The following is an 85,262-nucleotide window of genomic DNA, read 5'->3' as shown; positions in this document are numbered from 1 at the left end:
CCCACCAGCACCCCCAGCGCCTCCGTTGCCGATCAACCCCGCGGCCCCACCAGCACCACCGGCAACGCCCGCGATCGTGCTGGCACCACCATTGCCGCCGTTGCCATACAGCAAGCCCCCTGGCCCACCGGATTGACCCGGCGCGCCCGGTGTCCCATCACCAATGAGCGGACGCCCCAACAACGTGCGCGTCGGGGTGTTGACCGCATCGAGCACCAGCTGCTGCACATTGACCGCTTCAGCACCGCCATACCCATTTGCTGCGGCCACCAACGCCCGCACAAACTGCTGTTCGAAGACAGCAGCCTGGGCGCTGAGCGCCTGATAAGCCTGCCCGTGGTCGGCGAACAACGCCGCCACGGCCACCGACACCTCGTCGGCGGCAGCAGCCGCCACCGTCGTGGTCGCCCCCGCCACGGCCGCATCCGCAGCATCAACCGCCGATCCCACCCGAGCCAACGCCACCGCCGCCTCTACCATCCATACCGGTTGGGCCACCACAAACGACATTGCCCGCCTCCATTCGACGGCCACCACGCCGCAATCAGACGTCCCGAGTATGCCAGCACATAGTCACCCGGAATCCCCATTTCCTCGCAAGACTGCGTGTCTGTCGACCGGACTGCAAACGGCGATATCTGTTGATGCCCGCGTGCAGCTCAAAGATGATATTGAGCCGATTCTTATTGGCGTCGCGTGGCAAAAGATAGGGACAACAAACGGACAATGTCATTGCCGGAGGGACCGAAAGCAACACCACACGCAACCCCCGGTCCAGCAGTTCATAGGCGCACCCGCACCTCCAGTTGAGGTGGATCGCCCCCACCGATAGCTCACCGGAAAACGCGGCTGTGTCGCCAGGGATTCATACGCGCATTTGTGAAATATCAGCCCGACGGGCCGTACGGCCGCAGAACGGGGTGAAAACCGGGGCCCCTGGGTGCGCTTCTAGCGGCGCCAGCTGTCCTCGTCGGCCCACGAGTCGTCGGCGTCGTCGTGTACCTGGTCTGATGCATCGGCACTTGCTCCCGACAGCTCGCGCTGAAGCCGCTGGAAGTCGGTCTGCGGGGAGCTGTATTTGAGTTCTCGAGCAACCTTGGTCTGCTTTGCCTTTGCCCGGCCGCGGCCCATGGGGGAACCCCCTCGCGAAATAACGGAGCGGCCTACGAGTAGGCGGCTCCGATCTCTTAGTGTCGTTATTGTCCTGCCGACAGCTTACCGTGCCCGTGCGTGGGCGTGGGCATGCCCTGGCACCCAAGTCCCGGCAGCATGGCGGACATCACAGTCTCACCGAACACCGCGTCGTAATCGCTCGACGGCCAGCCGCCCGGCACCGACTTCGTCGGCAGGCGGCAAGGACTCGGCGTCGATCACCGCGGCGATGTCGGCATCGGGGCCGGTCGTCAGCTCGGTGTCGGCCGGCAGCCCCCGCTTGACCAAAGCCAAGGCGACGGGGCCGAGGTCGACATGCTCGACCACCGTTCCGACGCGTCCGACAGCGCGACCACCCGCCATCACCGCATCACCGGTGGACGGCCGATCCCCCGAGCCGTCCAGATGCAGCAGCACCAGCATCCGTGGCGGTTTGCCGAGGTTGTGCACCCGAGCGACCGTTTCTTGTCCGCGGTAGCAGCCCTTGTCCAGGTGTACGGCCCCTAGACCAGGCCCCCCGATCCAGCCCACTTCATGCGGAATCGTGCGTTCGTCGGTGTCGACGCCCAGCCGGGGGCGTTTGGCCGCCACGCGCTGCGCTTCATAGGTCCACACCCCGGCCGGACGGACACCCGCTTGTGTCAAGCGGTGCTGCCAGTCGGCGCAATCAGCGCGCGGCACCAGCATCTCCAGCGCGATTTGCCCGGCGGGAGCCGGCATCCGGCGCACGAATCCGCCGCCGGCGAGCGGGACCGCGGCCATTTCGGCCGGCAATGCATCCAAGCCCAACACATCCAGCACAGCTCGGTCGGACAACAGCGAGCCCAGCAGCGACAGCACCGCCAGGTCGGCGGCCTCAGGGGTGACGGCGGCCCAGAACACCATTTTTCGGAGATAACTCAACAGCGGTTCGCCCCGCCACGGTTCGGTGTCGAGGTAGGTGGTGTCAGCCAGCTCGGTTTGGATCCAGTGGTCTTCCACCCGGCCTTGTCCGTCCAGGCTGAGATTCTCGGTGCTGGCGCCCTCGGGCAGATCACTGACGTGCTGCGTGGAAATGCTGTGCAGCCAGGTCTGCCGGTCCTTGCCGGTCAAGGTGATGACGGCCCGATGGGAGCGGTCGACGAATACGGCCTCGGTTTCGGCCGCGCGCTGTTCACCCAACGGATCACCGTAATGCCAGATCGCGCCGGCGTCGGGTCCTGAATCGGGGGCTGGAACTGCGGTCACACGTCGACTCTACGGAAAACTCGACGCAGCGAACTCTTTGGAGCGGGCAGGCATGAACCCCCCGCTTGCGCGCGGCACTGCCGCGCTTGCGATCGGCGGTGGCATCTGGTGGCGACCCGCTGCGCGCGGCACTGCCGCGCTTGCGATCGGCGGTGGCATCTGGTGGCGACCCGCTTGCGCGCGGCACTGCCGCGCTTGCGATCGCCACGGGGCCATTAGGCTCCTGGGGCATGGCTGGGCAGACGGGCGTTGTCGTCACGCTCGACGGTGAAATCCTCGAGCCGGAGACGCCGTTGTTGCGGGCCGATGACCTCGCCGTGGTCCGGGGCGACGGCGTCTTCGAGACGTTGCTGGTGCGCGACGGTGCGGCCTGTCTGGTGGAGCCGCATCTGCAGCGGCTGACCCATTCGGCCCGACTGATGGATTTGCCAGAACCAGACCTCGCCGGCTGGCGGCACGCCATCAACCTGGCGACCCAGCGGTGGGTTGCCCACACCAGTGACGAGGGTGCGATGCGGCTGATCTACAGCCGCGGCCGGGAGAGCGGTCCCCCGCAAACCGAAGGTTCGCCCGCCACGCCGACGGCCTATGTGATGGTCAACCCCGTCCCCGACCGGGTCGGCGCGGTCCGGCGTTCCGGCCTCGCGGCGATCACCCTGGACCGCGGACTGCCGGCCGCCGGCGCCGACACAATGCCCTGGCTCATGGCCGGCGCCAAGACGCTCTCATACGCGGTCAACATGGCCGCCCTGCGTCACGCCGCCCGGCAGGGCGCCGGCGACGTCATCTTCGTCAGCACCGACGGCTACATCCTCGAAGGACCCCGCTCCACGGTGATAATCGCCACCGACGACGACGGCATGGCCGGCGGTAACCCCTGCCTGCTCACACCGCCGCCGTGGTATCCGATCCTGCGCGGCACCACCCAACAAGCACTCTTCCACGTCGCCCGGGCCAACGGCTACGACTGCGACTACCGAGCATTGCGAGTATCTGATCTGCTTGCCGCGCAAGGGGTTTGGCTGGTTTCGAGTATGACCCTGGCCGCTCGGGTGCACACCCTCAACGGCCGGCGACTACCCCCTGCCCCGATCGCCACAGCGTTCGCCGAACTGGTCGATGCGGCCATCGTCAGCGACCGCTGAAGACGCCAATTCTGTTGTCGGCAGCTCGAAGTGGGGGTACGGTCGGGCGTACACAAGGAAGGAGGTGGTCCGCGAAATTGATAGCTTCATGGACATGTGAGGTGGCTGCGCGCTAGCTGCCATGGCTCGGAAGAGCCGGCGTTCAACGCGCGCTGGCGAATCCCACGTAGCCACCCGGCCCCCGAGCTTCCGGTCTGTCCAACCGGAAATGCGCTCGGGGGCCGCTCCACATCTCGCCGGTGTTACTTCCCTTTGGTGCTCATCTGGTCCGCGATCTGGCCGGCTCCGTCAGCGATGTCCGTGCCGCAGGCCTCCACCTCGATGACCACATCGGATACCGCCTTCAGCACATGTTGGCAGGTCTTCCCGCTGCCGTCGGTCTCCGTGCGCACCTGGGTGATCTTCGGGGGAGCCCCGGTCACGTCGCCGAAGGTCCACTCGCTGCTCTTGCTCGAAGTGGTGAACTTGACGGTCTTGTTGGCGCAGGCCGCCCATTTGTCTGCGGACGCCTGCAGGAATGCACGAGCTTTCTCGGCAGAGGGGAATCCCACGGCGGCTTCGATCACCCGGTGCGCCGGGTTCTCGCCCTGGGTGTGCAGCACCTCGCTGTGCACGGCGGTCGGGTCATGGGGCCGATACATCGATTCCTGCAGCGGCTCGAAGGCTGCCAGGCATTCTGGATCTGACAGCGTGCCCTGCGGGCTGCGCAACTGGTCGCTGTGCGCGGCCGACACCATATTCTGGTCGCCGACGAGGTTCCCGATTTCCGCGGCGCCGAGGAGCATCGAGTCGATGCGGGTGGGCGCCGCCGCCGCAGTGGAGGTCGCCGGCTTGGCCGCCGGTTTGCGGTTGCCGCCCTGAGTGGCGAACACGGCGATCAACGCGACCGCGACGACGACGGCTAACACGGCCCCGCCGATGACGAGCAGCCGCTTGTTCGACTGGCCGTTGGCCCCGCTTGGCGCGGCTTGTGGCGATGACGGCCGAGACGGGGTGCTGGGTGCGGGCCCCGCCTCGGTTGCCGGCGCCGGACCCGCTTGCGGTTTGGCTTGCGGTGTTGACGACGCGCCGGCCGGACCCGCTTCGACGGCGCCGATTTCGCCGAGCACATTGTCGATTTCGGTGCGGGTGCGGTAGGTGACGTCGTGTCGCATCCGCAGCATGCGCAGCAGCTGGGCGATGTCGCTGCGAGCGCTGGGATCGTCGCCGTCCTCGTCGAGCCCGGATCGAAGCTCCACCAGCATTTGGAGCTGTTGCTGGGGGCTGAGCTCCTTTTCGGCGAGGGCGTCGCCAAGCCGCATCAGGTAGCCGAAAGGTACGGGTGGTTCCTCGGGCAGCGGCGACGGCAGCGGCGGCACCTTGTCACGAAGCGCGTGTATTGCCGTCACCAGTTGAATCCCGGCATCAACGGTCGGGTTCTGGTAGTTGATGATCTGCAACGTCGAAACGGGATTGACTCGCACACTGTCGACCGGCCCGACCTGTACCGGAAGGATCGGCCGTTGCAGAGCTTGCGCGTAGCGCAACTCCGCCTGACTGGGCTTGGACTGCAGCCAATGATTCGACAGCGCGACGATGAACACATCAGATGCGCGAATCTGCTCCAGGATCTTGTTCCACCAAGCGTCGCCGCCGCCCAGCTCTTGATCGAACCAAACTTGCTGCTGGGCACGCCGAAGCGCGGTCGTCAGGGCTTCCAGCGACGACCGGTCTTGGCTCGAGTAGCTGATAAATATGGCCATAGCAGTCTCCGATTGAGGGGGCGCAGGGAGCTAACACGGCGAATCCGTCAAGCGACGGTAGCGCATGGCATTGAGCACAGCAATCTGGCTTTGGCAAACGTACGCCGCATCATGACGCCGGTTGGCGCCGATGGGTACTACTACCCGGTCCCTCCGGGGCGTCCTCACCCGCCGGCGGACGAAGTTCGACGTAGCGGCGGGCGAACTCGTCCCCGGGAACCGGCCATTGCTCGCCGTCACTGCCGCGTACCACCCAGTCTCCGTCCGCGGCGGTCGTCGGCCCTTCCAGGGTGTTGATCGTCTCGCCCGCGTGCGCGGGCCGACCCTGCACCTGCCCCTTCCTGCGCCATTGTCCGTTGCCGACGTCCTCGTAGGTGGCCCGGAAGATGTCGTCGCGCACCGACCAGGTCTTTCCGTCGGCGTGGACGGCCCAGTCTCCCGCGGCCGCGCGCATGGTCTGTCCAGAATCCGACTTCCAGGTCCACGGGCTGGTTCGCTGCTCAGCGGTGACCGTCCCGACACGAGTGAAAGATCGCCACAGCGGGCGTGACCGGTAGCCCAGCTGGCGCAGACTCCACAGCGTGGCCGCCAGGCTGCGCACCGCGGCGTTGAGCAGATCGGGATTGCTTTCCACCTCCGACCAGTCGACCAGCTTGTCGTGGATCCGTCGGGAATCGTCGCGGGGGGTTCCGTACTTCCAGCCGTTGCGACGGTAGTAGCGACACCAGTCCTCGTGCTCGGCCTTGGCCATGCCCAGCGCCGAGTAGCGGTCGAAGCCCATCAGGGCAAGCTGTTCCAGCGGCGGCAGATCGGCCATGTCCCGGCCAGACAGCTGGGCCGGCGGGCAGCCCCAGGTGTTCCAGGTGTGTCCGGCGATCCGTTCGACCATCCACAGCGCATTGCGCACCTGGCGCCGGTTGGACCCGCGGTAGAACTCGTCGAGCTGGGCCCACGGCATCACCGCCGGGGATCTCGGCGCGTTCGGGTCGATGGTGGCGACATAGCGCTCGTGGATCAGCCTCGCCGCGCGTTCCCAGGCGTCCTGTACCTGACCCTGGCTGGTGTCCAGCGCCAGGCTGTAGGTCTGCAGCAGGCCGACGATCTGCGACGATTCGTCGGTGCCCCGGGCGTTGGGGTCCCAGGCGTAGACGGGCATCGCCGGCAGACGCGCGCCCAACCTGGTCCCGGTCGCCGCGGAATGGGTGTCGACCAGAATCACTGCGCACGTTGCCGGGTCGGCGTCACCGATCAGCCGCAGCAGAGTCGGTACCGTCGGAGCCTCGGGCACCGCGTCGATCGCGGGTCCGTCCGACAAGAAGCCGGCCTGCTGGCGATAGAACTGGTGGTCCTTGAGGTAGTCCTCGGCGTCTCGTTCCACCAGCGTGAGCGCCGGCAGGGGCGGCACCCCGGGCGGGGTGTAGAAGTCCCGTTCGAGGGCTCGCCGGGTCAGGTCGGCGCACAGTGCCAACGTCAATTGTGAAGTGCCGCAAATAAATACGCGTTGTATGTTGGGCGTTGCGATGATGCCGTCGAGGAGTCGGCCGGCGGTCACCTCGTAGCGGCCCACCACGTCGGCCGCCCATCTGGTGTCGGATCCGCCGAACTGCTGGGCCCGCCAAGCCTCGGCCAGCCACGGGTCGTCGATGCGAACGATGAGCGGCAACCGCTGCTTGTCGCCGATCTCGGCGAGCCGACGACCGATCAGGTCCAGCCACATCAGGTTGGTAGCCGGATCGGGCGACATCAGATAAAGCCGGCCGAGATGGCGCCACAGGCGCAGCGACACCAGGGTGGACGGGGCGTTGAGGTCGACCAGCACCACCCGGGCGCCAAGCCGGCGGACCCGCTGCACCCGGTCGTCGCCGGCGTTGGTGATCACCACCAGGGTGCTGCGCCGGTCCAGTGTCCGCGCGATCGCGCTGACCATCGATTCGGTGTCGCCGTCGACACCCACGATCGCGGTGACCGCGTCGGCGAGATTGGCCCGCAGCCGGTCCACCTGGGAGCGGAAGACGCCGACGACGACGCCGCCCAAGCCGGTGAAGATCGCCGACAGCGCCGCTATGCGGGCCAGTTCCAGGCCGACGGGTGTGGGATTGGGGCAAGTGCGCCCGCTGAGCGAGGTGTCCCCGGTGCTGCCTTTGACCAGTTGGGCGGTCCACATCAGCGGAGTGAAGACAGCCGGATGGTTGGCGTCATGACAACCCCAGTACGAAGTGAGGCCCAACACGGCGCTCATCGTGATGAGCAATGCAATCACGGTGAACGAAACACCCACCAGCCGGTGGCTGCTGTTTCCCCGGAAGTTCAGCACCGAGACCGCGATCAACACCGACACCACGACCGCGATGGTCGCCATCGATCCCGGGCGGCCGAACCAGCTCAGCCATGACGGCAGCACATCGAGAATCGCTGGTTGCAGCGCTACCGCGGCGAGATACCCGATCAACAGCACCCCGAGGACCGACACCACCCAGCGAGCCACCGGCGAGGGTGTCCTGCTACGCGCCATCCGCCGGCCCCTTTCATTCGCGAATCGGCTGCTCGGACGTCGAACAGTACACGCAGAACCAGCGGCCGAAGGCAACAAATCGGGGCCGTTTGCCTTCGGCGGGTCAGACCGGGCTCCCGGGAATCCAGGTCAGCCGATGAATCTGGACAAGCGCGCAGACAGATGCGGTACCAACCCGCCGTCGGCGTCTACCCGCTCCTCGACATAGGCGAGGTCGCCGCCTTCGACGATGCCGTAGAGCCGCTTGGCCCCGCCGACCAGTACGCCGGAGCGGCTCCGGGCCAACGCGTCGGTGACCAACTCCCAGGACGACTGGGTACGCGGGCGGCCGTAGAACAACTCGACGTAACCGGCGGAGTGCGCCAGTAGCAGCTCGATCGCTTGCGACTCGCTCGGGTCGTCGGGATCGCTGACAAATCGCCAGAAACCCGTCTCCCGTAAACCTGGTTCGAGGTACTCGCCGGTGTCGCTGAGGCGCCAGGACCGGGCTTCCCAATTCAAATAGTCTCCGCCGTCGTGGGAGACGACGACCTGCTGGCCGAAGCGGTAGTCCCCGTCGTGTGCGCGGCCCTCGCCTTCGCCGCGCCACACACCGACCAGCGGCAGCAGTGCCAGCAGTGCGTCGTGCAGGCTGGCGCCTTGGCGCAGGTTCGCGGTGTCGGCGGGTAGCGGCAAGTCATCGAAGGCGGGAATGTTGCGGGCCGCGGTCAGCTTGGCGCGTTCGGCGGCTTGAAAAATTCCAGCGACACCACGGTCGCCGGAGCCGGCGACCGGCCCGTTATGGCCGTCGTCTGAGGTCACGACTCGTCGGTGATCAGCCGATAGAGCGCATACAGCGCGAACCAGGAGATGACCACTGTCGCCAGGATCAGCATGATCTCGAAGAACAGCACCACGTGGATGAGTCTATCCGGGATCAGCCTGGCCGGCGGTCAGGCGATCTTGACGTCGACCTCGTGAATGCCCGCGCCCGACGGTCTGACCACCGCGTCACCGTTGCCGACTTTCGACAGCGCGCGCACCGTCCAGGAGCCCGGCGCGGCGAAGAACCGGAAGTCACCGGTGGCCGACGCGACCACCTCAGCCGTGAACTCGTCGGACGAGTCCAGCAGTCGGACGAAGGCGCCGCCCACGGCTTGGCCGTCACGGTCCACGACGCGGCCGGTGATCACTGTTTCCTTCTCCAGGTCGACACTGGCAGGCAGCGTCAGTCCTTGCTTCGGCGCAGTGCACATATCAGTTTCCCAACTCGATCGGGGCACCCACCAGGGAGCCGTATTCCGTCCAACTGCCGTCGTAGTTCTTGACGTTCTTGTGCCCGAGCAGTTCGTGCAAGACGAACCAGGTATGCGAGGACCGCTCCCCGATTCGGCAGTACGCGATCGTTTCTTTCGCGCCGTCCAGGCCGGCATCGGCGTACAACTGGGCCAGCTGCTCGTCGGACTTGAAGGTGCCGTCCTCGTTGGCGGCCTTGCTCCACGGCACGTTGATCGCCCCGGGAACATGGCCGGGCCGCTGGCTCTGTTCCTGCGGCAAATGCGCCGGCGCCAGGATCTTCCCGGAGAATTCGTCGGGGGATCGCACGTCGACCAGGTTCTTGACGCCGATGGCCGCGATCACCTCGTCGCGGAATGCGCGGATCGTGTTGTCCGGCGGGGCCGCGCTGTAGGAGGTCGCGGGCCTGGCGACCGCGTCGGTGGACAGCGGCCGGCCGTCGAGTTCCCACTTCTTGCGGCCGCCGTCGAGGAGCTTGACCTTCTCGTGGCCGTACAGCTTGAAATACCAGTAGGCGTAGGCGGCGAACCAGTTGTTGTTGCCGCCGTAGAGGATTACGGTGTCGTCGTTGGCGATGCCGCGGTCGCTGAGCAATTTCGAGAATTGCTGGGCGTCGACGAAGTCGCGCTTGACGGGGTCCTGCAGATCGATGCGCCAGTCCAGCTTGATTGCGCCGGGGATGTGGCCGTCGTCGTATGCGCTGGTGTCCTCATCGACTTCGACAAAGACGACGTTGGCCGCTTCCGGATTGCTGAGATTGCTCTCAGCCCAGTCGGCAGAGACCAGGACGTCGGAGCGTGCCATGGTGTGGATCCTTTCGATTTGCGTCAGATAAACAAGCAGTTAGGCGGGAAGGGCACGGCGCCGCAGGCGGGCAAGCAGCGGGTAAAGCTGGCAGCCCAGACAGATGCCGTAGGCCGCGTTCAGGAAGGCGGCCCCCAGTGCGAACGACGTCGCAACGACGCCCACCACGACAGGGCCCACAGCGAAGCCGGTGATGCCGCAGATCGCGAATACAAATCCGACCAGTTGGGCAAACTTCAGCGGTGGCACCGGTTCTCGTTCTCGCACCGGTCCCAGGCGGGGCGACACAAACGTCGAGAACAGCTGCCCATAGGGATGCCGGCGAGGCCCGAATGCGGCTCCGACAGCGAACACGACGGCCTGGATGCTCAAGGCGACTGCGGCAGCTGCCGGGTTGACGGCGGAGATGATCAGGACGAGCCCCAGCACCCCCGTCGTCAGCCACGCGCCGAATCGCGGCCCGCGGACGTCCACACCCACTTGGGCGGGGATGGTATTACTCGACACGAATTACTCCTAGATACGCCGATTGCACGGAAAAGTGGGAGATACGCCGCGGTGGGTCTCCGAGGCTGCTCCGAGCGCTGCGCGGACGACGCGGCTACTCAGCAGCTACAGCAACAGCAACAACAACAGCCCGTGATGCGGCACAGATCAACTGCGCGTCGCTTGGTGAGCTTGAGCTCGAGGCGGGCTGACACGTCGGTCAGCTTACCCAATGACGCAGTGATCAAGCCAACAGTGTCGTCGGGCGATCTGCGGAGCAGGGGCGCCGGCGTTGGGCTGCCGTGGGGCGTCGATCCGGTGATCATGACTGCCTGAATCCGGTGAGCGCAACGGTCACGTCGTAGATGATGCCTTCGATGATGACGTCCGACCCGCGTGCGCCCACGGTGTTCGGCGCGACCCCGAACGGCAGCTTCTGGTTGGGCAGCCTGCTACTGAAGGCGTGCAGTACCGCCTCCCGCTTGTCGTCCGGAACGGTCTGGTCCGCGGTGTCGGGGCCGGTCACCACCCGTGTCGGCGTGATCACCAAGGTCTCCTGGCTGTGGGGATCGATGGACAGATCCACCGCGACGCTGACCCGACGATCGAAGCCGGCTGACTTCGGTGTTCCGCTGAAAACGAGCCCACGACTGCCCGATATGCCCGATTCGGTGGTGCCGCCGGTGGCGTCATTGCTCTCCTGGGGAGGCGCCTGCACCATCAGATCGGCCATTCCCAGGTAGCGGCCCAGGTGCATGGAGTCGATGATGATGCGGCTTTCCAGCTCGTGCACTGACAACCTCGCGTCGGGCTGTATCAGCCAGGATGCGTGAGACAGATCGATGGAGTGCATGGTGGCTTCGAGCGTGGCGGTGCCCACCGTCGAGTGCTCGATGGCGTACGCCTTGATCTCCAGCTCGCCGTAGCGATCTCGCAGCGCTTGCGGGATGAACGGAAAGCCGAGGATGGCGACGAAGGGATCAGAGCTCAGGTTGGCTGCTTTGCGCACGCTGGTCGAGAGCCGATATTCGGCGTAAATGCTGGCGCCGAAGTCGACGCCGACAGCGCCGAGGACGACGACGGCCACTGCGGCGACACCGATCAGCACCTTGCGCATCCGCATATTGTGGCCTATCGCCCCGGCGCTATCCGATCGTCTGGCCGAGCTTAGGGGCGTCGCCGTCCCTGGCGTCTGATGGCCAACCGCATCTGGAGTTGCCGATGTTGTCCCTTTGGCCGCGATCTCGATATTGACCCGCTGGCGGCAGGCGCGAATTTGCGGTTGAACCCGCGTGCCGCGCCGGGGTTTCCCGGTACCGCCGACGCAGCGGTCACATCAGCCCCTGGATCCGCTGGTACCCGATGTGCCCGGCTTGGAGCGACAACCGCCGACGCGTGCTCGGCTGCGCGAGTGCTGTCGCTGTGAGCGGCCGTGGGGCCGCGCCCCGGTGTGGAGAGACGGAAATCGCGTGCTGGTGCGGTTGCGTCGAGTGTGCGTTGGGGGGTGTGTCCCGAACGTGGAAGGGAGTTCGATGTAGGTAGAGCTTTCCGAAGCGGTGCTGTGCAGGAGATGAAGGATTGTCGGCCCTTCGGGGTCGCCCTGCGGGGGGTGGCTTCAAACCGTCACATGCTGCAGGAGCGGTGACGTGACTGTGGTGAGCGATGTGGAGAAGATCAACGCCTACCTGATGCGTTGGGTCCGCAACAAATATCGGCGGTATCGGAGCCGCGGTGCATTCCAGCAGGCCTGGCAGCGGGTCACCACACAGTACCCGCGCTTCCTCGCGCACTGGCAATGGACCACCACCGTCCCCGCCGTCTGGTGATCAAGATGACAAGAGCCGGATAATCGAGAGGTTCACGTCTGGATCTGTGGGAGCCGGAGGGTGCAATCCCCTCCGGCCACCCGACCGCCGAGTGTGCGTTGGCGGCGCCGACTGTGCCGTCAGGGCGGTCTGAGGCCGAAACTCCCGCCCTACATACACAGTCAAAGCCGCCACTGCACACTCGATGCGGCGGCATAACAGCAGACTCGGTGAGCACGTGCGACATCCCCCGAACGCCTGCCATCACAAGGGTTTGAGCGAAGGTACGGTATCGGCAGGCCGTAAACAGGGCCAACGACATCATTGACCAGCAGCATTCGTGGACACCTTGCATTTTCGCTGGGCACAACGCATATCCCCTGGCTGCTGGGGCAAAAGGGGCGAATGTGACATGACACGGCGTCCGGGGCCAATTGCGCCGGCCTTGTCGTCAGGTCGTGGGTCTGCTTTGCCCGGCTTCTCGGCAGGCAGTGCCTGCCTCGTCACCGGGCCGATGTCGATTGCCCGGCTTCTCGGCAGGCGGCGCCTGCCTCGTCACCGGGCCGAAGACCAGGTGGCAGGTTATCGTTAGACGATCTGGCCGCTAAAGTTCACCGGTTGCGCTGAATCAGGGAGATGCCTTCCCCCGACGCTGGAGGGGATCGTTGGAATTACTACTACTGACCGCGGAGCTGTATCCCGACCCAGTCCTGCCGTCGCTGTCGCTGCTTCCGCATAACGTGCGGACGGCCCCGCCGGAGGCTTCGTCGCTTCTGGAGGCCGGTAACGCGGATGCGGTGCTTGTCGACGCGCGCAACGACCTGTCGGCCGCGCGCGGTCTGTGCCGTCTGCTGAGCACCGCGGGCCGGTCCGCGCCGGTATTGGCCGTGGTGACCGAGGGTGGGCTGGTGGCAGTCAGCGCTGACTGGGGGCTGGACGAGATCCTGCTTCCCAGTACCGGGCCGGCCGAGATCGACGCCCGACTGCGCCTGGTGGTCGGCCGGCGGGGCGGTCTATCCGACCAGGAAGGCGTGGGCAAGGTCAGCCTGGGGGAGCTGGTGATCGACGAAGGCACCTACACCGCGCGCCTGCGCGGCCGACCGCTCGACCTCACCTACAAGGAATTCGAACTACTGAAATACCTCGCCCAACATGCCGGACGGGTCTTCACGCGTGCGCAGCTACTCCACGAGGTATGGGGATACGACTTCTTCGGCGGCACCCGCACGGTCGATGTGCACGTTCGGCGATTGCGCGCCAAACTCGGGCCCGAGCATGAAGCCCTGATCGGCACCGTCCGCAACGTTGGTTACAAGGCGGTGCGGCCCGCGCGGGGCCGAACCGCAGTCGCCCAGCCCGACGACGAAGGATCAGGGCCCGATCCCGCAGATTTCCAGGACCCGCTGGTCGACCCACTGCGCAGTCAGTGACGCACGGGGAGTGGCGCTCGGCGCTGGCTGCCGATCAGCAGCAGGAAGTACGCGAAATAATCTCGGCGGCAACGGAATTCGACGGTGTGGCGCCGGTGGGCGAGCAGGTGCTGCGAGAATTGGGACAGCGGCGCACGCACCATCTGGTGGCCAATGATTCTCGAGCGGGCAACGCGATCGTCGGCTATCTCAATCTCAGCCCGGCGCGCGGTGCCGATTCCGCGATGGCTGAGTTGGTCGTGCACCCGCAAGCGCGGCGTCGCGGTGTCGGCACCGCCCTGGCGCGCGCCGCGCTGACAAAAACTCGTGGGAAAAACCAATTCTGGGCGCACGGCACCCTGGAAGCTGCCCGGGCCACGGCCGCCGCGCTGGGTCTGGCCCCGGTGCGTGAACTGGTGCAGATGCGCCGCTCGTTGCGCGATATCCCCGAACCGACAATCCCCGACGGACTGCGGATCCGCAGCTACGCCGGCCGGACCGATGACGCCGAGCTGCTTCGGGTCAACAACGCCGCGTTCTCATACCACCCGGAACAAGGTGGCTGGACCCAACTACAGCTGGCCGAGCGGCGCCGCGAACCATGGTTTGATCCGGCAGGCCTCTTCCTGGCGTTCGACGCTTCCCCAGGCCACGAGGCCAGGCTGCTGGGTTTCCACTGGACCAAGATTCACCACGACCAGCCTGGCCTTGGCGAGGTCTACGTTCTCGGTGTCGATCCGGCAGCGCAAGGGCGTGGACTGGGCAACGCGCTGACGTTGATCGGTCTCAGCTCGTTGGCGCGGCGGCTGGCCGGCGTGACGCCTGGCCAAGAACCCACCGTGATGCTGTATGTCGAGTCGGACAACGTCGCGGCCATGCGGACCTATCACAGCCTGGGGTTTGTCACCCATAGCGTCGACACGGCCTACGCGCTGGCCGGTCCAGATCCGGCACCCGCCTGACGATCGCCAACCGGCAAGTTCCGGCACGACGCATAGTTAGTGGTTGACTTGGCAATTCGTCCTGAAGACGGCCGTGCAGCGCCGCAATCGTCGAATGCATTCAGGGAGCGAGATCGATGAGGCTCGACACGGTGGGCAGGGCATTAGCGGCGGCGATGATCACCGCGTGCGGCGGGACCCTCACCGCATGCGGCAGCGATCAAAACCTCGGTGGTTCCTCGGCGAATGGGTCCGGAGCACCTGCGGGCCGGGCCGACTGCAGCGGCCGAGATGCGCTGACGGCCGAGGGATCGACTGCCCAGCAGAATGCCATGGCGTTGTTCAACCAGGTATGGGGCCAGGCGTGTCCGGGCAAGAAAGTGTCCTACAACCCGACCGGGTCAGGCGCTGGTCGCGAGCAGTTCATCGCCGGTCACGTCGACTTCGCGGGATCGGACTCGCCCCTGGTCGCCGAACAGATCGGTCCGGCGGCCAACCGCTGCAAAGGAAACCCGGCCTGGGACCTGCCGCTGGTATTCGGGCCAATTGCGTTGGTGTACAACCTCGCTGAGGTAAAGACCCTGGTCCTCGACGCTGATGCGATGGCCAAGATCTTCAGCGGCTCCATCCGGACGTGGAACGACCCGATGCTTGCAGCCCTCAATCCTGGGGTGGCACTTCCTAATACAAAGATCATCCCGGTCTACCGGAAGGATTCGTCGGGAACCACGGACAACTTTCAGAACTATCTGACCGCCGCCGCGCCACAAAGCTGGAGCCGCGGTGTCGGCGGCGAGTTTCACGGCGGTGTCGGGGAAGGTGTCGAAAGAACGGCCGGGGTGATCCAAGCCGTACAGGCCACGCCAGGTTCGATCGGTTATGTCGAGAAAGGTTTCGCTGACCGCGCCGGTATACCGTTCGCCCAGATCGACAACGGCATCAGCGTCGTACCGCTCACCGAGGAAACAGCTCGCAAGGCCATCGACTCCGTCACGTTCGCGGCCAGCGGAAACGACCTCGTTCTGGAGCTGAATTCGATCTTCGCCACCCAGGACCCGGGCGCCTATCCATTGGTACTGGCCACCTACGAGATTGTGTGCTCAAACGGATACGAGCCCGCCACCGCTGCCGCGATCAAGGCGTTTCTCACCACTGCCGTCAACAACGGTCAGACCGGCCTTCCGTCGGCCGGCTACGTTCCGGTTCCAGATAGAGTGAAAGAACGCCTGGTCACCGCCATAAACGCCCTCCAGTGACTGCTTGACCACGGACGACGCTGATGGAAGACGAGCCAACAGGATCGACGGGATCGCAGTGACAGTGCCCAACCCAGCCGAGGCGGGTGCGATCGTCGCCGCGCCTTTTCCCGAGCCGCCGGCCACGTCCATCAACCCTTGGGGCAACGGCAAACCCAGTCTTGGAGACCGGCTGTTTCGTCGGCTGTCGCAGGGTTCCGGCGTCCTGATCATCGTTCTGATCGCCGCGATCGGCGGGTTTCTGCTGTGGCACGCGATACCGGCACTGGCGCGCAACAAAGAAAACTTCCTGACCTACGGCGGAACCTGGAAGACCGCCGACCCGTCGGCGATGCACTTCGGAATCCTCGATCTATTGCGAGTGACCACGTTCGTATCGCTGTTCGCCCTGGTGCTGGCCATGCCCGTCGCGCTGGGCGTCGCTATCTTCCTGACGCAGTATGCGCCGCGACGGTCCGCCACGGCGCTGGCCCACCTGGTCGATCTGCTGGCCGCGGTGCCGTCGATCATCTACGGCGTGTGGGGTTTGCACGTGCTCGCGCCACGCCTGCGACCGGTCGCGACCTGGCTCAACCACACCTTGGGTCACTGTTTCCTGTTCGCCGGCGGCAATACGTCAATTGGAGGCGGGGGCAACGTGTTCACCGGCGGCATCGTCCTGGCGGTGATGATCCTGCCGATCATCACCGCGGTCACGCGCGAAGTGTTCGCCCAGACCCCGCACGGTCAGATAGAGGCGGCGCTGGCGCTCGGCGCCACCCGTTGGGAGGTCGTCACGACGACAGTGTTGCCGTTCGGACGATCCGGATACATCAGCGGCGCGATGCTGGGCCTGGGACGGGCGCTGGGGGAAACGGTCGCGCTGTTGATCATCTTGCGCGGTACCCAGCGAGCCTTCGGCTGGTCGCTGTTCGATGGCGGTTCGACCTTCGCCACCAAGATCGCCGCCGCCGCATCGGGTCTCGACAATCCCTACCAAGCCGGTGCCTACCTGGCTGCGGGACTGATGCTTTACCTGCTCACCTTCGTGGTGAACGCCGCCGCACGCACGGCCCTGGCCGGAGCGGGAAGGGCCACCCGATGACCTCGATGCTGGACCGGCCCGTCAAAGCGCGCGCATTGCCCGCGCTTGCCCGGCACCGTCGAGTCACCAACAACGTGGCCGCCGTGCTGGTGACGCTGTCGATGGCGATCGCGTTGACGCCCTTGGCGTGGGTACTGTGCTCGGTGCTGGTCAACGGCCTCCGGACAGTCATGTCGAGCACCTGGTGGACGCATTCACAGGCCGGGATGACGTCGTTGAAAGTCGGCGGTGGTGCCTGCCATGCGATCGTCGGCACGGTGTTGCAGGGTCTGGTGTGTGCGGCGATATCCATACCGATCGGGGTCCTGGTGGCCATCTATCTGGTCGAATACGGCGGCGCCAGCGCGCTGCGCAGGGTGGTCTCCTTCATGGTGGACATCCTGACCGGCGTGCCGTCGATCGTGGCGGCCCTGTTCATCTATGCGCTGTGGGTCGCGGTCCTGGGCTTGCCCCGCTCCCAGCTCGCGGTGTCACTGGCGCTGGTGTTGTTGATGCTGCCGGTGATCGTGCGGTCGACCGAAGAGATGCTGCGCATCGTCCCGGTAGATCTGCGTGAGGCCAGTTACGCGCTGGGAGCGCCCAAGTGGAAGACCATCGCCAAGATCGTGATCCCGACCGGGTTGTCGGGCATCGTGACCGGCATCCTGCTGGCCTTGGCCAGGGTGATGGGCGAGACGGCGCCGCTGCTGATCCTGGTCAGTTATGCACAGATAATGAACTTCAACATATTCAGCGGGTTCATGGGGTCGCTGCCGGGCATGATGTATGACCAGGTGACGACAGGCGCCGGCATCAGCCCGGTCCCCACAGAGCGGCTGTGGGGCGCCGCGCTGACGCTGATGTTGCTGATCGCGATGATCAATATCGGCGCCAGGGTGGTCGCCGCCATCCTCGTCCCCAAGAAGTCGTAGGCAGGAGCACTCAGTGGCCAAGCGGTTGGACCTCAAGGATGTCAACATCTACTACGGATCGTTTCAGGCCGTCGCCGATGTGTCCTTGTCGATTCTGCCTCGCAGCGTGACCGCATTCATCGGCCCGTCGGGGTGCGGCAAAACCACGGTGCTGCGCACGCTGAATCGGATGCACGAGGTGGTCCCCGGCGGGCGCGTCGAGGGCACCGTGTTGCTCGACGACGAAAACATCTACGGGCCGGGCATCGACCCGGTCGGGGTGCGGCGGGCGATCGGGATGGTTTTCCAGCGGCCCAACCCGTTCCCCGCGATGTCGATTCGCGACAACGTGGTCGCTGGTCTGAAGTTGCAGGGTGTGCGCAACCGCAAGGTGCTCGACGAAACCGCCGAATATTCGCTGCGCGGCGCCAACTTATGGGATGAGGTCAAAGAGCGGCTGGATAAACCCGGGGGCGGATTATCCGGTGGGCAGCAACAGCGGTTGTGTATTGCGCGGGCCATCGCGGTGCAGCCCGACGTGTTGCTGATGGATGAGCCATGCTCGGCGCTGGATCCGATCTCCACGATGGCGATCGAAGATTTGATCAGTGAATTGAAGCAGGACTACACGATCGTCATCGTCACGCACAACATGCAGCAGGCCGCCCGGGTGAGCGATCAGACGGCGTTCTTCAATCTGGAGGCCGTAGGCAAGCCGGGCCGCCTCATCGAGATCGATGACACCGAGAAGATCTTCTCCAACCCGAGCCAGAAATCCACCGAGGACTACATCTCCGGCCGATTCGGCTAGCGCGGACGAATTACCGCGCGTGTGGCGTCGTCTCGTCTTCGGGGAACTTGCCGGTTGCCTGGAAGATCACGCGTCGTGCCACTTCGACGGCGTGGTCGGCGAAGCGTTCGTAGAAGCGGCCCAGCAGCGTCACGTCGACCGCCGCTGCCACGCCGTGCTTCCATTCCCGGTCCATCAGCACGCTGAACAAGTGCCGGTGCAGATCGTCCATCGCGTCATCTTCTTCGCGGATCCGGGCCGCTTTCTCCGGATCGCGGGACAACACGACCTCCTGCGCGCTGTTGCCCAATTCAACTGCGACTCTGCCCATTTCGGCAAAATACCCCTTGACCTCTTCGGGTAACGCATGCTGCGGATGCCGCCGACGGGCGATCTTGGCGACGTGCAGGGCAAGTGCGCCCATCCGGTCGATATCGGCCACCATCTGGATCGCGCTCACGATCGCCCGGAGATCACCGGCGACCGGGGCCTGCAGGGCCAGCAGGACGAACGCGCTTTCCTCGGCCCGGGCGCTCAGCGTTGCGATCTTTTCGTGGCCGGAGATCACCTGTTCGGCCAACACCAGATCGGCCTGCAGCAAGGCCTGGGTTGCCCGCTCCATGGCGATGCCTGCCAGCCCGCACATCTCACCGAGCCGCTCGGACAATTCCGAGAGTTGCTCGTGGTAAGCGGTTCGCATGTGGTAAAGCCTACGTTCTCGATGCCGGATACGCCGTGAAGCGCTTACTCGCAGGTGGTGTCGGCAGCGTTGGTCACCGTCAGATCCTCGGGCAGCTTGGTCGGCGGGGCGCTGGTGTTGCGGCTGATCTGCACGCTGACCGACGAGCCGCTGGGCGGCGGGGTGGACACCGAACTGAAATCCGGGCCGAGGACTACCTGAACCACGTGACCGATCCCGGTGACCCGCTCGACTTTTGAATTGCCGAAAGCCGCGGCCACGGTTGCCGCAGCCTGCTCATTGCCCGGGGAAAAGAACACCGTGGTGGCCCTCAACGAACTCGGGTAGTCGTCCGGTGTCATCACGTTGAAGCCGTTTCGCTTGAGCTGGTTGGCTGCGGTGGTGGCCAGGCCGGCGGTGGTGGTGCCGTTGGAGACCTGCACCGTGATTTCTTGCGGCGACGTGGTGATCACCTGTTCGCGCTGGACTTCGCCGGTGGTGTTGGGCGGGGGCGACTTCTTCGTCGTGGTCGGCGCCGTCGTCGGCGAGTTCCCCAGTGTCTGCGCGTTGTGGTCGTTCTCCAGGGGCAGCGGATCGTCGTTGATGACGGCGGCGAACAGCGCTTTCATGTCGGCCGTCCGTGGCGGCTCGTCGCCGTTCTGGTCCGTCACGCCGGTGGGCACGGTGACGAACGTGACGTGGCCGGCCGCCATGTGCTGCAACGACTGGCCCAGCTGCACTAGGTCTTTGGTCTTGACGTTGTCGACGTAGCTGTTGCCGATGAACATGTTGACGACGTTGTTGAGCTTGTTGAGGTTCATCAATGTGTCCTCGGAGATCAGCGAACGCAGCAGCGACGACAAGAACAATTGCTGACGTTTGATGCGACCGTAGTCGCCGTTGCTCTCGGTGGTGACTTGGCGGGCTCGCACGTAGTTCAGGGCGGTCGGCCCGTCGATGACCTGACGTCCGGCGTGTTCGAGCACCGTGCCCAATTCGTAGTCGTGCAGCGCAGTGGTGCTGCACACCTCGACGCCGCCGAGGGCTTCGACCATCCGCGCGAAACCGACGAAGTCGATGGCGATGAAGCGGTTGATGCTCAGGCCGGACAGCTTCTGGATGACCTTCACCAGGCACTTCGGGCCGCCAAAAGAAAACGCCGAGTTCAGCTTCGTCTCGGTGTAGACCATCCGGGAACCCCATGTCCCCTTCTTCTCGTCGTAGATGGGCCCGTACTTGCCGGTGTCGGGGTTCCATGCCTCGCACTGGATGGGGGTGATCGCCAGGTCGCGGGGAAACGACACCGCCACCACTCGCTTCCGGTTCGCCGGGATGTTGACCAGCATCACGGTGTCCGACCGGGCACCGCCGGCGTCCTCGGTGTCACCGGCGCCGATCTCGGAATTCGCGCCGGCGCGCGAGTCCATGCCGACGATCAGGAAGTTTTCGTCGCCGTACTGCCCATTGGGGTCGACGATGTCTCCGGAGTTCGGGTCGAGCGCGCTTACCGTGTTCAGCCGCTCGTTTTTGGATGCGCTCCACTGCCACGCCCCGCCGGTCAGGACCAGCGCCAGGACGGCGAACATGGCCGCCAGTGACCGCCCGGCCAGCAGCACCGGGCGCCGGCGCGAACGCGGTTTCGTCGCTCGGTTCTGCCGGCGTTTCGGGGTCTTTGAGCGCTTGACGACAGGCGCCCGCGCCGACCCGGCCGATTCACCCTCGGGCGGCTCGGCTGGGGAAGTTTCCGGTGCGAAGCCGGCCGACCCGAGGTCGGGCAGCTCGGAGAGAAGTTCTGATGAGTAGGCCGGAGTGGGGATGACCTGGGTGTCCAGCTGGTCCGCGTCGTCGTCGGCGACCTCCACGTCCATCTGTGATGGTTCCGATGGCTCCGCGATGGGATCGGGGTCCGGCGCACCGTGGCGATGAGTCGGACGGGCGGGCGCAGGTGCGCCGAGTTTGGCGATCAGGTCGGCGACGCTGACTCCGCCATTGACGTGACAGCCGACCTGTGCGGGCTCTGCGTGGTCCGGGCCGTGATGTCCGCGCGCAGCGTCGGATGACACCCCCGACCAGCGGAGCAAGCTGTCCTCGGGCGGCGGCGCGAAGAACCGCTCCCACGGCGCGGCGCCTGGTGTCGCGGGCGGGTTTAGGGTGACCCGTTGGGCGTCGTTGCGGGAGCCGGACACGCGCCGAAGGTCAGGAGTGGCGTCTTTGTCGCCGTCACTCATGTCCTATCGGCCTCCGAAAAATATGATCCGGACATCAGGGTTGTCCGTGCGCACACATCGGCGCAGCGCCGAGTCGATTGGCGCCGCGCCATGCATAAAGCCCACATCGTACTGACTTGTGGTCGCGGACGCGATCTCGGAAGAGTTTCGGTTCAACCACCAGAATGCATGACGTCGGCTCCGTCGGGCACTCGGCAGTCGTCGGCGTCGTCCAGCCAACCGTCGGGAAGGGCCACCCGGGCGGGTGAGCCCTGCCGGCCCCGCGGGCCGTTGCCGGCACTCGGGAACGGGACACTGCCGTCCAACCGGTTCAGCAGGTCGTCGAGTTCGCTCAAGGTTTTGACCAGCGCCAACGCTCGCCGGATGTCTGATCTGGCCGGGAACCCATGCAGGTACCAGGCGATGTGCTTACGGATATCGCGCATGCCCTTGTCCTCACCGAAGTGTGCCGCCAGTAGCGCGCCGTGCCGGCGGATGACGTCGGCGACCTCACCCAGCGTGGGCGGGGCCGGGGTCGGGCGACCGGTAAAGGCGGCCGACAACTCGGCGAACAGCCACGGCCGGCCCAGGCAACCGCGGCCGATCACCACGCCGTCACACCCGGTGCTAGCCATCATGGCCAGCGCGTCGCTGGCGTCGTAGATGTCCCCGTTGCCCAGCACCGGAATGGTCGTGACCTGCTGCTTGAGCCGGGTGATCTGGTCCCAGTCTGCGGTTCCGGAGTAACGTTGCGCGGCCGTCCGGGCGTGCAGGGCGACCGCGGCGGCGCCTTCGGCTTCCGCGATGCGGCCGGCGTCAAGATGGGTGGGGTGGGCGTCGTCGATGCCGATCCGGAACTTGACGGTCACGGGTATCCCGGTGTCCTCGGTGGCGCGCACGGCCGCAGCGACGATTCGGCCGAACAGCCGTCGCTTGAACGGCAGGGCCGCGCCGCCGCCGCGCTTGGTCACCTTGGGTACCGGGCAGCCGAAATTCATATCAATGTGGTCGGCCAGGCCTTCGTTGGCGATCATCCGCGCGGCCGCGTAGGTGGTGTCCGGGTCGACGGTGTACAGCTGCAGCGAGCGGGGCGATTCGTCCGGGGCGAATGTCGTCATGTGCATGGTGACCGGATGCCGTTCTACCAGCGCGCGGGCGGTCACCATTTCGCAGACGTAGAGTCCACTGATCGTGCCGACCCTCGACCGTTCTCGTGGCGATCGCAAGGGCGGCGGAGCCGCACGCAGCGGGTCGCTACGCATCGAACCGAAGTCACGGCACAGGGTGCGGAACGCAACGTTCGTCACACCGGCCATCGGCGCCAGCACAACCGGGCTGGCAAGCTCGATCGAGCCGATGCGCAATGGCCGCTACCGCCCGGTCATCTTCAGCGTGCCCTTGGTGGTGAGCACCTTCCTGGCGGTGATGCGCTCATCCATGCGGGCCTGGCGCGCGAGGTAGCGCTGCTTGGACGCCTCGAACTTGTCGCACTCCGCCTCGAGCTCTTCCATCAGCTTGGCGAGGTCGTCGCGCATCCGGGCGGCCTCGCCGGTGAAGTCGTCCCGCTCGAAGATGCGCCATTTCTTCAGCACCGGCTTGACCACCTCGTCGAGGTGAATGCGAATGTCGTAGACGCCGCCGACGGCGATGATGACGGCCTTGCGGCGGAACTCGGGCACCAGGAAGCCGGGCATTTTGAAGTGCCGCAGAATCAGGTGCAGCGACTTCATCGCCTGGTTGGGCGCCAGGTCAAACGCTGCCTCGCTGACGTCGCGATAGAAGATCATGTGCAGGTTCTCATCGGCGGAGATCCTGGCCATCAGCTGGTCGGCCACCGGGTCGTTGCAGGCCTTACCGGTATTGCGATGCGAAACCCGGGTTGCCAGCTCCTGGAAACTCACGTAGATGACGGAGTCGGTGACGCTCTCGGCGAAATACTCGCCCTGGTGGTTCTGGCCCGGGCTGAAGCCCCGGTTGACCACCTCAAGGCGAAGCTTCTCCAGCTCCACGGGGTCGACCGATCGGGTCACTACCAGGTAGTCGCGCAGCGCGATACCGTGCCGGTTCTCCTCGGCGGTCCAGCGGTTGACCCACTGTCCCCAGGCGCCGTCCATGCCCATGTTCATCGCGATCTCGCGGTGGTAGGACGGCAGATTGTCCTCGGTGACCAGGTTCTGAACCATAGCCACCTGGGCGACGTCGGAAAGCTTGCTCTCATCGGGGTCCCAGTCCTGGCCGCCGAGGGCATAGAAATTCTTCCCGTCCGACCACGGGATGTAGTCGTGCGGGTTCCAGGCTTTATGCATGGACAGGTGCCGGTTCAAGTATTGCTCGACGACCGGTTCGAGTTCGTGCAGCAGCTGTAAGTCGGTCAGCTGGGCTGACATAGTCCCTCCGGTTATCTGTGTCGATGGGTTGCACTCAATATATCTGTGTCGACCGGTATCAACAAGTTTGCCCGCCGCGCGGTGAGTCACGATTGTGACTGTTGTGACTGTGGCGACGTCATTCGCGAGGCCGCGCCGCGGCGGGGTGCCCGGCTTCGTGGCCGAGTCGGTGCGGCACATGGCTGGCCGCCGCATTGAGCAGCATGTCGACGCAGTAGTCGATGAATTGCTGGCGGGTGGCCCCTAGTTGGCCATTCAGGTACGCGGTAAACAGGCCGGTCAGAGCGCCGATCAAGCTGGTGGCGACCAGTTTCTGCACAACCGGATCGACAATGCGGGAGAGCTTTCGCTGCAGCAGCTCGATGAAGTTGGGCATCCACTCCGCGCCGGAGCGGGTCAGTACCGGTTCCACCGTCGGCGCCAACAGCAGCACCCGCCCGCGCACCGGATCATCGACCATCAGGGCGACGAATCGCTCCACCGCTTCCTGGGCGGTATGGGCCGACATGAGCGTGGCCATGGCCCGGGTGCAGACGTCGTCGTACACTGCGCGCACGAAGTGCTCACGGTCGGTGAAGCTTTCATAGAAGTAACGCTCGGTCAGAGCCGCCTTGCGGCAGACCGCACGGACGGTCAGCGCCGGCCCGTCCTTCTCGCCGAGCAGTTGCACGCCGGCGGCGATCAGATTTTCCCGACGTACGGCGTGGCGATCTTCCAGCGGGACGCCGGTCCAGCGGCCTCGTTTTTGACCGGCCTGCACATCGCTCCTAAACTTCAAGTGACAACGCGTGTAGTCAGAATTGCTGACGTCGCCCTAACCACCGGGAAAGCACCAGTGACTCAAGATACGTCTGCTTCGTGCCCGCTGACCAGCGCTAAGCTGCAACCCTCGAGGGGCGCCGCTGCCGGTGCGGCGCCGAACGACTCGGTAGCCGCCGGTTGCCCGGTTTCACCGCTGGGTTACGACGCGCCACCTGTGCCGCTCGGCCCGGATTCGCTGACCTGGCGATACTTTGGCGACTGGCGCGGCATGCTGCAGGGTCCGTGGGCCGGGTCCATGCAGAATATGCATCCCCAGCTGGGGGCGGCGGTCGAGGAGCACTCGACGTTCTTTCGGGAACGCTGGCCGCGGCTGTTGCGGTCGTTGTACCCGATCGGCGGCGTGGTTTTCGACGGCGACCGGGCTCCGGTCACCGGCGCCGAGGTGCGCGACTACCACGTGGACATCAAGGGCGTCGACGCGGCGGGGCGCCGCTACCACGCATTGAACCCGGACGTCTTCTATTGGGCGCATGCCACGTTCTTCGTCGGGACCCTGCACGTCGCCGAGCGGTTCTGCGGCGGCCTGACCGAGGCGCAGCAGCGTCAGCTTTTCGACGAACACGTCCAGTGGTATCGGATGTACGGCATGAGCATGCGGCCGGTGCCGGCGTCCTGGGAGGAATTTCAGGTCTACTGGGACCACATGTGCCGCAACGTGCTGGAGAACAACTTTGCGGCGAGGGCCGTGCTGGATTTGACCGAGTTGCCCAAACCCCCCTTCGCCCAATGGGTCCCGGACCCGTTGTGGGCCCTGCAGCGCAGGCTGTTGGCGCCGTTCTTCGTCTGGCTCACGGTCGGCCTCTACGACGCGCCGGTGCGCGAACTGATGGGCTACCAGTGGTCGCGCCGGGACGAATGGCTACACCGGCGCTTCGGCGACTTCGTCCGTCTGGTCTTCGCCTTCGTGCCGCCCCGGTACCGGAAGCACCCGCGGGCGCGGGCCGGCTGGGACCGGGCCCGCGGACGGATCCCGGCCGACACCCCGCTGGTGCATACTCCGGCGCGCAACCTGCCGCCACTGGACGAGCGCGACAACCCCGCGCATTACTGCCCCAAGGTCTGACCCGCGCCTCAGCTGTGCGCGTGGCTGTGCACCTCTTCAACGCCTTCGAGGCCGCGCTGATGGACGTGCTCGTGGGTGTGCTGGGTCCCGTCGTCGTGTGAGTGCGGGTGCTCGTGGGCGACGTGCTCGTGCTCGTGGCTGGTGTGGGAGTGGCTGTGGATCATGTCGCCGTGCTGGTGTTCGTGCGTGTGCGGCGTGTCATGGGTGTGGGTGGCTACCATATTTCTTATCTCCTCAATGTCATTGTGGGGCTGATGGATTCGGTTATCCAGCGTCGGGTGTTCCAGCGACTGCCTGCAGTCCCTCGCCGCGGTGGTGGCGGGGCACGCCGGGACCGGCGTGTTCGGCGTTGAAGACGGCATCGATGACGAGTTGGCGCACGTGGTCGTTTTCCAGGCTGTAGAAGATCGTCGTACCGTCGCGGCGGGTGCGCACCAGGCGCGCCATCCGTAGCTTGGCCAGATGCTGGGACACCGACGGCGCCGGCTTGCGTACGTGTTCGGCCAGCTCGTTGACCGACATCTCGTTGGTCGCCAGGGACCACAGAATCTGCACGCGGGTGGCGTCGGCGAGCATCCGGAACACCTCGACCACGAGGCCGGCCTGGTCGTCGGGCAACCTTGTTGGTCTGTTATTTGCGTGCATACGCAGATAGTAATGCAGGTTGGTGTGCTGTCAAGGTTTGCGCTGGGTCAGCCGGGCGGGACGACGGTGGCCGTGCGTTGGCCGCCGTTTCGCTCCTGCCAAAACCGGTAGACGTCAACGGCGGCAGCGCGCGGTTCGTACCGCATCGGCAGACGCCGATCCCGCCAGTCTTTGGCGAATTCCCCATAGAAGGTGGCGAGTTCGAAGTATTTGCGGTCGTCGACGTAATGCGGCTCGTAGCCGTCGCGCGTCGTTAGAAATACCACTTCGTCGGGCGAGCAGTAGTACAGCGATCCGAGGCACATGGGGCACGGGTGCGCCAAGACGTAGATAGTGGTACCCACCAGGTGCTCGGTACCCAGCTTGGTGCAGGCCTCGCGGATGGCGAGGATCTCGGCGTGGGCGGTGGGATCGTTGGTCTGGGCGACCTTGTTGGCGCTTTCGGCCAGGATTTCGCCGTTTTTGGCGATGACCGTCGCAAAGGGGCGGCCACCCTCGGCGACGTTCTGGCGGGCGAGATCGATGGTGCGCTGGGCGAAGTCGATCATGGTTGGTCAGAGTAGTCCGGCAGGCGCGATCGAGTCTGTGATAGTAAGTAGGTTATCTATCTTTTCCTGGTTCGACGAAGGAACTTCCATGGTGCGCACCGATGGTGATCGCTGGGATCTTGCGACGAGCGTCGGCGCGACGGCAACCATGGTGGCTGCTCAGCGCGCGCTGGCCGCTAGCCGCGAGTTTGCGCTGATTGACGACCCGTTCGCCGCGCCATTGGTGCGAGCGGTCGGCATGGACGTCTATACCCGGATGGTGGACGGGCAGATTCCGGTCGAGGAGGATTCCGAGTTCGACCCGGAGCGGGTGGCCCGCGGGATGGCCTGCCGGACCAGGTTCTACGACCGGTTCTTCCTCGACGCCGCGCGGAGCGGCATCGGCCAGGTGGTCATCTTGGCGTCCGGCCTGGATGCGCGTGCCTACCGGCTGCCGTGGCCGAAGGGCACCGTTGTCTACGAAGTCGACATGCCAGAGGTGATCGCGTTCAAGACGTCGACGCTGAGCGGTCTCGGTGCCGAGCCCACCGCCCAGCGCCGCACCGTTGCCGTCGACTTGCGCGACGACTGGGCCGCCGCCCTGCAGGCGGCGGGATTCGACGGGAAGGTCCCTTCGGCATGGAGCGCCGAAGGGTTGCTGGTCTACCTGCCGGAGGACGCGCAGGACGCCCTGTTCGACAACATCACTGTGTTGAGTGCCCCGGGCAGCCGGCTGGCGTTCGAGTTCGTGCCCGACACCGCAATTTTCGCCGACGAGCGGTGGCGCACCCATCACGACCGGATGAGCGAACTCGGGTTCGACATGGACTTCAACGAGCTGGTGTATCACGGCCAACGCAGCCATATCATCGAGCACCTGTCGGACCGGGGCTGGCTGACGTCGTCGTACACCGTCAAGGAACTCCACCAAGCCAATGGCTTCGAATATCCCGACGACGAACTCGCGGCCACGTTCGCCGACGTGACCTACACCAGCGCGGTGCTCGGGTACTGACGTAGTCGGCCGGCCTGGCTGGCCTATTGGCGAAGCAGCTCGTCTTTGAGGCGGGCGGTGATCAGGTCTTGGAACACCTCGCGGGCGGGACCGTACAAGTCGGTCAGGGTGGACACGAGCGCGTCCCTGTTGTATTCGGGGATGGAGCCGCCCACCGGAGTCCAGAAGCTGTCGATGTCCATGAGGAAGAATGGTCCGGTCTGGGGCGGGGTTATGCGGCGCAGGTGGTAGTTCTGATCCAGTGCCTGGCCCACACCGGGCCCGTACCGCAAGATCAGGGATTTGCCCGGTTGGGGTTCCCGGTAGACCGCAGCACCCTGCCACTCGGTCAGCGACAGGCCGCCCGGAGCGATGCGGTAGGGGCCGAGCAGCTGCTCGTCGATCCAGTTGCCCCAGTTGACCCGGCCGTCGACGCCCACCGGGACCCGGATCTCGAGGACGTATCGCAGGCCGATGCGCTCTACTCCGACGATCGACGAAACCTGCGCGCGAGCGTCGGCGACCCGCAACACGATGTCACAGAAGGCCTCGAAGTCGCGGTAAGCGCTGGTTTCGATGACGATGGCCTGGTTCTTCAGTGAGGCCGAAACGGTGTTGTCCCGGTTGCCGTAGCGGACGAAGCGGTCCGCGACGGGGGTGGGGGCGGCGCCGGGTGCCGTCACTCCCCAACTCACGTCCTGCGCCTGGCGTTCGATCGGCAAGTCGTTGATGAGGAGGTGTTTGAGTTCCCGGCTGGTTGATTCGGTGAGGGAATCCGTTGCCGGGTGCCGGATTTCCATCGTCACCAGGGCGACGGGCGCGTTGGGTTGGATTCCATCCTGACTCATTTCGGGAAGCATAGCCGCAGCATAGCCAAGCGGTGCGGGGCTTCAAACGCCGGCCGACCGTGCGCACCATGGCTAACGCAGCGTGGTTGCCAGAAGGCCGTCGATCGGCGCGATCGGCGGCAGCGGTTGGGCGGCTTGGGCGGGCGGTCTGAACGGTCGGCGCGGCAGGAGTACCGCCCGGCATGGGCGGCGGGCGAATTCGTGGTTCTCGGTGCCCCCACCAGGACTCGAACCTGGGACCTGCGGATTAAAAGTCCGTAGCTCTACCAACTGAGCTATAGGGGCGCGGAGTCCCAGGATACTGCGTGCCGGGGCCAAGCTCGTTTGAGGATTAGGCCCGGGGTGACCTAAGCTGACGTGGCTCCCAATGATGACCACGTTGCGAGTGCCCCGGAGAGATTCGGTTCTGCCCCCTTCGTCTAGACGGCCTAGGACGCCGCCCTTTCAAGGCGGTAACGCGGGTTCGAATCCCGTAGGGGGTACCCTGCGATGCGGGTATCGCGGAGCAGTAGCAAGCATGGCCCTGTGGCGCAGTTGGTTAGCGCGCCGCCCTGTCACGGCGGAGGTCGCGGGTTCGAGTCCCGTCAGGGTCGCCGATACGGCCAGGCACATGCTGCCTTCCGGCCAGGTAGCTCAGTCGGTATGAGCGTCCGCCTGAAAAGCGGAAGGTCGGCGGTTCGATCCCGCCCCTGGCCACCAGTTCTGATCTGCACGGACACAGTGACGGCACTCTATTGCTGGTTGGTCTTGTCCGGTTCCTGTCCGTTCGCCTGGTTTTTGGCGACGGCGTGGAGCCGGTCGAGATTCGTGGCGACGTGGTCGAGTTCGTCTGAGTAGAGGTAGATGTTGGCGGTGACGGTCGGCGTCGAGTGCCCCATAGTCTTCTGGACATACCGCAGGTCAGCCCCAGATTTACGGGCCAGGCTGGCATAAGTGTGGCGTAGCTCATGGATAGTTAGAGGAGCCAGGTCGGTCTTCTCAAGGGCTTGATTCCAGTGCGTATGGCGGCGCCAGTTGTTGGATCGCAGCATTGTTCCGTTCGGTGAGGTAACGGCAGGCTCGTCGGGCGCCCGACCGCCGATCCGTGTTTTGAGGATGTCGACGACGACCTGGGGGAGCGGGACGGTACGGATACCGGCGCGGGTCTTGGGTGGCCCGATGATGATGTGGCCTTCGACTTCGGGCGCGGCACGTCGGACGTAGAGGCGACGCTCGCTGAGGTCGATGTCCTTGACGCGAAGGCCGACCAGTTCGGACCACCGCAAGCCGGTGTAGGCCAGGAGGGTCACGACGTCGCCCTGGTCTCCGCATGCGGTAGCCAGGGTCTGGATCTCCTGTGCGGACAGGTAGCGATGGCGATCCCGCTCGGGAATGCGGCCCGCTGAGACACCAAGGGCGGGGTTGCGGTGGATGCGCCCGTCTTGGTGGGCGACATCGAGAATCGAGCGCATGAGCCGCAGCGTGGAAACCTTCGCCCACGGGCCAACCGTCAGGCCGTCAACGAACGCCTGGACGTCGCCGCGGGTGATCTCGTCGACAGGGATGTGACCGAACCGGGGCGCAATCCGCAATTCCCAGTGCTGGACGTATCCGCTCCAAGTTTTCGGTGACACCGCGGGCTTCTTGGAATCGGAGAACTGCGTCCAGATCCGGTTCAGCGGTGTGCGTCCGAGGCGTGGGTCGAATCGACGTGCACCCAGCGCGGCTTCGTTGTCACGTTCGGATTTGAACGCCTTCGCCTCGCGCAGGGTCGGAAACGTGGCCGACGTTTCAACCCAGCCCGATGGAGCGTCCGGATCTCGGATCAGGTATCGGACTTGGTAGCGGGGTTGGCCGGCTGCGTTGAGGCGCTTTCGAATGCCGCGAGGGGTGTTGCCCGCCATTACCGGCGTACCTGCTTCAGCCAGGACCGCACTTCCGCGCAATCCCAGCGGCGTACCCGCTCTGACAGGGTGTAGCAGGGCGGGCCGATCTGTTCGCCGATGGTTTCGCGGAGGGCGGCCCAGCGGTTGAGGGTCGCGGCAGAGACGCCCAAGAGCGCTGAAACCTGTTCGGCGGTAAGCAATTCTGGGAAATTGCCGCTAGCGACGAGGGCCTCCCGGAGGCCGTGAATCACCATGGCGTCACCTCGCTGCGTGGATTGACTCGTACCGCGTGCGGCTGCGGGGCAACCCGTTAGCTGATTCGGAAATGGACCAGTCATTCACTGCTCCGCCCTCCGGTGGTCCTTGATTTCCCGTATTGCCTTGCAGTGGTGCGGATCTGATCGTCGGACCAGAAGTCGGATCGGACCTTCGTCGTGTGGCCGTCCTCGGCGATGACGTAGCCGGTACCCGGTCTGTCGGGGCTGATTCGGTGCGCCGGAGCCTTATCGGCCAGCCCATCGCCGAGGACCATCGTGACTTCGTCGCGGGAACGCAGTCGAAGCGCGACGGTCTGCGTGAACAGTCCTCGCATAGGCAGCACTTCCTTGCGAGGGTCCTGCAGGAATGCGGCGACCACGATTCCCAGCGCTCGACCTTTGGTGAGGATCCGTGACAACGAGGCGGCGGCTTCTTTACGAAGGAGCGGGTCGCTCATGTACGCGGTTATCCCGGCCAGCTCGTCGATCAGCAGCACGACGAGGGGTGAGGACGTGGTCGGCCTGTGTTCGCGTGTGTTGCCCGCCATCGCGTGGCCGCGCTTGTCCATCAGCTTCTCCAGCCCAGCAAGGGTTTGGACGGCGTCGGCCTCTGTGGTGGCAATCTTGGCGAATAGCCCTGCGCCGGTCGACAACTCGATGCCGTACTTCAGGTCAATTCCGATCAGATGAACAAACCCGGCGGCCACAGCAGGGCCGAAGCCGCAGGCGATGCCCCAGAAGACGGAACCTTTGCCTGCGCCCGAGCAGCCCACGGTGAGTGTGTGTCGTCCGCTCAGTGGGAGGGTCCAGGCGGAACCGTCCTCGCGTCGCCCGAGCTTGATACGTGTTGTTGCGACCGCCGTTCGCGGCGCTGCGTGACCTACCGTCGACAACTGCTCTCGCATGACCAGCTCGATGCGCAGCGTCCCGGGCGAGACGACAACCGCCCGTGCCGAATATGCACCAGCAGCGTCACGGATGGCAGGAACGGCCCGCTCCAGGTCTTCCACGGTCTGTCCCATCCTTGCTCGTACTGTGAGGCGCAGCGTGGTGTGAGACACGTCTGTTCCCAACGGCTTTGGATGAAACCAGCGGGTGGAGGTGACCTGCTGGCCTTCTTTGTTGCGGCGAGTGATCTGCTCGGAGGCGGATAGGCCGCAGCGCTTGCAGAGCCTGTGCCAGGAGACGTAAGCCCAGAGTCGCCAGCGTAGAAGTCTGGCCGGTGTTGCGAATCGTTCCTCATACGTCTCGGGAGAGTGCAGTCGCCAGGAGATGAGGGCGGCGGCGCTGACTCCTACGACGATCGCCACCCAGAGGCCGAGACTGGTGAAGAAATTCAGGACGTGGTCGAGCCGGAACGGGGTGTCGGGATCGAGCGGTCCGTTCGGATCGGGATTCATGCCGATTCCCGGCTGGCCGTTGCGCTGGCGGATATCTTGCCCGGTGCCCGCATGCCAGAGGCTCGAAACGACCACGCGATCCGGGAGAAGTCGCCCGACCGCTCAACGTACGGCAGCGCCATGAGCCCGTCGAAAACCACTGGGGTAAAGGGTGTCCCACTGGGTTTGGCGGGCGCAGACGGCTGCGTCGGTGCAGCGAACTTGACCGTCACCGTCCGACTGCGCTTCGGTGCCGCCGGGTCGCCGTCAAGCACTTCGACCTGCCACATCGGCAAGCCGGTATCGCGATCCCTCGCTTGGACGCGGTTCTCGCCGGAGGACTTATCGAAGTCGATCATGGGCGTCACCTCGGATACGAGGAACGCGCCGAGGGAGAACACCTGGTCGTGACCGATCTGGAGCCATTTGGGGATAGACATTGTGGAACCTTTCGAATGACTGGACTAGATGACTATCTAACCTAGTCGGCTAGAGGAGCAAATCAAGCGTTCTGACGCATTTGGTCGTTCCGAGACGTTTCAGCGCGCTGAGAAGTCGTATTCCAACAGGTAGGCCGATGCCACCTTCACTGTGTCGCACACTTCAACGGCCACGTCCTTGGTGTCATAGGCAGTCCGCACCACTGTTAGAACAGGCGCCCCTGGCGGGAGCTGCAAGGCACGGCGTTCTTCGGGAGTGGGCATTCGGGCGCCGACCTCCTCTGTGAACCTCGCGAGGGTGTGACCAGCCTCTTCAAGGCGCGCGTAGATGCCACCTGGCCCCGTGTCGGTCTCTTCGATCTTGGTGCCCTGCGCGAATGCGGCCGGAATGTACGAGGTTGCCGTTTCGACCGGCTTGCCGTCGGCGAGGTAACGTCGGGACCGAACCACCACTTCGTCATCCGCGTTCAGTCGAAGCCGTTCGGCCACAATTGAATCGGGCTTCTCGCGCGTCACGGTGATGTTGTCGACTTGAGGTGTGTAGCCGGACTTCTCCGCTTCGACGGTGAATGCCGCTTTGCCGCCGGCGCGGTGTTGCCGGGCGAACCGATCCGATGCGAGGCGTCGAATTGGGGGAGCCGGCCGCACAAACACCCCGCGACCGTGCTCGGAGATCACCAGGCCTTCGGTGCGCAGTTCTTGCACTGCCTGGCGGACTGTCATCCGCGCGACCCCGAAATGCTCGATTAACTCGGCCTCGGAGGGCAGACGTCCGCCAGCTTCTAGCTGGCCAGAGATGATGGAGTCACGCAACATGCTGGCGATCTGCCGATACGGCGGCTTATCGTCCGCCCGGTCAATTTGGCCAAGTTGCAGCACCTTAGAGCCTTTCCATACATGTCTAGGCGACTAGTCTAGGGAAACGACACGTCCCCTGTCACTACATCGAGTCGGCCGCAGAGGAGTCTTGCGCATGGCAGCCACACCGAAACACTCGGTCAGCGTCGCCGGCATCGTGGTCCGCGATGATGGCCGGGTCCTCGTCATCAAGCGCGACGACAATGGCCACTGGGAGGCGCCCGGGGGAGTCCTCGAACTCGATGAGTCGTTTGAGGCCGGTGTTCGGCGCGAGGTGTTGGAAGAGACCGGACTCGAGGTCACGGTCGAGCGGCTCACGGGCGTCTACAAGAACCTCACCCATGGAATCGTCGCATTGGTGTACCGCTGTCGGCCTGCCGGAGGGCAACCTCAAGCTACTGAGGAGGCGCGTGAAACACGTTGGATGACAAAGGAAGAAGCGCAATCAGCTATGGTGCCGGCGTTTGGAGTGCGGGTGTTGGATGCCTTCGAGGAGGCGCCTCAGTCGCGGGCGCATGATGGGGTTGATCTCATTACCCGGTGAACTCTGTCTGTTTGCGTGTGAGTTCAGATTCCACGGCATCCGGGACATCGCATCTCACGCCGCATTCGCCGATTCTTTACCACGCCGATTCCCTATAACGGCGGAGACGGATTCAGTGTGACGAAGCGGCGAGCGGTTCCCCGAACGTTGATGAGCGCTGGCAGAGGCCGATCGAGGCATTCACGGAGCTGATTCTGCGGAATAAGCCGCTGGCGGCGGTCGCTCGCATGCGATCCTCGGTGCGTGCAGACGCCGCCCGGTGCGACCGAACCTAAGCCCCACGAGCGAGAGCTGTTCTACCAGTCGCTCTTCGCGTGGCCCGGACGTGCGACCTATCCAGTCGCCGAACGCTCCACGGGTTTGAGTCGGTAGGTCGGAACTGTCGGGGGCAGCTCGTACCGTGTATTCGCATGAGCATCCCGAACCTCGGCCTGAACGTTGAGCAAGCCGAGGCATTGTTCAACCTCGCTAACGGCGGGGTCTTGACGCGCATCGATCAACGAGGTGAGCGTGCCGGCGAACTTTTCCAGTGGGGCCTGCACCCCCGTACCGCGGAACCGGGGAGCGCACTCGCCGTCGACGACGAGGCCTTCGCCGCGGCGTATCCACTGACGTTGGCCGGACCGCAGGCCGTCACCGAGCACGCTTTGTTCCCGGCGATGAGCGCCGCGGAGAGTCTGCACACGGTCGGGATTCTGGTTGCACGACGCAAGTCGCACCGCCAACCGCACGTCACTGAGATCTTCCAGCTCTGCAGGGTGGCGATGGAGTGCGCGGCGCTGACCATCTGGCTGCTGGGTGACCCTGATCGCGAAGTGCGCAGGAACCGCTGCATGGCCGAGGAGATGGAGCAACTGGAACAGAGGCGCCGGTTCCTGGTGATCGGTGAACAGGACGAGACCGCCCGCCCTTCCCGCTACCCGAAACGGATGCTCGTGGAGAACGCGGAGCACCGCAGCAAGTGCAACGCGATGCTGGACGCGACGAAGGCCGCCTACACCTTCGAGAAGACCCCGCCGTTCACGAGAATGATCCGGGAGTCGGCGCAGTGGGTCGACTCCCACGTACCGGCACACGACGATGGTGAGATCGCCAACAGCGGTGTGGAGAACATCGCCCGGCAGTTCTACTCCTACGGCTCCAGCTTCATCCACGGCTACAAGTGGATGACGGACTACGGCCGCAGTGGCACGGTGTTCCCGTTGACGGCGGACGCCCTGGCGGTGACGCTGAACATGGCCGAATGCGCGGTGTGTTTGTTCGAGGCAGCATCGCGCGCGCCAGGTGCCACACGACCCGAAGAGTCCTACCTCCCTGAGCGTTTCGAGCCCACGGTCGCGGCGTGGTCGGCGGAATTGTTCGGGGAGTAGGTCCGAGCTCAGCGGTGTTGATCGCCGGTGACGATGTTGGTAGTCATCAGCAGGAGGTCTGTGCATCCGAGTCGCCGCGCGTCATCGAAGTCGGAGGCGAGGGCTGAGGCCAGCATGTACATGAGTAAGCGCGCCGCACGGTCCACCTCCGTGAACACCGTCTTGAGGTCGGTACCGTTCGTCTTCTTCTGGTTCATGTCGCGGACGCTACGCGGCGGGGGTGCAGAACCGTTGCCATGACGAAGACCGCCTGCTCAGCCCGGGGCCGATCGATCGGTCCCGGGGTCAGCGCGTTCAGCTACCGGTCTGTGCGCCGGTCCGGTTCCTCGTGGCAGCGCTGGCAGTCCCCGCACCGCTGGGAGGGTGCAACGCCCAGTGGGAGGAACTGGACGTGGTAGCCGGGATGGTTGCAGTAGCCACAGATCGCCATGGCCTTGCTCTCCTGATTCCTTGAGGTTTGAAAGACACGGACGCGCCCCTCACACCTTCTGGTGCGAAACCTCTCCGAATACAGTGCCGACACCTGCGCGCGAGGCACTTCCTACACACCGGCAACAGTGGCCCCGTGCGGCCCGTCGGTACCTGACCATAGAGTGGCGTCGGCAGCAAGAAGCCGCAGCTGAGGGGAGCATGCGATGGCGGACCGTTCGGCGATCGAGTGGACCGAGGCAACCTGGAACCCCGTGACCGGCTGCGACCGTGTCTCCGCCGGCTGTGACCACTGCTACGCGATGACCCTGGCCAAGCGGCTCAAGGCGATGGGCTCAGCGAAGTACCAGCAGGACGGCGACCAGCGCACCTCCGGCCCCGGCTTCGGCGTCACGGTCCACCCACAAGCCCTCGACGAGCCGCGGCGGTGGCGTCACTCGCGTGTGGTGTTCGTCAACTCGATGTCCGACCTGTTCCACGCGAAGGTGCCGATCGACTTCATCCGCGACGTGTTTGACGTCTGCCGTGACACTCCGCGGCACACCTACCAGGTGCTCACGAAGCGGAGTCTGAGGCTGCGGCGCGTGGCGGACAAGCTGGACTGGCCGGAGAACCTCTGGATGGGGGTTTCGGTGGAGAGCTCGGATGTCCTGAGTCGAGTCGACCATCTCCGTGAGGTGCCAGCCGCCGTCCGGTTCCTGTCGTGTGAACCGCTGCTGGGGCCGCTCGACGGGATTGACTTGACTGGCATCGGTTGGGTGATCGCCGGTGGCGAGAGCGGGCCGCGGTACCGGCCGATGCAGCTGTCCTGGGCCCGCGGCATCCGCGATGCGTGCACCGACGCCGAGGTGCCGTTCTTCTTCAAGCAGTGGGGAGGTCGAACTCCGAAGGCCGCGGGGCGAGAACTCGACGGCCAGCTGTGGGATGAGATGCCCGGCGCGGCAACAGGCTAAGCCTCGCTGCCATCTCCTTCATCAGGTCCTTCCTCGAAGATCCGGATACGGCTCGTCGCTGGCCACGGGGCCTTCTTCGGAGCCTCGGCCGGAGACAGCCGGACTACAAGACCTTCTCGGAATAGCTCGTCTAGCGCGCTGCGCACGTGAGTTTCCGTGTGACCGAGGATCTGCGCCTGGTTGACCAGCTCAGTGAAGTCGTTAACACCGACTCGCTTCCGAAAGTCGTCGATCAGGGGCTGAATGTCGGGTTCGAGCAGGCTCGGCTGAAACGCTGTGGCGGCGCTGGCCCCGCGGCCGCTGGTGGGGTCCGCAGACCACTTGGCGGAGTTCCAGCATTCGAGACCCGCCTGATGGTGCGTTGCGAAGATCAGCGAGTACCGGGTGTACCGGCGAGCGACGTCGACGTCGAACGACGAGGTGTGGCACCCGAGCGCTTCCAGCTTGTCGCAATAGAGCCTAACGAGCGCGGCCTTGGACTGCGCTGTGCTGAGACCGTCCTCAATGTTCTTCCAGGCGGCGTCGCCGTAGAGGCCGTTCATCACTGAGACCATCGCCGGGTTGGTGCGGTAGCGGTGAGCTTCGTCGGCCATGAACGTGATCACGGCGTCGTTCTTGGGGACCTTCACGATCTCCGCGACGATGGACCACGGAATCTGCTTGAGTCCGTAGGGGTCGATGATCCACAGTGTCTGCGTCCCTGCCGGCGCGTGCTGCTTCCGCGCCGCGGCGACGATGTTCTCGAACTTCTTCGGGCCGACCGCTACATGATGAATCCGGTCGTCTGCCGGAAGAGCTTTCATGCGCCCGTGCAGGGCCTCGCAGCGGCGCGGGTCCAAGTCGTTCGTCACATAGGTAAGCGGCTGGAAGTTCGGGCGGCAGACGTGGTCGCGGAACAACTTCGCGATCATGATCGCGCTGCCGTCGAGACCATCGGAGTACATCCCTGAGCCAGCGAACCCGTCGATGATGGTCCCCGGCTTGGCCCACCTGCCCTGCAGAACCTTGCCCATCCAGCACGCGATGTACCGGCGGTAGAAGGCATGCTTGAGGCGGGTGTGCGGGTCCGACGGGTAGTCCACCTGCTTGCGCAGTTCCTCCTTGCGCGTCACCAGAGCGTGCCCCGTACGTTCAGAACTTGCGGTGGATTGAAGTGCGCCATCCCGGTGCTCCACCCCGTCAAATGCAGCGTAACTACGGGGGAAGACGCGGTCCGTCAGCCTCGCCGCGGTGAATTCCGCTTGTCTACTGCGCCCGCCGAGTCGAACCGCGCGTCGTACCTAGACCACCTCGTCAGCCGCCACCACGGTGTCGTAGAGGCCATAGTGTGTGAGGCCTTCGTGGGACTCAATGCCTGTGTACGAGAGTGAGGAATCCTCGTAGCGGCGGAAGGCGAACACCGCCTGGTTCATGTGCGTGGCGTTGAAGACTCCGAGGTTCACGAGTAGGTGGAAGTCGCCGACACCGAGGCCGGTTACAGCCTTGAACAGATCCGGTTCGAGCTTGGTGATGACGTCCTGAAGGGTGTTCTCGCGGAAGTCAGTCAGGTACATGAACGCCGGGATGCGCGTAGCGAACTTGATCAGCTTCTCCTGGATCTGTTTCCGCTTGGACTTGTATTCCTTCTCTTCGGCGGTGAGCTCCCTCTTCTCGGCCTGGGAAAGGGCCTCGCCCTTCTCCTTCTTCGTCTTCTTGACTGCCTCACTCTTGTTGACCACCGTCTCGAAGATCGCGCTCCCAAGTGCGCGAAAACCTTCGATGTTCATTACCGCAGCCATCGCGGCCTCACTGTTCATGATCCGTCGCAGGGTCTCGTTGTCGACGTTGACCAGGATCGCGGACTCCCACTTGCGCGCCAACAACGTCGCTGAGGTGCCGGCGAATGCGATGTCGAGGATCGCGGCGGCATCAACCTGGGTCATGTTCGACCCGTCGTATGCAAGCACCGGCAGGAAGCTGACTAGTTCCTCGAGGGCGTGTTCGGGGTTCGGTGTCTCGGGCGACAGACCCGCCCCATAGTCGGCGATCTGCCGCAACGCGCGGGTCGGTGCAAAGTCGAATACGAAGCACACGGGCTTGAGAACGGTTTCTGCGGAAGGGTTGTCGCCTTCAGGGTTCTTGATCGACCAGGGTGACTGCACACGGAACGCGGCCTGGAAGTACGTCTCGGGCGAGCTGAGGTTGCGCAGCATCAGGATGGACGCCCACTGCTTGACCGTGACGCCGGTCGTCAACTTGCCGCACGACAAGGTGATGGTCTTGGTGTCGTTGCCGTCCCGGATGGCGTCGCGTACCGGCGGCAGAGCGTTGCGCCCGATCCCGGCCTGCGGCCCGGCGACGGTGAGGATCTCGTAGTCGTGCCAGAATGTGTTCTGCGACTCAGCGAGCAGGTTCGCCATCGCCTCGCACGCCGCGACGTTCGGCAGGAACCAGAACGAGTGCTGCATGTAGGGGAGCAGGCGCGCATCGGAATAGGGGAACGGTGGCCGGGTTCCGGTCTTCAAGGCACTGACCTGGGTTGGGAAGTGCCCGCCCCGGATGATGTCGAGCCACTTCTGGACGTCTGTCTTGTGTATGAACTCGGCGGTGGATCCGGAGCCGGTGGCGTCGAAGAACGCGTTGAGGTCGAACTCGTCGAACTCGCCCTGGCGAGCGACCGCGATCAGTTCGTCGGGCATCTGATACGTCATCAGGCGCATCTCGGGTAGCGCGCCATACGGGTTCCACTCACCGGGGTAGTCCCGGGCGAACTCCGCCTTGGCTCGCTGCTCGTCGGTGTAGGTCCAGTTGAAGATCTGCTCCTCGATGAACTCACCGGTCGCGAGCGCCTTGAAGGGGGTGCCCGACAGATACAGGTAGGCGCGGGTGGTGATCGGGAGGAAGTCGTCTTCGCTGTTACCAAGCTCGTCGAGCTCCTCCTCGAATGAGTCGAGGCCCTCGTTGAACTCGGCGGCGATCTCCTTCTTCTTGACCGCCTCGTCTTCCCCCTCGAACAGCTCCTTTGCGCTATCGCGCCACGCGCCGAAGTGGTACTCGTCGAAGATCACTAGATCCCAGTTGGTGGTGTGCACCCACTCGTTCTTCGCCTTGATGAGTCCGGTCTGCCGGTCTCGCCCCATCAGGTCCTGGAACGAGCCGAAGTACACCAGCGGGCGGGTGGGGTCGACGGAGGTAAGGTCGCCGCCGGTTGCCGCGGAGAGGAACTGCCAGCCGTCGAAGTCGGCGTGCTGGCGAGGCCATCGGTGAGGCGGCGAACTATCTCGCGGAGGAACACCCCCGACTTGGTGAAGGGGTCGAGGAATGTCACCGTCGGATCAGTCCAGAGGTCGGCGCCGTCGTGAGCCGCGGCCCACGTCTTGGCCAGCAAGCCGAGCATGGCGTTTGCCATCTCAGGTGGGGTGAAGACCTCGTCGTTGGAGAGGTTGGCGATGCAGGTCAGAACATCTGGGTTATGTGCCCGTAGGGCGAAGGCGGCCTGGCTCATAGGTTCACTTGTTCGGCGATCTGGCCGACGGTCATGAGCGGGTACGTCTTGACGGGTGTGAATAGGTCTTCGTGGTCGAGCTCGCCGAAGAGTGTGCCCTCGAACGAGGCGCGCTGGGTGAGCGAGTCGTAACGGAAGTCCCGGCGCTGGAACTTGCCCTTTCCGAGATAGCCCCACTCGGGGAACGCGATGGGCAGTCCGGCGGGATCGTTCATCGTCAGCGCGTCGCCCTGAACGATATTCGCGGCAAGCACGGTTCGCGCGGATCGCGCCCACTCGTCGCTGGTATCTACGCCGAGGAAGCCGTTGAAGACAAACGCCAGCTTGTCCCGGCAGTCTTGGGCGTTGTCCGGCAGCAGCTCTATGCCGTAGGTGCACATCAGGGCGAACAGGGCGTGATGCCTCTTCTCGAACTCGTTCCTCCCGTACCGGTATTGGACCGTGGCGAGTTTGCGGACGAGTACGGGGATTAGAAAGTTGCCGGCACCGCACGCAGGTTCGAGCACCCTGGAGTCGATCCGCTCGGATTCCTCCTTGACTAGGTCGAGCATGGCTTCGACCATCCAAGCCGGAGTGAACACCTCACCATGGTCAGCCACCCGTTGCCTGGACTTGACCGCTCTACCTCAGCCGGCAAGGTCGGCGAAGTCACGACAACCCCCTCGAACTTCTGTGCACTCACTTGCCGAGCCTACGAGACCAGCACAGCCAGAGCATCAATTGCGGAAACGTGTCCTCCTCGCGACGGATTCGTGTGCGGGTCTTCGTAACCGGGGACAACACGCCCGCGTCGCCTTCAGCGCTCGGGATTCGTGGCTACGTTTCACGATCGCGAGGGTTGACTGGGTGACCCAGGCCCTTCCAGAACGCAGACTTCACGTCGTGCTGCTGGAGTAGTTCCGGCAGCAGGGGCTCGGCGGCCCTCCCACGGACGAGGATGTCGTCGAGTGAGGCGATGACGTCGAGCACTGACCTGGGCTCGAACTGCCCCGCTTTCCTCTTGGCCTTGCTGCGCACGTTGTTCGGTGTAGGACCGGCGTCGATGACGGAGTGGTTCCATAACCTGCTGTGGTGTGCGCAGCGGTTGCGAAGGTAAACGAGTGCTCGCACGCGGTAGGGGAACCCGGCCTTGGCGACGCCGAGACTGTTAGCGACCGCCTCGGCCACGCTCCCTTGGCCACCTCGCTCGATGCACTTAGACAACGTGCCGAACGAGAACGCCTCGACGGCCGACCAGACGGGCAGGCTAGTGAAGTCGGATGTGCCGCCGCCGGCACTCGTGTAGCGCAGGATGTGGCGTTCCCTGCTGCGCTCGATGTCCTTCAAGCACGACTCGACGGTCGGGTCCGAGTTGGTGGCGTCGGTGAAGAAGTCTTCTTCGAGGTACCGGCCGCACGGGCCGTGATCATTCGCGATGACGTATGCGGTGTGGGTGCGGAGAAGAACTTCGGCTCGGCCGAGACGATGTGACAATACCGACCGCAACGCTTCGTCGGCGTCGTAGATCGCGCGGATGTCGTCGAACGAGACGCCGGGTTCGAAGCTGTTGTCGCCGCGGTGCGGCGCCTTCTGGAAGTAGCGCATGTATCCGGAGAAACGGTAATAGTTGTGCGCTGCGAGGAACGCCGCGCACGCGTCCCGATCACCGATGACGAGCCCCCGCTCCACAAGCAGGTCAACCTGTGCATCCCATGACAGGCTCGGCTTCAACAGGCACCCCAGAACGAAAAGGCCCCTCCCATTTGAGCATCGTGGAGAGGCTTGGGAGGGGGTCGATTGGGACCAGCATAGCCGAATCTGACGACACTGCGCAAAGGGTGGGCTGGGTGTGCCTGAACAGCAGACAGCCCAGGAATCCGCTCCCATGACCGCCAAAGCTTCCTCGGCGGCCAGCTGCAGCAGGAAGTCACGCTGAAGGTTCGGTACGAGATCACAGGTGTCGATGACAGCGCGATAACGTGAGCGAGTCTTTCGGACGCCGCGGACGGGTTAACGCTTACGTTTCGCCTCGGCGAGTAACTCGGCGACCTCGTCGGCGTCGGCATCCGCGAACTCCGCCGAGCTCTCGGTAATGAACCGGTTGCGCCGGGCACGAAGCTCCTCGCGGTAGGCGAGAACATCGGCAAGCCGCAGCTTGCGACGCACAGCGCCGGGCACGTGCGCGTGCAACTCGCCGTCCTCGATCAGGCGAACTACCGTGGGGCGGCTCAGGCCGAGTATCTCGGCGGCCTGCTGGGTGGAGATTTCTCGATCGCGAGTCAAGATACTTATGGACTGGCCGTGGCTGAGGGCGTGGGCGACACGCTTGAGGACTTTGTAAAGCTGTTCGGTCAATTCGACACGATCGTGCTCGCCCGCGCCGGACAGGAAGAAGGCAGGCTCAGGAGAGGTCCCATGCCGGGCCTCGTGCGCCTCCATGAAGCTGAGGACGTCGGCAAGCCCATCGGCATCGGCCGGAACCGGGCTCACAATCTCCGCGGAGGCGTTGCTCATGGGTCTCCCTTCGTCTCGTCGCTGGAACTCGACTAATCGTAGCAGAGTTGCGAAAGTTACGAAAAGTGATCGGGTTGAACTATGCCGAGCAGTGCAGCACCCTCCGGGTTACCAGGGAATCCACTCGTCGGGAAATTGAAAGCCGTCGGGCGTCGCGAAATGCGTACTTGCGCCCATACGGTTGGACCATGGATAAACAACTCTGGCCCACCGCTCCGAGCGGAGAGCTTGAACCAGGTGTGCCCGACTTCGCGCGATGGGGCGAGGCGGCGCCGTTTGTCGCACTATCCGAACGCCTGTACTCGAAAACCTGCACGTTGGCCAGCGATATCGATGACTTCGGAACCCGCGTGAGCGATCCCGCGGTGGTCAATCACATCGTCAATCGGCTGGCATTCATGGGCTCGCATATCGCCGATATTGTCCACTCGCTGTCGGGCAAGCTGGACCGGTCAATGATCGACCTCGATCATTGGCTTGAGGTATTGGAGGCGTTCGATGGCGCCAAGCGTGCTTTTCATGAGGCCAATGGAGCAGCGCAAGCAGCCACCGAGGTCCTGCGCAATCACACACAAATCCCGCGCTGAGGCGACGGGCGAGCCGTCACAGCTGCACCAAGTAGGGCGGTCGCGAGCTGGGAGGCGAACGATGGTCCGTCGTTGACCAGCGCGTAGCCGCCGGCAAGGCCGCCTTGATTGCAGAGTGTTCGCCGTCGCCGAACCCTCCGACACGCCACAACGCCGGTGTCGCGATCGATCCGGGTGACGAGGCGCGTAGCCGTGCGCGGCACAACCGAAGTGGGGAAGCGGCTGCCCGAATCGCCGTACACCGCTTGGTTGCGCGACCAGCGCCGGACGATACGGCGAGCCGTGAGGTACGCATCCTGAGCGACCTCGACCACGGTGATGGCTTTCTTGAGTCCGTACACGCCCCAGAATCTGCCGGGGCCGCGTCCGGGTTGCCGCCACAGGTCGGGAACGATGTGTTGATACTCCTTGTCGCCGTGCAGGTTTGGTGATGAGTGCTTGGTGAAGTAGATGGCCAGCCGTTTAGGGTCGCAGGCCTTCAGTCCGTTGCGCACGTCGATGGCGGTTCCGGCGAGTCGGTGGCGAGCTTTCTGCACCGAGTCGGGGTGGTCGACGATCTGTGGCCAAGTCTCGGATAGCCATTGGGCGAACCCTCGGCCCGAGCGGCCCGGTGACATCGGTGGAGCCATCCAGAGATGAACGTGCGGGGCGCCGCGTCGCTGAAACTCTAGTTTCCAGATATAGCGAGCAGGCTCGCCGTATTCACGTTGAAAGCGCTTGCGCCACAACACCATGTGCCGCTTGACGCTGGCGCCATCGGGCGCGACGACCTCCCAGTGTCCGGGGTAGGTGAGTGTCACCATGGCCGGGACACGGCCGGACTCGACGAGAGGGCTGTAGTCGAGTTCGGCGAAGGTGCGGCACATTGCCGACCGCGATTTGCGGGACCACTCGGTGATGACAGCGCCAGTGCAGCGGTGGTCGGTCGCTGAATTGCTCCGTCGTGTCGAAGACACGACGGCCCGATCATCGTGGCCAGCTGTGCGGGCGATCTCGTCCTTGACTTGCAGCTTCGCGTCGTCAACGTCACGTTGGTGACAACCGACGCCCCGCTCTGCTGCTTTCTCGACCCGGACGGGATTGGTCCATCCGAGTCGCACTACGCCGGGGCCCACAGTGATGCGAAACCGTCCGGATTCACGTTCGGTGCGGCGACGACCACGGCCGCACGCCCACGGTGCCGCCGGTTCGAACAGCGCTGCGGCGGCGGCGACCATTTCGGGACTCGGGAACCGCAGCCCCAATGCGTCGATCGCCCACAGCTCGCCGGTCGCGATACCGTCATCAACCGAGTCGCGGACATTTTCGGCACATATAACAAGCCCGCCGGCCGCGGCCGGGCTAAGGCTCGGCGCCTCGGTCGGTGTCCGGCCGACCGCTGTCGCTCTCCCGCCCTGCGGCCTGGCGGCCTCGGGCGCTCGCGACCTCCCGCCAACCGAGGCGCCAGCGACACCATGCCGCGATGACAGCTGCTCAGTGGCGGATGTCGCGACGTCCAGTGACGGTGTCGAGACGGTCGCTGATGAGTCGGTTCTGGGCATCGGGATGCCTGCTCCCTAGAGCCCCGAGGCTGCCCATAACGCAAACGGCAGCGCTGAAGCTCCTGATAGGGAGTGCAAACACCGTGTCCGGTTTATGTCCGTTCGTCGGACAGACTGAATGCGTCAGCGCAGCTCAATGCGGCGCATATGACGCGCAGAAGCAGATAAACCGCAGGTCAGTGACTATTCTGCCCGCCTGAAAAGCGGAAGGTCGGGGGTAAGTCTCCTGGGGTGGTGGGGTTTCGGGACTGAGCCCGACGGCCGGGGGTGTGTCGTTGCCGGTGTTGGGGTGGGCCATCGCGTAGTGGTCAGTGAGTTACCGACGAAAGTGACTCACGAAAGATGACATGTGATGGGGACCCCCTCAGCTCAGACGCTCGTTGGTATGGGCGTCAGTAAGAGTTTTCGGGAGCTTGAGGAGGTCCCACTGATGACGATGGTAGGCGGGTTTGATGTGCACCGGAAGCAGTCTCCGAGAAACCGGGGGAAGCACAACCCCATGAAAAAGCCCGTGGCAGGCCCCAACAGGTCGGCCCCGAAATCGCGACGAACGAGTTTTAGTTCAGGTTGGACAGCAGCAGCCGCAGCCCGCTGCAGCCGCCGTGGAGTGTGCTCACTCACTCCACGGCGCGCGCTCCACGCATATCAGGGCACTCCGAATTACGAAGAGCTAGAAAGCCGTCTCATGACCAACCCGTCAATGGTGGCATCTGTGATGGTTTCATGCCTGTTTTGAACCTGACCCCCGTAAACGATGACGCACAACAGCAGTTGCATTGGTATGAGGGCTACCACCAAGTAGCTGATCACTACATTTGGGGCCAACTCACTGCGCCAACCCCCGACAATCAGCGCAGCGATAGCCAAAGTGGCTATTGTCACAATAAGCGTGTTATGCAGCAGCACTTCGAGACCTCGCGGCTTCTCCTCACCGGCTTTCGAGGTAATGCGCCACCCTTGGTTCTTGCCTACCATAAAATTCACCACAGCGCGTATCTGAACCGCAGATATAAATGACTCTATGAGGAACATCCCCGAGTAGAGGTCCCATACTCGTTTGATGAGCGGGAGACGGACCACGCTGCCGTGGTGGTGCCACAAAAAACCGGCGTACAGCATTGGCGGGAAGAAATTGATGACGAACGTCATTACCGCTACCTGGCCTGGAGGGAAGGCGGTAAACCATAAAAACATCGCAGGATAGATGAGAGGACTCGCGGCATAGCTTACGAGCAAGGTCAGCAGATCAACGCGCTGTGTGAAAGACAGCCCCTTTGCTGACGCAATATGACGGAAATATTTGAATAAGACTTGGAATCCGCCATATGTCCAGCGCATCCACATGCCCTCGAGAGCCTTCAGGGAACTCGGCACCCATTCACCTGTTGGAATATTTAGATACCGAGAGGTAAAGCCGTTAGCATAGACGCCCAGCGTCTTCAGTAAGTCTTCAGTGACAATGATATTGCCGCGGTAATGTTCCAGCCAAGATCCATTGAGTTCCAGCAGCGACCGTCTCCACATTGCGTTGTGACCGTAAAACATCGCGAAACCTCCGCTTGCCCTGATGGCCTCGCCTATGCGTAATGAATGTTGCGCAATTGCAACTGCCCGACTCAATCGATTGAAGTGATTGTTTGTCGGGACTGTGTGGAATTGCAGTACACCTAGGTTAGGATCGGCTTCGAATTTGTTTACTGCGATGTCAAGGAGTTCCGCATTCAGAGGCAACGATGAATCGATGTCGAGGAAAACGACGTACTTGGACCTCTTAATCACCGTCAGCGCGAGGTCAATATTTCCCGGCTTCGAGCCCGCTGCGTCCGTATTGTGATGAAATACAATGCGAACGCGATCATCCAGCCCTATGTGGGATTCTACGTAAGATTTCCACATTCGGAATTCGCGGTCACCAGTGTCTTGCGAGTTGTCTACAACAATGATTTCACGGACGCCTGTGTATCGAGCCCGATAGGCGCAGTCGAACGTGATTTTGGCAACGGTGAATGGTTCTTTACACGATGGAATTATTAATGCCAGATCAGGAAGTTCCGTATATTCTCGCTCTATGCGAGGTGACGAAAATAGGTCCTGGCGATGGAGAAACAAACCTTTCACGAAAAGCAGCCGATAGTAAACATTGACATAAACAGGAACGATGGATATCGCAAGAAGAACGCACGCCCACACAGTATTTAGGTGTTGGAAGGACAACCCTAAGAACATGCCAGTGATAACGACGACTGTCAGCAAGAATTTCACGCTGACAACTTGCCGGTCTGGGCCGTTCAATGTGGTTGGGGCGCGGTAACGGCCGGTGTCACGGTAGGCGGGTTCTGGTAGGCACGGGTGTCGGTGTCTGCTGCAACGATCTCCCGCAACAAGGCATGCACCGTCGCCTCGGTCTCTGACACGCTCTGTACTTCGATCGCGTTTCGACATGGTCGCTGATTTCACGAGAATGAGCCTTCGCTGACCGCCCCGTCGAGGATACGATCGGCGACGCGGACGAGTACCGCCTTCATCGCATCGGCGTATCGGTACACCGAATCGCGAGCGATCGGATTATCCGGGTAGGAGATGACCAGCTGAGTCCTGTCGGGCATGACGCCAACCCACATGCGTATCTCGTCGGCCAACCTGTGATCACCCCAGAGCCCAATGTTCGAAATACCCGCCATGTTGGTGGCGGGGTGCCGTCGGAAGTCTATGAAGGAGAGCAGTGGTACTGCCTTGTCAGCGAAAATAGGGCCCGGCACGGGCGGTTTCATCTCCAGCAGGTGATCGAACGGAACTTCGCCGAGCGTCCTGCTGCCGTTTAGCGACTCCTGTGCCAATAGGAGTACTTCGTCGAACGTAGAGTTTGCAGTCGGAATCACCAGCGGTACTAAGCTAGCGAACCAGCCGACAGAAGACACGGCGGTGGGCGCCGTGCGGTTGGCGAGCGGAGTAATCCCGAAATATGTTTCAGCGCCGGTCAACTCGCGCTCAGCCAATGCCGCAGCCGCAAACACCCCCGCCCAGAAGCGCCCACCGACTGCACGGCACGCGACCTCGAAACGTTGCCCTTGACCTTCGTCCATCAATTCGAGGACATCCATGGCCCCGTTCATTTCATCGGTGATCTCGCCGAGCGGCAGCGGGAAGCTGGGCAGGGCGCCACCAGCTTGTTCGATGAACCGATACCACGCACGCACCTGTGGCGACTCCGACGTCAGGCTCGCGGTGTGGTCCTGTTGCGTTGCACAGTAATTCCGGTAACTCCCGGACTCTGGCAGGACGGTCGGAGCCCCCTGAAGCGCCATGACGTAGGCCATGTATAGCTCGAAAATTATCGTTGGGAACGACATGCCGTCGATGTGGAGATGGTCAACCGCCGCATAGATGGTAAAGCTGTCCTCGCGCTGAATGACACCGAAGCGAAAGCAATCCCACTGCAGCGGGTCGGGTGTATCGAGCAGCATTTGTCGGGCCTCTAGCGGTGTCATTGGGCCGCGATCCACAGGGCGAAACTCCAAGGCTAAGGCTTCGGAATCTTTGATGGTGCGTCGAACAATGTCATCGTCTTCATTGAACGCAAACCAGCTACGGTATGTGTCGTGTCGCCGGATGTGCGTGTTGAGTGCGTGCGTCATGGACTCCACATCACACACGCCCTGGACATCCCACGTAAAGATGAGTAACCGTGGAATGTCCCGGCCAAGTGCTTTCTGTTCGCGGTAGACCCGCAAGTGCCGGCGCTGCTGGTAGCTGGCCGGAACCTCGTCTATTGGCGCTTGCCTGGCCAGTGCGTACGAAGCTTCAGTGGGCAACCAGGAGATGATGAAGCCTTCCGGAGCCCAATCATCGACCGTTCCTTTGAAGAACATGTGTACTTCCTTCAGTGTTGTACTAGGGGATTAACCGTGGGCTGGTTCGGCTAGCGAGGAAATTCAGTGCGGGCCAGCCGGTGACGCGCTCCGGCCAGAAGCAGGCGATCGACACCTTCGCCGAACTCAATGCGCTCAGCGCCAAGCGGGAGCGGCTGGTGTGCGAGGGCTTGTTGGGCGTCGCAACGATCGTCGGCATCCGTGAGAAGGTCGCAACCACGATGCTGGGTTCCTAGCACGAGCTGGAGCTGGACGTACAGCTGTCGGACCGCGGCCCATAGCGCGCCACGCGGCGCATCGCCCTGGAGCTGTCGACGGCCCCGCATGTCAAGGTTGGTGCCGAGGTGCCGGTACGAGTCGATCCACAGGACCCGTCGAAGGTCCTTGTGGTCGCAACGCAATGAATGTCGCGGCCGATTTTCTGTATTTCCCAAGCGATTTCGCCGCTGTGGGTCGTGCCCTTTCGTGCGCGCACGGCGGTCGGCAGACTAGCTGGTGCCGACGCAGTCGCTGACGTCGACGTACCGACCCACATTGGCGCATGCGTTGACGTTGCCGGCCGGAGCTGGCGGGGGTGGGGAACGGAGCGGATTCTGGCTGCGATACCTACTGTTCGACGGTGCCGGAGACATCCGAACACCCGTCGACCGAGAGGTAATGGCTGCCGACACTTGCGCAGGCGTCGGCCCGAGCCTGCGCGGGGGCTGCCAGGGCGAGGGCTCCTGCAGCGGCGGCCATCCCCAACACCAGCGCAGCGGCCGATAGCCAGGACCGCCCGCGCCCAGTTGCCTTGTGAGTCCGCTTCTTGCCGCTGCGCATCGGCTGGGCTGTGCCATTCATGTCGATTCCCCTGTCTGGTTGACTTCGCTGCAAACCGCCGTTTGCCTCACTGATTACCATCGGCTGACGATCGCACCAAATCAATCGGCTAAACGCCGGATTTGAAGGATGAAATACTCTCCCCCTATTGGGGGAGGCAATGACGTCGTCGACTCCGACACGACGAATGCATGAATCGATGCCGATCAATGAAACATGGCGCCGCAGTGATACTTTCAACTATCTATCGCGCCCCGACGGACGATGCACGGTGTTGCGGCCGGCCAGCACCCGACGTCGGGGGCACTGGCGCTAGGGCAGTGGTTTTGGCATACCTGTGGCGTGATTGAAGTTACTTTGCTGGGCACGGGAAGCCCGATTCCGGATCCGCTGCGGGCTGGACTGGGACGGAGTTCGCGTCTCGGTGGCCCCGTAGATGCAGGCCGTGTTGAGACGACGTCGCCGCAGGCGAGAGACCAGAGTTTCGCATCATGGCCGGTAAGGGCACCTTGGCGGTGAGTTCGCAACGGTTGATCCGCAACGGTTGATCGGCTGGGGGACTGGGGTTAGCTTCGGGTTAGCTCGAACCTCTATCTGGTGATCCCAGCCAGTTCGTGTGCCACCGCATCGAATGCGCCCAGGGTGGCTAACATGTGCGGCTCATGCGAGTGCGGCTGGGTGGACAACTTGGCGGCGACCACCTCCGCGGCGCGGTTGACGTAGATCATCTGACCACACATGCCCAGGCACAGCACGACGTTGCTGCCCGGGTAGGGAAACCACACTTGGTTGCGATACATCCCGCCGGGCAGTCCGGTGTCGTCGGGGCTGGCGGCGAACGCCTGACGCGAGTCCGGCCCGCCGTCGAGGGTGTCGGCGATCCACGCCGCCGGCACCACCTGCTGCTCGGTCAACGAGACACCGTCGCGCAAGAACAGCGACCCGAACCGGATCAGGTCGGTAAGACAGGCGTTGATACCGCCGTCGAAAAAGCCACAGCCGACCGCGTCTACCCCTATGGTGGCGTCGCATTGGGCGCCGATGCGACTCCACAGCAGTTCCGACATCAGCTCGGGCATTCGCTGGCCGCCGGCGACCTCGCAGACCCAGCCCAGCACATCGGTTTCACACGAGCGATATTCGAAAGGGCCGCCGTGGGCCGACTTGCGCCGCAAGGTCAGTAGGAAGTCGTGCAGCGTGGCGGGCGCATGTGGATTGCTCTTGGGCGCCCACCCCATGGCCTGGTCGAGAAGGTGTATCTCCGCGGCCGGGTCGCAATAGTTTTCTGAGAACGCGATACCCGATCTCATGTCCAGCAATTGGCGCACCGTCGCGCCGGCGTAGCCGCAGTTCGCCAAGGGGGGAATGAACGCCGTGACCGGCGAGTCAAGCTCGATCGCGCCGGCCCCGTGCAGCGCGCCGACCACTGCTGCCACCAGCGACTTGCTCACCGAGAACAGCAGGTGCCGGGTCTGGGTCCCCATGCCGTCGAGGTATTCCTCGGCCACCATCGACCCGCGGTAGGCGACGGCCCACCCGTCGGTAGCGGTGGCGGCCATCACCGCGCCAACGGTGGTGACCACCCCGTGAGTGCTGGTCACCCGGATCTCGGCCAGCGGAGCAGTGGCTGCGGGCAACGTGGCGGCCGGTCCGGTCCCGCGCGAGATGACGGCGGTTGGCACGAAGTCTTCGACGTGCTGAAATGACCAATGCGAATAGGGCGCCGACAGCCAGTTACCCAGTGAGATACCGGCCGGGCCGCTCACGCTCGTGCGACGAGCCGCGAGACGATCGGCGTAGCCGGCGCCAGGGGGGTTGAGGCGAACTTCGCCCTGAGGCCCTTGACCCAGCGCCGGCAGCGCTCCGTGAGCTGGTAGTCGTCGGTCTGTAGGTGCCCGCGGGTGACGAGCACGCCGAGCTGGGCGCCCTCACAGCGCAAGTCGCCAGGCGCCGCGACACGCATGTAGAAGGCCTCGGACCCATCGAGCAGCGTGGCCCAGTCGTTGGCAGGGCGCGCAAACGAGACACGTCCGTCGTCGTCGATGCGCCACACGCCGGTGCGTGGGGTCGCGGTGAAGAGCTCGACATCCGGCGAGGTCTCCGAAATTATCAGCTGACCCCAGACCTCGTCTTCGCCGTAGCCGCGCTCCCAGCGGGAGTTGATCTCAGCGATGTCGAGCTCGTACTCCACGTCCAGGTACTCCAGCAGGTGGAATAGGAACAGCGGCATGTCGGCGTAGGCCTCGGTGGTCAAGTTCGTCATCGGGCTCGCACCGGACAGGCGCGGGTTCACCTCGCCGAGGTAGAGCTCGCCGGAGTCCAGGTCGTGCAACAGGTCGACTTCGAAGTAGCCGCGGTACCCCTCGCGGCTCAGGATGTCGCCCAGCTTTCGCACCATTTCCCGCGCGGCGTGCGTCTGTGCAGGAGGCAGCACCTCGCGCCAGACGTCGTTGCCGCACCAGCTGCCCTTGCCCGGAGTCAGCTCCGGGTAACCGACCAGACTGGTCATCGCCGGGCCGATCACGGTGCCGTGGCGGGTCACGGTGCCTTCGATGCACACCTCGACATTTCGGATCCGCTTCATGACCTTGACTTCCTGCCCGGCGAGGTCTCCGGCGTGATCGTCCCAGTCGCGCTGGCCGCGTACGAAGAACACCGTGCTGCCGGCGTCGCCATAAGCGGCCACGACGACGAGGTCGTCGCCCAGCCCGGCGTTCTGGGCGAGCGCCGACAGCTCGTCGTAGGAGCCGACCCGCCCGATCACGTGCGGCACGCTCGGCACGCCCGCCTCGTCGGCCAGGCGCGTCATGACGATCTTGGAGCCCAGCCGATGGCGCAACTCCACGGGAGGGTGCATGATCTCCAGCCCCGCCTGGCGTGCGAGGGCCTGGGTTTCCTCATCCATCATCACGAAGCAGGCCTTGCCACCCGGCCCTCGGCCCGCGATGAACTCGAGTGTCTCGGGATCGCGCAGCAGGTGGTTGCACACATCCCCCATGGACCCGAAATCGATGCGGTCGCGCCGCCGGGGCACGAAGACACGCGAATGTACGCCCTCGAACGAGTCGAAGTAGGTCAGGTAGAAGAAGTTTCGCACCCAGCGGTCGATGCCCAGCAGGTTGAACGGGGTCGGCGAGATGAAGTACAGCGGCACGGTGTTGGTGTGAAAGAACGCGCGTACGTCCGAGAGGCCGTTCAGGAGGCGGCGCGGCTCGGGCTGCGGCCCACCGGCGGGCGCGATCACGCGACCCGCGGTGACGTCGATGGCCGGACCCGGCGCCGGCACGGCGACGGCGGCCGGAGCGCTGCGGTCGGCGCAGCAGCGGTGAGCTGACATACGTCCATGCGACAAGTGTGCACCTGGCCACACGCCCTGGCAGCGCGAGGGGAAGTTCGCCACCGGACATGTCGTCCTCAATCCGGTCCGCCGGTTGGGCTTTCACCGATGCTTGACGGGCACGCTATTATTCCGTGCATACGGAATTCTGCGCAGACGGAATTATGGTGTCGATAACGGCGGGAGCACCGCTATGACAAGGCGACGTCGGCGCTCTGGCCGGCGGCCGGGCCCGAACACCACGCGGGCGCTGATCGAGGACAGTGCCCGCAAGATGTTCGCCGAGCTGGGCTACGAGCGCACCTCCCTGCGGCAGGTGGCGTTGCAGGCCGGCGTCGACCCGGGGTTGGTCAGCCACTACTTCGGCAAGAAACGCGACCTGTTCCTGGCCGTGGTGGAGTTGCCCTTCGACCCGGCCGAAGTCATCGACAGCGTTATCTCCGGTGATCACGACACCGCCGGGCTGCGGCTGGCCATGGTGGTGCTTGACCTGCTCGACGACGAGATCCGGCGCCAGCCGATGATGGGCATGATCCGTGCGGCGACCGCCGAACCGGAAGCCGCCCGGTTGGTGCGTGAATTTCTGACGCGCAACATCATCGCGCCCATCGCCCGCACGTTGGGTTCTGCGGATGCCGACTATCGCGCAGGGCTGGTGATGTCGCAAATCACCGGTATCGCACTGGCCCGCTACATCGTCGGCGTCGAACCCCTGGCCTCACACCCGCGCGAACGTGTAGCCGCCGACCTCGGGGTCACCCTGCAGCGCTACCTCCTCGGCGTCCTGACCGCGTAGTACTCGCCGCCCAACACCGAAGGGAGATCGATATGTACTGCAGCCCGGATTGCGCCAATCGTCGTTATGGCGACGGTCGCCGCCGTGACTAATTCAACGGTGTCTCGAAAAGGTAACCGATGACCGGGATTACGGTTGCCCGTCTGCTCATGCGGCGGTGGACGCTGGTAGTCGCGGTGGTGGTGATCGCGGTCGCGGGGTTTTGCGTGTACCGGCTGCACGGTGTCTTTGGTTCTCACCACAATGTCTCGGCCGGTGGTGCGCTGCCCAACGACACCGCTGCATTCAACCCCAAGCACGTGGTCATCGAGGTCTTCGGCGCTCCGGGGACCGTGGCAACGATCAACTACGTCGATGTCAACGCGCAACCACAGCGGGTCAACGACGCTCCGCTGCCGTGGTCTTATGACGTGACCACCAGCCAGCCTGCGGTGTTCACCAACGTTGTCGCCCAGGGCAATAGCGATTTTCTGGGCTGCCGCATCACCATTGACGGCGATGTGAAGGACCAAAGAACGGTCAACACCTTGAACGCCTACACCTACTGTTTGGAGAAGTCTGGATGAGTGCCCCTCACGTCCAAGACAATTCGTTGGTACGCAGGGTAGCGCAGACCATCCGCTGGTGGTCGGTGCCGATCGTGTTGGGATGGCTGCTCATTGCGGTGCTCACCAATGTCTATGTCCCGCAATTAGAGGAGGTCGGCAAAGCCCACAACGTCGGGCTGGCCTCACCGGATGCGCCGTCGCTGAAGGCTATGAAACGCATGGGCAAGGTCTTTCACGAATACGACTCGGACAGCGCGGCGGTGATCGTGCTGGAAGGTGATCACCCGCTGGGGGCCGATGCGCACCGATATTACGACGCGTTGGTTCGCAAGCTTTCCGCTGACAAAAAACACGTGCAACACATCCAGGACTTCTGGGGCGATCCACTGACGGCGGCGGGTTCGCAGAGCAATGACGGCAAGGCTGCCTACGCGCAGGTCTTTCTGGCTGGTAACCAGGGCGAGACATTGTCGCTGCAGTCCGTCGATGCGGTGCGTGACATCGTGGACCACACGATGCCGCCGCCCGGCGTCAAGGCCTATGTCACCGGCGCGGCGCCACTGTTCGCCGATCAGCTCTCGGTCGGCAGCAAAGGCATTGCGAAGGTCACCCTGATCACTATCGGGGTCATCATCACCATGTTGCTGTTCATCTACCGGTCGATCGTGGCCGCGATCGTCGTGCTGCTGACTGTCATGATCGAATTGACCGCGTCGCGAGGCATTGTCGCCTTGTTGGGAAACTTCGGAATCATCGGGCTGTCGACGTTCTCGACCAATCTGCTCACGTTGCTGGTCATCGCGGCGGGCACCGACTACGCGATATTTATCCTGGGCCGTTACCACGAGGCGCGCCACGCCGGCGAAGACCGCGAAACCGCGCACCACACGACGTACCGGGGGACCGCGCATGTGATCTTGGGCTCGGGGCTGACGGTGGCTGGGGCGGTGTTTTGTCTGAGCTTCACCCGGTTGCCGTATTTCCAAAGCATGGGCCCCCCTGGCGCCATCGGCGTGCTGGTCGCATTGGCGGCCGCGCTTACCCTGGCCCCCGCCGTGCTGACGGTTGCCACCCTTTTCGGTCTGCTGGAACCCAAACGTGCGATGCGTACCCGGGGATGGCGGCGCATCGGCACCGCCGTTGTGCGCTGGCCCGGCCCGATTCTGGCGGTGACGGTCGCGGTCGCCCTCATCGGTCTACTCGCCCTACCTGGTTATAAAACCAGCTACGACCTGCGTCGATATCTGCCCGCGGACGCCCCCGCCAACCTCGGTTATGCAGCCGCCGAACGGCACTTTTCCCAGGCCCGGCTCAACCCCGAGCTGCTGATGATCGAAACCGACCGCGACCTGCGCAACCCTGCGGGCATGATCGTGTTGGAACGGGTGGCCAAGGCGATCTTTCACACCCGGGGCATTGCCCAAGTGCAGTCCATTACCCGCCCGTTGGGCACCCCGCTGGATCACAGCTCGATCCCGTTTCAGATCAGCGCGCAAGGCATCGGCCAGATCGAAAACCTGCCTTACCAGCAAGCCCGCGCTGCCGATCTGCTCAAACAGGTCGCCGAGATCGACAGATCCATCGCGATCCTCAAGCAGCAGTACGCGCTGCAACAAGAGGCGAGCGCGGCCACTGCGGAACAGACCCAAGCGTTTCACCAAACGGTCGAAATAGCGAAAGAACTGCGCGAGAAGATCGCCAATTTCGACGACTTCTTTCGGCCGTTGCGCAGCTACTTCTACTGGGAGCGGCATTGCTTCGACATCCCGTTCTGCGCGGCGCTGCGCTCTGTCTTCGACGCTCTCGACGGGATCGATGCGCTCACCGACCAATTGGGAAATGTCACGTCGAGCCTGGACAAGTTGAATGCCATCCAGCCGCAACTGCTCGCACTGATTCCGTCCCAGATCGTCAGCCAGCAAACCAACCGCGATCTGGCGATGACGAATTACGCCACGAATTCGGGTATCACCGCCCAAAGCGAGGCGGCTCTGCAGAACGCGACCGCCATGGGACAAGCGTTCGACGCCGCCAAGAACGACGATTCCTTCTATCTGCCACCCGACGTTTTCGCCAACCCCGAATTCCAGCGCGGCCTCAAACTGTTCCTCTCGCCCGACGGGAAGGCAGCCCGCATGATCATCACCCACAAAGGTGACCCCGCGACCCCCGAGGGCATCTCGCACATCGACGCCATCCGCAGCGCCGCCGAGGAGGCCGTGAAAGGCACCCCCCTGGGCAACGCCGACATCTATATCGGCGGCATCGCTGCAACCTATAAAGACATCGGTGAAGGCGCGAAATACGACCTGATGATCGCCGGTATCGCCGCGCTGAGCCTGATTCTGCTCATCATGGTGTTCGTCACCCGGAGCCTGGTGGCCGCCCTGGTGATCGTGGGCACGGTGGCGCTGTCACTAGGGGCGTCGTTCGGGTTATCGGTGCTGGTGTGGCAAGACATCCTGGGCATCAAGTTGTTGTGGATCGTGCTCGCGCTGTCGATCATCCTGCTCTTGGCGGTGGGATCGGACTACAACCTGTTACTCATTTCCCGATTCAAAGAGGAGATCCATGCCGGACTCAACACCGGCATCATCCGCGCCATGGGCGGTTCTGGCTCGGTCGTCACCTCCGCGGGCTTGGTGTTCGCCGCCACGATGGCCTCCTTCGTGTTCAGCGACCTAAGAGCGATCGGCCAGGTCGGCACCACCATCGCCCTGGGCCTGCTATTCGACACCCTGATCGTGCGAGCATTCATGACCCCGTCGATCGCAGCGCTGCTCAGGCGCTGGTTCTGGTGGCCCCAACGGGTGCGCCCCCGACCCGCCAGCCAGATGCTGCGACCGTACGGACCCCGTCCCGCGGTTCGTCAACTGCTGCTGTGGGACGACGACGAATGGCCCACGCCCAAAGGCGACGAGTTCGCAAGGGAGCGAAATAAATGAGCCTGAGTTTATTTGGTTGTCTGACAATATTTTCGTTCGCGGCAGAGCTGGTTTTTGCTGTTTGCGCTTTTGTTTTCGTAAGACGGCTTCTGGCGCGCGAACCTACTCCGATGAGCGAAAATGTCGGAAGTGTCAGAATGGTCTTGAGTAAGCTGCGCAAAGGCGAACCGATGTCGAAGGACGAGTTGGATTTTGCGACGCAGGTCATCGCGGATCGCAGGTCCTTGCTGGCATACTCCATCCCCGCGGCCATCTTCACCATCGGATGCTTGTATGTCTTCGGCAGTCTTGAACAATTGCATGGCCGCACCCCCTCACTGCGAACGTTTATCGGGGTGCTACCCATGTTGGGGGCGATAAACCTGGCTGCTCAGCTACACCGGGTCGCGATCTTGAAAAGGCGGCTGCCGAGTGCCCGCAAAACAGCCGCACCGGTTGCGCAGTCAGGTCAACGCGAGGTGGAGTCGAATTTCTAGCTCTCCACCAGCTCGGGCAGCGGCTCCGCACCCGTCAGCCAGTGGCGTCCGGCCTGCCGGGCCGCCTCCCACTTGGGGACGCTCACCGCGTCGTCCTGGCCCAAGTCCTCGGGGGTCGGGCCGATGCGCTCGGCCAGGCCGGCCAGCGCGCCCAGGTCGAAGTTGTACACCTCGGCCGCCGCCAGGCCCAGGATCTGCCGTGTTTCCGCCACGGGAATGTCCCAGAACGAGCGCTTCAGCCAGTCGCGGGTGTGCGGCCAGGTCCCTTCCGGATGGGGAAAATCGTTGCCCCACAGCATGTTTGATACGCCGATCTCGTGGCGCCGCGCGAGTTCCCGGCGCTCGGTGGTGGTTGCCCCGATAAAGCAGTTCCGGTCGAAGTACGCCGAGGGCGGCATCGTCAGATCGCCCTCCATCCGACGGCTCATCTTCTTGGCCGAATGCTCACGCAGGAACCGCGTATCCATCAGCCAGAGCAGGTCGCTAGCCCAAAACGCGCCGCACTCGGTGGCTCCCCAGCGCAGCCGGGGGAAGCGTTCGAAAACCCCGGACCACAAGGCGAACCACAGCGGCCGGACCCCCCACCAGCGCACCTCGGTGACGTAGATGCCCAGGTGCTCGCCGTAGTCCTCCTGCGGGGCGGCGCCGACGTGGGTGTGTACCGGCATCTGCAGGTCCTGGCAGGCGGCCCAGACCTGGTCGTAGCGACGGTCGTGGTAAGGCGGGTAGCCGGCCCAGCGCGCCGGGATCATGATCCCGCCCCGCAGCCCGGACTCAGCGGCCCGGGTGATTTCGGCCACCGCCGCATCGATGTCCGCCAGTATTGGCACGACCGCCACCCCGGCCCGCCGCTCGGGGCTGTGGCTGCACAGCTCGGCCAACCAGCGGTTGTGGGCCCGCGCCCCGGCCATCGCCCGGCCCGGGTCGAGGTCGCCCGACTGGGCCAGGCCGGCGCCGAACGGGGCCCCGGCGACCCCGCTCACGGCGTCGGCATCGGGGAAGATGACCTCGCCGACCACCCCGTCGCCGTCGAGTTCTTTGTCGCGCAGACCTACATCCCACCCGCCGGCGATGCCGTCGCCGTGCTCGGAGAACCACTGCTGCGCGAACTGCTCGTCGATCAATCCGCCGACCTGAGCCGCGGCCGCCTTCTCGACCAGGTAGGCCTCGAAGTCCTCGCGGTATTCCGGGTCGATGTACTCGCGGTACCGGTCGGTCGGCAACTCGGCGTGGCAGTCCGCGGAGATGATGATGTAGGGGTCCCGGGTGTTCACGGTGGTCCTTTCGCTACCAGGCGCGGATGGGGTCGGGCTCGAAGGCGGTGCTGCTCGCGTCGGCGGGCACGGCCGCCAGCGGCTCGGCGACTTCGGCGACGGTCGGGCCGATCCTGTCGGCCAGCGGTGCGAGGGCCTCGAGGTCGAAGCGGTAGACGGCGGCGGCGTTCCCGCCGACCATGGCCGCCACCTCGTCGGCCGGGACGTCGCTGAAGGTGTGGCGCAGCGCCTCCCGGCTGTAGGGAGCGGTCCCCTCCAAGTGCGGATAGTCGCTTGCCCACATGATCCGGTCGACGCCGATTCGGTGGCGCTGGGCACACTCGACCGGGCGCAGGAAGCTGGCACCGGTGTAACACTGGCGGGCCCAGTACTGGCTGGGTTTGAGGGGCAGCGAGCCGGCGGTGGGGCCGGCGAAGCGGGCGATCGCCGAGTTCGCTCGCCCGAAACGCGCGGCCGCCACGTCGAGCGAGTCGAGCGTCGCCGGTATCCACCCGGTGCTCTGCTCGGTGAAGACCACGGTGAGGTCCGGATGGCGATCGAGTGCGCCGCTGAAGATCAGGTGCCACAGCGCCCGGTGCGACCACCAATGGGCCTCGTACACCCACACCGCGAACGAGCTGCCCCACCCGTCGGTCGGGGTCGGTCCGGCGTTGCCGCCGTGGTGGTTGACCACCACGCCCGCCTCCTCGCATGCCGCCCACAGCGGCTCCCAGTGCTCGGCGTATAGCGGGGGGATGCCGGTACCTGGGGCGACACCGGGCAGCAGCACGCCGCCGCGCAGCCCCAGCTTGGCGATCTGGGCCAGCTCGGCGACGGCTTCGTCGAGATCCCCGAGCAGGATCTGGCCCACTCCGGCGCGCCGCTGGGGCGACAGGGAGCAGAAGTCGGCCAGCCAGCGATTGTGCGCGCGCAGGCCGGCCCAGCGCAGCTCGAGTTCCCGGGCGGTCTCGGGTGCCGGAGCGGCCAGGCTCCCGAGGGGAAAGAACGGAGGCACGGTATTGGGGAAGAGGACCTCCCCCGCGATGCCGTCCTCATCCAGCTCGCGGTTGCGCCGATCGCTGTTCCAGTTGCGCTCGGCGTCGGGCTCGGTGAGATCGCCGAACGGGTTCACGAACGTCTGTGCCCAGCCGTCGAATTCGTCCCGGTATTGCGGATCGAGGTACGCGCGGTAGTCGAGCAGGTCGGCGCCGGCGTGGCAGTCGGCCGAGATGACGGTGTATCGGTCCATGGCTATACCCGCGCCGGCTCGGGGGCCGGGGACGCCGACAGGACCGGGTCGTCGTAGCGCTGGTGCACGTAGGGCAGCAGCCACTCCTGCGGCACCCGCTCGGCGATCCTGGCCACCTGGACGGTGCGCCGGCGGCACCAGGTCATCGACCCGATCTGGCGGATCACGATGTCGGCCACCGGGTCCAGCGGCGACTCACCCAACTCGAGGGCGCCCTCGATGTTGTCCAGCAGCTCGTAGTGCCGGTGGTACTCGCCGTAGACCAGGTGGGGGTCGGTGATGCCGTTGCCGTCGGGGGAACGCAGGAATTTGAAGTAGAACTCGGTGTCGACCTGGTCATCCGGCAACTGTGCCGGGCCGGTGACCCGGCCTTTCAGGGTGATGAGCCGATAGCCCAGCCGCTCCACGGTTGCGGTGATGCGGTCGCCGTCGCGCTGCACCTCGATTCGGCCCAGTTTCTTGGGCTCGCCGAACGTTTCGCGCCCGCCCGTGACCGATTGCTCGGTCGACTGGGGCATGAAGAGGGGATAGTCGCCCCGGAGCTCGCCATGGCGGGCGGTCACCGAAAACACCGCCGACCCGAACGGCGGCCTGCCGTCTATCCGGACCCGCAGAAGCTGGACCCGCACCAACGGTTCGTCGGCCGGCTCCAGCGGCTTGGGCAGCACCGCTGCGACAATCTCCGGATCGGTGAGGTAGGTGACGGTCACCGCCTCGGTGGCGATGGGCGCCTTGGTGAGGTCGATCTCGTGGTCCACTTGCGCCTGGGGTGGGCGGGGACCATATCGGACTGCGGTGCTCAACGCTGCGCTCCTTCGGTTGCTTGCTTCCCGGCATGCCGGCTGAGGACGTCGACCAGGTAGTCGGGGTTGGCGCGGGCCATGATCGATGCGGCTTTGCGGCTCACGACCTCGTCGGCGGATGTGGGTGGACCCATCACCCAGAAGCGGTCCGCCCGGATCCCCTCAACCAGCTGGTCCGCGACCGTCTCGAGCGGGGTGAACTCGACGCGGCGGCCGGCAGCCTCGAAGCGGTCCACGACCGCCGCCAGAGTCGGCTCGGGTGTCCGGCGTTGCTGGGTCGCGGCGTAGCGCTCCGGCCGGTGCCGCCAGGACTCCCAGATCCCGGTGTTCAAGAAGCCGCTGGGAAAAAGGACATGCGCCCGCACCCGCGTCCCGGTCATCTCCAAGTGGGTATAGAGGCTCTCGGTCAGGCAGAGCACCGCGGCCTTGGTCATCGGGTAGACGGCATTGGCCGGGCCGCCCAGGGCGCCCCGGGCGATCGGCGCGAACCCGCCGTTGCCCGAACAGGTGTTGACCACGTGTCCCTCGCCCTGCTCGAGCAGGATGGGCACGAAGGCCTTGATGCCGTGGATGACGCCCAGCACGTTGACGTCGATTCCCCAGCGCCAGTCGGCAAGGTCGTGTTCCCACAGGTAGCCCTCGGAGACCCCGCCGGTGCCGGCGTTGTTGCAGACCACGTGCACCGCGCCGAAGTGGCGGAGCGTCTGCTCGGCCAGCGACTCGACCGAGGAATAGTCGGTGACATCGGTGACCACTCCGGTCACCTCGATGCCCGCACCCGCGAGTTCGCTGGTCGCCGCCTCCAACGGCTCGGCGAGCACGTCGGCCAGCACCACCTTCATGCCCTCCCGGCCGAAACGCCGGCCGATGGCCCGGCCGATGCCGCCGGCTCCGCCGGTGACGACCGCCACCTTGCCCTGAAGGTCCCTCATCGCGGCCATCGTCACATCGTGGCGCATATCGCGTCAATCCGTCGCGTAATTCCCTCACAATCGTCAACGGTCGGTCTTGCCACGGCTCGCGCATCAATCCGTACGGATGCGGCGAACCGGCGGGGACCGGCGCGACCATGGGCCGCATGACCTCCGATTCGCCAACCTGATCGAAACCACGGGGCGGCCAACCTACGTTCGCCCAAAGATCCCTTGCCTGATCGACAGATTCGGACGGCAGACTGTGGACCTCCGGGTGTCGCTGACCGACCGGTGCAACCTTCGATGCTCGTACTGCATGCCTCGCCGACGGCGTCGACTGGATGGCTGATTCCGACCGGCTCACCGATGACGGGCTCGTACGTCTGGTTGCCATCGCACTAGCACAGATGGGGATCCGAGCCCATGCTGTTCCGCTCCACAACGTCACCGACTTTCATTTTGCGGGGTGCGCATTTCTGTCCCGGTGTACTGTGGGGCCGCCCGCGACACCTCATACTTCGGCGCACAGGAGTGACCATGATTCCATCGACGGCGCTGTCTGCGCTGGACGGCGCCGTGTTCGGCGGCTTGCACACTACCGACGAGCTGCGAGCGATCCTCGGCGAGCGTGGGTTGCTGGCCCGATTCCTGCAGGTCGAAGCGGAGCTGGCGGCGGCGCAAGCTGACCTGGACGTGGTCCCGGCCGAGGTCGCACCGGCGCTGCGCGCCGTGACGATCGACGACCTCGACATCGCGCGCCTCGCCAGCCGCACGAACGCGGCCGGGTATCCGATCGTCGGCCTCGTCGAACAACTTGCCGTGATCCTGCCCGACGGTCTGGGGCAGTACGCCCATTGGGGCGCTACCACCCAAGACATCATGGACACTGCCGCGGTCTTGCAGACCGTCGCAGCGCTGGATGTCATCGAGCGGGATCTCTTGCGCACGTTGGCCGCGCTGATGGAGCTAGCAACCAAGCATGGCAGCGCAGTGATGGTCGGCCGCAGTCAGCTGCAGCACGCTCTACCGATCACGTTCGGCTACCGCGTGGCGTCGTGGACCGCGCCGCTGCTGCGCCATCTGGACCGGCTCGCCGAGTTGCGGCCCCGGGTCGCGATGGTTCAGCTCGGCGGCGCCGTCGGCAGCCTCGCCGCGATGGCGCCGCACGGCCCGGAGATTCGCCGTGAGCTGGCCCGGCGTCTCGGTTTGGCCGCGCCGTCGATCAGCTGGCACGCGACCCGTGATCGCTTTGTCGAGGTCGTCGCGTGGGCTGCGCAGGTGGCGGCCTCGTTGGCCAAGATCGGACTCGACATCGTCGTGGGTTCCCAGACCGAACTCGCCGAGCTGAGCGAGCCCAGCGCACCGGGTCGCGGCGTCAGCAGCACCATGCCTCAGAAACGCAATCCCATCGGCTCACAACAGCTCATCCGGGCCGCACGGCTGACCCGCACGTACCTCGATCTCGCCCTCGATGCCGCCGTGGCTGACGCCGAACGGGCAACGGCCGTCTGGTCCCTGGAGTGGCACTCGCTGGCCCCGGCGCTGGCCGTCTGCGGAGGCGCCGTACACACCGCGGCCGACGTGCTCGCCGGGCTGCGCGTGGACGCCGCGGCGATGGCGGCCAATCTCGACCGGACCCACGGGCTGATCATGGCCGAATCGGTGATGATGCGGTTGGCGCCGGTGCTCGGCCGCCAAGCCGCCCACGACCAGTTGGAAGCGCTGGTCACCGCCTCCCTGGAGAGTGGCGAGTCGTTCGCCACCCTCGTTGGGCGCCGCGACCCGAAACTGGCCGACGCCGTGACGCCGGCCGGTTATCTCGGGCACGTCGACGAACAAACCGTCGCCGTCATGTCCGAGGCGGCCGCACGAGTGGGCGGACAGACATCGACGCAGGGCAACTCGACAGGACCTCGATCGCCGCTAAGAAACTTGTCAGGGGCGAAAGGCGCAATGGCTGAGTAGGTTTCGGATCAGTCAGCGACGCTGGCGGTGACCCCGGCACGGGTGCTGGTGCGGGCGGGCCGGGGTCCATATCGTGCTGTCTTGCGCACTTGCCGGCTGGTCAGCACCCGCAGCAGGATGCCGTAGCCGACCACCAGTGCGTCCACGGCGCTGAGCAGCGGCGCGAACACGGTCAGCGGTGGCCAGTTGGTGTCGACGATCACGTTGTTGCGATGGTGGCGCTCCAGCGCGGGGATGGCGTCGTCGCGAAAGTAGTCCTCCCCGCCGCGCGGGGCAAGATGGCCGAGAGGCGTGCGCGGCTGTTGACGAGAATTGTGAATCGCGCGCTAAAGTCCAACCGTCCTTCACCGACCGCCTCGCCCAACAGCTCATCCTCGGGGTATCGGGGCGTCCACCGCACGATCCCGAGCCGGACCACGATGCGCAGTAGGCTTGGCCGAATACTGTCAAGCCATGGTTTCGGACGCCGTCGGCGCCCTCACGTCCCTCGTCGATGCGAGTGCCATGTTGCTGGTGCCCGCGATGATGGGATTCTCGACGGTGCTGTGCTTGGCGCGGGCGCCGAGCCCGCTGACGCTGGTTGCCATCCACGAGTACCTCGGACGCGCCGAGGTTTTCGACCGCATCTGGCTGCTTGCCGCGTTCGGATGGATCGGCTGGGCTGCCGTGCGGGGCGCCGCGCTTGGCTGGACCGTCGCGGCCGGAGCCGCCGCGATGGCGTTGGCAGGCCTCCACTTTTGGCTGACGGGGCCGCTGCGCAGGATACTTGCGCCGTGGGTCGGGGCAATACTGCGCGCTGGCCCGGTGACAACAGTGAACGAGGACGGGCTGCTCGTCGCTCGTCGTCGAACTCGCGAGGACATTCCAGCTCTGCCGCCCGATTGGGCTGTCCGAACACTCGCGTTCGTGCTGCTCGCATGTGCCGTGCTCTTCTTCAGCGTCGCGCTCGTCGCGGAGCCGTCGTCATTCGGCCTGGCAGTCCTGGTCGGTGGCTTCTGGCTCTCGCTCGGCGTGATCTGGTTCGACTTGGCTCAGGACGTGTGGCCCGGCACGACCTCAGAGGCCCGCCTTGCCGAGTGTTCCCGGTACTACGTTCAGATGTTCGAGCAATGGAAGAACATCGGAGTGCTCGTCGGCTTTGGCACCGTTTTGATCGGCGCACCAATCGCTTGGGCGACCGGGCGTGCTGCGGCCCCCGTGCTGGCATTCCCGCTGTGGATCGGGGCCTGCCTCGCCTACGCGGTCTTCCACAACCAGGTGTTGTACCGAAATGGGGGGAGTCGAAGCCGGGTTCCGCTGCCAGTGTCGGTGAACCAATACAGTGCGACACATCCACTCTGGGCCCACTTCTTCACCGTGATTCACTCCGTGATGGCCATCGCGCTGCTGGTCGGCCTCGTCGCGCTCCACCCGGTTCACGCTTAGCTGCGGGCGTTGCACGGGTGGAGCTTAACATTTCAATCTCTTAACAAAAATTGACAGACCGCTACGCTACGCTAGGACGCCACCTGACATGTCGATGAGGATCACGATGACAACATCTGTCGGTGTCCCGTGACGACCGATCCGGCCGAAATGGGGCGTCGCAAACGGCGCCACATCGATGTGTGCCTCAACGGCGACGTCAACTTCGCCGGCGTAACGACCGGGCTGGAGCGTTATCGATTGCCGTTCAACGCTCTGACCCAAACCAGCCTCCACGACATTGACATGTCGGCCGACTTCTTCGGGGCACGCCTGCGTGCGCCGATCCTGATCGGTGCGATGACCGGCGGCGCCGAGCTCTCTGCGGCGATCAACCGCAATTTGGCGACCGCTGCGCAACGACTTGGTTTGGGAATGATGCTCGGATCGCAGCGGGTCATGCTGGACAGGTCACGGGGGGAGCGGGCCGCGGCCAGTTTCGAAGTGCGTGACGTGGCCCCGGACGTGCTGCTGATAGGCAACATCGGCCTGGCGCAGCTGACGAAAGCCGCCGTGCCCGACATCAGCAACGCCCTGGATCGGGTAGGAGCCAATGCCCTTGCAGTGCATGCTAATTCGTTACAAGAGGCCATCCAGGGCAACGGGGACACCGACTTCACCGGATCGCTGCAACGGCTGTGCGATGTCGCCGGCGCGCTGGACTGCCCGGTGTTGCTCAAGGAAGTGGGCCACGGTATCGGCGCTCGGGCGGTTGCACAGTTGACCCAACTGCCCGGCGGACTGCCGGTGTCGGGTATCGACGTGGCCGGCGCCGGGGGTACCTCGTGGTCGAGAGTCGAGCAGCTGGTTCGCTACGGTGAACTGCGCTACCCGAACTTGGCCGACTGGGGCATACCGACGGCCCAGGCGATCGTCGAGGTGCGCCAGGCATTGCCGACGACTCCGCTGGTCGGCTCCGGCGGTATCCGCACCGGAATGGACGCGGCCAAAGCGATCGCCCTGGGTGCGGACGTGGTTGCGATGGCTCGCCCGCTGCTGGCTTCCGCCATCGAGTCGGCGGACGCCGTCGAAGACCGGCTGCAGCGGTTCATCGAAGAGCTTCGCATCTGCCTGCACTGCTGTGGCGCAACGGATCTCAACGCGCTGCGCGCCGTCGGCGTGACCCCGATCCGGTAGCCGGCCCCGGCTCGGCCGCTGCCGCTTTCGACGGTGGTTTTCGCCGCCCACCGGGCGCCCCCTTTGAAGACTTCTCGGCCCGCGCCGACGACTCCGCCGGCGGGTAGAGCTCGCTTTCAAATGCCGACATCCCCGCGATCATCGCCGTGAATACCTTGTGGGCACTGCGCAGATCCCGGTCAGGCAGCTCGGCCAGGGACGCGCGGAGATGGTCACCCAGTGGCCTGAAGAACTCGTGAGCCAGCTCCATGCTGCTGTCCAGCAGCCGCAGCAGTGACCTGCGGCGGTCTTCGACATCCGGCTCACGGCGGACGTGTCCGGCGTCGATCATGCGATCGGCGAGATAGGTAATGGCGGCTGCCGACACGTCCAGGCGCTGGCTGAGCTGGGCCGGTGTCAACGGTGTGCCCGCGGTCTCGGCGACCATGAGGTGCAGCAGGGCGTGAAAGTCGCCGTGGCTCAAATGGTTCTGCCGGGCATAGTAGCGGCCGACCCGGTCGGAATGCGCGGTGATCGCCCGGAGATCGGCCGACAGCAGCCTCTCCAGCTCAGCTCGAGTCGGCTGTCGATTCGCAGCGACGCGCTTGGTCACTTGCCTGCATCCTTCATGGCGATAAGGCGAAAGCTTAGGGGACAACCGGGCAATTAGCTTAACCAGCTTGAAAATTAATCTCATGAAGTTGATGTGACGCCGTTAGCGCCGGTCGTGCAGGCACACTCGGGCCTCGGCGGATCGCAACGCCGACGTGACGGCTGAGCCGAGACTGACCGCTACCGCAGCCTGGTCAGTTGACGGTGGCCGAGAACGAATTGACGGCAAGGCCGACGCCGCCGTTCCACGGCTCGAAGCCGGCCTGAATGCTGGTCAGGTACCAGGAATTGGTTATAGCCCCGCGGTTGCGCACATCGCTGACGAAATCCAGCACGCTGAAGTTCCAGGAGTTGATCGGCGTCGGCGCGACGTAGGAGATCACGTTGTTGCTGCCGTTGCTGCCTTGCCAGACATCCCAATTGCGGCCGCCGATGGTGGCGGCGCCGACTTTCGTGCCGACCGGTTGGATGGAGCCTTGGCGGTTGAACCAGATCATGATCTCCATCTGGTTGACGCCGTCCTTTTTCGGTGTCGGGTCCAGCCAGATGTCGTACGCCGCATCGTAAGTGCCACTGGCGTAGCCGTAACTGATGCTGCTGTTAGCACTGGTGAGCTGGCTCAACTGGGCGGGCAGCCTGCTGCCCGGGGAGCAATTGCTGTAATGGCAGCCGAGGTAGACCGACGGATATGACAGCGGAGCGCCGTTGGTAGGGGCCGAGCCGTCCTCTTTGGTGATGGCGAACCCGGTCGCGGTGACGTTGATGCACTGTGCGGCGCTGGTGCCCCACCGATTGTTCTGAACGACGTAGGCGCCTCCGATCGTCGTCGTTCCGAACTGATCGCAAATCTGGGTACCGCTCGAAGTCGTGGTCGTGCTCGTGGTTGTCGTCGGCGTCGTGGACTGGCTGGTCGACACCGATCCGCCGGTGCAGGATTGGCCGTTGAGCAGACAATTCGTCGGCGGCGCGTACGCGCCCGTCTGGGCGGCCTGGAAACCGACGGTGACCGAATTGCCCGGAGCGATTGTGCTGTTGTAAGACTCGGGAGTCAGGACATAATGCGTACCGGATTGGGCAAGTTTGCTGCTCCACGCATTGGTGATGGATTCGCCGGCGGGCAAGTCGAATTCGAGTTTCCAACCGTTCAGCTGCGCGGCGCCGGGGTTGGCGATGTTGTAGTTGGCCACGAAGCCGGTATTCCATTGCGAGGTCACCGCCAATGTCGCGGTCGCCGCGCCGGGGGTGGCGGATCCCGTCGTGGAAGTCGTGGTCGTGGGTGTCGTGGTGGTGGGTGTCGTTGTCGTGGTGGTCGGGGTGGTGGTGGTCGTCGTCGTAGTGGGAGTCGTCGTCGTGGTGGTAGGCGTGGTGGTGGGCGTGGTGCTAGGGGTTGATCCGGTGGTGCAGGGCTCTCCGTTGACCAGACAATTCGCCGGTGGTGAATACGCTCCGGTCAACGCGGCCTGGAAGCCAATGCTGATGGATCCGCCGGGCGCAATCGTTCGGTTGTAATCTTCGGGCGTCAAGACGAAGTGCGTCCCGGACTGGGCCAGCTTGCTACTCCACACATTGGTGATCGATTCGTCTGCGGGCAAATCGAATTCGACCTTCCAGTCGGTCAGCTGAGCCGAGCCCGAGTTCACTATCTTGTAGTTGGCCACAAAACCGGTGTTCCACTGCGAGGTCACCGCCAATGTCGCGGTCACCGCGGCCGCATGAGCTACCGGAGATGCGAGAATGACGGCGAAGGCAATGACGAATGCCGACACGACAACGTGAAATGCTGGGCGCCAGTATCTCTCATACGTGTTCGATCCGCGCATCCGGGCAACGTTATAGCTGAGCCAATGGCAATGGTGATATTCGACTTCTAAAGCTGCCGTATCTTCGCCCAACCGAAACCGTCATGAAATCTTCATATTTGCCGCTATTGCGGTATGTCGCAATGTGCCCGATATGTCCGTGGCCGAGTGACTTGGCCGAATGTCACATGGCTAGCCAAGCACCGGGAGCAGGAGCCGCGACGACGAGCGCACGGTGTTCAGGCTGCTGGTACCGACGCTGGCATGCCGGAAGCTCATAATGGCGGGAACCGCCGGATCTTGGTCGTCGCTGGCGAGCACCAGCTGGATGCGGTGCCCGCTCTTGAACCGGCGAGCATTGGGCACCAACGGGATTCGATATACGACGTCTTGTCCTACCGGTATCCCCTGAGCGTTCGTGCAGGGCAACGCCGGCGCCCCGGGCCGGCTGGCCGCCTCGTCCACCGCACGCATGCTGGCCCGCAGCCAGCCCGCTGTCAGGCAAGCGCCTCGACGTGCAGACTTTCCCATGGCCAGGTCAGGCCGAACTTGCCGAGCATGCCCATTCGCACACAGGCGTTGTCCGACAATGCGTTCCAGGCGGCAAAAGTGGACGGGAGGTGCAGGGGCACGTTCTCCCAATCGCAGCCGAGGTACACCGGAATGTCGATTTCCTTCAGTAGCGGCAACAGGTTTCGCTCCTGCCACCACCGGTCGCGGGTTGGATGCCTGACCGCGGCGTCCAGCCACAGCTCGTCCCACGGATGCGGATTGTGCGGCAGCCGGAGGAGTTGGCGCAGCATGGTCAGCGCCGACTCTCCGTTCAGGGTCTCGAACTTCTTGTGCACCCGCGGGCTGTTGAGCACCCGGCGAGCCAGGCCGATGGGCTTGCTACGCCAGAGCTTGTCGCTGCGCTCGGCCGTCAGGCCGGTCATCGCCAAGAACGGCGTGACGAACGACGAACTGAACAGGCCGTGGTGGTAGGTCGCTTCGTACCCGTCGGCCGTTGCGGCCAGCGGGAAGATCGCCTTCAGGTGTGGTGGCCGCTCGACCGCCGCCTCGAGTTGGCTGATCGCGAAGTAGCTGATGCCGATCATGCCGACGTTTCCGTCGCACCAGGGTTGTGCGGCGACCCATTCGACAAGGTCGTAGAGGTCTTGGCGCTCGTGTGCATCTAAGAAGCTGAAGGTGCCGCCGGACCCGCAGGTGCCGCGGAGGTTGGCGATGACGTGCGCATAGCCGCGGGCCACCCAGAAGTCGGTCGCGCCGGCCTCGATGAAGCCGCGGGTGCGCCGAAGTCCTGCATCTGCCGCGGGTAGGGGGAAGCGGCCAGCAGCGCGGGAAAGCGGCCGTCGGAATCGGGCCGGTGCACATCGGCCAACAACGTGGTGCCGTCGCGGACCGTGACCGCCGCGTTGGCGTCGGTGCGGCAGGTGTACCGCGCCTCGCTGAGGTTCCGGTATTGCCGGCCGGCGGTCTGCGGACCATTGAGCAATTTCGTCATAATTTCACGCTACGTTGAAATTAGTCTCAACGCAAGATGAAATTCCGCGGGTATGGTGTGACTGTGGCGACCCGATCCAGCACCCCCGGCCCACGCGACGACCGCGGCGTGCTGGCGGGGCGCATTCTGACCGCGGCCCGCGAAGAGTTCGCCGAACACGGCTGGGCCGGTACGGCGATCCGCGCGGTCGCGCGCGCCGCCGACGTCGACCCGGCGCTGATCTACCACTACTTCGGCTCCAAGGAAGGCCTGCTCGACGCTGCGACCGCGCCACCGCAGAAGTGGCTCGACTCGGTCGCCACGACCTGGGCCACCCCCAAGGCCGAGTTGGGCCGACAACTGATCCGCAACGTGCTCGACATCTGGACGGATGAGGAGGTCGGTCCTGTCCTGCGCGCGGTGGTGCTGACCGCCGCCCACGAACCCACTACCCGCGAAAAGCTCCGGCTGATCGTCGAACGCGGGCTGATCGGTGAGTCGACGTTAGGCGACGACGAGGGCGAACGGCTGCGTCGCAGCGGGCTGATCGCCAGCCAGCTGATCGGCTTCGCCCTGCTGCGCTACGTCTGGAAGATCGAGCCGATCGCGTCGATGCCCGAGGACGAGGTGGTGGCCGCGCTTGCGCCCAACCTGCAGCGTTACGTCGACGGCGACATCACCTGAAGCGGGTCAGGTGAGCGCCCGCACGGGCCGGCGATCAAGTCGTCGCCCGGGGGGTGCAGCGATGCGCCGGCTGGAGGCCGCAACCTGGCCCGGCGTGGGTTCCGGGCAGGCGCGGGGAAAGTCGTAGTCATCGAGGTCGAAGGATGGCGGCGGGAAGTCCCACGGCGGCTGGGCCGACCCTGGCGACCACTCGATCACGGCTCCGTCGGTCCACGCTTGGGCAAGGGTGCGGGGTGAGCTGCCTTCGGCCGGCAATCGGCGTGCCGGCGGCGCGTCGGGGACCTGCGTCGCGACGACGGTGCGCAGCCAGGCGACGGCGGATTCCGCGTCGGCTGGCACGGCTGCCGCGCGGTATCGCATCGGCGGGCGACCGGCCTGCAGGTGGCGTAGCACCTGCGGGTAGTTGTCGGGGTGTGCGGCCAGATAGTCGGAGATGCGGTGGGCGTCGGCCCGCAACGCTGTTTCGCTGTGCGCGGAAAGAAGCAGGCACGGGACGGCCGAAGTGGCCGCGGCCGATTCGCAACCCTGTTCCACGATCGCGTGCGCGTTGATGCCGCCGGCACCGAAGCTGCTGACGGCGGCGACGCGGGTGCGCTTTGCCGGCCATGGTCGGGCTTCGGTGGGAATGTAGAACGGAACCGCGCCGTCGCCGATTTCCGGGCTGAGTCGTCGGAAGTTGACGTTCGGCGGAATCACCGCGTTGCGCACCGCCAACGCCGCGCGGATCAACCCGGTCACGCCGGCGGCGACTCCTAGGTGGCCGACCTGGCTCTTGAGCGAGGACAGCCCGCACGAGGCAGGTTCGGTGAGCCCGTAGCCCTGCTGCAGCGCGTTCACCTCGACCGGGTCGCCCAGCCGGGTGGCCGTGCCATGCGCCTCGACATATCCGATGTCGGTGGCGCGGCGCCCACTGCGCCGCAACGCCTGGGCGATCACCGTGCGTTGTCCGGCCACCGACGGGGCCATGAAGCTGTGTTTGCGTGAGCCGTCGTTGTTGATCGCCGACCCGGTGATCACCGCGTGGATGGTGTCACCGTCGCGCTCGGCTTGCGACAGGCGCTTGAGCACCACGACCGCGACTCCGCTGGCGCCCAGCGTGCCGTCGGCGTCGTCGCTGAACGGGCGGCAGATGCCGTCGGGCGCCAGGAAGTAGTGCGGTCGATGCCGGTACCCGTCGGTCAGCGCGGTGTCGACGTTCACGCCCGCCACCAGCATCACGTCCGCGTCGTCCTCGCGCAGCAACCCGGCGGCTAGATGCACCGCCACCAGCGAGCTGGCGCACGCCGCCTGCGCGGTGAACACCGGCCCGGTCAGCTGCAGGTGGTAGGCCGCCTTGGCGGCAAGGAAGTTCTTCTCGTGCAGAATCTCCATGCTGAGCCCGCTGGGCAGGTCGGCGGGATCGGCCTCGCGCATCATCGCCTGGTAGTAGGTGTCGTAGCCGCCGGTGGCCACCAGCCCGACGCGGGCGGCGCCGGGCTCGGCGATGCCGGCGTGGGCGAGCGCTGCCGTGCAGCTCATCAGCAAATGCCGCTGTTGGGGATCCATCAACCGGGCGTGGCGGTGGCTGATCCCGAATCGGTCCGGGTCGAACGCCAACATGCCGTCCAGCTGGCTCCGGGCGCCGACGAGGCCGTCGGCCGCCTCGAAGTGCTCCACGCCCGACCCGCCCGTTTCGACCAACCGCCAAAACGACGCCAAATCCGGCGCGCCGGGTGCCCGCACAGCCATCCCGACGATCGCGACGGGTTCGGCGACCGGTCCGTCGCGGTGTTCTCTGGCGGCCGGTAGCGGGCCGGGTGCGGGAGCTGACGGGGCCCGCGACGTCTCCAGATGGCGGCTGAGCTCGCGGATGCTGAGGAATTCGAAGAGGTCGGCCACCGTGAACGGCAGCCCGAGCTCGGCGCTGCAGCGCTGCTGAAACCGCATCAGGTCCAAACTGGTAGCCCCAGCATCGAAGAACTTCTGGTCGGGTCGCAGCGGCTTGCCGGTTGCTGCCAGGAACTCGCCGTAGAGCCGGCCTTCCAGCGCCGAGACATCCCGCCACGCGCTAACCGCTACGAGCTCGCGTCCCTGCACGGTCGCGGCCGCCCGACGGTCGACTTTGCCGCTCGGGGTGAGCGGCAGGGCGTCCACCCGTCGGAAGTCGGCGATCCGGGCGTGTGCGGGCAGCAACCCGGCAAGGTGCGAGTTCAGCTCGTCGACGCTCGGATCGTCGGTGCCGTGGCATTGCATTAGGGCGCGCAGCGAGCCGCTCACCGGGATGACGACGGCTCCCGCGATCCGTGGATGCCGCAGCAGGGCCGCCTCCATCTGGCCCAGTTCCAGCCGGTGGCCGCTGATCTTGATCTGCTGGTCGTCGCGGCCGTCGTAATGGAACAACCCGTTGTGGTCGACGTGGGCCAGGTCGCCGCTGCGGTAGAAGGTTCCCTGTCCGGGCACCGCGGTGAACCGGGTCCGGTTCAGTTCGGGATCGCCGAGGTAGCACGGCACGGCCATGTGCCCGCCGAGGAGCAGCCGACCGGTCACGCCGGGCGCGACGGGGTCTCCGGTGTCGTCCACCACGCGCAGCACGGCGTTGGCTACCGGCCGGCCGATCGCGGGTCGCTCCGGCCACGTCGCCGGATCCCCGTCCAGCACCAGGGCACTGACGACGTGTGTTTCGGTGGGGCCGTAGTGGTTGAACAGCCGGGCGCCCCGCAGTCGCGCGAACCAGGTGCGGATCGCCGGGGTACAGATCAGCTGCTCGCCGGCGGTGATGACGTCGCGCAGCCGGGACGGATATCTGCCCAGCTGGACGCCGTGCTCGGCGAGCAGTTGCAGTGCCACGTACGGCAGGAACAGGCGCTCGATGCCGGCGGTTTCCAGCTGGTCCAGCAGCTGCGGCAGATCCCGCCGCCATGCGGGGTCCACCAGATGCAGCCGGCCGCCCGAACACAGCGTGGTGAAGATTTCCTGGAAGGACACGTCGAAGGACAGCGTGGAGAATTGCTGGGTCACCGCCGCACCGGCGAGCCCGCCGTGCTCGCCTTGCCAGTGCAGCAGGTTGCACAACGTGCGGTCGGGGACGTCGACGCCCTTGGGCGTTCCGGTGGATCCGGAGGTGAACAGCGTGTACAGCGGCCTGCGGCCGTCATGCGGCGCGGCGGACGGCGGCTTGGCCGGTGGTGCGGCTGCCAGCCTGACGACCAGCCGGGGCACGCCGTCGGGCGCGACGGTAGCCAGCTCGGCTTCGGCACCGGGCAGCACCAGCACGCACAGCGGCTCGGCTTGACGCAGGATCTGGCCCAGCAACTCGGCGGGATAGGCCGGGTCCAGTGGAACGGCGGTGAGGTTCAGGCGAGCCGCGGCCAGCAGCGCAACCACATGCTCGGCCGACGGCGGCAGGTACATCGCCACCCGCGCGGGTGCGGCGGGATCGGATGGTCGGGGCAGTTGGGCGGCCAAAGCGGCGGCATGGGCGTCGATTTCGGCGTAGCACAGCGTGCGGTGGCTGGTCGTCACGGCGGGGGCGTGCGGTGTCCGGGCGACCTGACGCGCGAAGCCTTCGGCCACCGTGGCGAAGGCCGGCGTCGACCGTGGACCGCGACCGTGCCCGGCGATGTCAGCGCGATAGGGGGCGGCCAGCTCGGTCAGCGTGCCCGGCCTGTCGCTGGTGAGCAGGTCCACCGCGCGACCGAACAGCTGGGCGGCCGCGTGGATCCGGTCGCCGTCGAACGCGTCCTCAGCGTATTCCCACACGCAGTCGATGCCGGTGTCGCGTTCCAGCACGAACAGCGTGAGCGGGCATTTGGCGTGGGCGGGCTGCGGCCAGAGGTGGTGCACCCCGCAGTCCGGCAGGGCCAGGGCACCGTAGTCGGTGTTCTCCAACACGAACAGGAATTCCAGCGGCGAACCCCCCGCGGGTACCGGGCTGTCGGTCAGCACGTCGGCCAGTGTCACGTCCTGACGGTTCAGCACGTCCCGCGTCGTGACGGCCTGCCCTTGCAATTGGGCGCGCAGCGGCGCATCCGGTGCGAGGTCGATGGGCAGCAGCACGGTGTTGGCGAACATGCCGACCGCCGACTCGAACTCGGCCATCGGCCGGCCCGCGACGGGTGTGGCCACGATCGGGCGGGTGCGGCCGGTGATGCCGTAGAGGCTCCAGGTGAACGCGGCCAGCAGCAGCTGGAACCGGGTCAGACCCAGTTCGGCCGCAAGCCGGGCGAGGGCGGCGCATTGCCCGGCGTCCAGCGAGCTGTGGAACAAGCGGGCGTTGCCACCGGCCGGCTCGGCGGGCGGGGTGGGCCACTCGAGTGCCGCGTAGCGGCGGCGCAGAGCGCGGCGCTGATCCTGGTAGCCCGGGCTTCGGCGAAAGTCCCGCTGCCACAGGGTCGCTTCGACCGGGGTGTGCACCGGCCGGTGCTCCGGCAGGGCCCGGCCGGCGGCGAGCGCGGCGTAATCGGCGGATAACTCACGGAACAGGACGTTGAGCGAAAAGCCGTCGACGGCGATGTGGTGCAGGTGCAGCAGCAGGATGAAGCCGCCGGTTGCCGCCGGCCGGGCACTGCCGCAGGAGTCGCCCTGGGGTGCCAGGCCCGCGCGCAGCATCCGTGGCTGCGCGAGGTCGAAGGCCGGCGTGAAAAACCGGTCGGCGGTCAGGTGCCACTCTTCGCCGTCGCGCGCGTCCACCGAGTCCCAAGGGTCGTAGGGATCACCGACTTCTTGGCGCAGGCCGTCCAGGGCGGCCCGCAACGCGGTGCGCAGCGCGGGATGGCGGGCCACCAGTCGGCATACCGCGACGCGCAGCGCGGCCACGTCGGGAGTGCCTTGCAGCTGGAAGGCCAGCCGCACGTCGTAGGCGCGGTTCTGCGGGTCACGCTGCTGCAGCAACCACAGCCGTTGTTGCTCGGAGGTGGCCGGGGCGCTGCGCATCCCGGTCGGGGCCGGCACCGGCGGGTAGTGGCCGGCGTGGGCGCCGGTGGCGATCGTGTCGGCCAGGGCGGCGAAGTCCTTGCCGATCACGTCGGCGGGTGGGACGTCGACCTGCCAGCGCCGCTGGATCTCGAAACGCAGCCGCAGCGCGGTCAGTGAATCGCCGCCGCTGGTGACGAATCGGTCGCCCGCGGCGAGATCCGGCACGCCAAGGACGCCGCCCGCCAGCTCGAGTAGCTCGCGCAGGATGGCGCCGGCCTGGCGTTCGACGGTACGGGGCCGGCGCCACGGAGCGGCCCCGCAGGTCAGCAGCGCCGATTCGTCGACCTTGCCGTTGGCGGTGTGCGGCAGCGCATCGACGAGGTAGGTGTGCTGCGGACGCATGTAGCGCGCCACGGTGTCGGTCAGGTATCGGTGGTAGGCGTCGAAAGTCAGGGTGTCCGCCAACACCAGGTAGGCCAGCAGCTCGTGGCGGCCGTCGGCGTGGCGGCGAGTGCACACGCGGACCTGCCGTATCGCGGGGTGGGCCGCAAGCTGGCGTTCCACCTCGGCGGGTTCGATGCGGAAACCGCGGACCTTGACCTGCCGGTCAGCCCGCCCGACGAAGGTGATCAGGCCGGCTTCGTCGCGGCGGACCAGGTCGCCGGTCCGGTACCAGCGCTGGACCCCGTCGTCGTGCCAGGGCAATCGCACGAAACGGCTCGCCGTTTCGTCCGGCAGGTTGCGGTAGCCGTTGGCCAGGCCCGCGCCGGACAGGTACAGCTCGGCCAGCTCGCCCGCCGCGGCTGCGCGGTTGCCGTCGACGACCAGCACCGCCGCGGTCGACGGCAGGGGTCTTCCGATCGGCACGGCATCGCCGGTGAAGTCGGCCGGGATCGGGTGGTACAGCGCGAACGTCGTGCATTCGGTGGGGCCGTAGACGTTGACCAGCTCGGTGGCGCTGGCGGGGTTGGCGCGGTACCAGCGGCGGATGCGGGCGGCGTCCAGCTGCTCGCCGCCGATCAGCACCCGCGAGAGCGTGGCGAAACAGTCCGGCACCGCGTCGACCAGCGTGTTGAACAAAGCCGTCGTCACGAACGCGGTGTCGATGCGCGACCCCCGCAAAGCCTCGGCCAGCCGCCGCGGGGTTTGCAGATGCGCGTGGACATTCAAGCCAGTCACGCCGTTCCCGCCGCTGGCACCGCCCAGACCGCCGAACACCACGCAGGTACCGCCGGTCAACAGCGGTGTCCACACCTCGAAGGTCAACGCGTCGAAGGCGGGGTTGGACAGGCTGGCAATCCGCGCGCCGGCCTCGAAGCGCAGCCATCCCGGCTCGGCCAGCCGCAGTATGCCGGCGTCGCAGACTTCGACGCCCTTGGGTAGTCCGGTCGTTCCCGAGGTATAGAAGACGAAAGCCGGGTCTCGCGGCGGTGCGTCGACGTTGTCAAAGGGCCCCGGTCCGGTGTCGAGCAGGTCGGCTGCTCGCAGCGCCCGCACCGAAGCCGGCGTCGGCGCCGCTTCCGGCCCGGCGCACACCACGGCCACGCTGTCCGAGTCCGCAAGGATGTGGCGTTGCCGCGCGACCGGGCTGTCCGCGTCGAGCGGCACCACGGTGGCCCCGGCGCGACGGATACCGAGCATGACGCAGACCAGCTGCCACGATCGGGGTAGGCACACCGCAACGGCTTGCCCCGGACCGATACCCGCGGCGTGCAGGCCCCGCGCGACTGCGGCGCTGCGGCAGGCCAGCTCGCTGTAGCTGAGGACCCGATCGCCATCGACCACCGCCGGCGCCTCGGGGGTGCGGCGCACTTGGTCGAGAACGGCGGCCGCGAGGGTGCGATTGGCCCGGCCATCGGGTGTCGTGGCTGCGGCGGTCGGCGTTTGCGGGTCCACGCTGCTACTTTCGCCCGCGCGGTGCGTCGCTGTCTGTCGTGTTTTCAGCCCTACTTCGAGCGGAGCGGGCGTCCCCTGATCGGCTGACGATGCCTTCCCCCGAGGCTGGGCTCGTAGCCGGCGTCGCTGAGCCGGTATCGGTCCGGTAAAGCGTTTGCCGAGTTTCGCCGACCCTGCGTGTGGCTGCACCGACTTCGGCACGAGCACCCGCGACAATGTCCGGATGCCTGGAATGCGGCGATTCTGTCCGGTCGTGGTCGCCGCGCTGTGCGTCGCGGTTGCGGGTGGCTGCCAAGACGCCGGTGTCGCATCGCCCCGGTTATCGGGATCCGGGAGCGTCGGGTCCCTGCCGGTGCGGCCGGTGGGAACCACGGTCCCGGCCGGACCCGGCGTGCCGCCGCTCAGCGACGCGGCGCACGCGGCCGGGTTCGTCGACGTCCGAAGCGTGGTGGCCGACGCCGTCATCGACCTGCGCTACGCGACGACCAACAACTTCACCCACACCCAGCTGTATCCGGCCGATGCCCGGTGCCTGGTACACCAATCGATGGTCCAGGGGCTTGCGGCGGCCGCAGTCGCACTGCGCCCGCAGGGGCACGTGTTGGTCTTCTGGGACTGCTACCGGCCACACGAGGCGCAGGTCAAGATGTTCAACGCGGTTCCCAATCCGGCGTGGGTGGCGCGGCCGGGACCGTATGCCCGCAGCCACGAGGCCGGCCGCTCGGTCGATGTGACGTTCACCAGCCCGCAACAAAGCTGCCCGGCCGAGCGGCAGGTGGCCGGGCTGTGCCTGGCCGACATGGGCACCGACTTCGACGACTTCTCTTCGCGGGCAACGGCATTCGCGACCCAGGGGGTGACCGTGGCGGCTGAGGCGAACCGGGCCGTGCTGCGGGAGGCCATGAAGTACGGCGGGCTGAAAGTGTACGCCGGCGAGTGGTGGCACTTCGACGGTCCCGGCGCCGACGTCGACCGTCCGATTCTCAACGTCCCGGTCGACTAACGAGTCTCATATATTGAGACGCTGATTTCAAAGATTGAGTTGTGGTTATAGGCCACCGACGACGCGTCGACCAAGGGAACCCGCCATGAACGACCGCTCTGCGACCAGCTGGGTGCGGCTCGCGCCAACGGTGGCGAGCCGGACGCGGGCCGGCGGCTGCTGTCGTGGGCCATCGCGGCCGGCTTCGACGACATCACGCCGACCGGCAGCATCTGGTGTTTTGCGACGGCCGAGACCCGTGACTGGTGGGGCGGAATGTGGGCCGACCGCATCCTGCAGTCGGACCTGTCTCGTCAACTGGTGGACTCGGGCATGGCCACAACAGTTGAGCTGAACGAGATCTCAGCGGCGTGGCGGACCTGGGCTAGCGCCCCGGATGCCTGGCTGGCGATGCCACACGGCGAAATCCTTTGCCGCGTATAGGGATCAGCCTGGTGGCGCCGGGAAGCCGCCGCACAGTGCTTCGAAGGCGCCGGCGACCTTCAACACGGTGGCGTCGTCGAATCGCTTGCCCACGATCATCATTCCGACGGGCAGCCCGTCGACCAGGCCGGCGGGCACCGAGATCGCTGGGTGGCCGGTGATGTCCATGGGCGCCGTGTTGAGCGCCTTGCCAAATGTGTGTGGTAGCAACCCGACATCCTGCGGGCTGCCCTCCGGCAGGGCATTGGCCGTGCCGGGCACGGTGGGCATCACCAGTACGTCGTATCTGTCGAGCGCCCGGTCATAAGCTGCACACAGGTGCGGCAGCAGATTACGTGCCTGGGCATAGGAGGCACCGCCCAGCGTGTTCCGGCTGTAGTGGCCGCACAACGCCATCGCCTTGATGGTGCTGGCGAATTGGTCGGCCTTGACCACGCGCTGTCTTACGAAGTGCGCCATGAGTTCCGGGTCGTAAAGTCCGTCCACGCCGAGCCCGTATCCGTTGCCCTCCAGCATCTGGTAGGTGGCGCCGTCGGTGATGATGACGTTGAAGACGTGAATCCCGCGCCGGTGTAGCGGCACGCTGATCTCGCATACGGTACAACCGATTTCGGCGAACCGGCGGGCCGCTGACCGGACCAGCTCGTCGACCTCGGGCCGCGAGTTAGCCCACCCGAAGCCCTCGGCGAGAATGCCCACCCGTAGACCGGTCGCGTCGCCGGTAAGCGCGGACCGGTAGTCGAACCGGGGTATCGTCGCGGGCTGGCGCGGATCGTGGCCATCGGGTCCGGCAAGCACCGTGAGCATCAGTGCCGCATCGGCGACAGTGCGCGTCATCGGGCCGAGGTGATCGATGGTCCACTCGATGGGAAACGCGCCGGTGTAGGGCACCAGCCCGTAGGTTGGTTTGAGCCCGACGATGCCGCACAGGGCGGCCGGGATGCGCACCGACCCGCCCTGGTCGCCGCCCAGTGCCAGCTCGACTTCACCGGCGGCGACGAGTGCGCCACTGCCGCTGGATGATCCACCCGTTTCCCGCGTCGGGTCCCACGGATTGCGCACCGGTCCGGAGGCGGAGGTGAAGCTGGATCCCGAGCAGCACAGATCCTCGCAGACGCTCTTGCCGGCGATGGTGGCCCCGGCGGCGAGCAGGCGCTGCACGACGGTCGCGTCACGGCTGGGGACAAAGCCCTCGACCGCACGCGATCCGTTCATCATCGGGATGCCGGCCACGGCGATGTTGTCTTTGATCGCCACCGTCCGGCCCGACAGCGGACCGGTTGCGCCGGAGGCGATGTCGGCCGTGACATACCAGGCCCCGAGCGGATTGTCGCCCAACTCCGGGAATCGGTAGACCCGATCGCGCGGCTGCGGGCGGGCTGAGTGGTCGCAGAGGTCGCGGTAGAGTTCGTCGACCACATCGTAGGACCTCAGGGTGTGCCCGACGGTCGCCAGGTAATCCCGTTGGGCATCGTCGTCGAGGTGAAAACCGAAGTGCTCGGCGGCGGCGCGCAGGTCTGCCGCCGATGGCCGGGGAACCGTCATGTCGCCCTCCGTCATACGTCATTGGGTCGCTCGAGTGCAGCTGAGCGTGGATCAGCCGAGGCCGACCACCACCGCCGCCCAGCATTCTGCTATTTCACCTGGTCAAACCAGCGGTATTGGCATTCTCTTTTTTTGCAAGTACGTTATTCATCAATGGATAATGAAGCTCAGACCTCATCGGGCATCCCGCTTGCGCCGGTGTACGGGCCGGCGGACCGCGAGTCGGAACCCCCGGGCCCGGGGGAGTTTCCCTTCACCCGGGGCAACTTCGCGTCGGGCTATCGGGGCAAGAACTGGACGTTTCGCCAGTACTCCGGATTCGGCACCGCCGAGGAATCCAACCGCCGGTACCGCTATCTGCTGGAGCAGGGCGGGACGGGGCTTTCGGTGGCGCTCGACCTGCCCACCCAATGCGGCTTCGACTCCGACGACCCCGACGTCGTCGAGGAAGTCGGCCGGGTCGGCGTCGCCGTCGACACCCTGGCCGATGCCGAAATCCTGTTCGACGGCATCCCGCTGGACAAGATCAGCACCAGCATGACGATCAACGGCACGGCGGCGATCCTGCTGGCGTTCTACGTCGCCGCAGCCGAGCGCCAGGGCGTGCCACGGGCCAAGCTCACCGGGACCATCCAGAACGACATCCTCAAGGAGTACGCCTCGCGCGGCACGTGGATCTGGCCGCCGGAGCCGTCGCTGCGGCTGATCGCCGACACCATCGAGTTCTGCGCGGCCGAGGTGCCGAAGTTCAATGCCATCTCGGTGGCCGGTGCGCACTTCCGCGACGCGGGTGCCACCGCGGTGCAGGAGATGGCCTTCACCCTGGCCGACGGGGTCACCTACTGCGACACCGTGGTCGAGCGCGGCCGGATGACCATCGACGAGTTCGCACCGCAGATCTCGTTTTTCTTCTACACCCACGGCGACTTCTTTGAGGAGATCGCCAAATACCGTGCGGGACGGCGGCGTTGGGCGACGCTGGTGCGGGAACGCTACGGCGCCAAGACGGATCGGGCGTCGATGTTCCGGTTCGGTTGCGTGTGTGGCGGAGCGTCACTGTATGCGCCGCAGGCGCACAACAACGTGGTGCGGGTGGCCTACGAGGCGATGGCGGCGGTGCTCGGTGGCGTGCAGTCGATGTTCACCGCGGCCTGGGACGAGCCGTTCGCGCTGCCCACCGAGGAGTCCACCACGTTGGCGCTGCGCACCCAGCAGATCCTGGCCTACGAAACCGGCGTGGCCAGGGTCGCCGACCCGCTCGGCGGCTCCTACTTCGTCGAGGCGCTCACCGATGCCACCGAAGACCGCATCATCGAGATCATGGCCGACCTCGAAAAGCACGGCGGCATGGTCAGCGCCATCGAGGACGGCTACCTGCAGGGGCTCATCGCCGACGAAGCGTTCCGGATGCACAAGGACATCGAGACGGGCGTGCGGCCGGTGGTCGGGGTCAACCGGTTCGTCTCCGAAGAACCCGAACCCGACATCGTCACCTACGAACTCGACGCCGAGGGGCGCGACCTGCAACTCAAGCGGCTGACCCAGGTCAAGGCCGAAAGAGACAATGCCGCAGTGCAATCCACGCTCGCCGCGCTGGCCCGCGGCGCCGAAGGGGCCGACAATCTCATGCACCGGCTGATCGACTGCGCCAACGCCTACTGCACGGTCGGTGAGATGGTGTCCGCGCTCAAGGCGGTGTGGGGCGAATTCCAGCAGCCGGTGGTGTTCTAGATGGCCACCCGCATCTTGATCGCCAAGCCCGGGCTCGACGGGCATGACCGCGGCGCCAAGATCGTCGCCCGCACGCTGCGCGACGCCGGCTTCGAGGTGATCTACACCGGCATCCGGCAGCGCATCGAAGACATCGCCTCGATCGCAGTACAGGAGGACGTGGCCGTCGTGGGGTTGAGCATCTTGTCCGGCGCGCACCTGGCGCTTACGGCCCGCACCATCGAGGCGCTGCGCGCCGCCGACGCCGCCGACATCGCCGTCGTCGTCGGCGGAACGATCCCGCATGCCGACGTGCCCAAGCTGCTGGCCGCCGGTGCCGCGGCGGTGTTCCCCACCGGGACACCGCTGGACGTGCTGGTGCGTGACATTCGTGCGTTGACCGGCACGGCGAACCCAGCCCCTCAAGCAGCCCCGGAGGAACCATGCGCATCGGAGTGATGGTCGGTCCAGAGCGCGGCGACTCGGCCCGCAAGGTCACCCGGATGCTGGCCGACATCGACTGGGCCGAGACCGCCGGCCTGGACAGTGCGTGGATTCCGCAGATCCCCAACGACTTCGACGCGCTGGTGGCGGTGGCCCTGATGGGAACACGGACCAGCCGCATCGAGCTGGGCACCGCCGTCGTCCCGCTGCAGGCGCAGCACCCGATCGCGTTGGCGCGTCAGGCTTTGTCGGTGCACGCCGCTACCGGGGGCCGGCTGGTGCTGGGTGTCGGGCCGTCACACCACTGGATCATCGACGACATGCTGGGGCTTCCCTACGAGCGGCCGGCCGGCTACACCCGCGACTATCTGGAAGTGCTGCACGCGGCCTTCACCAATCCCGGGCCGGTTGACGTGCAGAACACCACCTTCCGGGTGCACAACCCGCTCGACCTGGCGCCGGTGGCGCCGCTGCCGGTATTGGTGGCCGCGCTCGGGCCGGTGATGCTGACCTTGGCCGGCGAACAGGCCGACGGCACCGTGCTATGGATGGCCGACGAACGTGCCGTCGCCGAGCACGTCGTGCCCCGGATCACCAAGGCCGCCGACAATGCCGGTCGCCCGGCACCGCGCATCGTCGCCGGCGTCCCGGTATGCCTTTGCAGCACAACAGAAGTCGACTCCGCCCGGGAGCGTGCTAACCGAATCCTGGGCGAGGCCGAGGTATCGCCGAATTACCAGCGGCTGCTGGGTTACGGCGACGCCAAGGGCGTCGGCGATATCTGCGCGGCCGGCGACGAGGACGCCATCCTGGCCCGATTGCGCCGATTCGCCGACGCCGGTGTGACCGATCTGTCGGTGCGCTTGTTGCCGATCGGCGGCAACCGTGACGAACTCGTCGCGTCCAAGCGCCGGACCCGTGAGATGATCGCTTCGCTGGCAACGGAGTTGCGGTGACCGGTCGAGGTCCGCTGGCGGGAATCCGGGTTCTCGAAGTCGGCACCATGCTGGCCGGGCCGTATGCGACCATGCTGCTGGCCGATCTCGGTGCCGAGGTGATCAAGGTCGAGCCGCTGGGCGGGGAGATCTCCCGCAGCGTGGGGGAGAGCTACTTCGCCAGCCTCAACCGCAACAAGTCGAGCCTCTGCCTGGACCTGAATTCCCAAGCGGGACAACAACGCCTGGGTGAACTCGCGGCCCGGTCGCAGGCACTTCTGGTCAACTTGAAGCCGTCGGCGATACGCCGGCTGGGACTCACCTACGAGGCCCTGCGGCGGTGGAACGAACGGATCGTCTGCGTGGCGATCACCGGTTACGGTCTCAACGGTGGCGATGATCCGGCGTTCGACTACGTGATCCAGGCCGCCACCGGAATCGCCGCGTTGACGGGTGAGCCGGACGGCCCGCCGACACTGCCCGGCTACTCGTCTGCGGACAACTCCACCGGAATGTGTGCGGCACTGGGGTTGCTGGCCATGATCGTCTCGGGTCGCGGCGGACAGGTGGACGTGTCGCTGCGCGACGTGATGCTCTCGCAGCTGAATTACCACACCGCTGCCTACCTCAACGAGGGCGTCGAGCCGCACCGCCGGCCCTATGGCGCGCACTCGTATTACGTTCCAGCACAGCTCTTTCCGACCGATGATGGGTATTTGGCGCTGTTCATAACGCATGACGGGTTCTGGAAATCCTTTGCCGACGAGGCCGGTATCGGCGGCTTCGAAACGATGGCCGAGCGGGTGGCGCGGCGCGACGAGGTGCTCGGCGTGGTCACGGCGATACTGGTGACCGACACCGCCGCCGGCTGGGAACGTCGGCTGCGTCCGCTCGGAGTGCCGGCGGCGGCCGTCCGCACGCTGCCCGAGGCGCTGAAGGCGACGCCGGAAATCGTTGTGCGCGTGGGTGATTTACGTCTCGTCGGAAATCCGGTCCGTGTTTCGGGCTATGAGCCTGACTACCGGCCGCCGCCGCGGCTGGGTGAACACGGCGACGTACTCAACGCTTGAGCTCGATGTTGTCAGCCCCTCGTGCACAATCTCGCCCAAACGCAGCTTAGGATCAGCTCAATGTCAATTGATTCTGAGTTGGTAGCTGTTGATCTGACTAGCGATGAGCGCAGCTTCATACAGCATGCGCTGTACCAATGGCAGTTTTCGGCGACTGAACACCGTTTCCGATCCGCGCGCTGGGGTTGTCGACCTGGGACGAGTTCGACGAGCTCACTGGTCGTCTTTCTTGCGGAGTCGTTGGTTGTCGACCGCCACCGTGATGGGACCGGTTTGAGCAGGGTTTAGCCACGGTCATGGGACCACCCGTTTGCCAGTGAT

At 65.3% G+C, this 85,262-nt stretch carries 77 protein-coding genes, 4 tRNA genes and 4 pseudogenes; 34 read left to right on the top strand and 51 right to left on the bottom strand.

Annotation, left to right across the window (positions count from 1 at the left end):
* The 3 genes from AWC07_RS11085 to ygfZ all read right to left on the bottom strand — a co-directional run.
* The coding region (locus tag AWC07_RS11085) for a PE family protein (RefSeq protein ID WP_085105068.1) at positions 1–510 on the bottom strand (510 nt) is incomplete at its 3' end.
* A gap of 438 nt (positions 511–948) precedes the next feature.
* Positions 949–1,131 (bottom strand): DUF3073 domain-containing protein, encoded by a 183-nt coding sequence (locus AWC07_RS11080; RefSeq protein WP_036412827.1) that lies wholly within the window; start codon positions 1,129–1,131, stop codon positions 949–951.
* Between the two features lie 156 nt (positions 1,132–1,287).
* Positions 1,288–2,379, bottom strand: coding sequence for a CAF17-like 4Fe-4S cluster assembly/insertion protein YgfZ (ygfZ, locus tag AWC07_RS11075; protein ID WP_036412826.1), 1,092 nt, complete (start codon positions 2,377–2,379; stop codon positions 1,288–1,290).
* Between the two features lie 230 nt (positions 2,380–2,609).
* Between ygfZ and AWC07_RS11070 the strand changes: the two genes are divergently transcribed.
* Entirely contained in the window at positions 2,610–3,524 is a 915-nt protein-coding gene (locus AWC07_RS11070; RefSeq protein ID WP_036412823.1) for an aminodeoxychorismate lyase, read from the top strand.
* 242 nt (positions 3,525–3,766) lie between these two features.
* Here the strand turns inward: AWC07_RS11070 and AWC07_RS11065 are convergent, their stop codons facing one another.
* From AWC07_RS11065 to lmeA, 8 genes are all read right to left on the bottom strand, one after another.
* Positions 3,767–5,266, bottom strand: coding sequence for a sensor domain-containing protein (locus tag AWC07_RS11065; protein ID WP_036412821.1), 1,500 nt, complete (start codon positions 5,264–5,266; stop codon positions 3,767–3,769).
* Positions 5,267–5,375: 109 nt separating this feature from the next.
* Complete coding sequence (locus AWC07_RS11060) at positions 5,376–7,778, bottom strand: hypothetical protein (RefSeq protein ID WP_051507964.1); 2,403 nt, start codon at positions 7,776–7,778, stop codon at positions 5,376–5,378.
* A gap of 129 nt (positions 7,779–7,907) precedes the next feature.
* Positions 7,908–8,579: a heme-binding beta-barrel domain-containing protein gene (locus AWC07_RS11055; RefSeq protein WP_036412818.1), complete on the bottom strand. Its 672-nt coding sequence runs from the start codon at positions 8,577–8,579 to the stop codon at positions 7,908–7,910.
* A 131-nt stretch (positions 8,580–8,710) separates the two neighbouring features.
* Positions 8,711–9,013 (bottom strand): DUF1416 domain-containing protein, encoded by a 303-nt coding sequence (locus AWC07_RS11050; protein ID WP_023367979.1) that lies wholly within the window; start codon positions 9,011–9,013, stop codon positions 8,711–8,713.
* Position 9,014: 1 nt separating this feature from the next.
* A complete protein-coding gene (locus AWC07_RS11045; RefSeq protein ID WP_036412814.1) occupies positions 9,015–9,857 on the bottom strand; it encodes a sulfurtransferase in 843 nt (280 codons plus the stop codon).
* Between the two features lie 39 nt (positions 9,858–9,896).
* The gene (locus tag AWC07_RS11040; protein WP_036412811.1) at positions 9,897–10,364 is read right to left on the bottom strand and encodes a DUF4395 domain-containing protein; all 468 of its coding nucleotides are present in this window, start codon (positions 10,362–10,364) and stop codon (positions 9,897–9,899) included.
* Between the two features lie 98 nt (positions 10,365–10,462).
* Entirely contained in the window at positions 10,463–10,669 is a 207-nt protein-coding gene (locus AWC07_RS29790; RefSeq protein ID WP_099319089.1) for a putative leader peptide, read from the bottom strand.
* Positions 10,666–11,466: a mannan chain length control protein LmeA gene (gene lmeA, locus AWC07_RS11035; RefSeq protein ID WP_036412808.1), complete on the bottom strand. Its 801-nt coding sequence runs from the start codon at positions 11,464–11,466 to the stop codon at positions 10,666–10,668. The genes AWC07_RS29790 and lmeA overlap by 4 nt, the downstream gene beginning before the upstream one ends.
* Before the next feature lie 523 nt (positions 11,467–11,989).
* Between lmeA and AWC07_RS11030 the strand changes: the two genes are divergently transcribed.
* From AWC07_RS11030 to pstB, 7 genes are all read left to right on the top strand, one after another.
* The gene (locus tag AWC07_RS11030; protein ID WP_036412806.1) at positions 11,990–12,169 is read left to right on the top strand and encodes a hypothetical protein; all 180 of its coding nucleotides are present in this window, start codon (positions 11,990–11,992) and stop codon (positions 12,167–12,169) included.
* Positions 12,170–12,813: 644 nt separating this feature from the next.
* Complete coding sequence (locus AWC07_RS11025) at positions 12,814–13,578, top strand: winged helix-turn-helix transcriptional regulator (protein WP_036412804.1); 765 nt, start codon at positions 12,814–12,816, stop codon at positions 13,576–13,578.
* Positions 13,575–14,519 carry a mycothiol synthase gene (gene mshD, locus AWC07_RS11020; RefSeq protein WP_036412802.1) on the top strand — a complete coding sequence of 315 codons (945 nt, stop codon included), beginning with the start codon at positions 13,575–13,577 and terminating at the stop codon, positions 14,517–14,519. The genes AWC07_RS11025 and mshD overlap by 4 nt, the downstream gene beginning before the upstream one ends.
* A gap of 116 nt (positions 14,520–14,635) precedes the next feature.
* Positions 14,636–15,754, top strand: a complete 1,119-nt coding sequence (gene pstS / locus AWC07_RS11015; protein WP_036412800.1) for a phosphate ABC transporter substrate-binding protein PstS — start codon at positions 14,636–14,638, stop codon at positions 15,752–15,754.
* 58 nt (positions 15,755–15,812) lie between these two features.
* Positions 15,813–16,838, top strand: a complete 1,026-nt coding sequence (gene pstC, locus AWC07_RS11010) for a phosphate ABC transporter permease subunit PstC (protein WP_036412797.1) — start codon at positions 15,813–15,815, stop codon at positions 16,836–16,838.
* Complete coding sequence (gene pstA / locus AWC07_RS11005) at positions 16,835–17,749, top strand: phosphate ABC transporter permease PstA (RefSeq protein ID WP_036412795.1); 915 nt, start codon at positions 16,835–16,837, stop codon at positions 17,747–17,749. The genes pstC and pstA overlap by 4 nt, the downstream gene beginning before the upstream one ends.
* A gap of 13 nt (positions 17,750–17,762) precedes the next feature.
* Positions 17,763–18,539: a phosphate ABC transporter ATP-binding protein PstB gene (pstB, locus tag AWC07_RS11000; RefSeq protein WP_036412793.1), complete on the top strand. Its 777-nt coding sequence runs from the start codon at positions 17,763–17,765 to the stop codon at positions 18,537–18,539.
* Between the two features lie 10 nt (positions 18,540–18,549).
* Here the strand turns inward: pstB and phoU are convergent, their stop codons facing one another.
* The 5 genes from phoU to AWC07_RS10975 all read right to left on the bottom strand — a co-directional run bounded on the left by phoU (position 18,550) and on the right by AWC07_RS10975 (position 24,551).
* Positions 18,550–19,218 (bottom strand): phosphate signaling complex protein PhoU, encoded by a 669-nt coding sequence (phoU, locus tag AWC07_RS10995; RefSeq protein WP_036419432.1) that lies wholly within the window; start codon positions 19,216–19,218, stop codon positions 18,550–18,552.
* Between the two features lie 44 nt (positions 19,219–19,262).
* Complete coding sequence (locus AWC07_RS10990; RefSeq protein ID WP_036419430.1) at positions 19,263–21,425, bottom strand: LCP family protein; 2,163 nt, start codon at positions 21,423–21,425, stop codon at positions 19,263–19,265.
* Positions 21,426–21,577: 152 nt separating this feature from the next.
* Positions 21,578–22,768 carry a tRNA dihydrouridine synthase DusB gene (dusB, locus tag AWC07_RS10985; RefSeq protein WP_036419426.1) on the bottom strand — a complete coding sequence of 397 codons (1,191 nt, stop codon included), beginning with the start codon at positions 22,766–22,768 and terminating at the stop codon, positions 21,578–21,580.
* Between the two features lie 6 nt (positions 22,769–22,774).
* On the bottom strand, positions 22,775–23,791 hold the full coding sequence (locus AWC07_RS10980) for an acyl-ACP desaturase (protein ID WP_036419423.1): 1,017 nt from the start codon (positions 23,789–23,791) through the stop codon (positions 22,775–22,777).
* 118 nt (positions 23,792–23,909) lie between these two features.
* A complete protein-coding gene (locus AWC07_RS10975) occupies positions 23,910–24,551 on the bottom strand; it encodes a TetR/AcrR family transcriptional regulator (protein ID WP_036419420.1) in 642 nt (213 codons plus the stop codon).
* 75 nt (positions 24,552–24,626) lie between these two features.
* Between AWC07_RS10975 and AWC07_RS10970 the strand changes: the two genes are divergently transcribed.
* Entirely contained in the window at positions 24,627–25,676 is a 1,050-nt protein-coding gene (locus tag AWC07_RS10970) for an oxygenase MpaB family protein (protein WP_036419417.1), read from the top strand.
* Between the two features lie 8 nt (positions 25,677–25,684).
* Here AWC07_RS10970 and AWC07_RS10965 read toward each other — a convergent pair whose 3' ends face one another.
* Genes AWC07_RS10965 through AWC07_RS10955 form a run of 3 tightly spaced genes read right to left on the bottom strand, consistent with a single transcriptional unit; the run spans position 25,685 to position 26,869 of the window.
* Positions 25,685–25,897 carry a hypothetical protein gene (locus tag AWC07_RS10965; RefSeq protein ID WP_036419415.1) on the bottom strand — a complete coding sequence of 71 codons (213 nt, stop codon included), beginning with the start codon at positions 25,895–25,897 and terminating at the stop codon, positions 25,685–25,687.
* 43 nt (positions 25,898–25,940) lie between these two features.
* On the bottom strand, positions 25,941–26,321 hold the full coding sequence (locus tag AWC07_RS10960; protein ID WP_051508262.1) for an ArsR/SmtB family transcription factor: 381 nt from the start codon (positions 26,319–26,321) through the stop codon (positions 25,941–25,943).
* Between the two features lie 47 nt (positions 26,322–26,368).
* Complete coding sequence (locus AWC07_RS10955; protein WP_167380057.1) at positions 26,369–26,869, bottom strand: nucleoside deaminase; 501 nt, start codon at positions 26,867–26,869, stop codon at positions 26,369–26,371.
* Positions 26,870–26,957: 88 nt separating this feature from the next.
* On the opposite strand from AWC07_RS10955, the gene AWC07_RS10950 reads away from it, so the two are divergent.
* Positions 26,958–27,863, top strand: a complete 906-nt coding sequence (locus tag AWC07_RS10950; RefSeq protein ID WP_036419411.1) for a class I SAM-dependent methyltransferase — start codon at positions 26,958–26,960, stop codon at positions 27,861–27,863.
* A 23-nt stretch (positions 27,864–27,886) separates the two neighbouring features.
* Here the strand turns inward: AWC07_RS10950 and AWC07_RS10945 are convergent, their stop codons facing one another.
* Together AWC07_RS10945 and AWC07_RS10940 are read right to left on the bottom strand one after the other, a co-directional pair.
* The gene (locus AWC07_RS10945; protein WP_036419409.1) at positions 27,887–28,702 is read right to left on the bottom strand and encodes a TIGR04255 family protein; all 816 of its coding nucleotides are present in this window, start codon (positions 28,700–28,702) and stop codon (positions 27,887–27,889) included.
* A gap of 200 nt (positions 28,703–28,902) precedes the next feature.
* Positions 28,903–28,975: transfer RNA gene (locus AWC07_RS10940), tRNA-Lys, on the bottom strand.
* A 123-nt stretch (positions 28,976–29,098) separates the two neighbouring features.
* Here AWC07_RS10940 and AWC07_RS10935 point away from each other — a divergent pair.
* The 3 genes from AWC07_RS10935 to AWC07_RS10925 all read left to right on the top strand — a co-directional run bounded on the left by AWC07_RS10935 (position 29,099) and on the right by AWC07_RS10925 (position 29,389).
* Positions 29,099–29,172, top strand: a tRNA-Glu gene (locus AWC07_RS10935).
* A 37-nt stretch (positions 29,173–29,209) separates the two neighbouring features.
* A tRNA-Asp gene (locus AWC07_RS10930) sits at positions 29,210–29,283 on the top strand.
* A gap of 29 nt (positions 29,284–29,312) precedes the next feature.
* A tRNA-Phe gene (locus AWC07_RS10925) sits at positions 29,313–29,389 on the top strand.
* Between the two features lie 32 nt (positions 29,390–29,421).
* On the opposite strand, the gene AWC07_RS10920 is transcribed toward AWC07_RS10925, so the two are convergent.
* From AWC07_RS10920 to AWC07_RS10900, 5 genes are all read right to left on the bottom strand, one after another.
* Positions 29,422–30,573, bottom strand: a complete 1,152-nt coding sequence (locus AWC07_RS10920) for a tyrosine-type recombinase/integrase (RefSeq protein WP_036419405.1) — start codon at positions 30,571–30,573, stop codon at positions 29,422–29,424.
* Entirely contained in the window at positions 30,573–30,809 is a 237-nt protein-coding gene (locus AWC07_RS10915; RefSeq protein ID WP_036419403.1) for a helix-turn-helix transcriptional regulator, read from the bottom strand. The genes AWC07_RS10920 and AWC07_RS10915 overlap by 1 nt, the downstream gene beginning before the upstream one ends.
* An 80-nt stretch (positions 30,810–30,889) precedes the next feature.
* Complete coding sequence (locus AWC07_RS10910; RefSeq protein ID WP_036419400.1) at positions 30,890–32,212, bottom strand: cell division protein FtsK; 1,323 nt, start codon at positions 32,210–32,212, stop codon at positions 30,890–30,892.
* A complete protein-coding gene (locus AWC07_RS10905; protein ID WP_036419397.1) occupies positions 32,209–32,631 on the bottom strand; it encodes a hypothetical protein in 423 nt (140 codons plus the stop codon). Before AWC07_RS10905 ends, AWC07_RS10910 begins: the two co-directional genes overlap by 4 nt.
* Positions 32,632–32,730: 99 nt before the next feature.
* Positions 32,731–33,510: a GntR family transcriptional regulator gene (locus AWC07_RS10900; RefSeq protein ID WP_036419395.1), complete on the bottom strand. Its 780-nt coding sequence runs from the start codon at positions 33,508–33,510 to the stop codon at positions 32,731–32,733.
* Positions 33,511–33,604: 94 nt separating this feature from the next.
* Here AWC07_RS10900 and AWC07_RS10895 point away from each other — a divergent pair, with 94 nt between their 5' ends.
* Both AWC07_RS10895 and AWC07_RS10890 read left to right on the top strand, forming a co-directional pair.
* The gene (locus AWC07_RS10895; RefSeq protein ID WP_036419393.1) at positions 33,605–34,033 is read left to right on the top strand and encodes an NUDIX hydrolase; all 429 of its coding nucleotides are present in this window, start codon (positions 33,605–33,607) and stop codon (positions 34,031–34,033) included.
* 410 nt (positions 34,034–34,443) lie between these two features.
* Positions 34,444–35,403, top strand: a complete 960-nt coding sequence (locus AWC07_RS10890) for a hypothetical protein (RefSeq protein WP_036419390.1) — start codon at positions 34,444–34,446, stop codon at positions 35,401–35,403.
* An 8-nt stretch (positions 35,404–35,411) separates the two neighbouring features.
* Here the strand turns inward: AWC07_RS10890 and AWC07_RS10885 are convergent, their stop codons facing one another.
* Entirely contained in the window at positions 35,412–35,600 is a 189-nt protein-coding gene (locus tag AWC07_RS10885) for a hypothetical protein (RefSeq protein WP_036419387.1), read from the bottom strand.
* Positions 35,601–36,038: 438 nt separating this feature from the next.
* On the opposite strand from AWC07_RS10885, the gene AWC07_RS10880 reads away from it, so the two are divergent.
* Positions 36,039–36,785 carry a DUF5131 family protein gene (locus AWC07_RS10880; RefSeq protein ID WP_085105067.1) on the top strand — a complete coding sequence of 249 codons (747 nt, stop codon included), beginning with the start codon at positions 36,039–36,041 and terminating at the stop codon, positions 36,783–36,785.
* Here AWC07_RS10880 and tcmP read toward each other — a convergent pair.
* The 6 genes from tcmP to AWC07_RS10850 all read right to left on the bottom strand — a co-directional run bounded on the left by tcmP (position 36,782) and on the right by AWC07_RS10850 (position 42,762).
* Positions 36,782–37,897 carry a three-Cys-motif partner protein TcmP gene (gene tcmP / locus AWC07_RS10875; RefSeq protein WP_036412633.1) on the bottom strand — a complete coding sequence of 372 codons (1,116 nt, stop codon included), beginning with the start codon at positions 37,895–37,897 and terminating at the stop codon, positions 36,782–36,784. The genes AWC07_RS10880 and tcmP overlap by 4 nt on opposite strands.
* 168 nt (positions 37,898–38,065) lie before the next feature.
* The gene (locus tag AWC07_RS10870; protein WP_244187560.1) at positions 38,066–39,832 is read right to left on the bottom strand and encodes a restriction endonuclease; all 1,767 of its coding nucleotides are present in this window, start codon (positions 39,830–39,832) and stop codon (positions 38,066–38,068) included.
* A gap of 71 nt (positions 39,833–39,903) precedes the next feature.
* Complete coding sequence (locus tag AWC07_RS10865; RefSeq protein WP_036412634.1) at positions 39,904–40,269, bottom strand: hypothetical protein; 366 nt, start codon at positions 40,267–40,269, stop codon at positions 39,904–39,906.
* A complete protein-coding gene (locus AWC07_RS10860; RefSeq protein ID WP_036412636.1) occupies positions 40,266–40,868 on the bottom strand; it encodes an N-6 DNA methylase in 603 nt (200 codons plus the stop codon). Before AWC07_RS10860 ends, AWC07_RS10865 begins: the two co-directional genes overlap by 4 nt.
* 217 nt (positions 40,869–41,085) lie before the next feature.
* On the bottom strand, positions 41,086–41,979 hold the full coding sequence (locus tag AWC07_RS10855; RefSeq protein WP_085105066.1) for an Abi family protein: 894 nt from the start codon (positions 41,977–41,979) through the stop codon (positions 41,086–41,088).
* Positions 41,980–42,258: 279 nt separating this feature from the next.
* The gene (locus AWC07_RS10850; RefSeq protein ID WP_085105065.1) at positions 42,259–42,762 is read right to left on the bottom strand and encodes a helix-turn-helix domain-containing protein; all 504 of its coding nucleotides are present in this window, start codon (positions 42,760–42,762) and stop codon (positions 42,259–42,261) included.
* Positions 42,763–42,950: 188 nt separating this feature from the next.
* On the opposite strand from AWC07_RS10850, the gene AWC07_RS10845 reads away from it, so the two are divergent.
* The gene (locus tag AWC07_RS10845) at positions 42,951–43,349 is read left to right on the top strand and encodes a hypothetical protein (protein WP_208622397.1); all 399 of its coding nucleotides are present in this window, start codon (positions 42,951–42,953) and stop codon (positions 43,347–43,349) included.
* Here the strand turns inward: AWC07_RS10845 and AWC07_RS10840 are convergent.
* From AWC07_RS10840 to AWC07_RS10825, 4 genes are all read right to left on the bottom strand, one after another.
* Positions 43,328–44,890, bottom strand: a complete 1,563-nt coding sequence (locus tag AWC07_RS10840) for a rolling circle replication-associated protein (RefSeq protein ID WP_244187559.1) — start codon at positions 44,888–44,890, stop codon at positions 43,328–43,330. The genes AWC07_RS10845 and AWC07_RS10840 overlap by 22 nt on opposite strands.
* Before the next feature lie 660 nt (positions 44,891–45,550).
* The gene (locus AWC07_RS10830) at positions 45,551–47,152 is read right to left on the bottom strand and encodes a glycosyltransferase family 2 protein (RefSeq protein WP_167380056.1); all 1,602 of its coding nucleotides are present in this window, start codon (positions 47,150–47,152) and stop codon (positions 45,551–45,553) included.
* Between the two features lie 26 nt (positions 47,153–47,178).
* Positions 47,179–47,304 (bottom strand): hypothetical protein, encoded by a 126-nt coding sequence (locus AWC07_RS29335; RefSeq protein WP_279628870.1) that lies wholly within the window; start codon positions 47,302–47,304, stop codon positions 47,179–47,181.
* Between the two features lie 39 nt (positions 47,305–47,343).
* Entirely contained in the window at positions 47,344–48,759 is a 1,416-nt protein-coding gene (locus AWC07_RS10825) for a condensation domain-containing protein (protein WP_036420168.1), read from the bottom strand.
* Positions 48,760–48,839: 80 nt separating this feature from the next.
* Here AWC07_RS10825 and AWC07_RS28685 point away from each other — a divergent pair, with 80 nt between their 5' ends.
* Positions 48,840–48,995, top strand: coding sequence for a hypothetical protein (locus AWC07_RS28685; protein WP_244187558.1), 156 nt, complete (start codon positions 48,840–48,842; stop codon positions 48,993–48,995).
* Positions 48,996–49,055: 60 nt separating this feature from the next.
* Positions 49,056–49,163, top strand: a complete 108-nt coding sequence (locus tag AWC07_RS29785; protein WP_425271242.1) for a DUF3592 domain-containing protein — start codon at positions 49,056–49,058, stop codon at positions 49,161–49,163.
* A 202-nt stretch (positions 49,164–49,365) separates the two neighbouring features.
* Here AWC07_RS29785 and AWC07_RS10815 read toward each other — a convergent pair whose 3' ends face one another.
* Complete coding sequence (locus AWC07_RS10815) at positions 49,366–49,599, bottom strand: hypothetical protein (RefSeq protein ID WP_036420170.1); 234 nt, start codon at positions 49,597–49,599, stop codon at positions 49,366–49,368.
* Between the two features lie 321 nt (positions 49,600–49,920).
* Here AWC07_RS10815 and AWC07_RS29780 point away from each other — a divergent pair.
* Positions 49,921–50,025, top strand: a pseudogene (locus AWC07_RS29780) (ribonuclease Z); the annotation flags it as partial.
* 143 nt (positions 50,026–50,168) lie between these two features.
* Here AWC07_RS29780 and AWC07_RS10810 read toward each other — a convergent pair.
* Positions 50,169–51,344, bottom strand: a complete 1,176-nt coding sequence (locus AWC07_RS10810) for a serine hydrolase domain-containing protein (RefSeq protein WP_036420172.1) — start codon at positions 51,342–51,344, stop codon at positions 50,169–50,171.
* Positions 51,341–52,822 (bottom strand): biotin carboxylase, encoded by a 1,482-nt coding sequence (locus AWC07_RS10805; protein ID WP_036420198.1) that lies wholly within the window; start codon positions 52,820–52,822, stop codon positions 51,341–51,343. Before AWC07_RS10805 ends, AWC07_RS10810 begins: the two co-directional genes overlap by 4 nt.
* 286 nt (positions 52,823–53,108) lie before the next feature.
* On the opposite strand from AWC07_RS10805, the gene AWC07_RS10800 reads away from it, so the two are divergent.
* The 4 genes from AWC07_RS10800 (at position 53,109) to AWC07_RS10785 (ending at position 57,680) form a co-directional block, all read left to right on the top strand.
* On the top strand, positions 53,109–53,711 hold the full coding sequence (locus AWC07_RS10800; protein ID WP_036420174.1) for a TetR/AcrR family transcriptional regulator: 603 nt from the start codon (positions 53,109–53,111) through the stop codon (positions 53,709–53,711).
* 119 nt (positions 53,712–53,830) lie between these two features.
* Positions 53,831–54,277, top strand: a complete 447-nt coding sequence (locus tag AWC07_RS10795; RefSeq protein WP_051508310.1) for an MmpS family transport accessory protein — start codon at positions 53,831–53,833, stop codon at positions 54,275–54,277.
* Positions 54,274–57,204, top strand: coding sequence for an MMPL/RND family transporter (locus tag AWC07_RS10790; protein WP_051508311.1), 2,931 nt, complete (start codon positions 54,274–54,276; stop codon positions 57,202–57,204). The genes AWC07_RS10795 and AWC07_RS10790 overlap by 4 nt, the downstream gene beginning before the upstream one ends.
* A gap of 2 nt (positions 57,205–57,206) precedes the next feature.
* The gene (locus AWC07_RS10785) at positions 57,207–57,680 is read left to right on the top strand and encodes a hypothetical protein (RefSeq protein ID WP_139829642.1); all 474 of its coding nucleotides are present in this window, start codon (positions 57,207–57,209) and stop codon (positions 57,678–57,680) included.
* On the opposite strand, the gene AWC07_RS10780 is transcribed toward AWC07_RS10785, so the two are convergent.
* The 4 genes from AWC07_RS10780 to AWC07_RS10765 are packed head-to-tail and all read right to left on the bottom strand — an operon-like array spanning position 57,677 to position 61,917.
* A complete protein-coding gene (locus tag AWC07_RS10780; RefSeq protein WP_036420178.1) occupies positions 57,677–58,954 on the bottom strand; it encodes an amidohydrolase family protein in 1,278 nt (425 codons plus the stop codon). The genes AWC07_RS10785 and AWC07_RS10780 overlap by 4 nt on opposite strands.
* A 13-nt stretch (positions 58,955–58,967) precedes the next feature.
* Positions 58,968–60,182 carry an amidohydrolase family protein gene (locus tag AWC07_RS10775; RefSeq protein ID WP_036420181.1) on the bottom strand — a complete coding sequence of 405 codons (1,215 nt, stop codon included), beginning with the start codon at positions 60,180–60,182 and terminating at the stop codon, positions 58,968–58,970.
* 2 nt (positions 60,183–60,184) lie between these two features.
* Positions 60,185–60,985 (bottom strand): acetoacetate decarboxylase family protein, encoded by an 801-nt coding sequence (locus AWC07_RS10770; protein ID WP_036420183.1) that lies wholly within the window; start codon positions 60,983–60,985, stop codon positions 60,185–60,187.
* A complete protein-coding gene (locus tag AWC07_RS10765) occupies positions 60,982–61,917 on the bottom strand; it encodes an SDR family NAD(P)-dependent oxidoreductase (protein WP_036420205.1) in 936 nt (311 codons plus the stop codon). Before AWC07_RS10765 ends, AWC07_RS10770 begins: the two co-directional genes overlap by 4 nt.
* A 519-nt stretch (positions 61,918–62,436) precedes the next feature.
* Here AWC07_RS10765 and AWC07_RS10760 point away from each other — a divergent pair.
* Positions 62,437–63,864: a class-II fumarase/aspartase family protein gene (locus tag AWC07_RS10760; RefSeq protein WP_167380055.1), complete on the top strand. Its 1,428-nt coding sequence runs from the start codon at positions 62,437–62,439 to the stop codon at positions 63,862–63,864.
* 8 nt (positions 63,865–63,872) lie between these two features.
* Here the strand turns inward: AWC07_RS10760 and AWC07_RS10755 are convergent, their stop codons facing one another.
* On the bottom strand, positions 63,873–64,067 hold the full coding sequence (locus AWC07_RS10755) for a hypothetical protein (protein WP_036420185.1): 195 nt from the start codon (positions 64,065–64,067) through the stop codon (positions 63,873–63,875).
* Between the two features lie 304 nt (positions 64,068–64,371).
* On the opposite strand from AWC07_RS10755, the gene AWC07_RS10745 reads away from it, so the two are divergent.
* The gene (locus AWC07_RS10745; RefSeq protein ID WP_139829639.1) at positions 64,372–65,289 is read left to right on the top strand and encodes a hypothetical protein; all 918 of its coding nucleotides are present in this window, start codon (positions 64,372–64,374) and stop codon (positions 65,287–65,289) included.
* Between the two features lie 150 nt (positions 65,290–65,439).
* Complete coding sequence (fni, locus tag AWC07_RS10740; RefSeq protein ID WP_167380058.1) at positions 65,440–66,465, top strand: type 2 isopentenyl-diphosphate Delta-isomerase; 1,026 nt, start codon at positions 65,440–65,442, stop codon at positions 66,463–66,465.
* Here fni and AWC07_RS10735 read toward each other — a convergent pair.
* From AWC07_RS10735 to AWC07_RS10720, 4 genes and pseudogenes are all read right to left on the bottom strand, one after another.
* Positions 66,425–67,057: a MarR family winged helix-turn-helix transcriptional regulator gene (locus tag AWC07_RS10735; RefSeq protein ID WP_051508313.1), complete on the bottom strand. Its 633-nt coding sequence runs from the start codon at positions 67,055–67,057 to the stop codon at positions 66,425–66,427. The two genes, fni and AWC07_RS10735, sit on opposite strands and share 41 nt — an antisense overlap.
* 193 nt (positions 67,058–67,250) lie before the next feature.
* Positions 67,251–68,276, bottom strand: a complete 1,026-nt coding sequence (locus AWC07_RS28680) for a glycoside hydrolase family 12 protein (RefSeq protein WP_279628873.1) — start codon at positions 68,274–68,276, stop codon at positions 67,251–67,253.
* Between the two features lie 177 nt (positions 68,277–68,453).
* Positions 68,454–68,876: pseudogene (locus tag AWC07_RS28675) on the bottom strand (cellulose-binding domain-containing protein); the annotation flags it as partial.
* A gap of 171 nt (positions 68,877–69,047) precedes the next feature.
* Positions 69,048–70,359, bottom strand: a pseudogene (locus AWC07_RS10720) (CocE/NonD family hydrolase).
* A gap of 36 nt (positions 70,360–70,395) precedes the next feature.
* Between AWC07_RS10720 and AWC07_RS10715 the strand changes: the two are divergent.
* Positions 70,396–71,022 carry a TetR/AcrR family transcriptional regulator gene (locus AWC07_RS10715; RefSeq protein WP_051508314.1) on the top strand — a complete coding sequence of 209 codons (627 nt, stop codon included), beginning with the start codon at positions 70,396–70,398 and terminating at the stop codon, positions 71,020–71,022.
* Between the two features lie 6 nt (positions 71,023–71,028).
* Here the strand turns inward: AWC07_RS10715 and AWC07_RS10710 are convergent, their stop codons facing one another.
* Entirely contained in the window at positions 71,029–77,811 is a 6,783-nt protein-coding gene (locus AWC07_RS10710) for a non-ribosomal peptide synthetase (RefSeq protein WP_208622396.1), read from the bottom strand.
* Between the two features lie 223 nt (positions 77,812–78,034).
* Here AWC07_RS10710 and AWC07_RS10705 point away from each other — a divergent pair, with 223 nt between their 5' ends.
* Together AWC07_RS10705 and AWC07_RS10695 are read left to right on the top strand one after the other, a co-directional pair.
* On the top strand, positions 78,035–78,814 hold the full coding sequence (locus tag AWC07_RS10705) for a M15 family metallopeptidase (protein ID WP_341865249.1): 780 nt from the start codon (positions 78,035–78,037) through the stop codon (positions 78,812–78,814).
* A gap of 114 nt (positions 78,815–78,928) precedes the next feature.
* Positions 78,929–79,237: pseudogene (locus AWC07_RS10695) on the top strand (SAM-dependent methyltransferase); the annotation flags it as partial.
* Between the two features lie 3 nt (positions 79,238–79,240).
* On the opposite strand, the gene AWC07_RS10690 reads toward AWC07_RS10695, so the two are convergent.
* Positions 79,241–80,782 (bottom strand): amidase, encoded by a 1,542-nt coding sequence (locus tag AWC07_RS10690; RefSeq protein ID WP_036417532.1) that lies wholly within the window; start codon positions 80,780–80,782, stop codon positions 79,241–79,243.
* 153 nt (positions 80,783–80,935) lie between these two features.
* Between AWC07_RS10690 and AWC07_RS10685 the strand changes: the two genes are divergently transcribed.
* The 4 genes from AWC07_RS10685 to AWC07_RS10670 are packed head-to-tail and all read left to right on the top strand — an operon-like array spanning position 80,936 to position 84,941.
* Positions 80,936–82,513: a methylmalonyl-CoA mutase family protein gene (locus AWC07_RS10685; RefSeq protein ID WP_036417525.1), complete on the top strand. Its 1,578-nt coding sequence runs from the start codon at positions 80,936–80,938 to the stop codon at positions 82,511–82,513.
* Entirely contained in the window at positions 82,514–82,951 is a 438-nt protein-coding gene (locus AWC07_RS10680; RefSeq protein WP_036417522.1) for a cobalamin B12-binding domain-containing protein, read from the top strand.
* Positions 82,936–83,892, top strand: a complete 957-nt coding sequence (locus AWC07_RS10675) for an LLM class F420-dependent oxidoreductase (protein ID WP_036417520.1) — start codon at positions 82,936–82,938, stop codon at positions 83,890–83,892. The genes AWC07_RS10680 and AWC07_RS10675 overlap by 16 nt, the downstream gene beginning before the upstream one ends.
* Positions 83,889–84,941, top strand: a complete 1,053-nt coding sequence (locus tag AWC07_RS10670; RefSeq protein ID WP_085105064.1) for a CaiB/BaiF CoA transferase family protein — start codon at positions 83,889–83,891, stop codon at positions 84,939–84,941. The genes AWC07_RS10675 and AWC07_RS10670 overlap by 4 nt, the downstream gene beginning before the upstream one ends.
* The last annotated feature ends 321 nt before the right edge of the window (positions 84,942–85,262 follow it).

It is taken from the genome of Mycobacterium gastri (genome assembly GCF_002102175.1).
Classification (GTDB): Bacteria; Actinomycetota; Actinomycetes; order Mycobacteriales; family Mycobacteriaceae; genus Mycobacterium; species Mycobacterium gastri.
Note: the sequence above shows the minus strand (reverse complement) of the source record. Positions and strands in the feature narration are given on the sequence as shown.

Excerpts from the sequence above, each read along its gene's own strand:
- AWC07_RS11080 (WP_036412827.1), bottom strand. The coding sequence starts at position 1,131 with ATGGGCCGCGGCCGGGCAAAGGCAAAGCAGACCAAGGTTGCTCGAGAA.
- AWC07_RS11070 (WP_036412823.1), top strand. The coding sequence starts at position 2,610 with ATGGCTGGGCAGACGGGCGTTGTCGTCACGCTCGACGGTGAAATCCTC.
- AWC07_RS11065 (WP_036412821.1), bottom strand. The coding sequence starts at position 5,266 with ATGGCCATATTTATCAGCTACTCGAGCCAAGACCGGTCGTCGCTGGAA.
- AWC07_RS11060 (WP_051507964.1), bottom strand. The coding sequence starts at position 7,778 with ATGGCGCGTAGCAGGACACCCTCGCCGGTGGCTCGCTGGGTGGTGTCG.
- AWC07_RS11050 (WP_023367979.1), bottom strand. The coding sequence starts at position 9,013 with ATGTGCACTGCGCCGAAGCAAGGACTGACGCTGCCTGCCAGTGTCGAC.
- AWC07_RS11045 (WP_036412814.1), bottom strand. The coding sequence starts at position 9,857 with ATGGCACGCTCCGACGTCCTGGTCTCTGCCGACTGGGCTGAGAGCAAT.
- AWC07_RS29790 (WP_099319089.1), bottom strand. The coding sequence starts at position 10,669 with ATGATCACCGGATCGACGCCCCACGGCAGCCCAACGCCGGCGCCCCTG.
- lmeA (WP_036412808.1), bottom strand. The coding sequence starts at position 11,466 with ATGCGGATGCGCAAGGTGCTGATCGGTGTCGCCGCAGTGGCCGTCGTC.
- pstS (WP_036412800.1), top strand. The coding sequence starts at position 14,636 with ATGAGGCTCGACACGGTGGGCAGGGCATTAGCGGCGGCGATGATCACC.
- pstA (WP_036412795.1), top strand. The coding sequence starts at position 16,835 with ATGACCTCGATGCTGGACCGGCCCGTCAAAGCGCGCGCATTGCCCGCG.
- phoU (WP_036419432.1), bottom strand. The coding sequence starts at position 19,218 with ATGCGAACCGCTTACCACGAGCAACTCTCGGAATTGTCCGAGCGGCTC.
- AWC07_RS10990 (WP_036419430.1), bottom strand. The coding sequence starts at position 21,425 with ATGAGTGACGGCGACAAAGACGCCACTCCTGACCTTCGGCGCGTGTCC.
- AWC07_RS10980 (WP_036419423.1), bottom strand. The coding sequence starts at position 23,791 with ATGTCAGCCCAGCTGACCGACTTACAGCTGCTGCACGAACTCGAACCG.
- AWC07_RS10965 (WP_036419415.1), bottom strand. The coding sequence starts at position 25,897 with ATGGTAGCCACCCACACCCATGACACGCCGCACACGCACGAACACCAG.
- AWC07_RS10960 (WP_051508262.1), bottom strand. The coding sequence starts at position 26,321 with ATGCACGCAAATAACAGACCAACAAGGTTGCCCGACGACCAGGCCGGC.
- AWC07_RS10955 (WP_167380057.1), bottom strand. The coding sequence starts at position 26,869 with ATGATCGACTTCGCCCAGCGCACCATCGATCTCGCCCGCCAGAACGTC.
- AWC07_RS10950 (WP_036419411.1), top strand. The coding sequence starts at position 26,958 with ATGGTGCGCACCGATGGTGATCGCTGGGATCTTGCGACGAGCGTCGGC.
- AWC07_RS10945 (WP_036419409.1), bottom strand. The coding sequence starts at position 28,702 with ATGCTTCCCGAAATGAGTCAGGATGGAATCCAACCCAACGCGCCCGTC.
- AWC07_RS10920 (WP_036419405.1), bottom strand. The coding sequence starts at position 30,573 with ATGGCGGGCAACACCCCTCGCGGCATTCGAAAGCGCCTCAACGCAGCC.
- AWC07_RS10915 (WP_036419403.1), bottom strand. The coding sequence starts at position 30,809 with ATGGTGATTCACGGCCTCCGGGAGGCCCTCGTCGCTAGCGGCAATTTC.
- AWC07_RS10910 (WP_036419400.1), bottom strand. The coding sequence starts at position 32,212 with ATGAATCCCGATCCGAACGGACCGCTCGATCCCGACACCCCGTTCCGG.
- AWC07_RS10905 (WP_036419397.1), bottom strand. The coding sequence starts at position 32,631 with ATGTCTATCCCCAAATGGCTCCAGATCGGTCACGACCAGGTGTTCTCC.
- AWC07_RS10895 (WP_036419393.1), top strand. The coding sequence starts at position 33,605 with ATGGCAGCCACACCGAAACACTCGGTCAGCGTCGCCGGCATCGTGGTC.
- AWC07_RS10890 (WP_036419390.1), top strand. The coding sequence starts at position 34,444 with ATGAGCATCCCGAACCTCGGCCTGAACGTTGAGCAAGCCGAGGCATTG.
- AWC07_RS10885 (WP_036419387.1), bottom strand. The coding sequence starts at position 35,600 with ATGAACCAGAAGAAGACGAACGGTACCGACCTCAAGACGGTGTTCACG.
- AWC07_RS10880 (WP_085105067.1), top strand. The coding sequence starts at position 36,039 with ATGGCGGACCGTTCGGCGATCGAGTGGACCGAGGCAACCTGGAACCCC.
- AWC07_RS10865 (WP_036412634.1), bottom strand. The coding sequence starts at position 40,269 with ATGAGCCAGGCCGCCTTCGCCCTACGGGCACATAACCCAGATGTTCTG.
- AWC07_RS10850 (WP_085105065.1), bottom strand. The coding sequence starts at position 42,762 with ATGAGCAACGCCTCCGCGGAGATTGTGAGCCCGGTTCCGGCCGATGCC.
- AWC07_RS10845 (WP_208622397.1), top strand. The coding sequence starts at position 42,951 with ATGGATAAACAACTCTGGCCCACCGCTCCGAGCGGAGAGCTTGAACCA.
- AWC07_RS10840 (WP_244187559.1), bottom strand. The coding sequence starts at position 44,890 with ATGCCCAGAACCGACTCATCAGCGACCGTCTCGACACCGTCACTGGAC.
- AWC07_RS10825 (WP_036420168.1), bottom strand. The coding sequence starts at position 48,759 with ATGTTCTTCAAAGGAACGGTCGATGATTGGGCTCCGGAAGGCTTCATC.
- AWC07_RS10815 (WP_036420170.1), bottom strand. The coding sequence starts at position 49,599 with ATGAATGGCACAGCCCAGCCGATGCGCAGCGGCAAGAAGCGGACTCAC.
- AWC07_RS10800 (WP_036420174.1), top strand. The coding sequence starts at position 53,109 with ATGACAAGGCGACGTCGGCGCTCTGGCCGGCGGCCGGGCCCGAACACC.
- AWC07_RS10795 (WP_051508310.1), top strand. The coding sequence starts at position 53,831 with ATGACCGGGATTACGGTTGCCCGTCTGCTCATGCGGCGGTGGACGCTG.
- AWC07_RS10790 (WP_051508311.1), top strand. The coding sequence starts at position 54,274 with ATGAGTGCCCCTCACGTCCAAGACAATTCGTTGGTACGCAGGGTAGCG.
- AWC07_RS10775 (WP_036420181.1), bottom strand. The coding sequence starts at position 60,182 with ATGGACCGATACACCGTCATCTCGGCCGACTGCCACGCCGGCGCCGAC.
- AWC07_RS10765 (WP_036420205.1), bottom strand. The coding sequence starts at position 61,917 with ATGAGGGACCTTCAGGGCAAGGTGGCGGTCGTCACCGGCGGAGCCGGC.
- AWC07_RS10760 (WP_167380055.1), top strand. The coding sequence starts at position 62,437 with ATGATTCCATCGACGGCGCTGTCTGCGCTGGACGGCGCCGTGTTCGGC.
- fni (WP_167380058.1), top strand. The coding sequence starts at position 65,440 with ATGGGGCGTCGCAAACGGCGCCACATCGATGTGTGCCTCAACGGCGAC.
- AWC07_RS10715 (WP_051508314.1), top strand. The coding sequence starts at position 70,396 with ATGAAATTCCGCGGGTATGGTGTGACTGTGGCGACCCGATCCAGCACC.
- AWC07_RS10705 (WP_341865249.1), top strand. The coding sequence starts at position 78,035 with ATGCCTGGAATGCGGCGATTCTGTCCGGTCGTGGTCGCCGCGCTGTGC.
- AWC07_RS10690 (WP_036417532.1), bottom strand. The coding sequence starts at position 80,782 with ATGACGGTTCCCCGGCCATCGGCGGCAGACCTGCGCGCCGCCGCCGAG.
- AWC07_RS10685 (WP_036417525.1), top strand. The coding sequence starts at position 80,936 with ATGGATAATGAAGCTCAGACCTCATCGGGCATCCCGCTTGCGCCGGTG.
- AWC07_RS10680 (WP_036417522.1), top strand. The coding sequence starts at position 82,514 with ATGGCCACCCGCATCTTGATCGCCAAGCCCGGGCTCGACGGGCATGAC.
- AWC07_RS10675 (WP_036417520.1), top strand. The coding sequence starts at position 82,936 with ATGCGCATCGGAGTGATGGTCGGTCCAGAGCGCGGCGACTCGGCCCGC.